We start from the raw sequence: 115,343 nt of genomic DNA on the forward strand, positions 1-115,343 counted from the left end.
AAGTATGGTCCTTCAGTCCAGGGGCTTTTAAAGAAAGCATCTGCACTTGATATAAGTGTGATAGCACCTCTTCACGGACCTGTGATTGACAAGGATTTTGATTTTTACATTGATAAATATATGAGATGGTCATCATACCAGCCTGAAGAAAAAGGCACTGTGATAGCTTATTCGACACTTCATGGTAATACACGAAAAGCAGCATTAAAACTTGGAGATGATTTGAAAAAATTATCTGATGAACCGGTTGTTGTATACGATTTATCAAGAGATGATTGTGCAAAAGCAGTTGCAGACAGCTTCAGGTTTGATAAACTTGTACTGGCAGGAGTTACTTATGACGGCGGTCTGATGCCTTGCATGGAAGATTTCATTTATCATCTTAAAATGAAAAATTATCAGAACAGAAAGGCAGCCGTAATCGAAAATGGTTCATGGGGACCGGTTGCAGGCAAACTTATGACTGATGCACTTGCATCATTTAAAAATATGAATGTTTGTGAGACAAAAGTAACAATTAAGACAAGATTGAATGCAAAAAATGAGTCTGAATTATCAGATTTGGCAAAATGGCTGCTGAATTAATTTTAAATTTTATATAAATTGCTAATATTTTAACAAGGCATTATTACTGAATTATGTATTTTAATTGATAATTTGGAATAATGCCTTTACTTTTTAGTTAATTGATACTAAAATAATAAATATCGGAGTGGTATGCACTCCACCAAATTCTTTATACGAAGTGAGGTATAAATTTATGGCAAGAAAAATGAAAACCATGGATGGTAATACAGCTGCTGCACACGTATCTTATGCGTTTACAGAAGTAGCTACAATCTATCCTATTACACCTTCTTCACCTATGGCTGATTATACAGATCAGTGGGCCACACAGGGAAGAAAAAACATTTTTGGCAACACAGTTAAACTTGTAGAACTTGAATCAGAGGGCGGTGCTTCAGGTGCTTTCCACGGTTCACTTGCTGCAGGTGCACTTACAACAACTTATACAGCATCACAGGGTCTTCTTCTTATGATTCCTAACATGTATAAGGTTGCCGGCGAGTTATTACCTGGTGTTATTGATGTTTCTGCAAGAGCATTAGCATCACACGCATTATCAATTTTCGGTGATCATCAGGATATTTATGCCTGTCGTCAGACTGGTTTTGCTATGTTATGTAGCAACAGTGTACAGGAAGTTATGGACTTAGGAGCAGTTGCTCATCTTGCTGCAATTGAAGGCCGTGTACCATTCCTTCATTTCTTTGATGGCTTCCGTACATCTCATGAAATTCAGAAAGTTGAAGTATGGGATTATGAAGACTTAAAGGAAATGTGCGATATGGATGCAGTTGCTGCATTTAAGAAGAGAGCACTTAATCCAGAGCATCCTGTTCTTCATGGTTCAGCTCAGAACCCTGATATTTTCTTCCAGGTAAGAGAAGCTTGTAATCCATATTACGATGCAATACCTGATTTGGTTGAAAAGTACATGAACATGGTTAATGCTAAGATTGGCACAGATTATAAGCCATTTAACTATGTTGGTGCTCCAGATGCAGAAAAAGTTATCATTGCTATGGGTTCTGTATGCGAAACTATCGATGAGACAATTGATTATATGCTTGCTAAGGGCGAAAAAGTCGGTGCTATTAAAGTACATCTTTACAGACCATTTTCAGCTAAGCATCTCCTTGCAGTTATGCCTAAGTCAGTTAAGACAATCAGCGTAATTGACAGAACAAAGGAGCCTGGTTCAATCGGTGAGCCACTTTACCTTGATGTGGTTGCTGCATTAAAGGGAACAGAATTCGAGAGCGTTAAAGTCCTTAATGGTCGTTATGGTCTTGGTTCTAAGAATACAACTCCTGCTGATATCTTTGCTATTTTTGCAAATGAGGATAAGGCTGGATTTACAGTTGGTATCGTAGATGATGTTACTAATACATCACTTCCTCGTATAGAGACAGCTAACACAGCTCCTGCCGGAACAACTTCATGTAAGTTCTGGGGTCTTGGTGCTGATGGTACTGTAGGTGCTAACAAGAACTCTATTAAGATTATCGGTGATCATACTCCTATGTATGCTCAGGCATATTTTGATTATGATTCAAAGAAGTCAGGTGGTGTTACAACATCTCACCTTCGTTTTGGTAAGACTCCTATTAAGTCTACATACCTTATTGATAAGGCTGATTTTGTTGCATGTCACTGTCCTGCATACATGAATAAATATGACATGGTTCAGGATGTTAAGGATGGCGGTACATTCCTTCTTAACTGTGAATGGTCTCCGGAAGAAGTCGGAAATCATATTCCTGGACAGGCTAAGAGATATATGGCTGAACATAATGTTAAGTTCTATATCATTGATGGTATTAAGCTTGGTAAGGAAATTGGTCTTGGCGGACGTATCAATACTGTACTTCAGTCAGCATTCTTCAAACTTGCCAATATCATTCCTGAGGATGAAGCTATCCAGTATATGAAAGAGAAAGCTCTTGCTTCATATGCTAAGAAGGGTGATGATGTTGTTCAGATGAACTATCAGGCAATTGAAAGAGGTGCCAATGAAGTTGTTGAAGTACCAGTTCCGGCAGAATGGAAAGACTGCAAGGACGAGGTCCTTGGCGAACAGGCAGTTTCAGGTAAACCTGAAGTTCTTGATTTCGTAAATAACATTCAGAAGCCAATCAATGCCTGCCAGGGTGATAAACTTCCGGTTTCTACATTTAAGAATGTTATTGATGGTACATTTCCACAGGGAACAGCAGCTTATGAAAAGCGTGGTGTTGCAGTAGATGTTCCATGTTGGAATTCAGAAGGATGTCTTCAGTGTAACCAGTGTGCATATGTATGTCCTCATGCAGTAATCAGACCAGTTGTAATGAATGAGGAAGAAAAGAACAATGCACCTGCAGGCATGAAGGTTACACCTATGACTGGTATGCCTGGATACTACTTTACAATGACTGTATCTGTACTTGACTGTACAGGTTGTGGTTCATGTACAAATGTTTGTCCTGGTAATAACAGAAATGATGTATTAAAGATGGCTTCACTTGAAACTCAGATGGATGAGCAGAAGTTCTTTGAATATGGACTTACTGTTTCAGACAAGCCAGAAGTTCTTGAGAAGTTCAAGAAGGGTACAGTTAAGGGTTCACAGTTCGTTCAGCCATTACTTGAGTTCTCAGGTGCTTGTGCAGGATGTGGTGAGACACCTTATGCTAAACTCATTACACAGATTTGTGGTGACAGAATGCTTATTGCCAATGCAACAGGTTGTTCATCAATCTGGGCCGGTTCATCTCCATCAACTCCATATACAGTAAATAAGGCTGGTAAGGGACCTGCTTGGGGCAACTCATTATTTGAAGATAATGCTGAGTTTGGTTTTGGTATGAAACTTGCTCAGGATGCTAACAGAGCAGCATTAAAGAATAAGCTCGATGAAATCCTTGCTTCAACAGATAATGCTGATGTTAAGGCAGCTATCGATGAGTACTATGCTACATATGAAGATGGCGAAGCTAATGCAAAGGCTACAGATAAACTCGTTGCAGCACTTGAAGCTTGTGGATGCGACAAGGCTCAGGAAATTCTTAAAGAAAAAGAATTCCTTTCAAAGAAGTCACAGTGGATATTCGGTGGTGACGGATGGGCTTATGATATCGGTTACGGCGGACTTGATCATGTTCTTGCAGCAAATAAGGATGTCAATGTATTCGTCTTCGATACAGAAGTTTATTCTAACACAGGCGGACAGGCTTCTAAGTCTACTAACCTTGGTGCAATCGCTCAGTTCGCAGCAGCAGGTAAGGATGTTAAGAAGAAAGACCTTGCAGCAATTGCTATGAGCTATGGATACATCTATGTAGCACAGGTTGCTATGGGTGCTGATATGAACCAGTGTGTAAAGGCTATTCAGGAAGCTGAAAGCTACAATGGTCCATCACTTGTAATTGGTTATGCTCCATGTATCAACCATGGTATCCGCAAGGGTATGTCTAAAGCTATGGAAGAAGAGAAACTTGCAGTACAGTCAGGTTACTGGCATCTGTTCAGATTCGATCCTAGAAAAGCACTTGAAGGAAAGAATCCATTTACTCTTGATAGCAAGGCACCTACTAAGGAATATCAGGAATTCATCATGGGTGAGAGCCGTTACATCAACTTGAAGAAGCAGAATCCAGAAAGGGCAGCTAAGCTCTTTGGTGAAGCTGAAGCAAATGCAAAGGCTAAGTATGAAGCACTTGTTAAGAGAGCAGAAGACTAATTTATAAACAATTGAAGAGTTGTTGATTTTTAAGAACCCCATAGGCGTAAGCCAATGGGGTTCTTTTAGAATAGAATAAATTTAATATTCCATTTATAGAATGTAAAGGAACTTATATTTATGCAGGCAACAAAATTGAGTCTGCGTCCGCATGATAATCGGATGCCTGCCACGATAAATAGCTTTATCGTGCAAAGTCAAGGTTTATGGCACCATTGCTTGTCCGGGCATTGATAGTGTTTGAAGTTGATGAATAAGATGAGTAATCGGTTGAATGGTTCTCACCATTTACTTTGACAGAACCGTTGCTCGTTTTTCCGTATATTGAATACTCTGATTCAGGACGGTTTACATCTATGTCAACAGAACCATTTGAAGTTTTTGCTGTGAATGAGTCCTTTATAAGACCGGCAACTTCTATTTTTCCATTGGAGGTTTTTAGATTTGAATCTCCGCTGAAATTTCCATTAAGACTGATAAGACCATTTGAAGTCTTTATCTGAGTCTGTTTTGAAACGGAAAGATTATTTAATTTAATAGCACCGTTACTTGTTTCAATATTTAAAAATTCAGTATTTAATGCACAGTCTGACTTTATGGCACTGTTATCAGTGTTTATTTTAATTGAACTGATAAGTGGGGAACCGGCAGGCACATAAATAGTTATTGAATTATCAAGTGATTTGAATAACAGATTAATGATGCCGACCATTTCCCAGCCTGAATGAGCTGCCTGCGTTACTGAGATTTTACCATTTGATGTATTTATTTCAGGTGTATTTTTATAATAATTGTATGTTGTAACAATGCCCCATTTATCGTTTTCTGAAGGCACAAATTTGATAGCTGCGTTTGAAACATTGATATCTATTGCATTGATATCTGTTATATCATATGCTTCATAAGTATAGGTATCTTTTTGCGGCACAATTCTGATTCCGTGAGATGTCCAGTCGATAAATATGCCACTTTTGGCACCGGCAAGAATCCCGGATATGGCAAGGATGGCACCTATAGCAAACATTATGCCTGCTGTTATACATGCGATTTTTGTGAATTTTTTCATTGGATACCTGCCTTTCCGGAATAAGCTTTACGTGTTTTCCTTTTTTCAATAAATTTTTTGATTTTTTTGATTATAAATGAAATAAGATTCTTTGTTCCGAGTATCATCCATATAAGAAGCAAAGAAAATAAAATTCCCACAGCACACAATACAAGTCCGGCTCCGATAAGCATTGTCCCGGTTGGAACATGTGTAAAAAGCGTAGGAAAGCCAGCTGCAAAAACAAGCAGACCTGCAAATATAAGGCATATTCCTACAACTCCTGCAGAAAATATAAGGCTCAAAATAACCATGAAAAGCGAAAAAATAAGTGATAATATAACAATTCCGGCTGTGAACCATATCGGGCATGTAAGCACAGCAATAATTGCTATAATGACAGCTTTTGATGTGTTATTTTCATTGACAGGCTGCTGATAATTAATTCCATAGCTGCTGCATATCTTGGCTGCCAGCTGTTCGGGTGTTCCCAGCTCTGCCATAACAGATGCAAAGTTTTCTTCTCCTGCATCATCAAAATATTCCCTGTAATATTGCATTGTATTCTGTGCTTCGACAGGTGGAAGCTGCGATATACAATATTGCAGTCTGGTAAGATATTCTTCCTTGTTCATCCCAAATCCTCCTTGTTTTGCGAAGCAAAATCCGAGTCCATTGACGAGGAGAGGATTTTAGCCTCCTTGTTTTGCGAAGCAAAATCCGAGTCCATTGACGAGGACATGGCATGCGGGCATGCCTTGATTTTAGCCTCCTTGTTTATAAGAATTCCATCGAGTCTTTCTTTATAGGAAATCCATTCGTTACGCAAAAAAATAAGCTGCGATTTTCCGTAATCAGTCAGCACATAATACCGTCGGTTGCGTCCGTTGAATGGCTGGTCGTAGGTTGAAAGAAGCCCGTCTTTAGTTAGTCTTCTAAGAACCGGGTACAGCGTGGATTCTGAAATATCGACAACAGATTTTACTTTCTGCGTGAGTGCATATCCGTACAGTGGTTCTTCTTCCAAAGCTGATAAAACACAGGCATCAAGTAGTGCAGAACCAATCTGAAATACCATAGATATCAAAACTCCTTTCATATAAAAATTTCAACAATATTATATGTTGTATAGTATTGTTGGAATTATATTATAATATATGGTTTAATATGTCAATATTCTTTTTACAACACAGTTGAAGAAATCGTATTTGTACTGTAAAATTAATTTATTGTGATAATATTTTTGAAATCATTAAATATAAAGTAAAAATTTGTGATTAAAGAACAGGAGACTATATGTCAGTAATAAAGTCGTTAATATTAGCATTTTCAATGTATTCGAGAATTCCGGTGCCACATGTGTGGCTTGAAGAAAAGGATATGAAATATACGTTTGGGTTTTTCCCGCTTGTCGGAGTGGTTATTGGTGCACTTTTTTCAGGGTGGCTTATTTTTGCAAGAAAGTTTTGCATTGGAACGATTACATCGATGTGTGTTTCTGGTGTTTTTTTGCTGCTTATAACTGGTGGAATTCATATTGATGGATATATGGATACGATGGATGCTGTCCATTCATATGGAGACCGTGAGAAAAAATTAGAGATTCTTAAAGATTCACATATTGGAGCATTTGCTGTTATTATGCTTGTTACATATGTACTTGCAGCAGCGGGTGCATTTTCATATATTTTTGAAAATAAAAATACGGATATATTTATTATTATGGGGTGTGTTTTTTATCTTTCAAGAATATCAAGTGCATTTGCAGCAGTTAATTTTAAAAGTGCAAGAAATGGCGGAATGCTTAACAGTGTTGTGCGGTCTGTGTCCGGAAATGTTGTGAATATAATGATACTTTTAAATTATATTATATGTATTGCAATTATGACTTATGTTAATGCTTTTGCAGCTGCATTGTGCCTTATTGTGCAGGCTGCAGTGCTTGTTTATTACAGGATATGGTCATATAAAATATTTGGCGGTGTGACAGGAGACCTTGCGGGCTGGTTTTTGTGCATGAGTGAATTGTGCTGCATGATAGTGCTTGCATTTGTTTAGAAGGGAGATTTTTGCTTATGAAATTGTATGTAGGCGGGGCATGGCAAGGAAAATGTGACTATGTTTCGGGTAAATTTCAAAATAAACCGACAATTGTGCAGGGAGACAGATGTACAAAGGAAGATATGAAAAGTGCAGACATAATTAATCATTTTCATGAGTATGTTTACAGATGCGTTCAGAATGGCGATGGCATGGACGATTTTGCGGAATGGATATATGAAGTTAATCCATCAGTCTGCATTATATGTGATGAAGTTGGGAGTGGAATTGTCCCGATTGATAAAAATATGCGTGATTACAGGGAACTTGTAGGAAGAGTATTATGCAGGCTTGCACAAAAATCTGATGAAATGGAGAGGATTACCTGCGGTGTAGGGATGAGAATAAAATGAAAATAGTATTAATCAGACACGGAATGACCGAGGGAAATGTCAGCAGAAGATATATTGGAATCACAGATGAGAATCTTTGCCCCAAAGGGCAGCAAATATTAAATGAAAATATAAAAAGTAGAAAGTATCCAATGGCAGACATTGTGTTTTCAAGTACGATGAAAAGATGTGTCCAGACGGCAAAAATCATTTATCCGGAAAAGGATATTTTAAAAGAAGAACTTCTAAAAGAATGTGATTTTGGAATTTTTGAGGGGAAAAATTATATGGAGCTGTCGGACGAGCCTTTGTATCAGCAATGGATTGACAGTGGAGGAAGCAATACATTTCCGGGTGGTGAGAATCCTTATGGTTTCAGGAAGCGGAGTGTTGAAGGTTTTTATAAATGTATGGATTTTGTATACAGGATGAATTGCGAAGATAAGAAAATTGAAACTGTTGCGTTTGTTGTGCATGGGGGGACAATAATGTCAGTTATGAGCAATGCCTTTGGCGGAGATTATTATGATTATTCCTGCAGAAATGGCAGTGGATATATATTGGAGTGTAAGTTTGATGAAAATAATTTATTACATTATTCCGGTTATTGCGGGCTGGATTCTTGACCTGATTATAGGAGATCCGCACTGTATTTATCATCCGGTAAGGCTGATAGGATGGCTTATCGGAAAACTTGATAAAATGCTTTATAAGGACACAGACAGCAACCGGAAAAAATATTATAAAGGTATGCTTCTCTGGGTACTTGTGATGCTGGCAACAGGTGGAGTGACAGCGGCTGGTCTTTATATTTTTTATCGTATAAATGTGACAGCAGGGCTTATTGCTGAGTCGGTTATGTGTTATCAGCTTATTGCAGCAAAATCATTAAAAGATGAAAGCATGAAAGTGTATTACAGACTAAAAGAAAATAATATTGAAAAAGCCAGATATGCAGTATCGATGATTGTAGGAAGAGATACAGAAAAACTTGATGAGACAGGAATAACAAAGGCTGCGGTTGAGACAGTTGCGGAAAATACATCTGACGGAATTGCAGCACCATTGTTTTACATTGTATTTTTCGGAGCAGCAGGTGGATTTATGTACAAAGCGGTTAATACAATGGATTCAATGATTGGATATAAAAATGACAAATATATGTATTTTGGAAGATTTGCGGCAAAATCAGATGATGTTGTCAATTTTATTCCGGCACGGCTTGCATCATGGATTATGATTGCAGCTACAGGGGTTGTGCAGATATTTTCAAAAGATAAAAAATACAACATGAAAGATGCATTAAGAATTTACAGGCGTGACAAACATAATCATTCAAGCCCGAATTCGGCACATACGGAATCAGTCTGTGCCGGTGCATTGGGAGTAAGGCTTGCCGGTGATAATTATTATTTTGGGAAACTTGTGAAAAAGCCGTATATCGGTGATGACAGCCGTCCGGTAGAGATTGAAGATATAAAAAGAGCAAATATTCTTTTATATGTCACAACATTTTTATGTATTATCATGGTTGTAGCTGTAAGAATTATTATATTTTTGGGAAGGATGTGTGTCTGATGGCAAAAAATCTTATGATACAGGGGACAATGTCCAATGCGGGGAAAAGCATTGTGACAGCCGGGATTTTAAGAGTCCTTAAACAGGATGGCTACAGAGTGGCTCCGTTTAAATCACAGAATATGGCACTCAATTCATATATAACAAAAGATGGGTTTGAGATGGGACGTGCACAGGTTATGCAGGCAGAAGCAGCCGGAACAGAGCCAGATGTCAGCATGAATCCGATTCTTTTAAAACCTACAAGCGATGTAGGCTCGCAGGTGATTGTAAATGGAATTCCGTTAAAAAATATGCCGGCTTCAGAGTATTTTAAGTATAAGACAAAACTTATTCCTGATATTATGAATGCATATGAGAAACTTGATAAAGCTTATGATGTAGTTGTAATCGAAGGTGCGGGCAGCCCTGCCGAGATAAATCTGAAAAAAAACGACATTGTTAATATGGGCATGGCAAAACTTGTTGATGCACCGGTGCTGCTTGTTGGTGATATAGACCGTGGCGGTGTGTTTGCACAGCTTGTTGGAACGATTATGCTTCTTGAAGAAGAAGAGAAAAGGCGTATTAAAGGTCTTGTTATTAATAAGTTCAGAGGTGACAAAAAGATATTGGAACCGGGACTTGTACAGCTTACAGATATATGCAGAATTCCAGTTGCGGGAGTAATTCCATATATGTATCTTGATATAGATGATGAGGACAGTCTTTCAGAGAGGCTTGATAATGGTGAAAGCTATGATAGCACAGAGGAAGTGCTTGTTGATATTGCGGTTATAAAACTTCCGCATATATCTAATTTTACAGATTTTAACGCACTTGAATCATCGAATGGTGTGCATGTCAGGTATGTAAATGACGTGTCACGTTTTGGAAACCCGGATTTCGTTATTATTCCCGGGACTAAAAATACAATAGGTGATATGAAGTGGTTAAGACAGAGTGGGCTGGAAAACTGCATTTTAAAAGCGGCATCGACAGATATACCGGTTATGGGTGTATGCGGCGGTTTTCAGATGCTTGGAATGTATATAAGTGATGAAGATGGTACTGAGGCAGGCGGAAATATAAGAGGAATCGGACTTCTTCCCGTTGTTACAGAATTTTCATCAAAGAAACACCAGACCAGAACACAGGCGGTTATATGTGCGTCAGAACACGGGATGATGTGGGATGCTGCAGGTATATGGGAAAATCTAAATGGAATTAAAGTATCAGGATATGAAATTCATATGGGTGAGAGCACGATTCTTGATTCGTCAGAGGATGACGGATTTTATGGAATTGTGAGTACTGGCCGGCCATTTTCTGTTTTATCAGACGGAAAAGAGGATGGCTGTGTGAATGGAAATGTATGTGGTACATATATTCATGGGATTTTTGATAATGAAGAGTTTCTTTTAAAGCTGCTTAAATCAATTTGTGAAAGAAAAGGAATTACATATGAAGCAGATAATGTTATAAGTGTCAAAAAAAGAAAAGAAAAAGAGTATGATAAGCTTGCAGATATGATTCGCACAAATATGGATATTGAAATGGTTTATAAAATAATCGGATTGTAAATGGAGGGAGAAATATAAGCATGATTAAAGATAAGGATATGGCAGATAAAATCCAGATGAAAAAAGAAACAGGGCTTGTACATATTTATACAGGGGACGGCAAAGGAAAGACTACAGCAGCAGCCGGTCTTGCACTCAGAGCCGCAGGCAGAGGGCTAAAGGTCATATTTGCACAGTTTATGAAAGGGAGAGCAAGCGGGGAAGTTGATGCATTAGCACAGATACCGGACGTAATGGTTTTAAGGGCTTCAAAAGACTATGGATTTTACAGCAGAATGAGTGAAGCTGATAGAAATATGCAGAAAAAAGAACATGACAGTATATTGGATACTATTTTTGAACATGTATACAAAAAACATGATGTGAGCGTTGTTGTCCTTGATGAACTTGCATCTGCTTATGAATATAATCAGGTTGACAGGGCAAAAACAGGTTATCTTCTGGAAAACCATGAAGGCGTTGAGATTGTGATTACCGGAAGAAATCCGGATGAGGCACTAATCAGGCATGCGGATTATATTACGGAAATGAAAAAAATAAAGCATCCGTTTGATCTGGGAATTTCTGCGAGAGAAGGCATAGAATATTAAAATGTTAATGAAAAATACTTCATTAACTTATGCGAAAGCATACATTAAAACAACTTGTAAAAATATAATAAATACGTTATTATAATATGAAAGTTAAAAACTAAGAATATATAGAAAGCTGGGTATAAATGATATGGGTTATAAGATAACATTGATTCCTGGAGATGGAATTGGTCCGGAGATAGTAAGAGAGGCAAGAAAGGTACTTGATGCTGTAGGTAAAAAATATGGTCATGAATTTGATTATACTGAAATCCTTATGGGTGGATGTTCAATAGATGCTTATGGTGTGCCTCTCACAGAAGAAGCAGTTAATACGGCAAAAGCGTCAGATGCTGTTTTACTTGGTGCTGTCGGCGGCAATGTCGGTAATTCAAAGTGGTATGATGTGGCACCGAATTTAAGACCGGAGGCAGGTCTTTTGAAGATAAGAAAAGATCTTGAACTTTTTGCAAACATACGTCCGGCTTATTTATATAGTGAATTAAAGGATGCATGTCCTTTAAAGGATGAGATAATCGGTGACGGATTTGATATGGTTATAATGAGAGAACTTACAGGAGGTCTCTATTTTGGAGAGCGTCACACAGAATCAGTAAACGGTGTGATGACAGCAGTGGATACACTTACATATAATGAAGAAGAAATCAGAAGAATCGCAATTAAAGGTTTTGAGATTGCAATGAAAAGAAGAAAGAAACTTGTCAGTGTTGATAAAGCAAATGTACTTGATTCTTCAAGACTCTGGAGAAAAGTTGTTGCTGAAGTGTCAAAGGATTATCCGGAAGTTGAAGTTACTAATATGCTTGTTGATAACTGTGCAATGCAGCTTGTAATGAATCCTGGCCAGTTTGATGTAATTCTTACTGAAAATATGTTTGGTGATATCTTATCAGACGAAGCAAGCATGATAACAGGTTCTATCGGAATGCTTTCAAGTGCCAGCCTTGGAAAGACAAAACTTGGTCTTTATGAGCCTAGCCATGGTTCAGCACCTGATATTGCAGGAAAGAATATTGCTAATCCTATTGCCACAATTCTTTCAGCTGCAATGATGTTGAGATACTCACTTGATCTTGACAAGGAAGCAGATGCTATTGAGGCAGCTGTTGCACAGGTTTTAAAAGAAAATTACAGAACAGTTGATATTATGTCTGAAGGAATGACACAGTGTACAACTACACAGATGGGCGACCTTATTGCTAATCATCTTGCGTAAATAAGTTTTTTGATATTTTATAGTTTAATGAAATAAAATGATAATCCTGCCGGAGTTTAAACAGGAATTAAATAAAAACAGAATGAGATAAGGAGATTAATTTTTATGAAAAGTGATAACGTAAAAAAAGGCATGCAGCAGGCACCACACCGTTCGCTGTTTAATGCACTTGGCTTTACAAAAGAAGAGATGGATAAGCCATTAGTTGGTATTGTAAGTTCATATAATGAGATTGTTCCGGGACATATGAACCTTGATAAGATTGTTAATGCTGTTAAGCTTGGTGTTGCTGAAGCTGGCGGCGTTCCTGTTGTATTTCCTGCAATCGCAGTATGTGATGGTATTGCAATGGGACATGTAGGAATGAAATATTCTCTTGTTACAAGAGACCTTATTGCAGATTCTACAGAATGTATGGCTACAGCACATCAGTTTGATGCACTTGTTATGGTACCTAACTGTGACAAGAATGTACCTGGACTTCTTATGGCAGCAGCAAGAATTAATGTTCCTACTGTATTTGTCAGTGGCGGTCCAATGCTTGCAGGACATGTGGGTGGCAGAAAGAGAAGTCTTTCATCAATGTTTGAGGCAGTTGGCTCTTATGCAGCAGGTACAATGACAGAAGAACAGGTAAGAGAATACGAAGAAAAAGTATGTCCTACATGTGGTTCATGTTCAGGCATGTATACAGCAAATTCTATGAACTGTCTTACAGAGGCTCTCGGTATGGGACTTCGCGGCAATGGTACAATACCGGCTGTATATTCTGACAGAATCAGACTTGCAAAACATGCAGGTATGGCAGTTATGGATATGCTTAAAAAAGATATCCGTCCAAGAGATATTATGACAAAAGATGCAATTCTTAATGCTCTTACAGTTGATATGGCACTTGGATGCTCTACAAACAGTATGCTTCATCTTCCTGCTATTGCACATGAAGTGGGCTTTGATTTTGATATTAAGTTCGCAAATGAAATAAGTGAAAAGACACCTAACCTCTGTCATCTTGCACCGGCTGGTCCTACATATATGGAAGACTTAAATGAAGCAGGTGGTGTATATGCAGTTATGAAAGAACTTGCAGATATTGGACTTTTACATACAGACTGTATGACTGTAACAGGTAAGACTGTCGGTGAGAATATTGCAAATGCAGTAAATCTTAATCCGGAAGTTATCCGTACAGTTGATAATCCATACAGTAAGACAGGCGGTCTTGCTGTTCTTTCTGGAAATCTTGCTCCTGACGGAAGTGTTGTTAAGCGTTCAGCAGTAGTAGAGGAAATGATGGTACATGAAGGTCCTGCAAGAGTATTTGACAGTGAAGAAGATGCAATTGCAGCTATTAAGGGTGGAAAGATTGTAGCAGGTGATGTTGTTGTAATCAGATATGAAGGTCCTAAAGGTGGCCCTGGTATGAGAGAAATGCTTAATCCTACATCAGCGATTGCAGGTATGGGGCTTGGTTCAAGCGTTGCCCTTATCACAGACGGAAGATTTTCAGGTGCAAGCCGCGGAGCTTCTATCGGACATGTATCTCCGGAAGCAGCAGTCGGTGGTCCTATTGCACTTGTTGAAGAGGGCGATGTAATAAGCATTAATATTCCGGAATTGAAGCTTGAACTCAAGGTTTCAGATGAGGAGCTTGCAGCAAGAAAAGCTAAATGGCAGCCAAGAGAACCTAAAGTCACAACAGGTTATCTCAGAAGATATGCTTCTATGGTTACATCAGGTAACAGAGGTGCAATTTTACAGACTCCTGATAAATAAAGAGGGTAATATTTTATTGAAAGGATGAACGGCCAAATGAAGTTAAATGGTTCAGAAATAATTGTTGAATGTTTAAAAGAACAGGGTGTAGATACAGTATTCGGTTATCCGGGCGGTGCTATTTTAAATGTATATGATGCACTTTATAAACACTCTGATGAGATTACACATATACTTACATCACATGAGCAGGGTGCTGCACATGCGGCAGACGGATATGCAAGAGCTACAGGCAAAGTAGGTGTATGCTTTGCAACATCAGGTCCTGGTGCAACCAACCTTGTAACAGGTATAGCGACATCTTATATGGATTCAACTCCTGTTGTTGCAATTACATGTAATGTAACAGTTTCACTTCTTGGAAAAGACAGTTTTCAGGAGATAGATATCCAGGGTGTTACAATGCCTATTACAAAACATAATTTTATTGTAAAAGATGTAAACACACTTGCAGATACAATCCGTAAGGCATTCAGAATAGCACAGGAGGGAAGACCGGGGCCTGTACTTATTGATGTAACAAAAGATGCAACTGCTGCGGAGTGTGATTATGTAAAGGAGACACCAAAGCTGATTGAAAGAAAGACAGAGTCAATACGTGAAGAGGATATTGACACAGTCACAGAGATGATTGCACAGGCAAAGAAACCATTTGTATTTGTCGGAGGCGGTGTTGTACTTTCAGGTGCTTCAGAAGAACTTGCACGCTTTGTACATAAAATAGATGCTCCTGTAGCTGATTCACTTATGGGAAAAGGTGCATTTGATAATTCAGATCCACTCTATACAGGTATGCTTGGCATGCATGGTACAAAGACATCTAATTACGGTGTTTCAGAATGTGACCTTCTTATTGCAATTGGTGCAAGATTTTCGGACAGAGTCACAGGTAATGCGTCTAAGTTTGCAAGCAATGCAAAAATTATTCATTTTGATGTTGATGCAGCTGAAATTAATAAAAATATTAAAACAGATGCATGCGTAATAGGAGATGCACTTGAAGTCTTAAAACGTGTTAATTCAAAGATTGGACAGCTTGAGCATCATGAATGGATTGAGCACATCAAAGAACTTAAAGAAAAGTACCCTATGCGTTACAGAAAAGATTGTCTTAACGGACCTTATATTATGGAGACAATCAATGAGATTACAGACAGTAATGCTATTATTGCAACAGATGTAGGACAGCACCAGATGTGGGCTGCACAGCATTATACATACAAACAGCCAAGAACACTTATAACATCAGGTGGTCTTGGAACTATGGGATTCGGTCTTGGTGCTGCTATAGGTGCAAAAGTTGGCCGTAAGGATAAAGTTGTAATTAATATTGCAGGTGATGGCTGCTTCAGAATGAATATGAATGAAATAGCAACAGCGACACGTTACAATATTCCTGTTATTGAGATTATATTTAATAATCATGTACTTGGAATGGTTCGTCAGTGGCAGGATTTATTCTATGGAAAGCGTTATTCTTCGACGGTTCTTGATGATACGGTTGATTTTGTGAAAGTTTCTGAAGGCCTTGGTGCGAAAGGTTACAGAGTTTCATCAATTGAAGAATTTAAAGCGGCACTCAAAGAAGCTATAGAATTAAATATACCTTGTGTAATTGACTGTCTTATTGACAGGGAAGACAAGGTATTTCCAATGGTTTCACCTGGAGCTGCAATCTCTGAAGCTTTTGATAGACAGGATTTGGAAAATAAAAACAAAAATAACTAAAGAATATTACGTATATAGAAGAGATTACTAAATAAAAGAACAAAAGAATATTAATAGAGAATGAATTGTTGACATACAATAAAGATTGTCATAAAATGTCTATTAATTATTAAATTAAAAGCTTAGTTGAGACATATTTTATAATAGTGATTTCAACAGGCTGAATAATAGGAGGAAGAAATTGGCAAGAGTTTATAATTTTAGCGCAGGTCCGGCAGTATTACCGGAAGAGGTATTGAAGGAAGCAGCAGCAGAGATGCTTGATTACAAGGGAAGCGGCCAGTCAGTTATGGAGATGAGCCATCGTTCCAAAGTATACGACAATATCATTAAAGAAGCTGAAGCTGATTTAAGAGATTTGTTGGATATTCCGGATAATTACAAGGTATTATTTCTTCAGGGCGGTGCGTCGCAGTTCTTTGCAGAGGTTCCTATGAATCTTATGAAGAATAAGAAAGCAGCATATATTATAACAGGACAGTGGGCTAAGAAAGCATACCAGGAAGCTAAGATTTATGGTGATGCAATTGCCGTTGCTTCTTCAGAAGACAAAACATATTCATATATCCCGGATTGTTCAGATCTTGACATTCCGGAAGATGCAGATTATGTATATATTTGCGAAAATAATACAATTTATGGTACTAAATATAAGAAGCTTCCTGATACAAAGGGACATATTCTTGTATCTGATGTTTCATCTTGTTTCTTATCAGAACCTATGGATGTTACAAAGTATGGCGTTGTATATGGCGGCGTTCAGAAAAATATCGGACCAGCAGGTGTTGTTATCGCAATTATAAGAGAGGATTTAATTACAGATGATGTTCTTCCTGGAACTCCTACAATGCTTAAATGGAAGACACAGGCAGATGCTGATTCACTTTATAATACACCTCCATGCTATAATATTTATATCTGTGGCAAGGTATTTAAGTGGATTAAGAAGATGGGTGGACTTTCAGCTATGAAAGAACACAATGAGAAGAAAGCAAAGATTCTTTATGATTTCCTTGATGAGAGCAAGCTTTTCAATGGAACAGTTGTAAAAGAAGATCGTTCACTTATGAATGTTCCTTTTGTAACAGGAGATAAAGAACTTGATACTAAGTTTGTTGAAGAAGCAACAAAGGCAGGTTTTGTAAATCTTAAAGGACACAGAACTGTTGGCGGTATGAGAGCTTCTATCTACAATGCTATGCCAATCGAAGGTGTAGAGAAACTTGTTGAGTTCATGAAGAAGTTTGAAAAGGAGAATACAAAATAATGGTAAACGTTAATTGCTTAAATAATATTGCGTCAGTTGGCCTTGATTTATTTTCAGATGATTATAATACAGAAAGCAGTTTTGAAGATGCACAGGCAGTACTTGTAAGAAGTGCTAAAATGCATGATATGGAACTTGGTGATAACCTTCTTGCAATTGCAAGAGCCGGTGCAGGTGTTAATAATATCCCTCTTGATAAATGTGCTGAGTCGGGTATTGTTGTATTTAATACACCGGGTGCTAATGCCAATGCTGTTAAAGAGCAGGTACTTGCAGCAATGCTTCTTGCATCGAGAGATTTAATCGGCGGTAACGAATGGGTTAAAGCAAATAAGGATGATGCTGATATTGCAAAGGCTACAGAGAAAGCCAAGAAGGCATTTGCAGGTCAGGAAATCAAAGGTAAAAAGCTTGGTGTAATCGGACTTGGTGCTATTGGACAGCTTGTTGCCAATGCGGCAATTGCACTTGGTATGGAAGTATACGGATATGATCCATATCTTTCAGTAAATGCAGCATGGAATCTTTCAAGTGAAGTTAAACATATTGTCAATGTTGAAGATATATATAAAGAATGCAATTACATTACAGTTCATGTTCCGGCACTTGACAGTACAAAGGGAATGATTAATAAAGAAGCATTCGATATGATGCAGGACGGAACTATTATTATCAACTGTGCAAGAGATGTACTTGTTGATGAGAAAGCTATCGGTGAAGCATTAAAGTCTGGCAGAGTTAAGAAGTATGTAACAGATTTTCCTAACCCTGTTACAGCTGGAATGGAAGGTGCAATTGTTCTTCCTCATCTTGGTGCTTCAACAGCAGAAGCAGAAGATAATTGTGCAATTATGGCTGTAAAAGAGCTTCGTAACTACATTGAGAATGGTAATATAGTTAATTCAGTAAACTATCCTGCATGTGACATGGGTGTATGCACATCAGCCGGCAGAGTAGCTGTATGCCATAAGAATGTACCGGCTATAATCAGCAAGATTACATCTGTTATGGGAGATGAAGGTATTAACATTGAAGAGATGGCTAATAAGTCAAGAGGTGACTATGCATATTCAATGCTTGATATAAGTGAGTCTGCATCTGAGACAGTAGTTGACAAACTTGCATCTATTGAAGGTGTTATTAAGGTAAGAGTTATAAAGTAATATTTTGCAATTGTTTATTGTAATTAAAAAACGGATGTTTGAAAATTAAAATATTTCTTTCATCCGTTTTTCTTTATTTATAAAGTATTTTGTTGTAAAATATATTTATGTATTTTCTTATAAATAACAAGGAGGAGTTATATATGGGAGCAATAGAGCAAAAAATACAGGATAAATCTCAAAAAATTAATGAGAAGCATGAACAGATACAGGAAGCTGCGAAGAAAGGTATGGATAAGATTGTAGATAAGATTGAGTCACAGTCGGAGATGGCCAGATGTAACAAAGTCGGAATAGTATGCCATACTATAGTTTCAGTTGCTATAGGTATTGCATATTTAGCTGAATTTGCAAAAGGAAGCAGGACATTATTATATGTATTGCTTACTATTGTAATAGGAATTGCTTCACCAGTAGCGGAGTGGATTGTATATAAAAAAGATAAGAATTCAACGCATATAAAGCATTTTATAGGATATGGCTTTGCAATATTTTATATTTTCATAATGTTTACCACAAATAATAAACTTGTATTTACATATGTAATTCCAATGCTTATAGCAATCACAGTATATAATGATTATAAATATTCAATTCCTATTAATACAGGTGTTATAATTATTAACATTGCACAGGTTGTATTATTTCTTGCAAACGGAACATATACAATGAGCGATACTGCATCAATTGAGATACAGGTGCTTGTTATTGTATTGATTTCACTTTACTGTATGTATACATCAAAAACACTTGAAATTAATAGCGTAGTAAAATTAAAACAGATTGAGAAACAGAGCCGCGAAACAGAAAGAATACTTAATAATACAATGGAAATTTCAGGTAAAATGGCTGCTGATATTGAAAATGTAAACAGCAAAATTTTATCACTTGGTGAATCTATTAATGCGACAAGGGAAGCTATGGCAGAAGTAAATACAGGTTCAACAGATACAGCGGATGCTGTACAGAAACAGCTTGAAATGACTGAAAATATCCAGAATAAAGTTGATGATGTAAAGAATGGTTCACAAGAAATCACAAATAGCATCAATGATACTAAAAAAGCAGTAGATGCAGGCAATAAGAATGTGGCAATGCTTGTTAATAAAGTTAATGAGTCCGTTGAATCGGGCAATGCTGTAACCAAGCAGCTTTCGCTTCTTAATGACGATATGGCAAAGATGAATTCAATTGTTGATATTATTACTGAGATTACATCACAGACAAGCCTTCTGGCACTTAATGCAAGTATCGAGGCAGCTCGTGCCGGGGAAGCAGGAAGAGGCTTTGCAGTTGTTGCTTCCGAAATTTCAAAAATGGCAGATGAGACACAGAATGCAACTGTAAAAATTACAGACATGATTACAAATATTTCAGATGTAATTAAGAATGTTGTAGATGTTACGGGTCAGATGGTTGAGATGATAAAGGAAGAGGATGCTGCTACAAAAGAAACAGCAGCAAGCTTTTCAATAATTGAAAATAATACAGGAAAAATTCTTATTAATGCCGAATCACTTACAAATATTGTAAATGGACTCAGTGAAGCTAATAAGAAGATTGTTGACAGCGTTTCAACTGTTTCGGCTATCACAGAAGAAGTTGCAGCCCATGCAAGTGATACATTTGCAGTAAGCGAGCAAAACAATGCAACAATAAATGAAATCATATCTATATCTAATGAATTGAAGGTATTGACTGATAAACTTAATGCCTGATTTTTAAAGAAAAATAATTATAAGCAGGAAAAGGAGAAAAGTAATGGCATTAATTAAACCGTTTGAATGTGTAAGACCTAATGAAAAAGATGCGGCAAGAGTAGCAGCACTTCCTTATGATGTATACAACAGACAGGAAGCTGTTTGTGAGGTTAAAAGAGAGCCGTTGTCTTTCCTTAAAATCGACAGAGCAGAGACACAGTTCGATGATTCTACAGATACATATGCTCCTGAAGTTTATGCAAAAGCAAAAGAATTATTTGAAGAAGCTCTGGCTGATAAAACATTTATAACAGATACAGATAAGACATATTATATATATGCACTTACAATGGACAAAAGAACACAGACCGGTATAGTTGCATGTGCATCTATTGATGATTATCTTAATAATGTAATAAAGAAACATGAAAATACAAGAGCTGATAAAGAAGTTGACAGAATAACACATGTTGATACATTAAGTGCCCAGACAGGACCTATTTTCCTGGCTTACAGAGCTGACAGTGTAATAAATGATGCTGTTAAAAAGACTAAGGAGAATAAAGCATTATATGATTTTATATCTCCTGACGGAATACGCCATCAGGTCTGGAAAATGACAGATATAACACTTGTTGAAAATGTTAGAAAGGCATTTGAAGGAATTGATTCTGTTTACATTGCTGACGGACATCACAGAGCAGCTTCTGCAGTAAAAGTAGGATTGAAGAGAAGACGGGAAAATCCGGGATATACAGGTAATGAAGAATTTAATTATTTTCTGTCCGTGCTTTTTCCTGATGAAGAATTGATGATTCTTCCATATAACAGGGTTGTTAAAGATCTGAATGGATATACACAGGAAGAATTTTTAAATAAGATTAAAGAAAAATTTGATATGGCTGAGAGTGATAGGCAGGTATCACCTGATAAAAAAGGAACATTTGGTATGTATCTTGGTGGAAAATGGTACAAGCTTACAGCACATAAAGATATTATGTCAGATGATCCGGTTGATGGGCTTGATGTTGCGGTTTTGCAGGACAATCTGCTTGCACCTGTACTTGGAATAGGTGATCCAAAGACAGATAAGAGAATTGATTTTGTCGGTGGAATAAGAGGACTTTCAGAACTTGAGAAAAGATGCAGGGAGGATTGTGTAGTCGCATTTTCTATGTATGCAACATCTATAGCAGAACTTTTTGCAGTTGCTGATGCAGGAAAGTTAATGCCGCCAAAGTCAACATGGTTTGAACCAAAATTAAGAAGTGGATTGTTTATTCACAGGATATAATGAAAGGTGTGCTGTTTTATGATACACGAAAATATTAAAATAGATATTGATTATGAAAAACTTGGTATAAAGCACAAAGGTGCGGACGCTGTTTTTACAACGTATATAAAAGAAATGTATCCGGATTATCAGAATGTATTTGAAAGGCCGCTTGTTATAATATGTCCGGGCGGTGGATATGAGCATCATTCACCGCGTGAGGGTGAAGCTGTCGCATTAAAAATGCTTGATTTTGGCTATAACGCAGTGGTTTTAAGATACAGCCTTATGCCGGATGAATTCCCATGTGCATTATATGAAGCAGCATATACAATTAATTATGTGAGAAATCATGCAAAAGAATGGGATATAAATCCGGATAAAATTATTATTGCAGGTTTTTCGGCAGGCGGACATGTTGCAGCAAGTCTTGCGACAATGTATGATCAGCCGGAACTTGCAGATTTTATTCAGAATGTACTTCATGTAAGTCCAAAAGAAGTAAGACCGGACGGACTGTTGTTAGGATATCCTGTTATAACATCAGGACCTAAGGCACACAGAAAGTCTTTTGAGAGACTTCTGGGAGACAGATATGATGAACTTGTTAAGTCTGTTTCGCTGGAGGAACGTGTCAGCAGTAATACGCCAAAGACGTTTCTGTGGCATACTTTTTCAGATGGAAGCGTATCTGTGGACAATTCACTTCTTTTTGCAGAATCTTTAAAAAAAGCAGAAGTTCCGTTTGAACTTCATATATTCCCTAATGGAAATCATGGACTTGGACTTGGAACGAAAGAGACTGATACAAAGGACGGAAAACATTTTGAGCCGGAAGTATACGTCTGGACAGAACTTTTTAAAACATGGGTTGAAAAAAATATCTGATGGGGTTAAATATGGGGAATAGATTATATGATTTAATGGATTGGCCTTCAATTGAAGGCGTTGTATATTCTGAATGCGATGAGCCGATGGAACTGCTTGGTGGACGTATATGTAAAGATGGATTTCTTATACAGACATTTGCACCTGATGCAGTGGAGATGAATGTAAGAGTTGATGGAAGAAAGAAGCTTTATCCAATGGAAAAAATGGATGAGGCAGGTTTTTTTGCTGTACTGCTTCCCGGTAGAAAAAAATTTTCATATACATTTGTCAAAGAAGATATATATGGTAAAAAAACAGAATATAAAGATATATATTCATATGGAAGACAGGAATGTATGCAGGCGTTGCTTAAAATTTCCCAAAATGGCAGGAGTGAATATAATATTAATAAATTTATGACAGGCAGTGCACAGGATGCATACAAATACATGGGAAGTCATGAAGCAGTTGTCGATGGAATCAGTGGAATGATTTTTGGAATATGGGCACCTGATGCCAGAAGAGTCAGTGTTATCGGGGCTTTTAACAAGTGGGACGGACGAGTGTTCCAGATGGAAAAGGATTATGATACAGGGATATTTTTCCTGTTTATACCAGATATGAAGCCCAAAACACCATACTGTTATGAAATAAAGTTAAAAGACGGACAGGTTGTAAAAAAGGCAGACCCATATGCACAGTCCGCTTCTAATGACGTTATTTATGCATCACTGGCAGGAGTTAATCCTGAAGAGAAAAATTTCAAGTGGACTGATGCAGACTGGAAACAGGAAGATACGAAACATAAACCGCTTAGTATATGTGAGATTGACATTCTTGATTTAAAAGATGATACAATTGAAGACAGAATTGAAGCACTGGGATTTAACTGTGTTGAGATAATGAATGTCTGTGCTGTAAGAAATGGCTCATCGGCTGAGACAATAAATTTTTATGCTGTAAATTGTGAGGTTGGAGGCCTTAGGTTAAAGGCATTTATTGATAAGATGCATAAGAAAAATATCAGTGTTATCATAGACTGGAATGGTGCATTTATGAGTCAGGGTGAATATAGTCTTGTATATTTTGACGGAACGCACCTTTATGATACAGGAAAAGTCAATCTTGACAATCATCCGGAATTAAATGTTGCTTCATTTGACTATTCAAAACCACAGGTAAGAAGTTTTCTGATGTCTAATATAAGATACTGGATTGAAGAGTATCATGTTGATGGATTGAAGTTTTCTGAGACTGCGTCTATGCTTTATCTTGATTATGGCAGAAAACCGGGAGAATGGATTCCGAATATTTATGGTGGAAAAGAAAATATTAATGCGGTTGAATTTATCCAGAATGTAAGAAAAATGGTTGATTCACTGCAAAAAAATACAATTCTTGCAGCCGAGGAATCAAGCGGATGGCAATTTGTTACAGGTGATATTGCAGACGGAGGTCTGGGCTTTGATTATAAGTGGAATGATGGCTGGAAAAAAGAGCTTGTGCCATTTATAGAGATGGATCCACTATTTAGAAAAGGAATATATGGCAGACTTACATACAGTATGTTATATCAGTACAGTGATGATTTTATTATAGGATTTTCAAGAAACGGATATGGCTGGAAAAAAGGAATTTTAAAAGATATAGTTCCGGTTAATGGTGAAGATGTGCTTAATCATGTAAAAACAGCACTTGGTTACATGTATTTCCATCCGGGGAAAAAGCTTATTAATATAAAAGAATGCAGCGGAGTCGAGAAATTTGTGGCACAGATGAATAATTTATACCGCAATACAAAAGCTCTTTATGAATGTGATGATAATCCGTCAGGTTTTGAATGGGCTGATGATATATCCGCAGAAGAGACGGTTATTGCTGTGTTAAGGCGTGATGAATCAGGACAATCTGTTATCGGAGCTGTTAATTTTACGCCTGTTGAAAGGAAAGAATTCTGCATAGGCGTTGATGAAGCTGGAAAATATACAGATGTTTTGAATGATTCAGTTGTTTATGAGTCGTCTGAACACAATTGGAATTCAAAAGATGAGTCAGTATTTGTTGATTTAAAACCTCTTGGCATTTCACTTTATACTTATGAGCCATATACAGAAATAGAAAAAGAGCGTATTAAGATAGAAAAAGAAACAAAAGAAGCACTTATGCTTGCAAAAAAGGAAGCCGATGAAGCGAAGGCTGTAAAAGATGCTGCGATAGAGCGTGCAAAGCAGGCAAAAGAGGCTGAAATAATTGCACTTGCAGCGGCGAAAGAAGCCGAAAAAGCAGAAAAAGAAGCTGCAAAAAAAGCAGAAGAAGCAAGGATAGCATGCATTAAAATAGATGAAAATGCTAAAAAGAAGCTTGCAGAACTAAAAAAAATGGAAGAAAAACAGGGTGAATAAATGATTAATTTTAATTGTTTTGCATTAAGTGCTGTTGATGATTCGGTAGCAGAGACTACTCAAAAAGCACAGGCATTCTTTTCAAGAGACAATCTTACTGAGCTGTTTAACGAAGCTGTGAAATGGACTGCCGATAAGATTTTCCAGATAATTCTTTCGTTGATTTTGTGGAAAGTCGGCAAACATGTAATGAAATGGCTGCTTAAAATATGTTCAAAGGCACTTGAGAGAGCAGGATTTGAGAATGGTGTGATAAAATTTATCAATTCTGTTTTAAGATTCGTCTGCTATGCTGTTATGGTTATGATGGTACTTGATATTCTGGGCTTCCAGACAGCTTCACTTATAGCTGTGTTCGGTTCAGCGGCACTTGCACTGAGTATGTCTCTTCAAGGAAGTCTTGCAAACTTTGCCGGAGGAATTCTTATTATGATATTTCATCCGTTCAGGGTTGGAGATTACATAGTTTCAGGTGGCTGCGAGGGTACAGTGGTATCAATAGATATGCTGTATACAAAATTAAAGACAATTGATAACAGAGTTGTGATGATGCCAAATGGTGCATTATCAAATTCCAACATAGTAAATGTCGGTGTAGAAGGAATCAGGCGGCTTGATATGCAGATTGGCATAGGATATGGAAGTGATGTTACAAAAGCAAAGAAACTTCTTAGAGAGATTCTTGAAAATTATCCTTCGATAGACAAAGAAAAAGAGATTAATGTAATAGTTAAATCGCTTGATGCAAGCTGTGTTACAATAGAGACACGTGCATGGGTCAGCCAGGACGCTTATTGGGACACAAGGTTTATATTGTTTGAAAGATTCAAACAGGTATTTGATGAAAACGGAATAGAAATTCCATTTAATCAGCTGGATGTTACTCTTAAACAGTAATGTCATAGATAGTAATATCTTAGATAGTAATATCTTGGATAGTAATATAACTAAATAAAAGACAGATCACATGACCGGTATCAGTATAAAAATTGCTGATACCGGTTCATTTTTTTTCATATTCTTTACTTACTTTTTACATAATTTGGTCACAAAATCTTTTTACAATTTAATACATAAAAGAAATCCAAACGAAAGGAGAGGAGAATATGGCGATTGAAGTCTTTAACAGATGCGAAAAAAAATATATGCTTGATAAAGAACAATATGAGGCGGTAATAAATAAAATGAGCAGCCATATGGAGGTGGATGCTTATAACAAAGATAATAAATTTTATATGATAAGCAATATTTATTATGATACTCCGGATGACAGGCTTATACGTGCTTCGATAGAAAAACCGGCATATAAAGAAAAAATGCGTGTGAGAAGCTATGGGGTTCCTGGAATTGATGACAATGTTTTCGTTGAAATAAAGAAAAAATACAATGGAATTGTCAATAAAAGAAGAACAGGGATTAAGCTTGGTGATGCATATGATTATCTTGATGGGAAAATTACTGCCGGAATGCTTGAGAAAAAGAATGAGAGAATCAACAGACAGGTTATAGGAGAGATTGATTACTTTAAACATTTTTATAATTTGCAGCCTAAACTGTATCTTTCATATGAAAGAATGGCATATTTTGAAAAAAATGACGGTAGTTTCAGAGTTACATTTGATACTGATATTACAACAAGAAGGCATGATGTAAGGCTGGAACTTGGAAGCTATGGTAAAAAGATTATGCCTGAAAATATGTTCCTGATGGAAATAAAAATCAACAAAGCAGTTCCGATGTGGTTCACAAAGATATTGTCGGAATATGATATTTATCCTGTTTCATTTTCAAAATATGGAACGGAATACAAGCAGTATATTATGGAAAATTTAAAAAGAAAGGATGAATTTGTATGTTTGAATCAATTTTTACAGCAACAACAGACAATACAATCAGTATTGGCACATCAATGTTAGGAATAGGAACAGCAGTATTGCTGGGACTGATAATAGGTATTGCATATATGTTTATGTGCAGGAAAGAAAGATATAACAGGGATTTTATAATAGGACTTGTTATTCTTCCGGCAATAGTGGCAGCAGTTATCCTTCTGATAGGAAGCAATGTTGCAAGAGCATTTTCAATGGCAGGAGCATTTGCTCTTGTAAGATTCAGGAGTGTGCCGGGAAGTGCGAAAGATATAGCAATAGTTTTCTTTGCTATGGCATCCGGGCTTGCGTGTGGGCTTGGATATGTTACATTTGCATGCGTATTTGTTGTGATAATGATAGTTATTCTGATTCTGCTTACAGTATTTAATTTTGCCCAGCCGCATACAGATATAAAGCAGCTGAGGATTACAATTCCTGAATCGCTTAATTACAGCGATGTATTTGATGATGTTATGAATAAATTTACTGAAAAAGCGGAACTTAGGAAAGTCAAGACAACAAATATGGGAACTATGTTTGAACTTTCATATAATGTTGTGGTTAAAGATAGTGTTAATGAAAAAGAATTTATTGATAATCTGAGAATGAGAAATGGAAATCTGAATATAAGTCTTTCTGTAGCAGAAAATGACAATAATAATCTTAATTAAATTCTGTGGCGTGGTGTGTGAGAAATACAGCACGCTTTTTAATATGGAATGGAAAAGTCCCCGCACAAACATGAGGTTTATAAAAAATTTATCTATAAAATACTTGTCTTATATCAAAAATTAGTATATTATAGATACATATACGAAAGGGACGTGAGGAATATGATAGATAATAATACACAATTTTTTAAAGCACAACCAGAAAAAACAATATCAGTAGAAGGAATCCTGGAGCAGGTTTATCTTGCTTTAAAGGAAAAAGGATATAATCCTGTTAATCAGATTGTGGGATATATTATGTCAGGCGATCCAACATATATTACGAGCCATAATAATGCGAGAAGCCTTATTATGAAAGTTGAGAGAGACGAGCTTGTTGAAGAAGTAATAAGGTATTTTATTGCCGGAAAAGGTCTGTAGGATGAGAATTATCGGATTAGATTATGGAACAAAGACTGTTGGAGTTGCAGTGAGTGATGCACTCGGACTTACAGCACAGGGCGTTGAGACTATTACACGTAAGGAAGAGAATAAGTTAAGACAGACACTTGCAAGAATTGAAGCAATTATAGAAGAGTATGAAGTTACAAAGATAGTCGTCGGTCTTCCGAAGAATATGAATAATACACTTGGAGAGAGAGCAGAGGCCTGTAAGGATTTTGCAGATAAACTTGAAAGAAGAACAGGTATTCCTGTAGTTATGTGGGATGAGAGATTAAGTACCGTTTCGGCAGAACATGTTCTTATTGAAAGTGGTGTCAGAAGAGAGAACAGAAAAGCTGTAATAGATAAAATAGCTGCATGTGTTATTTTGCAGAGCTATCTTGATTATATTGCCAATAATAATGCAGGGGAACAGTAATAGCAGATTCAGACAGAGATTGTTAATAATAAGAAGAGGGATTTTAAATGGAAAAGATTAATTTTGTGACAGATGATAATGAAGAAGTGGAATTCTATATCATTGAAGAGACAAGAGTCAATGGATATAATTATATTTTAGTTACAGATTCACAGGATGAGGATGACGAGGAAGCAGAGGCATACATTTTAAAAGATGTTTCTGACAGTGCTGATCCTGAGGCAGCATATGAATTTGTGGAAGATGATGAAGAACTTGAGGGAGTGAGCAAAATATTTGCTGAGCTTCTTGAAGATATAGATATTGAATAAAACAGCGTGTTAACAGCATGCTGTTAATTAATATGTGAAGAAATTTAGTTTTAGCTGCATATCCGAAATATGCAGCATGGAGGTTATGGAATGAAAAAAGTTAATATTGGTTCTGTCAAGATTATTCCGCTTGGTGGTCTTGAACAGATTGGAATGAATATTACTGCCATCCAGTATGATGACAGTATTATTGTTGTGGACTGCGGTCTGTCATTTCCGGAAGAAGAGATGTTAGGTATTGACCTTGTTATACCTGATGTGACATTTCTAAAGCAGAATCTTGACAAAGTTAAAGGTTTTGTTATTACTCACGGACATGAAGATCATATTGGTGCTATACCATATGTCCTCAAAGATGTTAATGTGCCTATTTATGCAACAAAGCTTACTATGGGACTTATTGAGTCAAAACTCAAAGAACACAGTATGTTAAGAAGCGTTAAAAGAAAAGTTGTCAAGTATGGACAGTCAATAACACTTGGTGATTTCAGGGTTGAATTTATCCGTACAAACCACAGTATTGCAGATGCTGCTGCACTTGCTATATTTTCACCGGCAGGAACAATTATTCATACAGGCGACTTTAAAGTTGATTATACTCCTGTTTACGGAGATCCTATTGATTTACAAAGGCTTGGTGAACTCGGAAAGAAGGGCGTGCTTGCACTTATGTGTGACAGTACCAATGCTCTACGTCCGGGATTTACAATGTCTGAACGCACTGTAGGAGCAACATTTGATAAGATTTTTAATGATAATAAAAACAGCCGTCTTATAATTGCAACATTTGCGTCAAATGTAGACAGAGTGCAGCAGATTATCAATTCAGCTGTTGCATATGGAAGAAAGGTATGTGTTGAAGGCCGAAGCATGGTTAATATAATTGAGGTTGCTGAAAATCTTGATTATTTAAAGATTCCGGAAGGAACACTTATTGATACTGAGGAAATGAAAAATTATCCGCCTGAGCAGATTGTGCTTATTACAACAGGAAGTCAGGGAGAATCTATGGCAGCTCTTTCAAGAATGGCGGCTTCACTTCACAGGAAAGTATCTATCCAGCCGGGTGACTGTGTTGTATTTTCTTCAACACCGATTCCGGGAAATGAAAAATCAGTTGCAAAAGTAATTAATGAGCTTGGAATGAAAGGGGCTAAGGTTATTTTCCAGGATACACATGTTTCTGGTCATGCCTGTCAGGAAGAAATCAAGCTTATTTATTCCCTTGTAAAACCAAAATATGCAATTCCTGTTCATGGCGAGTACAGACATCTTTGTGCACAAAGAGATGTAGTTATGGCTCTTGGTTATGATAAAGACCATGTATTTATTGCAAAATCAGGTGATGTTATTGAATTGAGTGACGACCACGGTGAAATTGTGGGACAGGTTCCAACAGGAGCAATTCTTGTCGATGGACTTGGAGTTGGTGATGTAGGTAATATTGTTTTAAGAGACAGACAGAATCTTGCAGAAAATGGTATTATTATAGTTGTGCTTACACTTGAAAAATATACAGGAAATCTCGTTGCAGGTCCTGATATTGTAACTCGTGGATTTGTATATGTCAGGGAGGCAGAAGAACTTCTTGATGAGGCAAAAGCTGTTGTTGAAGATTCAGTCCAGGGATGCCTTGATAAACATATATCTGACTGGAGTAAGATTAAAAATATAATTAAGGATGACCTTAGTGAGTACCTTTGGAAGAAGATGAAGAGAAATCCAGTTATTCTTCCAATTATAATGGAAGCACAGATGTAATTGTTTGTTGATTATAGGAGAGGTTTATGAGCAGAGTAGAGGAACTTACAAAGGAGCTGACAGAGGCAATAACAGACTCATGTGAGTATAAGAGGTTCAAAGAATTTGAATCTGAAGTTATGAAAAGACCTGATTTAAAAAGGGCATTGGATGATTTCAGAAGAGAAAATTTCAGAATGCAATATTCTGAAGATACAGGTGATGTCCTGTCAGCAACACAGGAATTAGAGGGACATTTTGCAGATATAAGAAAACAGCCGGAGGTTGAAGGGTATCTTGCAGCTGAGATGGAATTATGCAGAATGGTTCAGGAAATCTGTATGTCAATTGTTGAAGCAGTTGACTTTAATATGGATTTCCTGCAATAATAAGGCAGAATAAAAATGTATAGACCATGCAGGATTGGAGAATCAGATGAAAAATAAAAGTGTCAGGGTAATACTCAGTATGTTATTGAACATATGTATTGTGACAGTCGGTGTTTTTATAATTTATGCCGCCGGAAGCAGAGCATATACATTCGGACATAATATTTTTGATGAAGAAGCAATTGATACTACAGAAAATGCGAGACAAGTAGAGATTACTATTTCAGATAATATATCGGCGAAGCAGCTTTCATCTATGTTATACCAAAAAGGACTTTGCAAGGATAAAACAATAATGTATTTTCAGATAATGCTGTCTGATTATAATAAGAAATTTGTAGGCGGAACATATACATTGAATTCAGGAATGAAGCCATCTGATATGTTTAAAGTAATGTGTACGGACAAAGGAGAGGACAATTGAGTTATGATAGTTGAACCACGTGTTGTAGCTTATATTAATTCATTGGATTCCGGTAATTCCGATATTTGTAATCTGATTGAAAAAGAAGCATTAAATGATAATGTTCCTATTATAAGAAAAGAGATGGGTAATCTGTTAAAAGTGCTGATTGCATTAAAACAGCCGGAACGAATTCTGGAGGTTGGCACTGCTGTAGGTTACTCATCTATTCTTATGAGTGAAAATATGCCGGAAAACTGCCATATTACAACAATTGAAAATTATGACAAAAGAATACCGGTAGCGAAAAATAACTTTATCCGTGCGGGTGTTATTGACAAAATAACACTTATTGAGGGTGATGCAGCGGATGTTTTAAAAACACTTGATGGACCATATGATTTTATATTTATGGATGCAGCTAAAGGACAGTATATTAATTATTTTCCTGATATTATGAGAATATTAAAAAAGGGCGGACTTCTTATATCGGATAATGTCCTTCAGGAAGGCGAGATAGTACAGTCAAAGTATGGAGTTACAAGAAGAAACAGGACGATACATGAGAGGATGAGAGAGTATGTATATATGCTTACTCATTCAGATGAGGTTGTAACATCAGTAGTACCTATCGGAGATGGAATTACACTCAGTGTGAAAAAATAAAAAGAAATGGAGATTAATATGGGCGAACATATTTATAAAGGAAGAAAACTTGAACTTCTTATACCGGCAAGCAGTCTTGAAGTATTAAAGATTGCTGTAATATATGGTGCTGATGCCGTATATATCGGTGGAGAGGCATTTGGACTTCGTGCAAAAGCAAAAAATTTCACTCTTGAAGAGATGAAAGAAGGAATTGAATTTGCACATGCACATGATTGTAAGGTATATGTTACAGCAAATATTCTTGCACATAATTATGATTTGGATGGAGCAAGACAGTATTTTAAAGAATTAAAACAGATAGGACCTGATGCACTTATTATTTCTGACCCGGGAATGTTTACAATTGCAAAAGAAGAACTGCCTGACATAGATATACATATAAGCACACAGGCTAACAATACTAATTATATGACGTATCAGTTCTGGTGGAAGCAGGGGGCAAAGAGAGTTGTTTCAGCAAGAGAATTGTCTCTTAATGAGATAAAACAGATTCGTGAACATATTCCTGATGAGATGGAAATAGAGACATTTATGCATGGTGCGATGTGTATTTCATATTCGGGAAGATGTCTGCTGAGCAGCTTTATGGCAGGAAGAGATGCCAACAGAGGTGCATGTACACATCCGTGCCGTTGGAAATATTCTATTGTTGAAGAATCAAGACCGGGTGAATATATGCCTGTATATGAAAATGAGCGTGGAACATATATATTTAATTCAAAAGATTTATGCATGATTGAACATATTCCTGAGATGCTTAATGCAGGAATAGACAGTTTTAAAATCGAAGGCAGAATGAAAACAGCATTATATGTTGCTACAGTCGCTAGAACATACAGGCTTGCAATTGATGAGTTTATACAGGATGAGAATCTTTATAAAAAGAGAATTCCATTTTATAAGTCAGAGATTTCAAAATGCACATACAGACAGTATACAACCGGATTTTTCTTCGGTAAACCGGATGAAAATACACAGATATATGATACAAATACATATATTAAGGAATATACATATCTTGGCATTGTCGGCGAACAGAATGCACAAGGACTTTATCATATAGAACAGCGTAATAAATTCAGTGTAGGCGAGACAATTGAAGTTATGAGACCAAATGGCGATAATGTTTTGGTTACAGTAAAACGAATTAATGATGAGCGTGGTGTGGATATGGAAAGTGCACCTCATCCTAAGCAGCAGCTTTATATCGATTTGGGCGTAAAACTTGAACAGTATGATGTTTTGAGAAGAAAAGAAGATTAGGAAAAGCAATAAAAGGCACTCCGGCACATAAAATATATAAATGTGTGTCTGGGGTGCCTTTCTTTGAAAAGTTTTGAAAAGCCATTATCAGCAGAAGAAGAAAAGGAAATTCTTGAGCGTTTGTATAACGGAGATAATAAGGCAAGAGATATTCTTGTTGAAAAGAATATGCGTCTGGTTGCCCATATGACTAAAAAATACAGCACGCCGGACAGAGATGTAAGAGATCTGATATCTGTCGGCACAGTTGGACTTATTAAGGCAATTAATTCATTTAAACCTGATAAGGGAATCAGATTTGCAACATATGCTGCAAAGTGCATAGATAATGAACTGCTTATGATGCTCAGGTCTGAGAAGAAAAAATCACGGGAAGTTTCTATATATGAACCAATCGGAACAGATAAAGAAGGAAATGAAATAAGCATTATAGAAATTGTCAGTGATGAAGAAAAAGACATAGTTGAAGACTGTATATTTGATGAGAGAATTGCATGTCTTTATAAGAAAATGGGGAGAGTGCTTAATAAGCGGGAGATGACTGTTATTTCAGAAAGATATGGATTGTTTGGAAATGATGAAAAAACACAGTGTGAGCTTGCGAAAGAACTGGGGATAAGCCGGAGTTATGTAAGCAGAATAGAGAAAAAAGCACTTGAAAAATTAAAAAAACTTCTTGAGGATAATCATTTATGAGTTTATATTAAAGTATAGCTTAAAGGACGCTATGAAATCAGGAGGTGCGTTAATATGCCGCGGATTACGGATAATACAATTATAAGAAAAAGAATTGATGAAGTACGAAATATAATGAAAAAAAACGGTACGGATTTGTATATAGTATTTACAGGTGATTACCATCTGTCAGAATATGCGGGTGATTACTTTGGAGAAAGAGAATTCCTGTCAGGGTTTACAGGCTCTGCAGGAACTCTTGTCATAGGAATGGATAAAGCTGCTTTATTTACAGATGGACGATATTTTGTGCAGGCAGAAATTCAGCTTAAAGGTACAGGCATAGAACTTATGAGAATAGGTGTGAAAGATGTTCCGGAACTGACAGAATATTGTATACAGAATACACCTGCAAACGGAAGTATTGCGGTTGACGGAAGAACAATAAGTGCTTCTTTTGGCGAAAAATTGGAACATAAAGCTACAAAAAAGAATATTAAACTTGATGTAACGGTTGATTATGCAAAAAGTATATGGAATAACAGACCGGATTTTCCGTATAGCAAAGCGTTTGTATCTGATAACGGGGAGACAGTCAGGGAAAAGCTCATAAGATTGCGTGAAAAAATAAATGAAAAAGAGGCAGAAGGACATATTATAACATCACTTGATGATATATGCTGGTTATTTAATATAAGAGGAAATGATGTTGTATACAATCCTGTGATAATGTCATATGCGTATGTTACAGATAAGTGTGCATATTTATTTGCAGATAAAGACAGATTTTCTGATGAAATTATAGAAAAGCTTCAAAAAGATGGCGTTACATTAAAACCATACGAAGAATTTTATGATTTTCTTGATACGATAGAAGAGAAAGTAATTCTTGTTGATATGAAAAGAATTAATTATTGTGCATATAAGAAAATCTGCAATTGTGGAGTGGAAACAGTAAAAACATTAAGTCCTGTTACGTCAATGAAAGCCGTAAAAAATCCTGTTGAAATCAAAAATCTTTCAGATGTCCATATTGAGGACGGACTTGCACTTACAAGATTCATGTTCTGGGTTAAAGAAAATGCCGGAAAGGGAATTACAGAGAAAGATGCAGCTGATTATCTTGATAATGAGCGTGCAAAAATCAGTGATTTCATAGAACTTAGTTTTGAGACAATCAGTGCATATGGTGCTAATGCAGCAATGATGCATTACAGTGCTACAAAGGATAATTGTGCCATGCTGAAACCAGAAGGTATGCTTTTAGTTGATTCTGGTGGACAGTATATGCGTGGAACTACAGATGTAACAAGAACAATTGTACTTGGACCTGTAAGCGATGAGATAAAAAAAGCATATACGCTTACATTAAAGGGGATGCTTGCACTTGCTGATGCAAGATTTCTTTATGGGTGTACAGGATTTAATCTTGATATTCTTGCGAGAGGTCCGCTCTGGGAAGCCGGTCTTGATTACAGATGTGGAACAGGACATGGTGTCGGATATCTTTTGAATGTGCATGAATCACCAAACGGATTCAGGTGGAAACATATATTGGGACAAAACGATTTGTGTGTCATGGAGCCGGGAATGGTAACATCAGATGAACCGGGCGTTTATGTTGACGGAAAATACGGAATACGTATAGAAAATGAGATAGTATGCGTCAGGGATTATGAAAATGAATATGGTACATTTCTCAAATTTAAAATGCTTACATGTGCACCGATAGACCTTGAAGCTGTTGATGTATCGTACCTAAATGAAAAAGATATAGAGAGAATTAATAATTATCACAGCTGGGTGTATGAACAGCTGAGTCCATATATGTGTGGAGAAGAATTAGAAAAATTGAAGAGGGCAACAGTCAGAATATGAAAGAAATAATAGACAGAACTAAGAATACAGCAGAAAAAATGGTAAAAGACCGTTCATCATATATTGTGGTCGCTGCTGTTATGGTATGCTTTGTTATAGTGCTTGCAGCGTGGATTATGGGAAAAAAGCACATAGATCCGCAGGATTATATAACGGTTACTTATAATGGGATTAATGGATATGCATCAGCAGAATGTAGTGTTGATTCAGAAAAGCTATATAAAACGCTTGCCGGAAAAGAAGTTAATATGGAGAAACTTACAGCTTACAGGAAGTTTGCTGATTCACTTGAGGCACATATTGAAAAAAGTGATATTTCAAACGGAGACAAGCTTACAGTATATGTTGAATATGATACACAGGCTGCGGCTGATTCAGGCGTCAGGGTTGCAGGCAGCAGTTATAATATAAGAGCAAAAGGGATAGGAAATGGAACTAAAATAGATTTATTTTCTAATGTTGAAGTTGTATTTGCGGGCATAAGTCCTGAAGCATATGTTGTAATAAATAATAAATGGGATGATGAATATCTGTCAGCACTTGAATTTGTGCCGGACAAGCATACAGGAATAAGCAAAGATGATGTAATCTGTGTTAAATGCAGTGCGGATGAAGCTGAACTTGGACGCCACGGATATGCTGTTTCATCTATATCAATGTCTTATACGGCTGACAGGCTTGGCTCATATGCTGATGATGTAAATGAACTTGATAAAGATGTGGTAAGACAGATTGATGAGGAATGTAAAAAAACTATTACGAGCCAGACCCAGGATAAAACATTCAGAATGATGTATCGTGCTACATCTGATACATCATATCTTTACAAGGCGAATGATGAAAGAGCTGAAAATATTAATCTTATGGAAATAAAATTCCTTAAAAGAAAGAACAGTCTTGAGGGTGGTAATGAAAATTATATTTATTATTTTTACAGTGCTGATGTTGTAAATGGTGACAGTACGGATACAGTATATTTTGCATTTGTATTTTCACAGGTATATATATCATATGATGGAAAATTTCAGGTTGCTGTTGATGACTATAAGACATCATATACATGCAGTACCGATTATAATAAATTGTATGAGGAATGTATAGGCAGCAGGCAGCAGATGTATGATATATTGAATGTAGAAAAAATAAAATAAAACAATAAAATATATTGACAATATATAAAAAGTATTCTATAGTTATACTATAGAATACTTTTTGTATAGGTGGTGTTGATATGTATAGTGAAGTGTATAGCGTTACGCTTGCCGGGCTTGATGCGTGTATTGTAAAGGTAGAGACAGATGCCGGCGACGGACTCCCGTCATTTGAGATGAGTGGCTGTCTTGCAGCACAGGTTACAGAGGCAAGGGAACGAGTGAGAGTTGCAGTTAAGAATTCAGGGATAATACTGCGTCCGCAAAAGATTATGGTTAATATTTCCCCGGCTGATATAAGAAAAGCAGGGAATGGATTTGATCTGCCTGTTGCGGCCGGAATTCTTGCCGCAGATGGCATTATTAAAACAGATATGCTTGAGTCGTCTGTGATTATCGGTGAATTAAGCCTTGATGGAAGTGTTAACGCAGTAAGAGGAATTATTAACTGTGTTGCAAAGGCAGCACAGATGGGATTTAAGAGGTGCATAGTTCCGTTATGTAATATTTGTGAAGGAGAACACATAGAAGGAATAGAAGTTCTTGGCGTTGACAGTTTAAAGCAGCTTATCGGATATTTTAACGGTGAATCAGAACTTATTGATGCAATTGATGCAAAGAAAAGCAGAGAACATGATGTGATTCATATGAAAAATGAAACCTGTCCGGATTTTGCGGATATAACCGGGCAGATTACTGCAAAAAGAGCGTCGCTTATTGCAGCGGCAGGACATCACAATATCTGCTATATGGGGATTCCGGGGACAGGAAAGACTATGATGGCGAAAAGAATCAGTACAATAATGCTGCCGCTTAATGAGAGCGAGAAGATGGAACTGACGCGTATCTACAGTGCGGCAGGAAAGCTTGAGGGAAGAAGTATTATAGAAGAAAGACCGGTAAGATGCCCCAATTATAATACAACGAAAGCTGTGATGCTGGGAGGCGGTGTTGTTCTGTCTCCCGGTGAGATAACACTTGCAGATAAGGGGATTTTATTTCTGGATGAATTTAATGAATTTGCATCTGCTGTGATAGATTCGTTAAGAACGCCGCTTGAGGAACATATTATAAGAATTGTAAGAGGTTCTAAAGAGTATATTTATCCGGCTGATTTTATGCTTGTTGCAGCAATGAATCCATGCAGATGCGGGTATTATCCTGACCGTAACAGGTGCAGTTGTACAGAACATGATATAAAAAGGTACATGAGCCGTGTAAGCAAGCCTATATGGGACAGGATTGATATATGCACGCATATGGGGATGATAGATGCAAGAGATATTTTGTATGAATCAGATGCGGATAAGAGCAGCGATTTTTATACTACGGCTAATATGAAAAAATGTGTTAAAACGGCGTATGATATTCAAAAAGAAAGATTTAGTAATGAAAATATAGAATTTAATTCGCAGATGAATGAAAAGCATGTGAAAAAATACTGCAGGCTGGGACAGGCAGAAAAGCGGATTATGGAAACTGCATTTGAAAGACTTAATCTTACGGTACGAGGGTATCATAAGGTGTTAAAAACGGCAAGGACAATAGCAGATATAGAAGGGGAAGAATGTATTAATGCCGGGCATTTAAGTGAAGCATTTTCCTATAGAAATCCTTTATAAGATTATATTTGGAACGGAGTGTGAAAAAAATATATAACGAAGACTATTATATGTACCGGCTGTGTAATATTAAAGGTATAGGCAGAGCATCGGTAAGAAAGCTTGTTGATTTTTTCGGAAGTGCATATAATGTATCAAAAGCAGATATTAATATATTGAAAAAGTTAGGAATATTAAATGGCAGGCAGATAGATGAATTTGCTTTTTCGATGAAAAATAAAGATAGCATATACAAGTATGAAGATATGATTAAAAATGGGTGTAACTGGATTAGCATAAACAATAATAATTATCCTGAAAGGCTTCATAATATTGATGACGCACCGCTTGGACTTTACTGTCGTGGAAATCTTCCGCCGGATGACAGACTGAGTGTTGCAATTATTGGTTCAAGAAACTGTTCTTCATATGGAAGGCGGATGGCATATAATCTCGCGGAAAGTTTTGCAGCTGATAATATTCAGGTAATAAGCGGCCTTGCAGCGGGAATAGATGCAGCGGCACACAGAGGATGCCTTGCATCGGGGGGATATACATATGCTGTTCTTGGATGTGGAACGGATGTGTGTTATCCATATGAGAATTTAGATATATATAAAAATATAATAAAAACGGGAGGCGTGATTTCTGAATACCCACCGAATACTCGGCCTGATGCATGGCGTTTTCCTGAAAGAAACAGGATAATAAGCGGGCTTGCAGACATCGTAATTGTTGTTGAGGCAGCTCAAAGAAGCGGAGCGATGATAACTGTTGACCAGGCACTTGAACAGAACAGGGAAGTTATGGCGGTTCCGGGAAGAGCTGATGATATTTGCAGTCAGGGGTGTAACGAACTTATAAAAACAGGTGCGATGGTTATAACAAAACCGGAGGATATTTGGCAGTGCAGTGCAGCTGCTTTATGGAAAGAAAAAAATAAAAATAATAAAATAAATAAACATACAAATACAGATATAAAGGCGTTAAATGGTGGAAATGGGAACAAAAAACCAGTATGTCCCACCGTAAATCTGCTTGCAACTGAAAAAAAATTAGTGTATAGTGTTCTCTGTTTACATCCGAAAGACACGGATGAGATTATTAATGAAACAGGATTGAACGTATCCACGGTTATGCAGACGCTTCTTTTATTACAGCTGGAGGGGTGTGTTGAGGAAGTGGCGAAAAACTGTTATATCAGAATAAAGTGACAGATTTAAGGGGAGGATATTACAAATGGCAAAGTATCTTGTTATAGTAGAGTCGCCTGCTAAGGTAAAGACAATTAAGAAGTTTCTGGGCTCTAATTATGAAGTAATGGCATCACAGGGGCATATAAGAGATCTTCCAAAAAGCCAGCTTGGCGTGGATGTTGATAATGATTATGAACCTAAGTATATAACAATAAGGGGAAAAGGCGATATTCTTGCTGCTTTAAGAAAAGAGGCAAAGAAAGCAGACAAAGTATATCTTGCAACCGACCCGGATAGAGAGGGAGAAGCGATTTCATGGCATCTTGCCAAAGCTTTGAAACTTGAAGACAAAGATATATACAGAATTACATTTAACGAGATTACTAAAAATGCTGTAAAGACATCTATAAAAAATGCCAGAAAAATAGATATGAATCTTGTTGATGCACAGCAGTCAAGACGTGTGCTTGACAGAATGGTAGGCTACAGGATAAGTCCGCTTTTATGGGCTAAGATTAAAAGAGGTCTCAGTGCCGGAAGAGTGCAGTCTGTTGCATTAAGAATCATATGCGACAGAGAAGATGAGATTAATTCATTTATACCTGATGAATATTGGACGATAGATGCAGATGTCAATATAAAAGGTGAAAAGAATACAGTTAAAGCAAAATTTTACGGCGATGAGAACGGTAAAATTGATGTTAAAAACGGCGAACAGGCTGAAAAAATTATAGAAGAAGTTAAAAAGAGTGATTTTAGTGTTGAAAGCGTAAAGCATGGAGAGAAGATTAAAAAAGTACCTCTTGCTTTTACAACAAGTACACTTCAGCAGGAAGCTGCAAAACAGCTGAATTTTGCTACACAGAAAACTATGAGGCTGGCACAACAGCTTTATGAAGGCGTCGATATTGCGGGCAGAGGAACTATAGGTATAATCACATATTTAAGAACTGATTCCACAAGAATTGCTGATGAGGCGGTTGCGGCAGCGGCACAGTATATTGGTGAACAGTATGGCGAAGAATATGTTGGGACAGTGCATGATACAAAAGAAAAGAAGAAAATTCAGGATGCACATGAGGCGATAAGACCTACGGATATAAGTCTAAGCCCGGCTATAATAAAGGATTCGCTTTCAAGAGATCAGTTCAGACTTTATCAGCTTATATGGAAAAGATTTACTGCCAGCCAGATGAGTCCTGCTATATACGAAACAGCATCTGTTAAAATTGCGGCAGGAAAATACAGATTCAGTGTTTCTGCTTCTAAGATAAAGTTTGATGGTTTTCTTTCAGTTTATAAAGATGATGACGAAAAATCAGAAAATAAAGCACTTATTCATGGAATAAGTGAAGAATCGCAGGTGAGCCTCGCCGATGTCAAGGGAGAGCAGCATTTTACACAGCCTCCGGCACATTTTACAGAGGCTTCGCTTGTAAAACAGCTTGAAGAACTTGGAATAGGAAGACCAAGTACATACGCTCCGACAATAACAACTATTATTGCCAGACATTATGTTGCAAAAGAAAATAAGAATTTATATGTTACAGAACTTGGTGAAGCTGTCAATAATATAATGAAGAAAGCTTTTCCGACGATAGTAGATGTTAATTTTACAGCTAATATGGAGACTCTTTTAGACAGTGTTGGCGAAGGAAAAGTCAAATGGAAAGAAGTAATAAGAAATTTCTATCCGGACCTTGATGAAGCGGTAAAATTGGCAGAAAAAGAACTTGAAAATGTGAAGATAGAGGATGAAGTTACAGATGTAATATGTGACAAATGCGGAAGAAATATGGTTATAAAATATGGCCCGCATGGCAAATTTCTGGGTTGTCCGGGATTTCCTGAATGTCATAATACAAAACCATATCTTGAAAAAATAGGTGTTACATGTCCAAAATGCGGAAAAGATATTGTGCTTAAAAAGACAAAAAAGGGAAGACGCTATTTTGGATGTGAAAATAATCCGGAATGTGATTTTATGAGCTGGCAGAAACCGGTTTCAAAAAAATGCCCGAAATGCGGCGGCTACATGGTTGAAAAAGGAAATAAGATTGCATGTGCAGATGAAACATGTGGATATATTGAAGCTAAAACAGAAAAAAAGGAAGATAAGTGATATTAAATTGTGCGAAAAATATTGTATTTTTTAGGCAAGTGTGCTAATATTCAATCAGTAATTATAAAATAGGAATGCAAATAATGCGTTTAGAATTATAGGAGGTACAATATGAGCGTTCAACTTCTGGATAAGACTAGGAAAATTAATAAACTGTTGCACAATAACCATTCTCTAAGAGTGGAATTTAGTGATATTTGCGACGTGCTTAGCGGAATACTTGAGTCTAATATTCTTGTTATAAGTAAAAAAGGAAAAGTTCTCGGAACAGGTTTTTATACCGGAGTTGATGTCATTGATGAACTTATATATGATAAAGTTGGTGGATTTGTAGACAACATGTTTAATGAGAGACTGTTAAGTGTGTTATCAACAAAGGAGAATGTTAATCTTGCGACACTTGGCTTTGCTGTTGATAATGTGAAAAAGTTTCAGGCATTAATAGTACCTATAGAGATTGGCGGAGAGAGACTTGGAACATTATTCATGTATAAGAATGATAAGGCCTATGAGATTGATGATATTATATTATGTGAATATGGAACTACTGTAGTAGGGCTTGAGATGATGCGTTCTGTAAATGAAGAAAATGCAGAAGAAGTAAGAAAGAAACAGATAGTAAAATCAGCAATGAGTACGTTGTCAGCATCTGAAGTTGAGGCTATAAAACATGTATTTAAAGAACTTGACGGAACAGAAGGAATTCTTGTTGCAAGCAAGATTGCAGACAGTGTGGGTATTACACGCTCAGTAATTGTCAATGCACTTAGAAAGTTTGAAAGTGCAGGTGTAATTGAGTCTCGTTCATCAGGAATGAAAGGAACATATATCAAAGTTACTAATGAAGTGGTATATGATGAACTTAAAAAACTTGATGATTGATAATTTATAGTACTTTAGGGAAACTTTAAAATAGGAATAAATAGAAAAATAACGGATTTATAAGAAAAATGGATGGAACCTGCATATATATCTTAAAAAAAGATGGTTGCGGTTTCGTCTTTTTTCATTTTTTACTTTATTTTTTCCAAATATTATCATATAATATATTTTAGGCTTATTAGGTTAAGAAGAATTAATTAAAATACAGCTGCTACGGCAGTGGAATGGAGGGTATATGTCTTCAGGTATATTTGGATATGTTAATGTGCTTAAATCGGCAGCAGATGCAAGCTGGTTAAGAGAAGAGGTCTTATCAAACAATATTGCTAATGTTGATACACCTAATTACAAAAGACAGGATGTTGAATTTAAGACATATCTTAATTCAGCGATAGAGCAGTCAGGAAAACCAAAGGCTACTTTGACACAGAAGATTAATAATGTTGATTTATCAAATATAAAGACAAGAACTTATACAGATAACTCAGCACTTTCATATAGAATAGACGGCAATAATGTAGATTTGTCTACTGAAAATGTGGAACTTGCAGCAGAACAGATTAATTATAATGCTTTAATTGACAGCATGAATAATGAGTTTTCGAGATTTAAAGCTGTACTTAAATAACAGGGAGGATATATCACATGTCAATGTTTACATCATTTAACATAAGTGCGAGCGGTATGACTGCACAGCAGCTAAGGTCGGACATTATATCTCAGAATATAGCAAATTCAAATACAACAAGAACTTCAGATGGCACTCCTTATGTGAGAAAAGCAGTTGTTTTTACAGAAAAAACATTAACAGGTGCAACAGCAATAAAAGGTGCTAACAGCAATGGCTCTTCTTTTGCAAGTGCTTTAAGAAATGCCAGCGGCGGCAGACTTGGTGATGGCGTAAAAGTTACATCGGTTTATGAAGATACATCAACAGATATGAACATGGTATATGATCCGTCACATCCTGATGCTGATGAGAACGGATATGTAACATATCCTAATGTAAATGTTGTTCAGGAGATGACTGATATGATTGATGCTTCACGTTCTTATGAGGCAAATATATCAGCATTTAATGCAAGCAAATCAATGGCAACAAAAGGTCTTTCAATAGGACAGGCTTAGAAGATTTAATATATAAAGATTTATAAATGACTGGAAAGAGGTAAATCATGGACGTAACATCAGCAATCAATAGTTTAGGAAATGATTATGTGGCTAAAGTCACTGATGCGATGAAACAGTCAGCGGCAGTTAATAATACTAATGGCAGTGCGGCTAATCAGACATTCGATTCCATTTTTAATGCTGTATCAGGACTTGTTAACAGTACAAATGATTATGTACAGCAGGCACAGCAGGCTGAGATAGATTTTGCACTTGGCAAGATGACAAATACACATGAACTTGGAGTTTACCAGCAGCAGGCAAATATTGCATTGCAGTTTACTGTTGCAGTGAGAGATAAAGCATTAGAGGCATATAAAGAGATAATGAATATGCAAATTTAATTAATGGGAGTAATAAAGTACGATGGCTGAACGATTTAGACAAATTGTTGATCGAATAGTAGAAAAATGGAAAAGCTGGTCTGCTAAACAGAAAACAATTATAATCAGCACGGCAGCAGTAATTCTGGTTGCGGTTGCGATTATTGCATTTGCTGTGACAAGACCAAATTACGAAGTGCTTACAACGTGTCAGGATTATACAGAACTTGGAAGCGTTACATCAATTCTTAATGAGAATGGATATAAGTATCAGGTACAGGATAATACATTAGTTGTAAAAGTAGAAAAGAAGAATCTTACAAATGCCAAGATGGCAATTGCATCTGCTGATATCAAGTCTGATGGATATACATTTGATGATGCGATGAAGAGCAGTTTTACAACAACTGAATCTGATAAGACAAAACAGTTTGCACATTATCTTGAAGCAAAATTTGTATCGGACCTTGAATCTATGGATGGAATCAAATCTGCATCTGTATCAGTTGATATACCTGATACAAGCAGTTCATTTTATGCAACAACCGCAGAAAAATCTGTCAGTGTTGTTGTTGATACGAATAAGACAATAAGTGATGATACAGCTGAGAGTATCGCAAATTTCCTTGCAACAGCTGCAGGCAATTCGACAACTAATAATATTACAATTATTGATAATAAAGGAACAACTCTTTTTTCGGGTCTCAGCAATGCGGGAACGGTATCAGGTGTAAGCAATGCCGGAAAACAGAAATATAAAGCACAGATTGAAGCTACTACAATTAATTCATTAAGAAAAGGGCTTCTTTCAACGGGACTTTATGATGATGTCAATCTTACACTTAATTATGTGCTTGACTGGGATGCTGTAAATACTATAGCAACTGAGTATTCAACACAGGGCGATGAACAGGCAATATTTGGAGAGTCTTATGAAGAGATATCTACAGGTTCAACAGGTGCGAGCGGAACACCTGGAACAACTTCTAACAGTTCAGACAGTACTACATACAATGTAACTAACGGTACGGGTGATACTTCAACATATCAGCTTAACAAGTATTCGTATATGCCGAATTCATTGGTAACAACAACAAACAAAGAACCTGGTTCTATTGTATATGGTGATTCATCTTTGGCTGTAACATTTATAAAAAATGTTGTATACAATGAGGATGAATGTAAAAAGCTTGGCTATCTTGATAATATGACATGGGAACAGTTCAAGAGCCAGAATACACAGCCTGTTGCACAGACGGTTGACCAGACATGGATTGATTTGATTTCTGCCGGTACAGGCATTGATTCTGCTAATATTTCTGTGCTTGCATACCAGAGACCATGGTTTGAAGATTCTACATCAGGAAGTGTATTTACAAGAGTTACTTTCTGGTTACAGATTGCACTCGCAGCAATTATTCTTGGAATTCTTGTGTTTGTAATTATAAGAAGTGCCAGACCTCTTACAGTTGAAGAGACTGAACCGGAACTTTCAGTGGAACAGATGCTTGCAGCAACAAAGGAGAACCAGCCTGCTGTTGATGATATTGATATGCAGGATAAGTCAGAAACGAGAAAAGCAATTGAGAAGTTTGTGGATGAAAATCCGGAAGCTGTTGCATTACTGCTTCGTAACTGGCTTAATGATGACTGGAGTTAATATAGTTAATAAGTTTATTTAATATATATGGAGGCAAATGATGGCAAGAACTACATCACCGGGTGGTGAAAGAGAGATGGATGGCGTTGAAAAAGCAGCAACTCTGCTTATCACACTTGGACCTGAAAAATCAGCTAAAATATTTAAACATCTCAAAGAAGAAGAGATTGAACAGCTCACTCTTGAAATTGCAAATACAAGCAGTGTTTCTCCGCAGACAAAGGAAAAAGTTTTGAGCGAGTTCTATGAGATATGTCTTGCACAGCAGTATATTGCTGAAGGCGGTATCGGATATGCAAAAGAGCTGCTTGAAAAAGCACTTGGCGAAGAAAAAGCGAAGGATGTTATCGGAAAGCTTACAGCAAGCCTTCAGGTTCGTCCTTTTGAATTTATCAGAAAGACAGACCCAAGCCAGCTGCTTAACTTTATCCAGGATGAGCATCCTCAGACTATTGCACTTATACTTTCGTATCTTCCTGCCTCACAGGCATCAATGGTTGTGTCATCGCTTCCACCTGAAAAACAGGCAGATGTTGCAAGAAGAATTGCACAGATGGACAGAACATCGCCTGATGTTATCAAGCAGGTTGAAAAAGTACTTGAGCGTAAGCTTTCATCACTTGTTAATCAGGATTATACAATTGTCGGTGGTGTGGATGCTATCGTAAGTATCCTCAATTCTGTTGACAGAGGAACAGAAAAACATATCATGGAAACATTGGAAGTTGAAGAGCCGGAACTTGCAGACGAAATCCGCAAGAAGATGTTTGTATTCGAGGATATTCTTTCCCTGGACGACAGAGCTATACAGCGTGTATTGCGTGATGTTGATAATTCAGATCTCGCACTTGCATTGAAGGGTGCAACAGAAGAAGTTCAGAATGTAATACTAAACAACCTTTCAAAACGTCTTGCTGTTATGATAAAGGAAGATATGGAATATATGGGACCTGTTCGTATGAAGGATGTTGAAGAGGCTCAGCAGAAGATTGTTAATATTATCAGAAAACTTGAAGACTCTGCTGAAATTGTTATTGCCCGTGGCGGAGGTGACGAGATAATTGTCTAATTTATTAAAAAAAGGCTCAACAATAACAAAAAGCGAGCGGGTAATAGATTATAATGAAAAAATAAAAGAAAAGCTTCAGGCAGTGATAGATGCAGAATCAGCAGCAGGAGACCAGAGCAGCGATGGATTTGTCAATGGCCTTACAGCAGATGTTGTAGAGAGGCTTACACAGGATGATGATGCAAATGAAGAAACATCGGCAACACAGGAAGAACTTGAGAATCATATAAATGAACTTAGGGAAGAAGCCGAAAGCATTATTGCAGATGCAAATGAGCAGGCACAAAAAATAATTGATGATGCTGATGAACAGGTAAAACGAGCTGCAAAAGAAGCAAAAGATAATGGATATGAGGAAGGACTTGCACAGGCAGATGCTGAATATTCATTGAGAAAAGACGAACTCGAAAAAGAATATGAATCAAGAAAAAAACAGCTTGAGCAGGAATATACAGAAAAAAGAAATAAGATAGAACCTGAACTTATCAATGTTCTTACTGATGTATATAATAAAGTTATTCTTTCAATTGCAGATGAAGACAAAGAAGTTTTGGTACATCTTATTAACGGTGTCTTATCTGATGCGGAAAAAAGTGATGAGTTTGTTATAAAATGCTCACCACAGGATTATTCATATATTTCTGAAAATCAGGGTAAGATTTTCTGCAATATGTCAAAAGATATTACATTAGATATCACAACAGATGAGACGCTGGGAAAGAATGACTGCATTATTGAAACTGATGGAGCTGTGTTTGATTGCAGTCTTGACAAAGAACTTGCTAATCTCACAAAGAAAATAAAAATGCTTAGTTGTCTTGACTAGGAGGACGGCAGATGTCATTGATTAATATAGAAAAATATGAACATTTGATGCATGAGCCTTTTTATCAGAAACTTGGCAAGGTGTCAAAAATAGTAGGTCTTACGATTGAGTCAATAGGACCTGATGCAAAACTTAATGATTTATGCAAAATATATTCGCCTGATAGAAGCCAGACGATGTTTGCAGAAGTTGTTGGATTCAAAGATTCGAGAGTCCTTCTTATGCCATTTGAAAATGTTGACGGAATAGGACCGGGATGTATAGTCGAAAATACAGAAAAGCCTCTTGAAGTTAAAGTTGGCAACGGAATACTTGGACATACGCTTGATGGACTTGGCAATCCAATGGAAGGCGATATTGTAGATTTAACAGATACATATCCGGTAGAAGCTGCACCTCCGGATCCGATGAAGAGAGTGATTATTAATCAGGTGCTTCCGCTTGGCGTCAAAGCGGTTGATGGACTTCTGACAGTCGGAAAAGGTCAGCGTATTGGTATATTTGCAGGAAGTGGTGTGGGTAAAAGTACATTGCTTGGTATGTTTGCAAGAAATACAAAAGCGGACATCAATGTAATTGCTCTTATAGGTGAGCGAGGAAGAGAAGTAAGAGAGTTTATAGAACGAGACTTAGGACCTGAAGGTATGAAGAGAAGCGTACTTGTTGTTGCAACATCTGATAAACCGGCACTTATAAGAAATAAGGCTGCGAAGACAGCGACAGCTATTGCGGAATATTTCAGGGATCAGGGAAAAGATGTTCTGCTTATGATGGACTCTCTGACACGTTTCTCGATGGCACAAAGAGAAATAGGACTTGCATCAGGAGAACCTCCTGTTACAAGAGGATATCCACCGAGTGTATACAGTGAAATGCCAAAACTTCTTGAAAGAGCCGGAATGGCCGAAAAAGGTTCCATTACAGGATTGTATACAGTGCTTGTTGATGGTGATGATTTTAATGAGCCTATTACTGATACAGCACGAAGTATTCTTGATGGACATATAATACTTTCAAGAAAGTTAGGACATAAAAATCATTATCCAGCTATTGATATCCTGCAAAGCATATCAAGATGCATGAGCCAGATTTCAACTAAAGAACACAAAAAGATGTCTGGACGTCTTAAAAATGTTCTTGCAACATATAATGAGGCGGAAGATTTGATTAATATTGGTGCATATAAAAAAGGAAGCAATAAAAATATTGATTATGCCATTTCAAAGATAGATGCAGTAAATGCTTTTCTTATGCAGCAGACTGACGAGAAATATTCTTTTGAAGAAGAACTAAAAATGCTTTTTAATATTTTCAGCGATTATGATACATTTGAGAAAGCAGAGTAATTATGGCAAAATTTGTATATAAGATGCAAAATATCCTTAATATTAAAATGAGACTTGAGACGCAGGCAAAGACAGAATTCTCGCAGGCAAGTGCAAGACTTGATGAAGAAGAGGATAAACTTCGGAGCCTTATTTTAAGACGAAGAACTTACGAGGATGAGTTGAAAAATGCATCAAATGACAAACTGGATATTAATAAGTTAAAACAGTATAATAACTATATAGCTGTTATAAAAGAACTTATGGAAAAACAGGCATTGCAGGTCAGGGTTGCCCAGAAAAATCTTGATAAAGCCAGAGAAAAACTTAATAAATCAATGCAGGAAAGAAAAATCCATGAAAAACTTAGAGAAAAGGCGTTTGATGAATTTAAGGAAGAACTCAAGGCTGAAGAAAAGAAGGAGATTGACCAATTAGTAAGCTTTACGTATAATGATAGAGGAAAGAAAGCATAACAGATAAATTTTGAGGAAGGAACTTAGATGCCATGGCAAGGAAAAAGAAAAAGTCAGAAGATAATCTTGATACAGATAATGGATTAGAAGAAGAAAAAGGCGGCGGGATAGCCGGAGCTCTTCTTGCTGTAGCAATAATTGTTATATGGCTTGTTATATTTGCACTTCTTATAAAGATGGATGTTGGCGGAGTGGGAAGCATGCTCAGGCCATTCCTTAAAAATGTACCGGTAATTAACAGGATTCTGCCGGATAAGTCTGATGAGGAAGTAATGGAAGAGACTGGATACAAGTATAAAAATCTTGCAGAAGCTGTAGACAGAATAAAAGAACTGGAAGACCAGCTGGCACAGTATCAGAATAATGGTGCTGCTGATTCAGACCAGATAGCACAGCTTAAGGCGGAAGTTGAACGTCTCAAGGTTTATGAAGATAATCAGGAGAATTTTCTGAAACAGAAAGAGGAATTTGACAGGGAAGTCGTATTTACAGATAACGCACCTGACATAGAAGAATATAAAAAATGGTATGAGCAGATAAGCCCGGATAATGCAGCACAGATATATAAAGAGGTGTGTGAAAAGATACAATACTCACAGAAGATTCAGGACTGGGCTACTACATATGCTGCTATGGATGCCGCTGATGCGGCTGCTATTATGCAGGAGATGACGGGCGATACAGATATTGTTTCAAAGATTCTTCTTTGCATGAAAGCTAAACAGAGAGCTGCCATATTGGCAGAGATGGACCCTGTATATGCAGGAAAACTTACAAAGATAATGTTTCCTTAACAGTCAGGGATAATTAATGGGTGAATTTATCATTTAGACAGTCGGCAGTGCGTCTGGCTGTCTGGAAGGTAATTTTACTATATAGTCTGTATGACAAATAATAAGAAAGGAGGATACAAAGTGGGTACAGTTATTTCAGGAGCACAGAGTGTTGACAATAATGTTGTTCCGGTTGTTTCATCAGGCAAAAACCAGAGTGTAAACGGTCAGAAGTTTGGTGATATAATGGCAAAATCTGTTGGCGGCAATGCAGGAAAGAAGAATTCTTCTACAGATACATTATCGCAGAATTCAATCAGGACAAATACTTCATCATCTGATAAAAATGATGTGGCAGAGAAAGTATCATCAGCTGATAAAGCTAAGGCAAGTGATACTAATAAGACGCAGAATACAAAAACAGATAATAAAGTGGCTGAAAAAGTTGATAAAGCTGCCAACGAAGTATATGACAAGATAAAGAAAACATTGGGAGTTTCTGATGAAGAAATTCAACATTCAATGGAAAATCTTGGGCTTACAATGGTCGATTTATTAATGCCTGAGAATATTATGCAGCTTGTTATGGATATTACAGGTACACAGGATTCAATGCAGCTTGTTACAGATGATATGTTATCAAATGCAATGAAAGATATAATGGATTTTGTTTCACTTACATCGCAGCAGCTTGCAGCAGATTTATCTGTGACACCGGATGATTTAAAAGAAATATTACAAAGTGTTTCTATTGATGAGAAAGCTGATAAAAATATTCAGACACATGAAGAGAATGGCGATGTAAAAGAAGATGCTGCGGACAGCAATATAAAAGATGCATCGCCGCTCGAACAGGTTATTGCAAAGAAGATTACAACAGGTTCTGATTCATCAAAAAATGATGCAATGTCTGAGAAAGAAAATGGACATGAGCAGAAACAATCAGTGTCTTCAAATGAACATGTTAATCAGCTGGCATCGGGAACAACAACTACAGTACAAAGTATTGCAGAAGAATTTTCTTCAGTCCTTGAGAACAGAGGTGTTAATGAAACGGATATTCTTGATCAGATTATCAATCAGATAAAATTCACATCTGATGATGCTGTTAAGAGCATGGAAATTCAGCTTACACCGGAAACTCTTGGCAAAGTTAATGTTCTTGTATCAGTGAGAGAAGGCGTTGTTACAGCACAGCTTAATGTTCAGAATGAACAGGTTAAAAAAGCGTTGGAAAATCAGATGATTACATTAAAAGAAAATTTTGAAAATCAGGGCGTTAAAGTTGAATCTGTAGAAATTACAGTCCAGACAAACGCATTTGAAAATAATCAGAATTTTAATAATCAGAATGAGCAGAAAGACAATACATCAAAAAATCGTGCAAAGCTCAATCTTAACGGCTTGAATTTTGATGACGACAATGATGATGAATTGGATGATGAACAGAATTCAATGCTTAATGAAAACAGCAGTGTTGAATACATGGCATAAAAATTGATTTAAGAAAGGAGTATATAATGGTAACATCAAATGTTATTAACGGTTTGATTGATAATTCAAAAAATGATGGAAATATCAGTTCAACAACAAAAAACGATAAGAGTAATTCAAGCCTTGATGTGAATGACTTTTTACAGCTTCTAGTTGCACAGATGCAGTATCAGGATCCGCTTGAGCCGACAGATAATACACAGTATATTGCACAGATGGCTACATTTACACAGGTTGAAGCTACTACAGAGATGGGCAACAAAGTTGAACAGCAGATGGCATCATCACTTGTAGGTAAATCTGTTATTATGAAGACAAATGAAAGCTCTTCAGGGATGATTGCCGGCAAAGTTAATTATTGGGAAAATATCGATGGTAAGATTTATCTTGGAATCAACGGCAAGCTTTATGATATAGCTGACGTTGATACTGTTCTTGACAATGATTACTATGACAAGCTTGTAAATGGAAATACATCTAAAAAAGATGATACAACATCTGGAAGCGGCAAGGCTGATGATACATCTAAAAAAGATGATACAGCTGACAGTAAGACAGAATAAGACATAAGACAGGAGGCTGCTTATGAACAGTATTATAACTGGTGGATATTCATCCATAGAGCAGGCTGCGGGCAAATTATCAAATAAAAAGGATACATCGCAGGCGGCAGGCAGTTCCGGTATCTCTTTTCAGGATATTTTAAAACAAAAGAAAAATATTGCAGAAGCTGCAAACGAAGTATCAGGCGGTGAAGGCGTAAAATTTTCAAAGCATGCAGATATGAGACTGAAGCAGAGAGACATAACGCTTACCGATGAACAGCTATCAAGACTGAATGAGGGAACGCAGAAAGCCGGACTTAAAGGAATAAGAGAATCTTTGGTTATCATGGATGATTTAGCGTTTATAGTCAATACAAAGAGTAAAACAGTAGTGACAGCGATGGATCAAAACAATAGTGAAGACAATATATTTACAAATATTGACGGGGCAGTAATTATTTAGCCGGACCTGAATGGAGGCTTTGATTTCCCTGAATGACAGATGGGAAATTGTGCCGGTCATATTAGTCTTCATGGATATTATGGAGGAAATTTTATTATGATGAGATCATTGTTCTCTGCTGTGTCAGGTTTAAAGGCACATCAGACAAAAATGGACGTTATTGGTAATAATATTGCCAACGTCAACACAGTTGCATATAAATCACAGTCAGTAACATTCGGTGATGTTTACTATCAGACAACACAGGTTGCCACAGGACCAAATGAAGCTTCTGGAAAAGGTGGTACTAATGCAAAACAGATAGGTCTTGGTTCTACAGTAGGTGCCATTTCAGTAGATCCTACAGCACAGGGTGCGTCTGAGAGAACTGATAATACATGGGATTTAATGATTAGCGGAGATAAATTCTTCGTAGTAAGTAATGCAGGAAATACATATTTTACAAGAGCCGGAGATTTTACAACAGATCTTGATGGTGCTATTGTAACACAGAGCGGTGCTAATGTTATGGGTTGGAAAGCAGATGCTGATGGCAATATTATAAAAGACCGTGTTCAGGCTTTGTATGCAACAAGTCCTGAATATACATATACAGCACCAGCGGCAACAACAGGCGTTACAATTACAGGTAATGTAGATTCAAGAGAGACAGGAGATATTGCTTATACAGTGAATTTCTATGATTCACTTGGTAATGAATATCAGGCAACTCTTAATCTTACATATGACAGTAAAGATGCAGCAGCTGGAACAACAAGTTACAATGTTGTTGGCGGTTCGGTTACAATGAATGGACAGCCTACAGAACTTTCAGTTTCATGTGACAGCCAGGTTGTATTTAACACAAATACAGGTGCTTCGATGGTTGGAAATGCCGGACTTGCACTCACGTTTACTGATAACAGTGCAGATGGTTCAGGAAATATTGCTAATATCGGTACTAATAATGGAAATACATCAACAATTAATCTTGATGCTTCAGGACTTACAATGTATGCAGCAGCTTCAAATATTAATGCTACAATGGGAATAAATGGCACAGGAGCAGGTAAAGCAGTAGGTAAAATGACATCAGTAGGTGTTAATGAGGCTGGTCAGATTGTTGCAAGCTACAGCAATGGTGATACAAAGAAGATTGGTCAGATTGCAGTTGCATCATTTACTAACCCATCAGGTCTTGAAAAAGTTGGTGATAATCTTTATGCAGCAACACTTAACTCTGGTTCATTTGATGGAATTGGTGAAGATATATCAGAGTCAAGCGGCAAGATTACATCTGGATATCTTGAAATGTCAAATGTAGATCTTGCAGATCAGTTTACAAACATGATTACAACACAGAGAGGTTATCAGGCAAATTCAAGAATTATTACTGTATCAGATACAATGCTTGAAGAGCTTATTAATCTTAAAAGATAATTGATTTTTATTGGCTGTGGGCAACTATCATGTGTCCGCAGCCATATTTATGGTATCAGACATTTTTAATGGGAAAAATTGTTTAAATTTAGCATGATTTGTTGCAATAAATGCAAAAAAGTGTTTTAATATACATAGTGCATATATCAGGTACCTGTCGGTTTTTGGTACTAAAATATGACTTCACGAAACAATGAGAAATGTATATTATTTATGGGAGGGTCTATGATAAGTGTGACAAGATTTAATGATTCCACGCTGATTATTAATGCTGATTTGATACAGACAGTGGAAGAGACACCGGATACGGTGATAACGCTTACGACCGGCACAAAGTTTATTGTAAAGGAAAAGAGCAAAGAGATTGTAGATAAAGTAGTAGAATATAAAAGAAGAATTTTTGTTAATTCTCCTGTTAATTATAGAGAACAAACATATTGATAAATTTTTAAGAACGGATGGTGTTACATAGTGGATTTAGCTACACTCGTTGGTATTGTTTTAGGTCTTGTAATGGTAGTGTTCGGTATTATATCAAGTGCGGATATCAGTGCTATTACTAAGAGCTTTTTGGATTTGCCTTCATTTATTATTACATTTGGTGGTTCGATTGCTGGTATGATTGGTTCATACACATTTAAGGAACTTATCACTTGTCTTAAAGGTATTACGATTGCATTTAAGGATCCTAAGCTTGATTATGGCGGACTTATTGGAAAGATTATTGAACTTTCCAATGTTGCAAGAAAAGAAGGATTGCTTGCATTGGAAGAAGTCGCAGGTAATCTTGATGATGAGTTTATGAAAAAAGGTATTCTTCTTATTGTAGATGGTACAGAACCTGAACTTGTAAGAGGTATTCTTGAAACAGAACTTGATAATATGGATGCAAGACATAAAAAGATTGCAGGTTTCTATGATAACTGGGCTGCATTAGGTCCTGCCTGGGGTATGATTGGTACTCTGGTTGGTCTTATTAACATGCTTGCAGACTTAAATGATATGGCATCTGTAGGACCTAACATGGCGGTGGCTCTTGTCACAACGCTGTATGGTTCGTTGATTGCTAACTGGCTTTGTGTTCCTATTGCAAATAAACTGAAACTTATTAATAATAATGAGTATCAGATGAAAGAGATTATTATAGAAGGTCTTCTTTCAATTCAGGCAGGTGAAAACCCACGAGTTATTGAAGAAAAGCTCAAATCATTCCTTTCACCTGACGCAAGAGGCAATGTGTCAGATTCGGAGGCTGGAGGTGAAGCATAATGAAGAAAAGAGCAGATCCTGAAAAGCCTGCACAGCTCTGGCTTAACACATTTTCGGATTTGATGAATCTGCTGTTGTGCTTCTTCGTACTCCTGTTTGCAATGTCTAATGTTGACCAGGAAAAGTTTCAGGAATTGTCGGCTTCTCTTTCGGCTGCATTTAATGTGCTTCCTAGTGGCGGTTCAGCCATCAATAATGATGGTATACTTGTCGGAAGTGGTGCAAGCCAGCTTAATGCGATAGCAGAACAGTATAATAATATGGGGCTTGATTCTGATGGTGATTATTCACAGGAGCAGGAAGAATCAAAGGATGCATTTGAAGAAGTTGAAAAAGCAGGACTTGAGGAGTCTGAAAAGATGGCAGATGCCATAGAAGATGCATTGAAAGAAGCCAATGTTCTGGATGAAGTCGAGATTACAGCAACAAGCAAGTATGTAGAACTTAATCTTGGAAGTGGTATTTTGTTTGATTCAGGAAGAGCTGAATTAAAATCAGAAGCTGTTAATCTGATTGAAAAAGTTGCAGATGCAATTTATCAGTATAATGATAATCTGATTATAATTGAAGGACATACGGATAATGTTCCAATCAATACGGCAGAGTTCCCGGATAACATGATGTTGTCACAGAAAAGAGCATATTCCGTTTTCAAATATCTTGTTAATAATAAAGGATTTGACCCGGCAACGATGATGTCATCGGGACGAGGTGAATCAGTCCCTATTGCTTCTAATTCTACTGCTGATGGCAGGGCACAGAACAGAAGAGTAGAGATAAAAATATATAATACATATAACAGTTAGAAAACTGTAAAATTTGCGGAGGAACGTTTTTATGAAAAAAAGTATGCTGAATGTCATTACTCTTGCACTTGTTCTTATTAATCTTGTGCTGACTGTTCTTTTGACATTTTCATTGGTCTCAACTAACAACAGGACAAATAATCTGATTAAAAAAGTTGGTGAGATTATTGATCTAGATGCGGCAGGGAATGCAGCCAATGGCTCACAGACAGGAAGTGCCGTTAATATTGACGATATTGAATATGTTGAAGTTAAAAGCGGTGACAGCACCAATATAACAGTGTCTTATACAGACAGTGGTAAGACACATTATGTTGTATTTAAAGTTACACTTGGACTTAATAAGAAAGCAAAAGATTATTCTACAAAGTCAACAAGCATTAATAATGGCATGAAGCTTATTGTAAGCCAGATAACAAATGAGGCTTTAAAGTATTCATATAATACAGTAACTACTAATAAGACAACAATTGAGAAAAATCTGTTGTCTACATTACAGGATCAGTTTGAGACAGAAGCAATCTGTTCAGTAACACTTTCTGAAATTCTTGTACAGTAATTACATAATTAAAAAATCAGATGAATTTTAAGCTTATGAATTGTGCAAGGAGGTGAGGAAGTTGGGTGAGGTTCTTTCACAAAGTGAGATTGATAACCTCTTGAAGGCTTTAAACAGTGGCGAGCTTGATATTGACGAAGCAAAAAACACGGAAGAAAAACAGGTGAAAAATTATGATTTTGCAAGACCTGCTAAGTTTTCTAAAGAACATTTAAGAACACTGGAAATTATATACGAACATTTTGCCAGACTTATGTCAACCAATCTTCCGGCATATCTGCGAAAGTCTGTAACGGTAGATGTTGTGAATTCGGAAGTGGTTATTTATTCGGAATTTTCTAATGCATTGTCTAATCCGGTACTGCTCGGTGTTATAAGCATGAGTCCTTTGTCAGGGAATGTAATCATGGAGATGGCATCAAATCTTGGATTTGCTATTGTAGACAGGCTTCTTGGAGGAGCCGGTCAGGCACTTGATAAAGAGAGAGACTTTTCGGAAATAGAGCTGTCAATATTGGAAAGAATATTTTCAATATGTGTTAATCTTTTCCATGAACCATGGGAGAATGTAGTAAGTATATCTCCACGTCTGGAAAGAATTGAGACAAACTCCCAGTTTGCCCAGATTATTTCTCCAAGTGAGACAATTGCGATTGTGACACTTAATATTAAAATTGGAGATGTGGAAGGACTTATGAATATATGTCTTCCATTTGATACACTTGAACCGGTTATTGATAAACTTAATACTAAATACTGGTTCTCAACGATGAAAGAAAAAGATGAACATTCATACGAGGATACAATTGAAACTGCCATCAGCAGAGCAATGATTCCTATAAAAGCTGTGCTTGGAAATAGCACAATTAATGTGTCAGATTTTGCAAACCTTCAGGTCGGAGATATAATAAAAATCAATCGTAAGGTTGATGAAGAGCTTGAGGTGTTTGTTGGTAATATCCGTAAATTTAAGGCATTGCCGGGATATTCTGATGATAAATATGCAGTTAGGGTAACAGAGGTTATCAGAGAGGAGAGTGAATAAGGATGGATGGAATGCTGTCACAGGAAGAGATAAATGCATTACTTGCAGGAGCATCAGGCAGCGGTGATTCTTCAACAACCGATAGCAGTGCAGATAATAATGCACAGAATGCGGCTGGTCAGGAGGATAATAACAATACACCGTCAGCACAGAATGAACAGCAGTTTGTTCTCTCTGATTCCGAAAAGGATGCGGTTGGTGAAATATCCAATATCAGTATGGGAACAGCGGCAACGACACTTAGTTCTTTACTTAATCAGAAAGTGAATATCACAACACCTACAGTTGAGGTATCTACATGGGATGAACTGTCTGTTAAATATGACAGACCATGTGTTATGTTGCAGATTTCATATAAAGAAGGAATAGATGGTAATAATGTTCTTATTTTAAAAGAACGTGATGTTAAAATTATTACAGATTTGATGATGGGTGGTGCAGGTCAGGTTGATGATGATGAACCATTATCAGAATTGCATCTTAGTGCTATTGGTGAAGCAATGAATCAGATGATGGGTTCAGCAGCAACATCAATGTCATCAATGTTTAACAGAAAAATAGATATAAGCCCACCAATTGCAAATATGGTGGAAACTTATAGTGATTCAACAGATGACCTTCCTCCGTTTTTAAAAGGTCAGTTTGTTATGGTTGCATTCAAGATGCAGATTGGCGACCTGATTGATAGTGAGATTATGCAGCTCTATCCGATAGAGTTTGCAAAAGAGCTTCTCAATCTTTTTTCACCGGAATTAAATGGCAGTTCATCAGCTAATGCTGAATCGCAGCCTGCACAGCCAGAACCGGTACCACAGCCAACACCGGCCCCACAGCCAGCACCAGCACCTGCTGCACCACAGCCTGATATGTCAGCACAGGCACCACAGGGAATGCCTTATGGTTATCCGCAGATGGGAATGCCTTATGGTTATCCACCTATGCAGGGACAGCCTATGGCCTATGGTTATCCACCTATGCAGGGACAGTCTGCAGTGCCACAGCAGGATGTCAATGTTGCTCCGGCAGCATTCCAGCCGTTTGCCGGTGATGTTAATGCTCTTTCACAAAAAGAAAATATCGATTTAATTATGGATGTTCCTCTTGATGTAACTGTTGAACTTGGCAGAACAAAGAAATCAATAAAAGATATTCTTGAATTTGCACCAGGTACAATTGTTGAACTTAATAAAATTGCAGGTGAGGCAATTGATGTACTTGTAAATGGCAAATATGTTGCTAAAGGCGAAGTTGTTGTTATTGAAGAAAGCTTTGGTGTAAGAATAACAGAAATTATTAAAGAACAGTAATGATTAAGTGAATTTAAAAATATAAATAAAAAGTTAAGAAAAAAACAGTATGAAAACACACTGGGATGTTGTATAATGTAATCGAATTATCTTAGTGAATGTAAAAGATAGGAGAAATAAAATATGGCAAAGAATATTTTAATATGTGATGATGCAGCATTTATGAGAATGATGATTAAGGATATTCTCACAAAGAATGGATATAACATTGCAGGAGAGGCTGAGAATGGTGCAAAAGCAGTTGAAAAGTATGCCGAACTCAAGCCAGACCTTGTACTTATGGATATTACAATGCCTGAAATGGATGGTATTCAGGCACTCAAGAAGATAAGAGAAAGCGATCCTAATGCTGCTATTATTATGTGTTCAGCTATGGGTCAGCAGGCTATGGTTATTGAATCAATTCAGTCTGGAGCAAAAGATTTCATTGTTAAGCCTTTCCAGGCAGACAGAGTTATTGAAGCTGTAAGGAAGGTTGTCGGATAATGACAATGCTTGCAATAGGAAGCAGCAGACTTGAAGCATTTGCACAATTAATTACACTTGTTCTTATTTTTGCATTTGTACTTGCACTTACATATTTTGCCACAAAGTGGGTGGGCAATTATCAAAAAGAGAAAATGTCCGGAAGCAATATTACAGTGCTTGAGACCATGAAAATATCTGGAACTAAATATTTACAGATAATTAAGATAGGAACTAAGTGTTTTGCAATTGCAGTCTGTAAAGATACTATTACATATTTATGTGAGGTAAATGAAGAGGATTTAATATACAGGGAAAACAATTCTTCTAAATTAAAATCCGAAAATTTTAATGCGATATTAGAAAAGTTTAAGAAAGACAAGCCGCAGGACTAGGCAGGAATCAACAATATGTTACATTTTTTAAAGAAGTATAAGAAGAAAATTCTTAGAGTTTCATTAGGACTGTCAGCTTTTTTTGCAATATGTATGTTTATGGTAAGTCATACATTTGCAGCTGATGGAGATGGTAATAACAATTTGATAAGTATTGGTATTTCATCAGGTGAAGGTTCAGATATGGCGAGCGTGCTTCAGATGCTGCTTGTACTTACAGTTCTGTCGCTTGCACCATCAATATTAATGATGCTCACTTCATTTACGAGAATTGTTATTGTGTTGCATTTTACAAGAGCTGCTATTGGTACACAGACAGTGCCGCCTAATCAGGTAATAGTAGGTTTGTCTTTATTTTTGACATTTTTTATTATGGCACCTACGTTTAATGAAGTATATACAAGTGCAGTTGTGCCGCTTACTAATAATGAGATTACAGCACAGGAAGCATTTGATATAGGTGTTGTGCCTGTAAGAAAGTTTATGCTTAAACAGGTTTCAACAAAAGATTTGGATACATTCCTTAAAATAGCTGATTTTGAGGAGGGTTCAGTTAAATCTGAAGATGATATTCCGCTTCAGGTTCTTATACCGAGTTTTATTGTTAGTGAATTAAGGATTGCATTTATAATTGGATTCCTTATATATCTGCCATTTATTGTTATTGATATGGTTGTTTCGTCTACGCTTATGTCAATGGGTATGATGATGCTGCCGCCAACGACAATTTCTACACCATTTAAAATTCTTTTGTTTGTAATGGCAGATGGCTGGAATCTTATAATAGGAAATCTTATGTCAACATTTAATTAATGGTTATTATATGTGCCTGTGCGTTACAGCACAGGCATATTCTTTAATTTACGCGTGTAACGAGCCAAAGTCTGTGCTTGCACGAGACCTTGGCGACTGCCGCGATAACTTGAGAAACTCGCGGAGCGTGTTTCTCATAGTTTGCCGGAACAGCAGGGAGAAAGTTTATGAGTAGTTCAGATATTATCACAATTGCAAGACAAACGGTCTGGGTAATAGTTAAAACCTCTGTGCCGCTGTTATTAGTTTCGATGGTTGTAGGTCTTATAATAAGCCTTTTTCAGACACTTACGTCAATTCAGGAACAGACACTTACATTTGTTCCAAAACTTATCGCAATTCTTATAGGAATTATGGTAATGGGAACATGGATACTCAACGAGATAGTTGCTTTTATGAATACCTTATGGGGCAGCTTCAGTCAGTATATATTGTGAAAGTATTGTTTTTTAAATTTAAAAATGGAAAGGTAGTAAAACAATGATTCAATATGAAGTTGCATTGGAACAATTGGAAATTTTTGTTTTGATACTTATGCGTATTGCATCTTTCATATATGTTGCACCTTTTTTTAATACAGCTAATGTTCCAAGAAGAACAAAGATTGGACTGGCTTTTTTTGTAACAGTTCTTGTATATAGTGTTAAGCCAGATATGACAGTGGAATATTCCGGCATTATAGGTTATGCGGTTGTTGTCCTGCAGGAAGTTGCAGTTGGTCTTATTCTTGGTGCAATGGCATCGTTTTGCGTCCAGATTATTATGTTTGCCGGAAAAATGATAGATATGGATACAGGTCTTGCAATGGCTCAGATTATGGATCCGACAACTAATGTGCAGGTTGGTATTTTTGGTAATTTTTATTACTATATACTTCTTCTGCTTCTGATGGTATCAGGCCTGTACAGATATCTGATTTCTGCTATTGTTGAGACATATAATGTTATTCCGATAGGACAGGTAAAGTTTTCTGCATCTATTTATAATGATATAATTGGATTTATGTCAGATTATTTTGTCATAGGCTTCAGAATTGCACTTCCTGTATTTTCTGCAATACTGCTTTTGAATGTTATTCTTGCAATTCTTGCAAGAATTGCACCACAGATGAATATGTTTGTTGTTGGAATGCAGCTTAAAATATTTGTCGGCATATTTGCTGTCTTTTTTACAATAGTGATGATGCCGGCAGTATCGACATTTATTGAAGATGAGATAAAAACGCTTATGGCTTCACTCGTAAGGGGGATGAGCCCATGACAGAGAACAGAATTCTTATTTCTTATAATCTGCAGTTCTTTGCCAAGGACGGACCAGGCGGTGAAAAAACAGAGCCGGCTACAAGTAAAAAGCTTAATGATGTCCGTAAGGAAGGTCAGGTTGCAAAGAGCAAAGATATTATAATGGCAGTATCACTTATGTCGCTTTTTATAATAATTAAAATATATGTTGGAACAATGGGAGAGCGTTTCATAAGTTCATTCAAGGAATTTTATAACAGTTTTGAACTTATTGTTCATTCAAGCTCGGATGGACTTACGGTAGCACTTGGTGCTTCAGCAGTAAAAAATGTTTTTATGGATGTACTTAATATTACACTTCCGATATTTTTAATAGCTGTTGTAATTGCAATACTTGGCAATGTTTTACAGCAGAAATGGATGATTACATCAAAGCCGCTTACACCGAAGTTCAGTAAGCTGAGTATTATCAGTGGATTTAAAAGATTGTTTTCATTCAGGCAGCTTTTTGAACTGTTAAAGTCAATTGCAATGATGATAGTTATAGGTGTTGTTGTGTTTGTGACTATAAGAAAAAAAGTTGGACTTCTTCTTACATTTTATGATATTACACTTTATCAGGCCCTCGCCGCAGTTGGTGGTATTATTGTAGATCTGGGTATAAAGATAAGTGCGATTTTCCTTGTTATAGGTTTTGTTGATCTTGTTTATCAGAGAATAAAGTTTAAAAATGATACAATGATGACAAAGCAGGAAATTAAAGATGAGTTCAAAGATTCTGAAGGTGATCCTCAGGTAAAAGGTCAGATTAGAAGAAAAATGCAGGAGATTTCAAGGAGACGTATGATGCAGCAGCTTCCGGAGGCGGATGTTGTAATTACAAACCCGACGCATTTTGCAGTTGCATTAAAATATGAGCCTGACAGCGGAATGGCTCCTGTTGTAATTGCCAAAGGTGCTGATTATCTGGCATTTCAGATAAGAGAAAAAGCGAAAGAATGTAATATTGAAATTGTTGAAAATAAACCACTTGCACGAATTCTTTATCATAATGTTGATATAGGTATGGAAATACCACCTGAGTTATACCAGGCGGTTGCTGAGATTCTTGCAAGAGTGTTACAGCCTGATTTGACTTAAATTAAGTTGAATAAATAAATTATTCATGGTAAAATATTATGATGTCAGTTTATGACGAAAAAAGATGATGAAAGGGAGAAAGAAATATGAAGATTAAGAAAAATGACCTGTTTATTGGAATTTATCTGCTCTCTGCGGTTATTTTCTTTATTATTTCAATCCCATCGTGGCTGCTTGATATTCTTCTGGCACTCAATATAGCAGTTGCACTTATTATATTATTTAATGCGTTATATGCAAAAGAAGTGCTTGATATGGCATCATTTCCTACAATGTTGTTATTTACAACTATTTTTAGAATTTCCCTCAATGTATCTTCAACAAAGCTTATCCTTACTAAAGGTGATGCCGGTAAAGTCGTTGATACATTTGGAAAGTTTGTAGGCGGCGGCAATCTTGTTATCGGTGCCATAATATTTATAGTTCTCGTTATTATTCAGTTTATAGTTATCAATAAAGGTACAGAGCGAGTAGCTGAAGTTACAGCACGATTCACGCTCGATGCCATGGCAGGCAAGCAGATGGCAATTGACTCTGACCTTAATACAGGTGCAATCACAGATAAAGAGGCAGCTGAAAGAAGAAAGAAGCTACAGCTTGAAAACAGTTTCTTTGGTTCAATGGATGGTGCTACAAAGTATGTAAAAGGTGATGCCACTGCAGGTCTTATTATTACCGGTATTAACATTGTCGGTGGTATTGTAATGGGCATGATGTATAACGGGCTCAGTATCAATGAAGCCTTATCAAAGTATACAATACTTACAATCGGTGATGGACTCTGTAGCCAGATACCATCTTTGCTTATATCTCTTGCAACTGGTGTTCTTGTAACAAAAGCATCAAGTGATGGTGAACTTGGCGATGAGATTGTTGGACAGCTGTTCTCAATGGACAGGGTTCTTATGATGGTTGGTGGTGCTCTTACAGTATTAGGTGTATTTACGCCACTTCCTATATATGTATTTGTTCCTTTTGGTGTAGCACTTATTCTTGCAGGAAGAAAGCTTGGAGATAAGAAGGGTGAAGAACAGATAGAGGAAGAAGTGGAACGTGAGGAGACAGAAGCACAGGAAATCAGGAAGCCTGAGAACGTTGTCAGTCTTCTTAATGTAGACCCTATTGAATTGGAATTTGGTTATGGTATTATTCCTCTTGCCGATGTCAATCAGGGGGGTGACCTTCTTGACAGAGTTGTAATGATACGACGCCAGGTTGCCTTGGAACTTGGTGCTGTAGTGCCTATTATCCGTTTAAGGGATAATATCCAGCTCAATCCTAACCAGTATGTAATTAAGATAAAAGGTATACAGGTGAGTGAAGGTGAGATATTGTTTGACCATTATATGGCTATGAATCCGGGATATGTTGAGGAAGAGATTACAGGTATTCCTACATTTGAACCGTCATTCCATCTTCCGGCAATATGGATAACAGAAAGTCAGAGAGAACGTGCTGAATCACTTGGATATACAGTAGTTGACCCGCCATCAATAATTGCAACACATCTGACAGAAGTTATCAGACAGCATATTGCTGAACTTCTTACACGTCAGGATGTACAGAATCTTATTAATAATATTAAAGAAAACAATTCAACGCTTATTGAAGAGCTTGTGCCTAAACTTCTTGGTGTTGGTGAAATCCAGAAAGTTCTTCAGAATCTTCTTGAAGAAGGCATATCAATAAGGGATCTTGTAACCATATTTGAAACACTTGCAGATCATGCACCGGTTACAAGAGATACAGATATTCTTACGGAATATGTGAGACAGAGCCTGAAGCGTGCAATATCCGGAAAATATTTTCCACCGAACGAAGTTACTAATGTTGTTACTCTCGATCCGGCTGTTGAACAGGATATTATGGGTTCGGTAAAGAATACAGAACAGGGATCATATCTTACACTTGACCCTGAAAAAACAAAAAAAATTGTTGCCAGTCTTAAAGATGCAATTAAGAAACTTGAAGATATGGGCAAGAATCCGATAGTAATTACATCTCCGATAGTAAGACTTTATTTTAAAAAACTTGTTTCGGATTACATAAAAGATATAATTGTGATTTCATATAATGAAGTTGAATCAAATGTGGAATTACAGTCAGTAGGGATGGTGACAGAATAAGATGATAGTTAAGAAATTTCAGGGCGAAACAGAAAAAGATGCTATTTTAAAGGCTCAGGAAGAATTGGGAAATAATGCTGTAGTTTTAAATGTGAAGACTATTAAGCAGAGAGGAATTTTAAAATTATTTAAAAAGGATGTTGTTGAAGTAACAGCGGCACTTGAAGAAGAAGAATTATCGAAAAAAGCAAACACAGGTGCAAAAGAGTTTGGAAAAGCTTTTGAAGCATCATCATATGCGGGAAATATGCATAAGCAGCCTGATATATCTTCAAGACCTGCAGGCGGTCTTAATCTTTTAGCAGATGAGAAAATATCAGTTTCAAGTGAGTCGGCTGTTATAGAACAGAAACTCGATTCGCTTCACAGCCTTTTACAGAGCCAGATTAATGCAGGTGCATCCAGAAAGAACAGCATGCAGGTTGATGATGAAAAAGAGCGTGATGACATTGCAGCTGAACGCATTGCCGGGAAAAAAGCTGTAGAAGAACGTGAAAATGCCAATATGAAATTTATACGACTGATATACAAAAAACTTGTTGACAATGAAGTGAATGAAAAATTCGCTGATGAAATAATGGCAGATATAGAGAATTCATTAAAAAGAGAGTCTAATATTGATAGTATCCTGTCGGCTGTATATCAGAAAATTATCTTAAAACTTGGTGAGCCAAAACCGATTGAACTTGGTGATAAACCTAAAGTTGTATTTTTTATCGGACCTACGGGAGTAGGAAAGACAACTACAATTGCAAAAATTGCTTCGAGATTCAAACTTGAAGAATATGCCAGAGTGGCATTTGTAACGGCAGATACATACAGAATAGCGGCAGTTGAACAGCTCAATACATACGCTTCAATTATTGACAGCCCCGTAGATGTTATATATAGTGCCGATGAGCTTGAAGAATCACTTGATAAATATAAGAATTATGATTTGATTCTTGTCGATACGGCAGGCCGTTCACATAAATGTGAAGAACAGATGGATGAGCTTAGCGATATGCTCAAAAAAGCCGAAAAGTTAAAAGACAATTTTGACGTTGAGATATATCTTGTTCTTAGTATAACAACAAAATACAAAGACCTGGTAAATATAGCACAGAGATATGAAGATATTAACAACTGGTCTATTATATTTACAAAACTTGATGAGACGTGTTCTCTCGGAAATATACTTAATGTAAGACTGCTTACAGGTGCACAGCTTTCGTATACAACATATGGACAGAATGTGCCTAATGATATTGAACTTATTGACGAACAGGCTTTAGCAAGGAAATTGCTGGGAGGAAGTGAATAATGGATCAGGCAGAAACACTTAGAAATATAATAAAGCTTCAGAATCAGAGAACTGTTACTAATGCCAGAGTAATAACAGTTACGAGTGGCAAAGGTGGTGTCGGTAAGTCAAATACATCAATTAATCTTGCTCTTCAGTTTCAGAAAATGGGAAAGAAAGTAATAATACTTGATGCGGATTTTGGACTTGCCAATGTCGAAGTCATGTTTGGCGTAATTCCGAAATATAACATGGGTGACCTTATATTTAACGGCATGGATATAAAAGATATTATAACAGAAGGACCTGAAGGTGTAGGATTTATATCAGGTGGTTCTGGAATAGCAAAACTTGTCAATCTTGATAAAGATCAGGTGAAAAATCTTGTCGGAAAGCTGTCACAGCTAGAAGAGTTTGCAGATGTTATAATCATAGATACAGGAGCCGGTATATCACCCGCTGTAATGGAATTTATACTTGCATCACCTGAAACAGTGCTTGTGACAACTCCGGAGCCGACTTCTATAACAGACTCATATGCACTCCTTAAAGCACTCAGCATGACAGATTCATATGATTCATCTGTAAATAAAGTAAAGATGCTTGCAAACCGCGTCTCTAATGAGAAAGAGGGCAGAAATCTGTATGAAAAGCTCAACTCAGTTGTGACTAAATTCCTTAATATTAAGATGGAATATTTAGGTCATGTGGTTTATGATGATAATATGACAAAAGCTGTAATGAGCCAGAAACCTGTAACAATTATGTATCCACATTCACCAGCTTCAAGATGTTATGAAAATATAGTGAGTACACTTGAAACAGGTCATGCAGTATCGCAGAATGCAGGTGTAAGAAGTTTCTTCAGAAATGTATTTTCAAGAAAAATGAAAAATGGAGATTGATATGGATAGAATTTTGAGCGTGGGAAACAAAATCGAATTAAGTAAAATTAAAAAGAATAAAGATGACGACGCAGTCACATATGTGAGCCAGATTCTTGATATGAAAGATGAAAAAATTGTTGCAGCAATGCCTATAAGTGAAGGCCACATAGTACCAATTGAGCCTGGAAGCAGGATGCATGCATATTTTTATACAGTAAAAGGTATTTTCAGCTGTGAGATTCTTGTTACTGAAAGAGGTAAAGAAGGTAATATATATATAATGGAAGTTGAATGTACAACGGAACTTAAAAAGTTCCAGAGAAGACAGTTTTATCGTCTTCCATGTACTATTGAAGGATACTTCAGAAAGCTCACAGATACGGAACTTTTAAGATTTCAGCATGATAATATTGTGCCTGAGGATACACAGGATGTTGACAAGGGCATTATTGTCGATATAAGTGGCGGCGGATTAAGAATTATGACTGAAAAGCCGCTTGAAAAGAATAATTATATTTATATCCGCTTTCCGGTGGAGATGAATATAGGTAATAGAGATATTGAAGTTGTCGGAAGAGTAATTCTGTCATTGGAATCTCCAAACAGAAAAGACTGTTATGATAACAGGATACAGTTTAAAGGCATTTCCCATGAATTAAGGGAGACTGTTGTCAAATACATATTTGAACAGCAGCGTATAATTCAAAGAAAGGAAAGGGGAGAGTATTTTGGCAAAGAAAATACTGGTAATTGATGATTCTGCACTCATGAGAAGAGTTATATCTGATATAATTAACTCAGGCGGTGATTATGAAGTTGCGGCAATTGCTAGAGATGGCGTAGAAGGATTTGATTTAATAGTATCTAATCCTCATCTTTACAGTGCCGTTATCCTTGATATTAACATGCCTAAGATGAATGGACTGGAACTGCTTGAAAAGCTGCAAAAGAACAGAATAGAGCAGACAGTTATTGTAGTCAGCACTGTTGCAAAAGAAGGTGCAAAAGAAACAATAAAAGCACTTGAACTTGGAGCGTTTGATTTCGTAACAAAGCCAGAAAATTATCTTGAGACAAAGGGTGAAACATTTAAGAACAATATTCACAAGATGCTTGATCTTGCAACCGGAAGCCACAGAAGCAAAGTTGATTTAAGAACAACCTCTTTTGCAAAGCCGGGAAGCGTAGTAAGACCGGCAAAACCGAAGCCGGTAGTTATGCCAAGAAAGCTGGAGCCGGGGAATTTTACTGGCGTTAAGACAGGCAGGAAAAAGATTGTGGCACTTGCATGTTCTACAGGAGGCCCTAAGTCATTGCAGCAGGTTATTCCTTATCTTCCTAAGAACCTGGATGCACCGGTTGTGCTTGTACAGCATATGCCGGCTGGATTTACATTTTCTCTTTCTCAGCGTCTTAATGAGATAAGTGAAGTAGAAGTAAAAGAAGCTCAGGAAGGTGATATATTAAAAAATGGTGTGGTATATATTGCACCGGGCGGAAAGCACATGAGGGTCGTGAAAAAAGGCACGGATTATTGTATTAAGTTAAGTGACGAGCCAGCCATAGACGGATTAAGACCGTGTGCCAACGTAATGTATGAGTCGCTCGAAAACTGCCAGTATGATGAGATAACATGTGTTGTACTTACAGGTATGGGAGCGGACGGAACAAAAGGAATACAGGGTCTGGCAGCCCATCATAAAAAACTGCATGTAATTGCACAGGATGCTGATACATGTGTTGTTTATGGAATGCCGAAAGCAATAGCACAGACAGGCCTCGTTGATGAAGTTGTACCTTTGGGCAGCGTGGCAGAAACAATTACGAAGAACGTGGGGGTATCTTAACATGGATGTAAGCCAGTATTTAGAGATATTTATTGATGAATCAAATGAACATTTACAGAGCCTTAGTGATCAGTTAATGATTCTTGAAAAAGAACCTGAAAACAGCGATACAATTAATGAAATTTTCCGTGCCGCACACTCTCTTAAAGGTATGGCAGGAACTATGGGCTATAAGAGAATGCAGAATCTCACACATGATATGGAAAATGTATTCTCAGAAGTAAGAAATGGTAATATGAAGGTCACATCAGACCTTGTTGATGTATTATTCCAGTGCCTTGATGCTCTTGAAGAATATGTTAATAATATTCAGGAGACACAGGATGAAGGAACTAATGATAATGAGCCTATAATTAAGGCACTCAATGCATTTATTGCATCAGAAAATAAAGATGCTGCACCGGCTGAAGAAAAACAGGAACAACAGGCAGAATCTGCACCGGCAGAGAAACTTCAGGCAGATGAACATGGTATCAGCATGGAACTTGCTGATTTTGAAAAGAATGCGGTAAATGAAGCACTTAAAAAAGGAATGCATGTTTACGAGATTAAAGTAACAGTTGACGAAAATTGTATACTTAAAGCTGCAAGAGCTTTTCTTGTATTTAAGAATCTTGAAGGACATGGAGACATTATAAAATCAGATCCTTCAGTACAGGATATCGAAGATGAAAAGTTCGATTTTGATTTTCAGATTGTTATTTTAACAGAGGAAAGTTTTGATGATATCATCAAGATAATTAAGAATGTATCTGAAATCAAAGATGCTGATGGTGAAGAAATAACGAAGGCTTTTCCGGAAGAAAAGACCGAAGAGGAGCCAAAAGAAGAAAAGACAGAAGAAAAAGCTAAGCAGGCTTCAAAAGCACAGTCATCAAATGATAAGAAAGATGCTAATGGTTCAAAGAAGCCGGCAGGTGCAAAACAGCAGGCTGCCAATAGTAAAGCAAAGCCTGTCGGACATACTGTACGAGTTGATATTGAAAAACTTGATGTGCTTATGAATCTTGTCAGCGAGCTTATTATTGCGAAGAATGGTCTTGTTTCAGCAAGCAGTGAAGAAGGCTCAGAGAGCATTAACCAGAGCTTTAATGAACAGATTGAATATCTTGAGAGAGTAACAACAAACTTACATGAATCAGTAATGAAGGTACGTATGATGCCTATCGAGAGCGTAGTAAGTAAGTTCCCTCGAATGATAAGAGATTTGAGCAAGAAGCTTGATAAAAAGATGGAATTATACATGTCAGGTGAAGATACAGAACTTGACAGAACAGTTATTGATGAAATCGGTGATCCTCTTATGCACCTGTTAAGGAATTCAGCTGACCATGGACTAGAAAGTGCCGAAGTCAGAAAAGAAAGAGGAAAGAGCGAAGTTGGTTCTATTTTCCTTGATGCATATCAGGATGGTAACAATGTTGTTATTGAAGTCCGTGATGATGGTAATGGTATTGATATTGAAAAAGTAAAGAGTAAAGCTATAGAAAAAGGAAATATTACAGAAGAACAGGCTGCAATAATGTCTGATAAAGAAGTAATAGATCTGCTTTTCAAACCAAGTTTCTCAACTTCCGATAAGGTTACTGATGTATCAGGCCGAGGCGTAGGACTTGATGTTGTTAAATCAAAGATTGAAGCACTTGGCGGTGATGTTGAAGTTAAGTCTGTATATGGTGAAGGAAGTACATTTATTATAAGACTTCCATTGACACTTGCAATTATCCAGGCACTTATGGTTAAGCTCGGAGATGAAAAATATGCTATTTCTCTTGGCTCAATTCAGACAATTGAAGATATTCCTGTAAGTGAGATAAAATATGTACATGCAAAAGAAGTAATACATCTTCGTGGAAATGTTATTCCGCTCATTCGTCTCAGAGAGCTTCTTGATGTACCGGGAGAACAGGAAGAACAGGAAAATATTACTGTTGTCATCGTCAGCAAGGGAGATAAGCAGGCTGGGCTTGTTGTAGATAGTCTCATTGGACAGATGGAAATTGTAATTAAATCTTTAGGCAAGTATATCAACATTAATAAGATGATAAGCGGTGCAACTATCTTAGGTGATGGTTCAGTTGCTTTGATTATTGATGCAAATACTCTTGTCTGATAAAAATCCGGAAAGGTTAGGTGGCTATCTATGGAAGAAGTAAAAACAATGGAAAAAGCATCAGATGAAGCAATGGATGCTGTTCAGTATATAGTTGTAAAGATTGGCAATGAACAATATGGCATTAATATCCAGTATATTGATAATATTGTAAGAAATCAGAGAATCACAAGAGTGCCAAAGGCACAGTCATACTATAAAGGAGTAATTAACCTTCGTGGTGAGATTATTCCTGTTATGAGTATCCGTCTCAAACTTGGTCTTGAAGATGATAATTATACAGATAAGACGAGAATTATCATTATCAAGGTTGATGGTGCAACAATAGGTGTAATTGTTGACCAGGTAAAAGAAGTTGTAACACTTGAAAGCACAGATATCGAAACTGTTGCACGTTCAGGTTCTCTTGTAGGTTCAGGATATATCAGTGCGATAGGCAAGAGCAATGACGAGCTTATTTCTCTTCTTGATATTGTTGCATTAATAGAAGAAAGCTGATGATTTAAGAAGGGAGTGCCTGATGTCAAAGATTGATCTTGAAAAACTGGAAGATTCACAGTTTGATGTTTTAAAGGAAATTGGAAATATTGGAGCCGGAAATGCAACAACGGCACTTGCTACAATGCTTAATATTAAGGTTGATATGTCAGTACCTAATGTTGCATTACTCCCATTTGACAATATTTCGTCATTTATTGGTTCTGAGGAACAGACGGTTGTAGGTATTCTCCTTGAAATACAGGGGGATATCGATGGAATGATGATGTTTTTATTTGATATGAAGTCGGCTCATCATCTTGTAAACTCACTTATGATGCGGGATGTTCATCAAGATGAAAATGGGATGGCAGATTTTTCTGAAATGGAAATGTCTGCCTTAAATGAAATTGGAAATATAGTTTCCGGTTCATATTTATCAGCATTGTCAGGACTTACCGGAATGAAGATGGTATCATCTGTTCCGGCACTCTCTATTGACATGCTTGGTGCACTGCTTAGCGTTCCAGCCATTGAATTTGGTAAATATGGTGATAAGCTGCTGATGATTCAGTCAGAGTTTGGCGAAGATGATTTTGTTACAGGTTATTTTCTACTTATACCGGAATTGGAATCATATGATAAAATTCTGACTTCGCTTGGAATGTAATATGGTTGATAAGTTATTTAAATGATTGGAAAGAGTAAAATGGGAAATATGATTAAAGTCGGAATGGCCGACTTGAAAGTTTGCAAATGCCCCGATGCATTGACAACGCTTGGATTAGGTTCATGCGTTGGAGTGGCTTTATATGATCCTGTAACTAAAATCAGCGGATTATTGCATTGCATGCTGCCGGACAGTACACAGATAAGAAATAATTCTAATCTTGCTAAATTTGCAGATACAGGAATTGATGAACTTATACGCCAAATGGCTGCACTTGGGGCAAATAAAAACAGACTTGTAGCAAAGATTGCCGGAGGTGCCCAGATGTTTGCCATGACGACTACAAATGATTCGTTGCGAGTCGGTGAACGTAATGCAGAAGCAGCAAAAAAGAAATTAAAAGAATATAACATAAGATTGCTGGCAGAAGACTGTGGACTTAATTATGGCCGTACAGTTGAATTTTATTCGGAAACAGGAGATTATGTTATAAAATCTGTAGGAAAGCCAGTCAAGACAATTTAAGGCTCAGGGGTATCTGCTTATGAAAAAATTTCGTAATGTTCCGGCAATAATAACTCTGCTTGCCGGATTTGTGACGAGTGTAGTGATGATAGTTAATAAGTATTCTCTTAAACCATTTTTATGGATACTTGTTTTAGTGATGGCAGGGTTTTATATTTTGGGAATTATTATAAGAGTAATACTTAACAAAGCGTTTAGTGACGATAAGGAAAAAGATAAAGAATCTCAGGATACAGAGTCTTCACAGGATGATTCACCAAGTGAAGACAGCAATGAAAAAGCTGATAACCAGTCAGAAAAAAATGAGCAAAAATAAAGAATGATGAATTGCGGGGGCGGCATTAATGGATGAAGCAGGCAGAGACAAGCTTTGGCAACAGTATTCAAAGACGCATGATACAGAATTAAGAGATGAACTGATTTTAGAGTATGCACAGCTTGTTAAGCTTGTTGCAGGGCGACTCAGTATGTATCTTGGATATAATGTTGAATACGATGATCTGGTTGGATATGGTATATTTGGACTTATTGATGCTATTGATAAATATGATTATGGCAAAAATGTAAAGTTTGAAACATATGCCAGTCTCAGAATCAGAGGTGCGATATTAGACCAGATAAGAAAAATGGATTGGATTCCACGTTCGCTGCGTCAGAAACAGAAAAAAATTAATGCTGCGATGGCTGCTATAGAAGCGAAAACAGGGAGAACTTCAACAGATGAAGAACTTGCAGCAGAACTTGGGATTTCAATAGAAGAACTTAATAACTGGCAGGGACAGACTAAAATGTCAAATCTTATTTCCCTTGATGAGTATACGGAAGAGGGCAGTGAGTCCGGCATACAGGCAGTTAACAATACAAGATTTGAGACACCTGAAGATGTAGTCGAAAAAGAAGAATTGAAAAAGATGCTTGTTGAGGCACTTGACCTGCTGACAGAAAAAGAAAAAAATGTAGTTACGCTTTATTATTATGAAGATCTGACTTTAAAAGAAATCAGTCTTGTCCTTAATGTATCTGAATCAAGGGTTTCTCAGTTACATACAAAGGCACTTAATAAAATGCGTAAAAAACTAGGGGATTATATGGAAATTTTAGCTTGAGGCTAATGGGGAGACAAATTTATGGAGAAATGTACAAAGGGGTATTTTGAATTTGATACAAGACAGGATGGTCTGTATCTTACAGTTTATCCTCCGCAACAGGGAGAACCTGCATTGGATGCCGGAGAAGTTTTATATTACATAGAAAAGAAAAATATATACGGATGTGATATTACACTGATTGGTGATACAGTAAAAAAAGGTGCAACGCAGGAAGTTACAGTAAAAGTGTCTGATGAGACACCATATCCGGTATCTGAGTTTGGCGATTACAGAATAAGCCATGATACAATGACACTTGAGGCAGTTTTCTATCCGCCGTTTAAAGGTGCGGTAGAACTTACTTATGAAGAAATACAAAAAGATTTAAAAAATATCGGAGTAATAAGTGGGATTTCAGAAGAAGCGATAAGACTTTTTCTTCTTGAAAAGAGATATTTTGAGACATATGTTCTTGCAAAAGGAACTAAAGCAAGAGAAGGAAGCGATGGTTATATTGAGTATACATTTAATACAAGCTTAAAACCAACGCCAAAGATGAATGAAGATGGAACAGTAGATTTTCATACACTTGAAAATGTTAATCATATAAAAAGCGGTGATGTTGTAGCAATACTGCATCCGGAAGACAGAGGTGACAACGGAACCGATATTCTTGGAAGACCCGTTTATCCAAGAAAAGTAAAAAGAGCAGTATTCAGATATGGCAAAAATATGGAGGTATCTGAAGATAAGCTTAAATTAATTTCAAAAGTTGACGGTCATGTAACACTTGAGAATGATAAGGTTTTTGTATCTAATGTTCTTGAACTTGTAGATGTTGATGCATCTACAGGAGATATTAATTATAGCGGAAGTGTTATGATAAAAGGAAATGTACTTGCAGGATTTTCAGTAAAAGCTGCTGGTGATATTTCAGTAAGTGGTATTGTAGAAGGTGCTACAATTATTGCTGATGGTGATATTACATTTAACCGTGGTGTTCAGGGAATGAATAAAGCGGTCATTAAAGCCGGTGGAAATATAGTTTCTAAGTTTATTGAGAGTGCGAGCAGCGTAGAAGCCGGTGGAAATATCGAAGCAGATTCCATTTTGCATAGTAAAGTACGTGCGAAAGGAACAATAAAAGCATCTGGAAGAAATGGTCTTATTGTAGGCGGCGAAGTCCGTTCGATATGCCTGGTTGAAGCAAAAAATATAGGAAATGAGATGGGAACAGCAACCGTTGTAGGTGTAGGCGTTGACCCGGCTGCAAAGAAGAGAGTTGATGAGTTAAAGACAAGCCTGCAGAAACTCGGTGATTCAAAGATACAGCTTAACCAGATTATGACTGCATTGAGAAAAAAACAGGAAATCGAAGGAAAACTTGCACCTGATAAGGTAGAACTTCAGCAAAAGACAATGCGTAATCTTGTCATGATAGAAAAAGATCTGACTGAGCAGAAAAATGAACTTGAGCAGTTAAGACAACAGCTTGGTGAAGATGTAAATGCAAGGGTCAGAGTCAGCGGAAATATATATGTTGGAGTAAAACTTATATTTGGCGAACAGAATTATTTTATCAAAGAAAAACGTACATTCTGTCAGTTCGTAAAAGATAAAGCAGATATTAAATGGCAGTCATTGTAGATTGGAGTGCTTATGAGTGTAAGACCTATTGATATTATGATGGTGCCTCAGATGAATGAAGTTTCACATATAAAGCAGAGTGAAAATATGAGACCAGCGACAGAACAGATGAATATTGTGTCCAATGTTGACAAGAAGGTCGAAAACAAATCTGAGCAGGTAACTAAAAAAGATGACGTTGAAAATAAAGGTCATAAGTTTGATGCTAAAGAAAAGAGCAGCAATGAATATGAGCGAAGTGGAAGCGGTGCATATTCAAAGCGTTCTTTTAAGGAAGGCAATGTTACTGTAAAACAGGATGAAGATGTATTTTTTGATATAAAAGTTTAGAATTTGTAAAGGCAGAAAGTATTATGACGACAGTAGAAATTATATTGCTTGTGGCAGGCATTTTATGTCTTATTGCCAGCTTTATGATACCTGATGAAAAAAAGAAAGAATCAAAAGAAGAAAGTTCTGTAAACAGACAGCCCGTACAGGAACTTACACAGGCAGAGCAGGATAAAGTAAGAGAACGTATAAATGATATTATCAATGAACAGCTTGGTGATATTTCAGAAAAAACGGAAGCCCAGCTTGATAAAATTTCAAATACTAAAATTCTTGAACTTAATGAGTATGCTGATACCGTTATGAATGAGATTAATAAAAATCATAATGAGACAGTTTTTTTATATGATATGCTGAATGAAAAGGCGAAAGAAGTAAAAAATACTGTTAAAGATGTAAATAATGTCAAAAAAGAGGTCGATAAAGCGGTTTCAGAAAGTGCGGCAGCCATAGAAAACAATACTGCGGAATATGCTTATACCGAAGAAGTGAAAAAAGAAGAAAAGCAGTCACCGGAAGTTAAGATATTAAGCCAGAATGATGAATTGAAAAAACAGGCAGAAACAAAAAATAAATCTGCTGATAAAGCGGATCTTGATATTGAAAATGCAAACAGCAAGAACCAGAAAATATTAAAATTTTACAAAGAAGGTCTTGATAACAGGACAATAGCGAAACAGCTTGGGCTTGGTGTTGGAGAAGTGAAGCTTGTTGTGGATTTATATAAAAATTCACTGGGATAAAATTAACAGTTACGGAGAATGACATGAAACTTAAATATCATTTAAGAGGCCTTGGAATTGGTTTTATATTAACGACAATTATTCTAATGATTTCCAATTTGTTTGTGAATAATAATAACGGTAATAATCATGTTTCAGATAATAAAGAAACATCTGGCTCGGTGATTGCATATACAACCCAGGCAGATGAGAACAATTCTGACAAAAAAGATGAAAAGAAGACGGAACATGCAAAGACGGAGAGTGCCAAAGACAGTACAAAAGAGAGTGCGTCACAAGGTACAACACAGACTGAAACATTGTATTCAAAAGAGGGTAATACAGTTACTGTAAAATTTGAAAATGTTATATATGGTACAGCAGCTGCTGAACTTTTATATAAAGCGGGAGTTATTGATGATGAGAACTCCTTTGCATTTTATCTGCAAAACAGTGGGTATGATGCAATAATACGTGATGGTTTATATCAGATAAATATCGGCGACAGCTACGAAAATATAGCAAAAATTATAACAAAGAGCTGATACGATAAAAAAATATAAAAAATCAAAAAATATTGCTTGATTTATTATAAAAGTATTGATATAATCATCTTCGTGTGAAAAAACATGCAGGTGGATTTTGCAGTTGGTGCCGGATAACGCTTACGGTGGCTGCAAGAGTTGAAGTCTGCAAAAGATTATTTAACCAATGGAGGTATTAAAATGAGCGTAATTTCTATGAAACAGTTACTTGAAGCAGGTGTTCATTTCGGACATCAGACAAGAAGATGGAACCCTAAGATGGCTGAGTACATCTACACAGAGAGAAATGGTATCCATATTATTGACTTACAGAAGTCAGTTGGTAAAGTTGATGAAGCTTACAAGGCAGTTGCTGATATCGCAGCTAACGGTGGCACAATTCTTTTCGTAGGTACAAAGAAGCAGGCTCAGGATGCTATCGCATCAGAAGCAGAGCGTTGTGGAATGTTCTATGTAAATGAGAGATGGCTTGGTGGTATGCTTACAAACTTCAAGACAATCCAGAGCAGAATCAACAGACTTAAAGAAATCGAAGCTATGGAAGAAGATGGAACATTTGATGTTCTTCCTAAGAAAGAAGTTATCAACTTAAAGAAAGAACTTGAAAAACTTCAGAAGAACCTTGGCGGTATCAAGGAAATGAAGAGACTTCCAGATGCTATCTTCATCGTAGATCCTAAGAAGGAAAGAATCTGTGTTCAGGAAGCACACGCACTTGGTATCGAATTAATCGGTATTGCAGATACAAACTGTGACCCAGACGAGCTTGATTATGTAATTCCTGGTAATGATGATGCTATCAGAGCCGTTAAGCTTATCGTTTCTAAGATGGCTGATGCAGTTATCGAAGCAAATCAGGGTGAAGAAGCAGCTCCAGCTGAAGAGGAAGAAGTAGCTGAAGAAGCTTAATATTTAAGTATCGACTTAAGTTTATGTATGCTTCAGCCTGACATATCAGGTTGAAGCATTTTTTAAAATTAATAATAATTAATTGGAGGAAAATTATAATGGCAGCAATTACAGCAGCAATGGTTAAAGAACTTAGAGAGTCTACTGGTGCAGGCATGATGGAATGTAAGAAAGCTCTTACAGAGACAGATGGCGATATGGAAGCAGCTGTTGATGTTCTTAGAAAGAGCGGAGCAGCTAAGGTTGAAAAGAAAGCAGGAAGAATCGCAGCAGAAGGTATTACAAGAGTTGCATCTGAAGGTAATACAGCAGTTGTTGCAGAAGTTAATTCAGAGACAGATTTCGTAGCTAAGAATGCTACTTTCCAGGAATTTGTTCAGGCAGTTGCAGACAAGGCACTCAAGTCATCAGTTGAAAAAGCTGGAGATGGTGAAGATGTATGCAGTATTCTCGATATGAAGTCAGAACTTGAAGAGAAGACTCTTACAATCGGTGAGAAACTTTCTATCAGAAGATTTGAAAAGCTTACAGGTGACTGCGTAGCTTCTTATATTCACGGCGGCGGAAGAATCGGTGTTCTTGTTGCAGCAGAAGGTGCTTCAGGTGATGCTGTTAAAGAAGCTCTTACAAATATCGCAATGCAGATTGCAGCTATGAATCCGGAATATATCAGCAGAAATGATATGTCAGCAGATGAACTCGCTAAGTTAAGAGAGATTATTGTTGATAGTGCATTAAATGATCCTGCAACTCTTCCAAAGCCAATCTTAAACAAGTTAATTGAAAAAGCTATTTCAGAAAAAATCTGGAGTGATGCTGATATCGCAACTTATGAAGAACATAAGAGCAACATGCAGTATTTATTCAATTTCCTTACAAAGGAAGCTGCAGCTCAGTTAGCAGAACTTGCTTTAGCTGATAAGGCTGATATCGTAGCTGATAAGATTTTCAGCGGATTAGTAGAAGGTCGTGTTTCTAAGCAGCTTAAAGAAATTTGTCTTATGGATCAGGTTTATGTTAAAGCTGAAGACGGTAAGCAGTCAGTTGCTAAGTATATCGCAGAAGTTGGTAAAGCAGCTGGTTCATCTTTCACAATCAAGAAATTTGTTCGTTTTGAAGTTGGTGAAGGACTTGAAAAGAAGAATGAAGACTTCGCAGCAGAAGTTGCAGCACAGCTTGCTTAATTAATATATTTGAATGGTATTATAGATTATTTATTAATCCCGGTGGTTTCAGAATGACTCCGCCGGGATGTTTCTGTACTATGAGATATCTGGAAAGTTCATAAAGCATGATTTTTATATGCATAATAAATTTGAACTATAGATATTTTTATTAAATTATAGATATTATAAATGATACTATGCTTGCAATGAAAAAAATGTACTGTTATAATAATATTAAAAGAATTCGTGTGTATAGATATTAATGTAAGTTACGGCATTGCACGACATTGCACGACATTGCACGACATTTAGGTGTAAATTTAATATTAGAATAAGGAGAGATACCGCATTTTTCGTAACATAATATAAAATGCTGGTAAAAGGAAGACTATGAATGTAAAAGATCCTATCAGAAGGAGACTGAACAGAGGTTTCCTGATTATTTCGATTGTATGTTGTATTGGCCTTGTTATAAGTGATATTGTATTATTTGCGATGAGTACAAGTTATGACCATGCAATGACTAATTATGGCTTTTCACAGGGTGAAATCGGAAAGGCCATGACAGTATTTTCTGAGGCAAGAAGTTCGTTACGAGCTGTTATCGGATATAAAGAGGCTTCACAGATTGCAGAAGAAAAGAAAGATTATGAAGCAAGAAAAGAATCATTTCATACATATTATGCTAATATAGAGCAATATATGGTTACAAAAGACGGTAAGGAATCTTATGCTGCAATTGGCAAAGCACTTGATGGATATTGGGCAAAGTCAGATGCTATTATGTCATCTGGTTCTTCAACAGATGTTGTTGCATCAGCAAAAGCCCAGAAACAGGAATATGAAGAGCTTCAGCCAATGTATGATGAAGTTTATGCAGCATTCAAGAATCTTATGGATATCAATGTTTCTAATGGTACACAGCTTATAAACATACTTGATGTTTTAAGAATTGCACTTACAATATTTATTATTGGTATTTTGGCAGCCAGTGTTATTGCTTCTGCAAAGATTGGAAAGAGAATTGCTGAAAGTATTGAGAAACCTATTGCAGCACTTGCTGACAGACTTAAAACATTTGCTGAAGGCGATCTTGACAGCGAATTTCCTGAACATCAGGCAGAAGATGAGATTGCTTTTATGAATGACGAAGCAAGGCAGATGGCTGAAAATCTCAGCCTTATAATCAATGATATTAACAAAATTATGGCATCTATGGCTAATGGTGATTTTACAGTTAATACAGAGATTGAAGACAAGTACGTTGGTAAGTTTGGTGAACTTCTGCAGTCAGTACGTAATATGAACAGAAAGATGAATGCTACATTGAAGAGCGTTGAAGAATCAGCAGGACAGGTTACAGCAGGTTCTGAAAATCTTGCACAGTCAGCTCAGGATCTTGCAGAAGGTGCTACAGAGCAGGCAGGTGCAGTCGAAGAACTTCAGGCTACAATCACTACAATTACAGAACAGGTTGGCGGGACAGTAAACAACCTTATGGAAACAAGTAAGAAAGCTGAAGTATATGCTTCAGATGCTGATTCAAGCAGAGAAGATATGAAGGCTCTTATGGAAGCTATGGAGCGTATCAGTGATACATCTAAGAAGATTGAGAATATCATTTCTGATATTGAGAGCATTGCAAGCCAGACAAATCTCCTTTCTCTTAATGCCGCTATTGAAGCTGCAAGAGCAGGTGAGGCAGGTAAGGGCTTTGCAGTTGTTGCTGAGCAGATTAGAACTCTTGCAGACCAGAGTGCACAGTCAGCAGTTGATACAAGAAGTCTTATTGAAGGTGCTTTAAGAGAAGTAAGCGATGGTAACGAAGTGGCATTAAAGGCTACAGAATCAATGGAAAATGTTGTTAAGGGAATTAATGAGATTGCAACTGTTTCTAAAGAATTAAGCGAGAGCTCAAATGCACAGATTGAAGTTATGAGAGAAGCTGAAAAGGGTGTTGACCAGATTTCAGAGGTTGTGCAGTCTAACTCAGCAGCATCTCAGGAATGTTCAGCTACAAGTGAAGAGTTATCCGCACAGGCTGAAGCTATGAATGAGATTGTAAGCCAGTTCGTTCTCAGAGATTAATACATATCGTGTATATGAATAAGTAATTAATAAATCATCATCTGCATAATTAATTTATGTGGATGATGGTTTTTATTTACGCGTGTAACGAGCCAAAGTCCGTGCTTGCACGAGACCTTGGCGACTGCCGCGATAACTTGAGAAACTCGCGGAGCGTGTTTCTCATAGTTTTATAATATTTTATGAATATAAACCTTTCACAATTTTACAATATTATGTTATAATATTTCAAGATGTGCTTATACATACATTTAACCTAAGGAGGAAATTCTGATGGGGTTTTTTAAAGATTTCAAAGAAGACTTAAATGAAACAGCAAGTGATTTTTCAAAAAATTCATCTTCTGATGAAGAGATGGTTAATACTCTCAGACAGAGTGGCAAAGTAGATCCTGAACTTGCAAAGCTTTCGGCACAGATTGAGATGGGCAAAGCTGTAGGCGTTGAAGAACCAAAGAGTGAGGATGAGAAAGATGGAACTGCAGAGACTGCAGTTATAACAAAAGGTTTAACTGTAAGTGGTAACCTTGATTCTACAGGTTCAATTGATATATATGGAACTGTTACAGGTGATGTTACATGTGCGGGTGCTCTTAATATAACAGGAATATTGACAGGCAATTCAAAAGCGGGAAATGTAAAGGCTGACGGTGCAAGAATTGAAGGAAATATTGTATCAGAAAAAGCAGCTGATATTTTAAAGGATTGCGTTGTTATTGGCGACATAACAGCATCATCAACATTTATTGCAGGGGCAGTAAAAGGCAATATAGATGTGAAAGGTCCTGTTGTTATAGATTCAACAGCAGTGATAATTGGAGATATTAAGTCACAGACATTACAGATTAACAGCGGTGCAACTATTGACGGAAGATGTACACAATGTTATTCTGAAATAAATACAGCTCAGATATTTGAAAAAAAAGAAGAAGCTGCTGATGATAATTTGCAGGAGGCAGTGGCTGAAAAGGAATCACAGCCTGAACCGGAACAGAGAAATATCGATGATGTTCTTGATAATATTGCAGCTGGTAAGATGTCATCAAGTGCAGATATTAAGGATGAGTATGTAAATACATTAGAAAAATAATAATCAGAGATGGAGATAGTTATGAAGGAACTTAAAAGAGTTATACTTAAACTTAGCGGAGAGGCACTTTCAGGAGAAGCAAAATCAGGATATGATGATGCTCTGATTGAAGATATTGCCCGTCAGGTTAAAAAGATAGTTGAAAAAGGAATAGATGTTGGTGTTGTTATCGGAGGCGGTAATTACTGGCGTGGTCGTTCTAATGATAATATTGACAGGACAAAAGCAGACCAGATTGGTATGCTTGCGACAATTATGAATTGTATATATGTTTCTGAAATATTTAGATCATGTGGAATTAAGACAAATATTCTTACACCATTTGAATGTGGCAGCATGACTAAGTTGTTTTCAAAAGACAGAGCAAATAAGTATTTTGAAAAAGGCATGGTAGTTTTTTTTGCTGGTGGAACAGGTCATCCTTATTTTTCAACAGATACAGGAATTGTTCTTCGTGCGATTGAGCTTGATGCAGATGCAATTCTTCTTGCAAAAGCAATAGATGGTGTGTATGACAGCGATCCTAAGATTAACCCGGCTGCTAAGAAGTATGACACACTTCCTATTCAGGAGGTTGTTGATAAAAAACTTGGAGTTATCGATATGACAGCTTCAGTTATGTGCATGGAAAATAAGATGCCGCTAATGATATTCGGTCTTAATGAAAAAGACAGCATTCTTAATGCCATGACAGGTAAATTTAATGGTACTGTAGTAACAGTGGATTAAATAAAAATAAAATTAAATTAAATGGAGATGAGATAATGAGCGATATTAAAGAATTTGAAAATAAGATGAGCAAAACAGTAGATGCATTAAAGGAAGATTATGTTACAATAAGAGCCGGAAGAGCTAATCCGCATATTCTTGATAAGATTAAAGTTGATTATTATGGCACACCAACATCACTTCAGCAGGTTGCCAATATATCAGTTCCTGAGGCAAGAATGATTCAGATTCAGCCATGGGAGAGCAGTCTTATCAAAGAGATTGAAAAGGCAATTTTAGTATCAGATCTTGGAATTACACCTAATAATGATGGCAAGGTTATAAGACTTATTTTCCCTGAACTTACAGAAGACAGACGTAAGGAACTTGCAAAAGAAGTTAAGAAAAAAGGCGATAATGCCAAAGTTGCAATCAGAAATGTAAGACGCGATGCGAATGATTTATTTAAGAAGCAGAATAAAGCAGGAGAAATATCAGATGATGAACTTAAAGGAACAGAAGATGATATTCAGAAGCTTACAGATAAGTATGTTGGCATTATAGATGCAACAGTTGAAGAAAAAACAAAAGAAATTCTTACAGTATAATTTTTATATGTGAATCCGTGGGATTCCGGTAGCTTTTAGCAGGTTGTGCCGGCTCCTGCGGATTTTCTTTAGAAAAAACAAGGAGGCAAATCCTCTGCTCCTGCGAGGGCAGTCGCATTTTTGCTTCGCAAAAACAAGGAGGCAAATCCTCTCCTCGTCAAAGGACTCGGATTTTTGCTCCGCAAAAACAAGGAGGATTCATGGATTTTTTTAATGAAGAACTTGGACTTAAAATACCTGGTCATGTTGCTGTTATTCTTGATGGTAACGGCCGTTGGGCAAAACAGAGAAAAATGCCCAGAACTTATGGACATAAAGTAGGAAGCCAGGTTGTTGAAGATATGCTTAATATTGTTGATGATCTTGGCGTTAAGTATTTTACAGTATATGCATTTTCAACAGAAAACTGGAAACGTTCACAAGAAGAAGTTTCAACTCTTATGGGAATTTTGAGGTGGTATCTTAAAGACTGTGTTAAAAAGTCAATGAAGAATAATGTAAGATGCCGTGTTATAGGAAGAAAAGAAGAACTCAGTCCTGATATAGTACAGAGTATTGAAAATCTTGAAGAAAAGACAAAGAATAATACAGGACTTAATTTTACAATAGCTATTAATTATGGCGGAAGAGATGAGATTACAAGAGCTGTCAAAAAGATAGCAGCTGATGTAAAGGCCGGAAAAATCAATCCGGATGATATTACTGAACAGACTATTACAGATAATCTTGATACACGGGAGCTTCCGGACCCGGATCTTCTTATAAGAACAAGCGGTGAGCAGAGATTATCCAATTATCTTCCGTGGCAGCTGGCATATACGGAGTTTTATTTTACTGATACATACTGGCCTGATTTTAACAAAGAAGAGCTTATAAAGGCATTTGAGAAATATAATAAAAGAGAACGACGTTTTGGCGGCGTTAAGGAGGATGCTAAGTGAAAACTAGAATTATAAGCGGAATATTTCTTGCAATAATTGCAGCTTCATCGCTTTATGTAGGAAGCTGGTATCTGTTTCTTTTATGTGCATTTATATCGCTTGTCGGAATGTATGAATTATACAGGGCAGCCGGTATACATGAAAAGCTGCTTGGAATCTGTGGCTATGTTGTAGCTGTGGCATATTATGTGTGCGTATGGCTTGGAAAATGGCAGCTTGAAACGCTTGTTTTTGTATTTGGACTTATGGCAATCATGACAATATATGTCATAACATTTCCAAAATATAAATCGCAGGATGCAATGCTTGTCTTTACAGGAATATTTTACGTTGCAGTAATGCTTTCATATATATATAAAGTTAGAGTTGCTGGAGACGGCAAATATATAGTATGGCTTGTATTTGTATCATCATGGGGCAATGACACATTTGCATATTTTACAGGTGTTCTTTTTGGTAAACATAAGATGGCACCTAAGCTTTCTCCGAAAAAATCAGTTGAAGGAGCAGTTGGCGGTGTGACAGGTGCAACTTTACTGGGCATAATCTATGGATTTATAATAAGCGGAAGAATGTCCGGCATATTTGTGCATCCTGTATGGACATTTGCAATAGCAAGTTTTATAGGAGCGTTGTTATCTATAATCGGAGATCTGGCTGCATCTGCAATCAAGAGAAATTATGATATAAAAGATTATGGAAAACTTATTCCGGGACACGGCGGAATCATGGACAGGTTTGACAGTGTGATATTCACGGCTCCGGCTGTATATTGGGCTGTTTACTTTATCAGTCACATAATGTAAGAAAGGCTTGAATAATTATGAAAAGTGTATCTTTATTAGGTTCAACAGGTTCAATAGGAACACAGACATTAGATGTTATAAGAAAAAATAATGATATAAAAGTTGTGGCTCTCGCTGCAGGCACAAGAGTAAAAGAATTAGCTGAGCAGACCAGAGAATTTAAGCCGCAGCTTGTAAGCGTCAAAACACAGGAAAAGGCAAAAGAGCTGAAAGTTCTCCTTTCCGATATGGACGTTAAGATTGTATATGGCATGGAAGGACTTATTGAGGCAGCTACAATAGATGAAGCTGACATTGTAGTGACTGCGGTTGTGGGCATGATGGGAATAGAACCTACAATAGCGGCAATTAATGCACATAAAGATATTGCACTGGCAAATAAGGAGACACTTGTTACAGCCGGTCATATCATCATTAATCTTGCAAAAGAAAAAAATGTATCAATTTATCCTGTAGACAGCGAACATTCAGCAATATTCCAGTGCCTTAACGGTGAAAACAGGGGACAGATTGATAAAATTCTTCTTACTGCATCAGGCGGTCCTTTCAGGGGAAAGACAAGAAAAGAACTTGAAAATGTTACACTTGCCGATGCATTAAAACACCCAAACTGGGCTATGGGAAGAAAAATCACAATAGATTCATCTACAATGGTAAACAAAGGACTTGAAGTTATAGAGGCACAGTGGCTTTTTGGTGTTCCTGTTGATAAAGTACAGGTTATAGTCCAGCCACAGAGCATAATTCATTCTATGGTGCAATTTGTTGACGGTGGTGTAATGGCCCAGCTTGGAAGTCCTGATATGCGTCTTCCTATTCAATATGCATTATATTACCCTGAGAGACGAATACTCGATACTAAAAGACTTGATTTTTATGAACTTGCACAGATTACATTTGAAAAACCTGATATGGAAACATTTAAGGGACTTAAATTTGCATATAATGCAGCAGAAAGAGGCGGCAATATTCCTACAGCAATGAATGCAGCCAACGAGCTTGCAGTAAGCAGATTTCTGGACGAAAAGATAAAATATCTTGATATATATGACATAATAGAGTATGCCATGGAAAATATTAAGTATATCGACAATCCTACAGTTGAACAGATTCTTGAGACTGAAAAGACTGTATATGAAATGATTGAAAGCAGGTGGTGATTTGATTTTAAATATAATCATAGCAATTATCATGATTGGACTTATTGTCCTTATTCATGAATTTGGACATTTTATAGTCGCAAAGGCTAATGGAGTCGCTGTAGTTGAGTTTTCAATAGGCTTCGGACCTAAGCTTTTCGGAATAAAAAAGGGAGATACTGAATACTGTCTGAAGCTTATACCATTCGGTGGTGCATGTATAATGCTTGGAGACGATATGCTTACACAGTCTGATGATGGCAGTGAAGATGAAAATGGAGAAGATGAAGATTCAGATGATTTGCCTGCAAAAGAAAGAAGAGAAGAACTTTTAAAAAATTATGATGCAGACAAAGCATTTGCAGCTAAAACAGTGTGGTCAAGAATTGCAATAATAGCTGCCGGACCTGTATTTAACTTTCTTCTTGCATTTGTGTTCGCTGTTATTATAATTGGAAGTGTCGGTACAGATCCATGTACTGTTGATGTTGTAGAGGATAGTTCACCGGCGGCAGCTGCGGGACTTCAAGTTGGTGATGAGATAACAAAAATTAACAATAACGGCATTGCATTTTCAAAGGAATATGCATTTTATCAGGCATATCATGCATCTGATACAATGAATATAACATATAAGCGTGATGGTCAGAAATATACGACAACAGTTACACCCGAGTACAGAAAACTGAGTGTATACAGACTTGGTATTACTATTAGCGACAACACACTTGTTGCCTCAGTAAGTGATAATTCGGCAGCTTCAAAAGCCGGAATTGAAAAAGGCGATGTGATAGTTTCAGTTGATGGAGTAAAGCCTACGGATGACAATAAAATTCCGCAGATAATTAATAATTCAGGCGGAAAAGAGATTGAGATGGTAGTAAAACGCGACGGTCAGGATGTTACATTAAAAGTTACGCCAACACTTGTTGAAAGCGAAGAATACTATACAGGTTTTGACAGCTATGGATATCGTGTAAAAGTCAGCCCTGCACAGACAATACTCTGCTCGTTTAAAGAAGTAGGATACTGGATAGAAACAGTTGTAAAAAGTGTCGGAATGATGTTTACAGGTAAACTTGGAATTAATGATTTATCAGGACCGGTGGGCGTTGTGGATTCAGTTAATACTGTTGTTGAACAGAGTAAGCCGGATGGGGCATGGTATGTGTGTCTTAACATATTCCAGTATATTGTAATGTTAAGTGCTAACCTCGGAGTTATGAATCTCCTTCCTTTACCGGCACTTGATGGCGGAAGACTTCTTTTTATGTTTATTGAAGTGGTTAGAGGAAAACCTGTAAAGAAAGAGCGTGAGGGAATGGTTCATTTTGTCGGAATGGTTCTTCTTATGCTTCTTATGGTCTATATAATGTTTAAAGATATAGTTAATTTGTTTTAAAATATTTGTTTTAGAATGTATTGACAGGGCAGTATGTTTGTCACAAAGGTATCATAACTGTCCGGAAACGGAGTTTTTATGTACAGAGATAATACGAAAATGGTAAAAATCGGTAACTGTGTAATCGGAGGCGGAAATAAAATCGCAATCCAGTCCATGACAAATACAAGAACTGAAAATGTAAAAGAGACGGTAAAGCAGATTCTTGCTCTTGAAGAGGCAGGCTGTGACATAGTAAGATGCACGGTTCCGACGCAGGAGGCGGCAGATGCGATACGCGAGATAAAAAGATATATCCATATTCCGCTTGTTGCCGATATTCATTTTGATTACAGAATGGCAATCGCGGCGATTGAAAACGGTGCCGATAAAATCAGAATCAATCCCGGAAATATAGGAAGTACAGACAGAATCAAGGCGGTCGTAGATGCTGCAAAAGAAAGAAACATTCCTATTCGTGTCGGTGTAAACAGCGGCTCTCTTGAAAAAGACCTTATTGAAAAATATAATGGTGTTACAGCCGAAGGTCTCGTTGAGAGTGCACTTGATAAAGTTAAGATAATTGAAGATTTGGGATATGATAATCTTGTTATAAGTATCAAATCATCGGATGTTTTGATGTGCGTAAAAGCACATGAGCTTATTGCAGATAAGACAAATCATCCGCTTCATGTTGGAATAACAGAGTCAGGCACAGTATTTTCCGGAAGTATCAAATCAGCGATAGGATTAGGACTTATTCTTAATCAGGGTATCGGTGATACAATAAGAGTGTCATTAACAGACGACCCGGTAAAAGAGATTGAAGCTGCAAAGCTTATATTAAGAACACTTGGGTTGAGAAAAGGTGGAATTGAAGTTGTTTCATGCCCTACATGCGGGCGAACAAAGATTAATCTTATCGACCTTGCCGGAAGAGTTGAAAAGCTGGCAGCAGGATATGACCTTGATTTGAAACTTGCTGTTATGGGATGCGTTGTAAACGGTCCGGGAGAGGCTAAAGAAGCAGATCTTGGAATTGCAGGCGGAGACGGCTGTGGCGTCCTTATTAAACATGGTGAAGTTGTGCGTAAAGTAGCTGAAAATGAGCTGCTTGACACATTAAAGTATGAGCTTGACCATTGGAATGACTAAAAGAAATATGAATGTTTTAATGTAAATGCTTTAGAGGAGTGTTATTTAGTTGAATAAATTTTTTGAAGTGTTTAATACACTTAAAGTGCCGGAGGAAATAGGAGTTTATCTTACTGATACGGAAGTTACCCGTGTATCAAAGACATCTACCAATTCTCTGGCACGTGTCTATTTAAGCAGTGAACGGCTTATAAGCAAGCAGGTAATATACAAGGCGGAGGACGCTTTGAAAAAGCAGATATTCCGCATGAAAAATATGGATGTGCGTATAATTGACAGATACAGACTTTCAAAACAGTACACACCTGTCAAAATTATGGAAATATATTATGACAGCATATTATTTGAACTTGAGAAATATTGGACTCTCGAATATAATCTGTTGAAAAATTCACAATGGGAATTTGATGGGGAACACTGTCTTGTGCTTACTCTTGAGGACGGATTTTTGTCAAGGACATATGCCGATACGCTTGCGGATTATTTCAAAAAAATATTTTTGAACCGTTTTGGGTTTGAAATTGATGTTATATATAAATATGCAAAAAAAGAGGGAAGTCACTACGAGCTTGAAAATGAGCATAAGCTGAATCTGCGTGTCGCACAGATTGAAAAGAATATGAGGGCGGCACAGGCAGCGGGCGACGGAGTGAACGAGGATTCTTCAAAAACAGCATTTTCAAATGGAACGTCAACAAGCTCAAAATCGGAAAATGCTGCATCATCAGGTACAAAGTCAAATGATGGTGTAGTACAGGAGAATTCACGTCAATCATCGTTTGGAGACAAAAACAGAACCCAGTTTGGACAAAAGGGAAGCCAGAACGAGTATTACAAAAAGAAGCCGTCAAATCCGGATGTTTTATATGGAAGAGATTTTGACGAGGAACCTATGCCTATAGAGCAGGTGGATTCAGCACTAGGCGAGATTGTTATCGCGGGAATGATAAGAAAGGTTGACGAGCGTGAAATAAGAAATGAAAGAACAATTCTCATGTTTGACCTGACTGATTTTACGGATACGATAACCGTTAAAATGTTTATTGCAAATGCACAGCTTCCTGAAGTCAAAGAGTACATAAAAAAAGGAAACTTTATAAAAGTCAAGGGTGTTGCGGCACTTGACAGATATGATCAGGAAATCTCAATTACGAGCGTGTGGGGTATCAGAAAATCGCAGGATAACCGCGAAGTGAGAAACGATTTGTCGCTTCACAAAAGAGTGGAGCTTCATTGCCATACGAAAATGAGTGACATGGATGGTGTTTCATCTGTTTCCGATATTATAAAACAGGCAATCCGCTGGGGACACAAAGGAATTGCAATTACGGACCACGGTGTTGTGCAGGCGTTTACGGACGCTTATCACACTATGGAAGACTTGAAAGGCAAATACAAGAAAAAGGGCGAAGAGCTTGATTTTAAGATAATATATGGTGTGGAAGCTTATCTTGTAGATGATACGCGTCAGATTGTAATTAATTCAATGGGGCAGAATTTCAATGATACGTTTGTTGTATTTGACCTGGAGACTACGGGATTTTCGGCAGAAGTTGACAGAATTATCGAGATAGGTGCCGTAAAGATAAAAAATGGTGAGATTGTAGATAATTTCAGCAAATTTGTAAATCCTAAGATTCCGATTCCTTTCAGAATAGAAAAACTTACGGGAATTAACGATTCCATGGTTATGGAAGCGGAACCGATAGAAAAGATTCTTCCTGAATTTCTTGAATTCTGCGGAGATGCCGTCATGGTTGCACACAATGCAGGGTTTGATACAAGCTTTATAATAAATAACGCTGAAAGACTTGGAATAAAATATGACCCTACAATAATGGATACGGTGCTTCTGGCACAGTTTGTTATACCTAACCTTCATAATTATAAGCTGGATACGCTTTGTAAGCACCTTGCCGTATCGCTTGAAAACCACCACAGGGCTGTAGACGATGCACAGGCTACGGCATATATTTACCTTAAAATGGTAAAAATGCTTGAAGAAAGAGATATATTTGACTTGGATAAGTTAAATGAGGCAGGAAAACTAGATGATGAGGCGATAAAAAAGCTTCATCAGTATCACTGTATAATTCTTGCGTCAAGCGAGCAGGGAAGAATAAATCTTTACAGGCTTATTTCGGCATCGCATCTTCAGTATTTCAGCCGTTTTCCTAAGATTCCCAAAAGCCTTGTAAACAAATACAGGGAAGGACTTATTATAGGAAGTGCATGTGAGGCTGGAGAACTTTTCCGAGCTATGGTAAACGGCCGTTCCGAGGCTGAGATTGCAAGAATAGTATCGTTTTATGACTATCTTGAAGTACAGCCTATTGGCAATAACCGTTTTATGATAGAAAAAGATGATTATTATGTAAAAAATGAAGAAGATTTAAGAGATTTAAACAGAAGAATAATTGCACTCGGTGAGAAGTTCTCAAAACCGGTTGTGGCTACATGTGATGTGCATTTTCTTAATCCGGAAGATGAAATTTACAGGCGTATAATTATGGCTGGCAAGGGCTTTGATGACGCAGACAACCAGGCTCCGCTTTATCTTCATACAACAGAAGAGATGCTGCATGAGTTTGATTATCTCGGAAGCGACAAGGCATACGAAATTGTTGTTGAAAATACAAATAAAATTCTTAATATGTGTGAAGATATAATTCCGGTTCGTCCTGATAAAAGACCTCCGGTAATTGAAAATTCTGACCAGATGTTAAGAACGATATGTGAAAACAGGGCGTTGGAGCTTTACGGCAACCCTCTGCCTGAAATAGTAAAAGAGCGTCTTGACAGAGAGCTTAATTCAATTATCAGTAATGGATATTCTGTTATGTATATAATTGCACAGAAGCTTGTATGGAAATCAAATGATGACGGATATCTTGTTGGCTCGAGAGGTTCTGTTGGTTCATCATTTGCGGCTACGATGGCCGGTATCACGGAAGTAAATCCGTTAAGTCCTCATTATCTGTGCCCAAAATGCTACTATAACGAATTTGATTCGGAAGACGTTAAGAAATTTGCTGGCGGTGCTGGCTGTGATATGCCTGATAAAATATGTCCGAGATGCGGACACAAACTTAACAAAATGGGCTTTGACATTCCGTTTGAGACATTCCTTGGATTCAAAGGGAATAAAGAGCCTGATATCGACCTTAACTTTTCCAATGAATACCAGAGTAAGGCACATTCGTTTACCGAGGTTATTTTTGGAAAAGGGCAGACATTTAAAGCGGGAACAATCGGTACGGTTGCCGAAAAAACTGCATACGGATATGTTTTTAACTATTTTAAGGATAAATCCGAAAAAGAGGGCAGGCCAATCGTAAAAAGAAGATGTGAAATAGAGCGTATTGCCGAGGGCTGCGTGGATATACGAAGAACAACAGGACAGCACCCGGGAGGAATTGTGGTTCTGCCTATCGGTGATGAAATTCACTCGTTTACGCCAGTACAGCACCCTGCAAACGACTGTACAACAAGTATTGTAACGACACATTTCGATTACCACAGTATCGACCATAACCTGTTAAAGCTTGATATTCTTGGACATCTCGACCCTACAATGATTAGGATGTTACAGGATCTGACGGGAATTGACCCGCTTGAAATTCCGCTTGACTCAAAAGAGGTAATGTCACTTTTTAAAGATACAAGTGCACTTGGAATAACGCCTGCTGATATAGGCGGCTGTAAGCTTGGTGCATTGGGAATTCCGGAATTTGGTACTGATTTTGCCATGCAGATGCTTATCGATACGAAACCACAGTATTTTTCTGATCTGGTTCGTATTGCAGGACTTTCACATGGTACAGACGTGTGGCTTGGAAATGCACAGGTGCTCTTAAAGGAAGGAAAAGCTACAATTTCAACGGCAATCTGTACAAGAGATGATATTATGATTTATCTTATTCAGAAAGGCATTGAGAGTGAGACGGCATTTACAATAATGGAAAAAGTCCGTAAGGGTAAAGGTCTTACAGAGGAGCAGGAGACTATAATGCGTGAGCATGATGTTCCAGACTGGTATATATGGTCATGTAAAAAGATTAAATATATGTTCCCTAAGGCACATGCTGCTGCCTATGTTATGATGGCATGGCGTGTTGCATACTGCAAGGTGTTCTATCCGCTTGCCTATTACTGTGCATATTTCAGCATCAGAGCCAATGCGTTTGATTACGAAAAAATGGCAATGGGACGCGATAAGCTGGAATATTTTATAGATGATTATAAAAATAAGAAATCGCTCGGAACGATAACAAATACCGAGGAAGATGAGTTAAAAGATATGAGAATTGTCCAGGAAATGTATGCAAGAGGCTACGATTTCATACCGATTGACATATATAAGGCAAAGGCGAGAAGTTTTCAGATTATCGATGGAAAGATTATGCCGTCGTTTAAAGTCATAGACAAGGTTGGTGAAGTTGCCGGGGAAGGAATTGAGATTGCAGCAAGAGCCGGGGAATTTCTTTCAAAAGATGATTTGAGGGCAAGAGCAAAAGTCGGACAGACGGTAATAGATAAGTTAAATGATTTGGGACTACTGGGGAGTATGGCGGACAGCAATCAGTTGTCGCTTTTCGATTTCTAAAATAAGAAAATGTGTAATATATTGAAAAGAACTATTGCTTTTTATATTTTTTTTAGTTAATATGTTATCGTTTGAAAAAACGTTTTTGAAGGGAGTAAATATTTTTATATGTTAAAAAAATATCTTATAGTTTTTTTTGTTTCAATGGTTCCTCTTGTTGAATTAAGAGGTGCGATTCCTATATCACAGGGATTCCAGCTGCCTCTTCTTCAGTCATATATCATAAGTGTAATAGGAAATATGCTTCCGGTTCCTGTTATATATCTTTTTGCAAGAAAAGTCCTTGAGTGGGGAGCTGATAAGAAATATATCGGTAAGTTCTTTACTTTCTGTATTGAAAAAGGTCACAAGGGTGGTGCAAAGCTAAAGGAAAAGGCCGGCAGCGGTCTGTTTGTAGCACTTATGCTTTTTGTAGGCATTCCTATTCCGGGAACGGGAGCATGGACGGGAACACTTGCAGCAAGTTTCCTTGATATGGGATTTAAGAAGAGTGTAATAGCTGTTTTACTTGGAGTTCTTATGGCAGGAATAATTATGGGACTTGTAAGTGCAGGTGTATTTACAGCAATTTTCAGTTTCTTATAGAATATAACCAATTAGAATGTAATACATTATTTGATTTAAAATATAATCAGCCGGTGTTTTATGAAAATTTAACTGCCGGCTGATTGTATTTATAAAAGTACAAAAAAAACAAAAAAAGTGCTTGCATTATTATAAAAATATGGTATTATAAGAAAGTAATTGCTACGGCTTATTGGTCAAGCGGTTAAGACGCCGCCCTCTCACGGCGGAAACAGGGGTTCGATTCCCCTATAAGCTATTGTGTATATTTGTTTTGGAAGAGTGGGCTTATGTCCACTCTTTCGTTTTTGCCCTGGAATTAAAACAGGCAGAAGCAAATACACTACATACAACTAAATAGAAAGACAGGTGATGAATGAATGGGCAGAAGCGAAAGCTATGAGGCAAAAACTGAGCAGTTGATTCAGCCTTTAATTGATGCAAACAATTTTGAACTGGTTGATGTCGAATTTGTAAAAGAGGGCAGTGACTGGTATTTAAGAGTTTACATCGACAAGGATGGTGGAATTACAGTTGATGACTGTGAACTTATAAGCAGGGCATTTAACGAGATACTTGACAGAGAAGATTATATTTCAGAACAGTATATTTTTGAGGTCAGTTCGCCGGGACTTATGAGACCATTAAAGAAAGAAAAAGATTATAAGAGAAGCGTTGGAAAACTGATAGACATAAAGCTTTATAAACCGGTTGATAAGTGTAAGGAATTTACAGGAGTTCTTGATTCTTACGACAAGGATACGGTTACTATAAAGATGGATGATGATACACAAAAAACATTTGACAGAAGCAATCTTGCCATGATAAGACTTGCATTTTGTGAATAAGTTTGCCTGAGGCACAAGGAGGAAATAATGAGTAAAGAATTAATTACAGCACTTAATGCGTTGGAAAAAGAAAATGGTATCAGTAAGGAAGTTATGCTTGATACAATTGAGAAGTCACTTAAAGATGAGTTTAAGAACCAGTTTAATACAATTGAAAACTGCGAAGTTGTTCTTGACAGAATTACAGGTGATTTCCATATCTATGCCAACAGAACAGTTGTTGATACAGTTACACCGGCGGAAGAGATGGAAGAAAACCGCGGCAAGAAAGAAGCTGAAAAGTTTGTATATGGCAAGGAAATTTCATATGCAGATGCTAAGAAGATTAAGCCTGACTGCCAGATTGGTGATGTATTAAGAGTTGAGATTAAGTCAGAAGAATTTTCAAGAAGAGCTGCTAAGAGTGCTAAAGGAACTATCGTTCAGAAAATCCGTGAAGAAGAAAAGAATGCTATTTATAATGAATATCATTCAAAAGAACATGAGATTATAACAGGTATTGTTCAGAGAATTGATGATAAGGGAAATATTCTTGTTGATATTGGCAGAACACAGACAACATTAAAGAAAAATGAATGTGTTAAAGGTGAGAATTACCAGAGAGGAGACAGAATCAAACTTTATGTTCTTGAAGTTTCTAATGGTAATAAGAATAACAATAACGACCCTAAGGCTGACAAAGAAAAGTCTGGTCCGCTCGTAATACGTGTTTCAAGAAAGACACCTTACCTTGTAAAGAGACTTTTTGAGGAAGAAGTTGCAGAGATTAAAGACGGTGTTGTTAAGATTGTAAGCATCGCAAGAGAAGAAGGCTCAAGAACAAAGATTTCTGTTAAGGCAGAAGTTCCTAATGTTGATCCTGTAGGTGCATGTGTAGGTATTAATGGTGCAAGAGTTAAGGCTATTGTAAACGAACTCGGCAACGAGCAGATTGATATTATTGAATGGGATGAGAATCCTGCACAGTATATCGTTAATGCTTTAAGTCCTGCAAAAGTTGTATCTATATCAGCATGTGATGATGAAAATGGCAAGAAGGCTACAGTTGTTGTTTCAGATCAGCAGCTTTCGCTTGCAATCGGCAAGGCCGGACAGAATGTAAGACTTGCAGCAAAGCTTACAGGCTATGGCATTGATATCAAGAGCGAATCACAGATTGAAGATAGTGCAAAGCCAGAATCAGATGATGAGACAGATATAGATGATGATATGCTTGTATTTTCAGAAGATACAGATACACAGGCTGAGACTGACGCTGACGAAGTGAACGAATAATATAGACATAATCTTTAAAACCGGGAGTGATGAAATTGGGCACAACAAAGAAAATTCCACAAAGACAATGTGTCGGCTGTCGTATGATGAAGAATAAGAAAGAACTTATACGCATTTTAAAGACAGATGAAGGAATTATAATTGATGATACAGGCAAGAAAAATGGCAGAGGTGCATATATATGTCCTAATGCACAATGTTTAAAGAAAGCGATAGAAAATAAAGGTCTTGAGCGTTCTTTTAAAATGCCTGTTGATAAGGAAGTGTATGATAATTTGAAAGGAGTATTTGAGAATATTGAAGCAGGATAAAACATTGCTGATGCTGGGACTGGCACAGCGTGCGGGAAAAGTTGCCAGCGGTGAATTTTCAACTGAAAAGGCAGTGAAATCTAAAAAGGCATTTCTTGTCGTAGTTGCATCAGATGCTTCAGACAATACAAAGAAAATGTTTTCAGATATGTGCACTTTCTATAAAGTTCCAATTGCATTTTACAGTGATAAAGTTTCACTTGGTCATGCAATTGGAAAAGAGTTTCGTGCATCACTGGCAGTTTTGGATGAAGGTTTTGGAAAGCAGATACAAAAACACTTGGAAATTGGTATGGAATAATGCAGATGTTAAATTAAGAACATTGTGTTATTCGGAAAAGAGGTTAAATGGCTAATATGAGAGTTTATGAGTTGGCAAAGGAATTAAATATAACGACAAAAGATATTGCGGATTTGCTTGACAACAATAATAAAACATATAAGACAATGAGTGGTCTTAATGATGATGAAGTTGCAAAAGTCCGTGGAAAGTTCGGACATAAGAGTGGTGCGGCAGGCAATGCATCAAAACCAAAGAATGAAAAGGCAAATGAGGCAAAGATGACAGAAAACAATACACCAAAGAAAGATATAACAAAAGAACCTGTAAAGGATACAGCAGATAAGAAGTCACATGTTTCTGAGCTGTATTTTCCACAGAACAGTTCTAAGGGTGGAAAAGATAATAAGAATGTAAAGAATGATAATTCTGGTGCAAACCGTGGCAATGCACCAAAGAATGGTAATTCAGACAATAGAAATTCACGTAATGATAACCGTCCAAACCAGAATGGTGACAGAAATGGAGACAACAGAGGTTTCCGTAATAATGATAACCGTGGCGACAGAAACGGAAATAACAGAAATTTCCGTAATAATGACAACCGTGGTGACAGAAACGGAAATAACAGGAATTTCCGTAATAATGACGGACGTCCAAACCAGAATGGTGACAGAAACGGAAATAACAGAAATTTCCGTAATAATGACAACCGTGGCGACAGAAACACAGATAATAGAAACGGAGACAACAGAGGTTTCCGTAATAATGATAACCGTGGTGACAGAAACGGGGATAACAGAGGCTTCCGTAATAATGATAACCGTTCAAACCAGAATGGTGACAGAAATAATAACCGTCAGGGTGGATTTTCAAATCAGGGCAGAAGAAATGACAGAAGAGATTCGGCACCTAAGGATGATTTCCTTTTTGAGACAAAGCCTGATTCAAGAAGACCTGATTCAAGAAAAGATAATCATAAAAATGACCGCAAGAAAGATGTGGAAGTTAAAGAAAATCTTAAATTTGCAAATAGCCAGTTAAAGAAGAATGTCAAGAAAGAAGAAAAAGAAGAAGATACAATCAAACAGCTTGTTCTTCCAGACAGCCTCACAATCAAGGAACTTGCAGATAAGATGAAAGTACAGCCTTCAGTAGTTGTAAAAAAATTATTTATGCAGGGCAAAGTTGTAACTATCAATCAGGAGATTGATTATGATACAGCTGAGGAAATTGCACTTGAATTTAACTGTATCTGTGAGCATGAAGTTAAGGTCGATGTGATTGCAGAACTCCTCAAAGAGGATGAGGAACCGGAAGAAAAGATGGTTCCAAGACCACCTGTTGTATGTGTAATGGGTCATGTCGACCATGGTAAGACATCTCTTCTTGATGCAATCCGTGAGACACATGTTACAGATAAAGAATTCGGTGGTATCACACAGAAAATCGGTGCTTATACTGTAGATGTAAACGGTCAGTCAATAACATTTCTTGATACACCTGGTCATGAGGCATTTACAGCTATGAGAATGCGTGGTGCACAGGCAACAGATATTGCTATTCTTGTAGTAGCAGCAGATGATGGTGTTATGCCACAGACAATAGAGGCTATTAACCATGCAAAGGCAGCTGATGTTGAAATTATCGTAGCAGTAAATAAGATTGATAAGCCTAATGCAAATGTTGAAAAAGTTAAGCAGGAACTTACAGAATACGGTCTTATTGCAGAAGACTGGGGCGGTTCTACAATATTTGTACCTGTATCAGCACATACTAAGGAAGGTATTGATGAACTTCTCGAGATGATTCTTCTTACAGCAGAGGTGCATGAGCTTAAAGCTAATCCTGACAGAAATGCAAGAGGTATTGTTATCGAGGCAGAGCTTGACAGAGGCCGTGGCCCTGTGGCAACAATTCTTGTACAGAAAGGTACTCTTCATGTAGGCGATAATGTGGCAGCAGGTGCAAGTTATGGTAAAATCAGAGCTATGATTGATGATAAGGGACGCCGTGTCAAAGAAGCTGGTCCTTCAACTCCTGTTGAGATTCTTGGTCTTAATGATGTGCCTAATGCAGGTGAAATAATTATGGCTATGGATAGCGATAAAGAGGCAAGAAATGTTGCAGAGACATTTATAAGTGAAGGCAAGAAGAAGCTTCTTGACGATACAAAGCATAAAGTTTCACTTGATGCATTATTTGAGCAGATTCAGGCAGGTAATGTAAAAGAGCTTGGTCTTATTATCAAGGCTGATGTACAGGGTTCAGTTGAAGCTGTTAAGCAGAGTCTTGTTAAGCTTTCAAATGATGAAGTTGTAGTTAAGGTAATCCATGGCGGTGTCGGTAATATCAACGAATCCGATGTTGTTCTTGCATCAGCTTCAAATGCAATTATTATCGGATTTAATGTAAAACCTGATAATCAGGCCAGAATCGTTGCTGAAAGAGAAAAAGTCGATATGAGACTTTATACTGTAATCTACAATGCTATTGAAGATGTAGAAGCTGCATTAAAGGGTATGCTTGAACCGATTTATGAAGAAAAAGTAATTGGTCAGGTTGAAATCCGTCAGATATTCAAGGCTTCAGGAATAGGTAATATCGCCGGATGTCTCGTTACAGAAGGCCGTGTTACAAGGGATTCAAAAGTACGTCTCACAAGAGATAAAGAGCAGATTTATGAAGGACCTCTTGCATCACTTAAACATTTTAAGGATGAAGTAAAAGAGGTTAAGGCAGGTACTGAATGTGGTATTGTATTAGAAAACTTCAATGACATTCAGGAAGGTGATAAGTTAGAAGCATATATCATGGTTGAAGTTCCAAGATAGGAGTTAGAGAGTTTATGCGTAAAAACAGCGTGAAAAATACCCGCATTAACGGCGAGGTTTTGAAAGAATTAAGCAATATTATACGCAGTGAAATTAAGGACCCAAGAATCAACCCGATGACATCAGTTGTCGCGGTTGAAGTTGCTCCTGATTTAAAAACATGCAAAGCATATATCAGTGTGCTGGGGGATGAGATTTCACAGCAGGATACAATAAAAGGTCTTAAAAGTGCTGAGGGCTATATCAGAAGACAGCTCGCAAAAAATATTAATTTGAGAAATACTCCTGAGATTACATTTATACTGGATCAGTCAATTGAATACGGAGTAAATATGTCTAAGCTGATAGACGAGGTTACTAAAAAAGACAGAGAAAATGACAGAGAGAATGGTGACTTATGATATTAAGTGATATTTTAAAAGATGTTAAAAGTGTCGGAATTACAGGTCATATAAGACCTGATGGTGACTGCACGGGCTCTGTTCTTGCATTATATAATTACATTGTGGAGAATATGCCTGAAACAGATGTTGATTTATATCTCGAACAGCCGGGCAGTGAGTTTTACTATCTTAAAAATATTGACAAAATAAAAAATACACCTGAAGATAAGAAATATGATGTGTTTTTTGTCCTTGACTGCAGCAGTCTTGACAGAATAGAACCATTTATAAGCTGTTTTAACAATGCATCCAAGACAGTGTGCATTGACCACCATGTCAGCAATACAGGATTTACAGATTTGAGTAAAATTGAACCACAGGCAAGTTCAGCATGTGAAGTTTTATATGGTACTATGGATGCTGATAAAATCAGCCGTAATGTGGCAGAATGTATTTATACAGGAATTATTCATGATACAGGTGTATTTAAATACAGCTGTACATCAAAGAAGACAATGGAAATTGCCGGCGAAATGATGGAAAAAGGAATTGATTATTCCGATATTATAGATAATACATTTTACAAGAAAACATATGTCCAGAATCAGATTCTTGGAAGGGCACTTCTTGAAAGTGTATTGTTTTATGATGGAAAATGTATATTTACTACTGTCACAATTGATGAGATGGAATTTTATGGCGTTACAGGCAGAGAACTTGGAGGCATAGTTGAACAGCTTCGTCTTACAGATGGCGTTGAGGTTGCGATATTCCTTTATCAGACAGGAGAAGAATATAAAGTAAGTCTTCGCTCAAAGAAAAAAATCGATGTTGCAGCAATTGCAACACAGTTTGGCGGCGGCGGACATGTGCGTGCTGCCGGATATACTGCAAAAGGTTCGGTATACCAGATAATAAACAGTATAGGCGAATTGATTGAAAAGCAGTACAATGCAATGTGAATTAGCATATAAAGGGGATTTATGGACGGTATTATAAACGTATATAAGGAGCCTGGTTTTACATCACATGATGTAGTTGCAAAACTGCGTGGCATTCTTCATATGAAAAAAATCGGTCATACAGGTACGCTTGACCCGGATGCACAGGGAGTTCTGCCTGTGTGTCTTGGGAAAGCAACAAAATTATGCGGCATGATTACCGATTGGGGAAAAACTTATGAGGCGGTTATGCTGCTTGGAAAAACAACAGATACTCAGGACATATCAGGCTCAGTTTTATCTGTCAGTGAAGTAAATGCTGATGAGAGAAAAATTATTGACGTGATTATATCATTTGTCGGAGGATATGAACAGGTTCCACCTATGTATTCGGCATTAAAGCATAATGGCAAGAAACTTTATGAGCTTGCCAGACAGGGAATTGAAGTTGAAAGAAAATCGCGTCATGTTGATATCGGATTTATAAAGATTAATGAAATGAATCTGAGTGATGATGAAAAGACAGTCACATTTACAGTTGCATGTTCAAAAGGAACATATATAAGAACTCTTATTGATGACATTGGAAAAAAACTGGGCTGCGGTGCATGCATGCTAAGTCTTAAAAGGACAAGAGTCGGACAGTTTGAAATTGATGACAGTCTTACATTAAATCAGATTTCGGCACTTTTACTAAAAGGTGAACTTGGAGAATATATAATTGCAGCTGATGATGTGTTTGATTATCCAAAACTTTCAGTTGATTCAGAATATAATAAACTGCTGTATAACGGTAATAAGCTGCCGGTTGATGCAGTACGTGAAATTGAGCGTACACTGACACAACAGGCAGAACAAAAATATCGTATATATGATGAAAATGGTATTTTTATAGGAATTTATGAATACATTGATTCTATGCTTGTACCTGAAAAAATATTTTACAGTGGTGAGCATGATGAAATGTGAGGTGGCTCGGATGAAGTATATTCATGGCACAGAGGATTTTACACTTGACAAAGATTCAGCAGTTACGCTTGGCAAATTTGATGGTGTCCATATGGGACACCAGAAGCTTATATCAATTGTAGAAGAAAAAGCAAAACAAAATAATATATTGGCAGCGGCATTTACATTTGACAGAATTCCGTTAAGTATCTGTCCGCAAAGACAGCAGCATTTTATAACGACAAACAGTGAACGTCGTGCATTTATGGAGAGTCTTGGAATTAATGCCCTTATTGAGTATCCGTTTACTGAAAAACTTATGAATACGGATGCCGGGGAATTTATTGAAGATATAATAATAAGAAAACTGCGTGCGAAAGTAGTAGTTGTAGGAACTGATTATCACTTCGGCAAAGGCAGGAGCGGTGATGCAGATATGCTTGTAAAATGTGGTCCTGAATATGGTTTTGAGACGATTGTCGTTGAAAAAGAAAAATATCAGGACAAAGAGATAAGCAGTACATATGTAAGAGAAGAACTGGTGCTTGGACATATGGAAACTGTTAATGTTCTAATGGGAAGACCATATTCTATTGAAGGAATAGTGTGTCCGGGTAATCAGTTTGGAAGAAAAATTAAGATTCCTACTATGAATATTTATCCGCAGGAAAGCAAGCTTCTGCCGCCAAATGGTGTATATGCATCAATAACACAGATAGACGGAAAAGAATATGGCGGTGTGACTAATATAGGAACAAAGCCGACGGTGAGTACAGATCAGGTTATTGGAGTTGAGACTAATCTGTTTGATTATGAAGAAGATGCATACGGAAAGCATATTAAAGTAAAACTGCTTCATTTTATACGTCCGGAGATGAAATTTGAGTCAATAGAGGCTCTTTCAAAACAAATGGAAAGTGATGCACAGTTTTCAAAAAGCATGCTGATGCTATAATAAATGCTTGCAATTATGATTTTTTTATGATATAGTAGCAAGGTATGTGAGCCGTTATTCAGTTTCAGGACACTCCGACCTGATTCTTAGTAACAGGCGGTTATATTAAGGAGGATTTAAAGATGATATCTAAAGAAAAGAAAACAGAGATTATTGCAGCATACGGAAGAAAGCCTGGCGATACAGGTTCTCCAGAAGTTCAGATTGCTATTCTTACAGAAAGAATTGCTGAGCTTACAGAGCATTTAAAGACTAATCAGAAAGACCATCATTCAAGAAGAGGTCTTTTAAAGATGGTTGGTAAGAGAAGAGCTCTTCTCGAGTATTTAAAGAAGACAGATATCGAAAGTTACAGAAATCTGATTGCTCGTCTTGGCATCAGAAAGTAATTTCACTGGGCGGAGTGTATTTCTCCGCCCTTTTTACGTTGGTTATTGACCGGAGCAGCTATTTTTATATGATAATCCGGCAGCTGGCGTAATAATATGAAAAGATTGAAGTGATTAGCCGAGACTGCTGAAAAATACATTATAATAATAATGCTTTTTTCAGTTGTTTCGGGCACTTCATCTTGTTGAAAACAATCGGATATACCGGCGGTGCAGGTTATGTCTGGTGAGAGATAATGATTATTGGCACCGCAGAAATGAGGAAAAGATGTATAAACAGTTTACTATGGAACTGGCCGGCAGAACTCTCCGTGTTGATATCGGAAGAGTGTGTGCACAGGCAAATGGTGCAGCATTGATGCATTATGGCGATACAGTTGTTCTTTCAACAGCAACTGCTTCAAAAGAGCCTAGAGAGGGAATTGATTTCTTCCCATTAAGTGTTGAATATGAAGAGAAGATGTATGCAGTAGGAAAGATTCCTGGCGGATTTAATAAGCGTGAAGGAAAGGCAAGTGAAAATGCTATTCTTACATCACGTGTTATCGACAGACCTATGAGACCATTATTCCCTAAGGATTACAGAAATGATGTTACATTAAATAATATGGTTATGTCAGTTGATACAGAGTGCCGTCCTGAGCTTCTTGCTATGCTTGGTTCATCAATTGCAACATGTATTTCTGATATTCCATTTGATGGTCCATGTGCAACTACACAGATTGGTCTTGTTGATGGTGAATTTATTGTCAATCCGTCACAGTCACAGTGGCAGGATGGTGACCTTCAGCTTACTGTAGCATCTACAAAGCAGAAAGTTATCATGATTGAAGCCGGTGCAAATGAGATTCCGGAAGCAAAGATGATTGAAGCTATCTATATGGCTCATGATATCAATCAGACAATTATTGAATTTATCGATAAAATAGTTGCAGAAGTAGGTAAAGAAAAGCATACATATGTAAGCTGTGCTGTTCCTGCTGAAATGTTTGAGGCAATGAAAAAGATTGTTACTCCGGAGCAGATGGAGGAAGCAGTATTTACTGATGATAAGCAGACAAGAGAAAAGAATATTGATGAAGTGACAGAAAAGATGGCAGAAGCTTTTGCTGATAATGAAGAATGGCTTGCAGTTCTCGGCGAAGCCGTTTATCAGTATCAGAAGAAGACTGTACGTAAGATGATTCTCAAAGACCATAAGAGACCAGATGGACGTGTTATCAACCAGATTCGTCCATTGTCAGCAGAGGTTGACCTTATTCCTAGAGTTCATGGTTCTGCTATGTTTACAAGAGGACAGACACAGATTTGTGATGTGGTAACACTTGCACCATTATCAGAAGCACAGAAGGTAGATGGTCTTGATGATAATGTTACAACAAAGAGATATATTCACCAGTACAACTTCCCATCATACTCAGTTGGTGAGACAAAGCCATCAAGAGGTCCGGGACGTCGTGAAATCGGACATGGTGCATTGGCAGAAAAGGCACTTGTACCTGTTCTTCCATCAGAAGAAGAATTCCCATATGCAATCCGTGCTGTATCCGAGACATTTGAATCAAATGGTTCTACATCAATGGCTTCAACTTGTGCGTCATGCATGTCACTTATGGCAGCTGGTGTTCCTATTAAGAGAATGGTTGCTGGTATTTCATGCGGACTTGTTACAGGTGATACAGATGATGATTATATCGTTCTTACAGATATTCAGGGACTTGAAGATTTCTTTGGTGATATGGACTTTAAGGTAACAGGTACTACAGAGGGTATTACAGCAATCCAGATGGATATTAAGATTCACGGTCTTACAAGACCTATTGTTGAAGAGGCTATCGCAAGAACAAGAGAAGCCAGACTTTTCATTATGGATACATGTATGAAGCCTGCAATTGCTGAACCTAGAAAGACAGTTGGTGAATATGCACCTAAGATTATCCAGACAACTATTGATCCTGCAAAGATTGGTGAAGTAGTTGGACAGCGTGGTAAGACAATCAATGCAATTATTGATGAGTGCGGTGTTAAGATTGATATCACAGATGATGGTTTCGTATCTGTATGTGGACTTGACCAGGCTGGCATGGATCAGGCTATGAAGTATATCAAGACAATCGTAAACGACTTCGTCGAAGGTGAAATTTACGAAGGTAAAGTAGTAAGTATTAAAGAATTCGGTGCATTTATCGAATTCGCACCTGGCAAGGAAGGAATGGTTCACATTTCTAAGGTGGCAAATGAAAGAATTGAACATGTTGAAGATGTTCTTACACTAGGTGATCATGTTAAATGTAAATGTATGGGCAAGGATAAGATGGGAAGAATCAGCTTCTCAATCAAGGATGCCCAGTAAGGAGGATTGAAATGATAGATAATAATTGTGCTTATTGTGTAGAAGGCGATTTGGTCGCTAAGTTTGGTATTAAGATTTGCGAGCTTGAAACTTCAAAGGTATATCTTTTCAAGGAGCAGAGCCATCTTGGAAGATGTATTGTTGCCCATAAGAAGCATGTAGGTGATATGAATGAGCTCACAGCAGAAGAAAGAGCTGCATATTTTGAGGATGTTGCAAGAGTTGCAAGAGCAATTATGGCTGCATTCCATCCTGATAAAGTAAATTATGGTGCATATGGTGATACAGGTCATCATCTTCATTTCCATCTTTGCCCTAAGTACAAAGATGAATTTGAATGGGGTGGCGTATTCCTTATGAATCCTGATAAGAAGTATCTTTCAGACGAAGAATATGCTGATATGATTGCAAAGATTAAGGCTAATCTTTAATTAAAAATATTTTTATAATAATGCTTACATACCTGTGATATATTTGATGTAAATATATTACAGGTATGTTTTTTATATAGAAAAATTTGGAGGATAAAGGTATGCGTGAAGACACGGAATTGTTGCTGTAATCATATATAAATCCGGTTCGGCAATGTCGATGACAGAAACGGTAAAATATTTAGATAATCTTGACAGTGCTGTAACAAAAGCAAATGAGGCATTGCATAATACAGTTATGACTTCTGCTGGAAAGATAAATCAGAATCCCAATCTTGATGGATTTAAACTGCAAATACGGGAAGTGTAAAAACACTTCCCGTGATATTTTTATATCAAATTAAATTTTTATCTTGAGACTTCGTTTCCACTTGCTGAAAATGCAAGCTTCATAACTTCGTCAACAGTTACAAGGTTGAAATCACCGCTTACTGTATGCTTTAAGCAGCTTGCTGCATTTGCAAATTCGACGGTTTTCTGAGGATCAAAGTTGTTGATTATGCTGTATATGATTCCGGCACAATAAGCATCGCCGGCACCGATATAATCAAGAATATTCATAAAATATTCTTTGCTGTAATAAGCTTTGCCTTCTGTATAAATCATGGACTGGAGCTTAAATGTTGTGATAGAAGTTTCTGTACGCCATACAGAAGCAACCATTTTAAATGGAAAACGTTTTGTAAGTTCTTCGGCAATGTATGCATTTTTTTCTTTATCAGATTTTGAGGCATCCATAGAAAAGATGCCTACAGCATCGTCTTCGTTAGCAATACATATATCAACATAAGGGCATAATTCGCTCATAACTTTATTGGCTTTTTCACTTGACCAGAGCTTGCTTCTGTAATTAAGGTCGCAGCTTATTGTAAGACCTTTTTCTTTAGCCGCTTTACACGCTGCAAGAGTAATTTTTGCCATATTATCACTTATGGCAGGTGTGATTCCTGAAAAATGAAACCATGTAGCATCTTTAAAAATCTTATCCCAGTCAAAATCAGATTCTTCAGCGAGAGCAATAGCAGAACCGCTTCTGTTATAAATAACATTAGTAGGACGCTGGCTTGTCTTTTTTTCAAGGAAATAGATACCAATCTGGTCGCCGCCGCGGACAATGTTACTGATATCAACTCCATACTGACGAAGCGAATTGACAGCACTCTGTCCAATTGAATGTTCAGGAAGTTTTGTTACAAAACCGCAGTCAACGCCAAAGTTGGCAAGTGATACAGCAGTGTTAGCCTCACCTCCGCCATAAACAGCTTCAAATTCATGGCATTGAGTGAATCTTTCGTTATTTTCAGGTGAAAGTCTTAACATAATTTCACCAAAAGTAATAATCTTATTTTTCATTTTACATTTTCTCCATTCTCGTATAACTTACGTTTACTGAATTGAAAGTGCTTTCAAAACATTATATCTATTGTAGCACATCTTTTGGCAAAATTCACTAAAAAATCTTATGTATTTGCAGCTTGTACATTTAAATAATTTGGTGATAAAATAAGAGCATTGGAAATAAAGAAAAACTGTATTGATTTTTATTAAAATTATATCTGTATTTTGGAAATGGAGTGATGTTTATGTATAATGAATTAACTGAAAATGATATAAAGAAAATGGAAAAGGAAATAGAATACAGAACACTTGTAGTAAGAAAAGAGGCTCTTGAAGATGTTAAGACAGCTAGAGCACATGGCGATTTGAGTGAAAATTTTGAGTATCATGCAGCAAAACGTGAGAAAAACAGAAATGAGAGCAGAATACGTTATCTCCAGAGAATGATAAAGACAGCAAAAATTATATCAGACGAGTCAGCTGATGATGAGGTTGGTGTTAATAATATAGTTGAATTATTTTATGAGGATGATGAAACTACTGAAAAAATCAAGCTTGTGACTACTGTAAGAGGAGATTCACTTGAGGGACTGATAAGCATTGAATCACCACTTGGAAAGGCACTTCTTGGACATAAGGCTGGAGACCGTGTTTTAATAGAAGTAAATTCGAGTGTAAGTTATTATGTCAGAATTAAGTCAATAGAAAATTCAGATGACAGCACAGACGAAATTCAGCCATATTAATTTTAATTATTTCTAATAAAAAAATATTAATGCTTGACAGATGGAAAGTATTCTGATAATATAATGTTATAAAAATATATTTTTAATAATATTATTGAAGAGGTGATATGTACTGCTTGACAGTGAACAGCAAAGGGCGGTGGAGCACTTCGAGGGACCTGCGATGATTCTTGCCGGTCCGGGAAGTGGTAAGACTACAGTTGTCACAAACAGAATACTCAATATGATTGACAATTGCAAAGTTAATCCGGAGAATATCCTTGTAATAACATTTACAAGGATGGCAGCACTCCAGATGAAAGAGCGTTTTTTAAAACTGGCATCAGAATCAGATGTGCATGATAATGCAGAATTATATGACGATGTGACATTTGGAACGTTTCATTCTGTATTTTTTATGATGCTAAAGAATGCAGGAGAATATGCAGGATATAATGTTATAACACCGAAAGCTCAGAGGGCATTTATAAGAGAACAGCTTTTATACTATAATATTCCGTTGCCGTCAGATGGTGAGATGGAAGATGACATATTAAATGATATTGCCAAAGCAAAGGGATGCAGCGAGTCTGCTATATTTAATCCGACATCATGCGAGAACGATTTTTTTGAAAAAATATATAATGAGTACGAATTATTTATGAATCAGTACAAATATATTGATTTTGAGGATATGATGATTCGTACATTACATATGTTAGAGAGTGACAAAGAGAGTCTTAACATATGGCAGGAAAAATATAAGTATATTATGGTGGATGAATTTCAGGATGTTTCACCGGTTCAGTTACGGCTGATTAATATGCTTGCACAAAAGAACCGCAACATATTTGTGGTAGGCGACGATGACCAGAGTATATATGGTTTCAGGGGTGCAAAGCCTGATGTGTGCCGTATGTTTACACAGATTTATAAAGAGGCAGAGATTTTCAGGCTGAATATGAATTACAGATGTTGTGAGACTATAGTTAATGCATCATTAAGTCTTATTAATCATAATAAGAACAGGTTTTATAAGAATCTGAAGGCGTTTAATAAAGGTGGTAATTCTGTGGAATATTATAATTTTAATGATATTTCAAAACAGGATGATTTTGTTACAGGATATGTATATAATAAAATTTATAATGATACCAGCAGTGATTCAGATGAAAGTATTGCCATACTGACAAGGACGAATGCTGAAGCCTCTGAATTTACGCATAAGCTTCAAAAACATGGCCTTAATATATTGTACTGTGGGAATCAATCGGATTTTTTTGATAAGTGGGTTGTGAAGGATGTTATTGCATATTTACGGATATCGGTGGGAGATTACAGGAGACAGAACTTTATAAGAATAATTAACAAACCGCAAAGATATATAAGCAGGATGTATTTTACTGATGAAAATACCGGTTTTAACACGCTTGAAGATAATATCAGATGCAGAGGCAGCAAAGAAAATCTTGAAGAGATTATAAAGCTTCAATGCCATGTTAAGAACATGAATACAATGATACCGTTTGCAGCAGTTAATTATGTGAGAAAGGTAGTCGGTTATGATAGATATTTACATGAATATGCAAGCGAACGTGGTACAGATGTAAAGATATTTCTTGATATTATTGAGAAATTGCAAAACATTTCAAAGAGTTTTGATAATTTAAAGCAGTTCATAGAATATGTTGATAATGTATCGGAAGATAATGTCAATGATGCAGATGGTCTTGGAAAAGCTGATGAATCAAAGACACATTTATGCAATGTATCTACGATGCACAGGGCAAAAGGACTCGAATTTGATACCGTTATAATAGTGAGTGCCAATGAGAAAAATATACCATATTGCAAGGCTGTGTCTTTAGAGCAGCTTGAAGAGGAACGCAGGCTTTTTTATGTTGCACTGACAAGAGCAAAAAAGAAACTTATTATATGTTCGGTGCAAAAGCAGTATAACAGGAAAATGCAGTCCTCACGTTTTATAAGAGAACTGCATCTTTAAATTGATTTTTGTGGGATTATTCTTCGTTTTCGGCATCTTCTTCGGCATATAGTTCTTCGTATTCCATAGCATCAAGTTCTTCGTCAAATGCGTCAGCAACAGTTTCGTATTCTTCATCTGATTCGATGTTTTCAAGAACCGGTTCACCATTGTCTTTTTCTGTATATCTGTAAAGATACACTTCATCGTTGCTGGCAGCTTCACCTTCAAGAGGAAGAAGTGCTATATAGTTATTATCTCCGGCAGGAAATATTCTTACTATGGCACATTCACATTCTGTGCCATCATCTAAAGATAATGTAACAGTAGAATATTCATTTGCATTGTTATCAGCCATTACTAACCTCCATATAAATAGTTTTTCTTAATAAAACTTTAGCAGAATAATTGTATTATTGCAATATGAGTTAACAAAACTTAATGAAATTTCAAAAAAACTTGCATATGTGATGAAAAAGGTGTATATTAATTACAAGATTAAGAGAGTCAAAGGAGACAATTTTGGAATGTTTTTCCAGAATTGTCTTTTTTCTCTTTAGAGTGAAAATATATGAAAGTTGGGAATGTGTTATGGATAAGATTGATAAGAAACTGATTACATTGTTACAGCAGGATGCAAGAATGCCTTTGAAGGCACTGGCAGAGAATGTTTTTTTGTCATCTCCGGCAGTATCTGCAAGAATTGAAAGGCTTGAAAAAGAGCAGATTATAGAGGGATATGAGGTCAAAGTCAACCAGTTAAAACTTGGATATCATATTACAGCTTTTATAAATCTTGAAGTTGCACCTGTCCAGAAACCGGATTTCTATCCATTCATCAAGTCGTGTCATAATGTTGTAGAATGTAACTGCGTTACAGGAAATTATTCAATGTTACTTAAAGTTGTATTTCCTAGTACAATGGAGCTTGATACATTTATAGGACAACTCCAGAAGTTTGGAAGAACGAGTACACAGATTGTGTTTTCAACACCGGTTGAACCAAGAGGAATAGATGTCAATGTAGAACTTCCTGTTAATGATTAATTATGTATTTAAATGACATTTTAATATTAAAAAAGTATAAAATAGCACTGATACGTTGTTTGTCAGTGCTGTTTTTGTTATTATATATAAAGTTAAATGAAAAGGTTTTGGAAAAACAAGGAGGACAAATCCTCTCCTCATCAAGGGATTCGGATTTTTCCTTCGGAAAAACAAGGAGGACAAATCCTCTGCTCCCCGGAGTGGTCGCATTTTTCCTTCGGAAAAACAAGGAGGATATAGATGGAATTTCAGAGTAAAGCAGTACAGATGAAAGAAAACGTAAGTAAAGTTATTGTTGGAAAGGGAAATGTTACAGATTTAATTCTTACAGCATTGATTGCAGGAGGACATGTTCTCCTTGAGGATGTTCCGGGAACAGGTAAGACTATGATTGCAAAGTCATTTGCAAAATCAATAGATGCTGAATTTGCAAGAATTCAGTTTACACCTGATTTGCTTCCGTCAGATATTACCGGTATTAATTATTATAATCAGAAGCAGGGTGAATTTGTTTTCAGAAAAGGGCCGGTATTTTCTAATATTCTTCTTGCTGATGAGATTAACAGGGCTACTCCACGTACACAGTCAGCCTTGCTTGAATGTATGGAAGAACATCAGGTGACGGTAGATGGTGAAACAAGAAAACTTGGATTTCCATTTATCGTAATTGCAACACAGAATCCGATAGAAACAGCAGGAACATATCAGCTTCCGGAAGCACAGCTTGACAGATTTTTGTTACAGATTTCAATGGGTTATCCTAAGCAGAATGAAGAACTTGAAATTATAAAAAGATTTATGACAGATAGTCCGCTTGAGAGCCTGTCAGCAGTATGTAATGCAGATGACGTAAAAGGCATGGTTAAAGAAGCAGAAGGCGTGCATGTTGATGAGGCGATTATGAATTATATTGTTGATATTGCTGATAAGACAAGAAATAATATAAATATTGCGATTGGTGTAAGCACAAGGGGCGTTATTAATATGGTGAAAGCTGTAAAAGCATATGCATATATCAACGGAAGAAATTATGTAGTTCCTGAAGATGTATATAATCTTGCAATTCCTGTATTTGCTCACAGGATTTTACTTTCTCGAGGAATATCAGACTCAGCACACAGAGAAGATGTTATGAGGGAAGTTATCGGACAGTGCAAGGTGCCTACAGAAGACTGGAGCAAATAAAGAAGGATTGGAGACAGAATGCTTATAATAGTAATGTTGCTGGGTGCCGGTGCCGTGTATATGGTACTCAGAAAAATATATGCTGCATTATGGTATAAAAATCTTACAGTCAGAATTGATTTTTCAAAGAAAAATGCAGTCTGTGGCGAAACCATAGAACTTATAGAGACAGTTACAAATAAAAAGAGACTTCCGCTTCCGTATATTAATCTTAAATTTCAGGTAAATCGTGCGTTCAGATTTGAAGATGGCGAAGAAAATTCTGTGGTTTCTGATAATACTTACAGAAATGATATTTTTTCACTGATGATGTATCAGAAAGTGACAAGAAAGATACCGATTAAGTGTACTAAAAGAGGTATTTATTCAATTGGGCGTGCAGATATGGTTTCATCGGGGCTGTTTATGAACGATATCAATCTCGTTGGAACAAACCAGAATGCTAATATTGTAGTTTTTCCAAAACAGATTAATCCTGAACTGACTGATATAACATTTTCAAAAATAATGGGTGCGGTTGAAAAGAATACTTATCTAAATCCTGATATTTTTGAGTTTCGTGGAATTAGGGAATATGATACACATGATACTATGAATATGATTAACTGGAAAGCATCTGCGAGAACAGGACAGCTTATGGTCAACCAGTATAAGGAGACAATGTGCCAGTCAGTATGTATTCTTGCCAATGTTGAACCGGAAGGAATGTTAAAACAGGAACTTTTGTCAGAGATAACAATCTCGATGGCGTCAGGACTCGCACAGTATCTTATATCACAAAAAATCAATGTTTCACTTATTTCAAATGGTGTAGAAACTGATGGTGAAAAAACAGATTTTCTTGAAGTTGAAGAGGGGGGTGGATTATCACACCTCAATGAGATTAATACAGTTCTTGCAGGGATTGATCTGTCAAAAAATGCAAACAGATTTACAGATATTCTTGAAGAACTGACAGACAGAACTCACAATAAACATGAATATGGAATGTCAGAAATGTCTGATACTCTTTATATTATGATATCACAGAATAGAAGAAAAGATTTGCAGAAATCATTTGACATGCTTACTGGAAATAACAGGCAGTGTGTCTGGATTGCACCATATTACGGTGAGCCGGGTGAAAGACTTGAAGATACTTGTGCATCTGTGATTGACTGGGAGGTGCATTACAGTGACGATTAAATCTGATAGTTTTAATAAAAATAAAACAACAATCAAAAAAAGTGATTCAGTTCTTTCAATTATGGAACTGATATTGCAATGTGTATTATTTGAATCATTTATTCTTATGGAATATATGGGGGTATTTCTGATAAATGACAGCAGGGTATATATGTGCCTCTGGGTTATTCCGGCTGTAATATTTGCATATTATACAAGAAGAAAGATAAAAAAATTCAATCTGTTTATGTTGTGCAATATTGCAATATTTGCGGTATCGGTTGTGATGTCCGGAAACGACAGTGAATTGTTTGCAAACATGTTGTGTGCGATTCTTATATGTGCATACTCAATATGGCAGAAAAATAATACAGTTCAGAGATATTCAACAGAAAATCTTATTGTTCAGGATGGAAAGACAATTGATGATGCGAAAAAAGCACTTGCAAAGATGTATGCCGGTGAAGATATTCATGTAGTTTTTATAGCAGCACCTGCATTTGGATACCTTGTGGGATATTGGAGAAATGTACTGCCGCTTATGTATATTGAACTTACATTGTGCATATTGTTTGTAGTGTTAAAAATTATTTATAACAATATGAGCCACCTTAATAATGTTCTCAGCCTTAACAGCAAAAAGAATGATTTTCCGGCAAAACAGATGAAGCAGGTAAATACGTTTATTACGGCTGCTTCTGCAATTCTTATTTTGTTTGGAATGCTTATATTTTATAATGGAAGATATGGTGGACTTTTTGGTGTTATAGGAAGTTCAGTGACAGGAGTTGTGAGAATCCTTGTAAAAGGATTTTTATGGCTTCTGGGTAAGTCAGGACCGGAGAGCAGCAATACACCGCAGATGGATGATGAGACGCAGGAAGATATTGAAGATGCTATGCAAAGAGAACTTGAATATCCTGACTCACCGATTATGCAGGCATTGTTTGAGGGGATGGTCTTTGCAATAATAATTGCCATGATAATTGCAATTATTTATATGATAAGAACATATGTAAAGACATTTAACAAGACGAAAAAACTCGGCAGTGACTATATTGAGTATATTTCACCTGATGATGAAAATGTAAGGGCTGATAAAGATGTATCAAAGGTAAAAACAAAAGAACCACGTGAGGTACGTTCAGTAAGGAAGCTTTATAAAAAGCATATACTGAAAGGAACGGGTGGAAAAGCACCTGATGAGACAGTTCTGCCAAGTGTTCTTACAACTGAAAATATTACGGCTGACAGTGAACTTTCAGAAAAAATAACAGCGGTATATGAAAAGGCAAGATATTCCAGAGAGCAGATCACAAAAGAAGAAAAAGATATTTTTAACAATCTTTGATAATATATAATAAAATACTATTGAC

Annotated in this window: 112 protein-coding genes, 1 tRNA gene and 1 pseudogene (1 of these 114 only partly in view); 109 read left to right on the plus strand and 5 right to left on the minus strand. The window is 36.9% G+C overall.

Annotated elements, in window-relative coordinates; genetic code table 11:
• On the plus strand, positions 1–585 hold the end of the coding sequence (locus H8S01_RS09250) for an FprA family A-type flavoprotein (RefSeq protein ID WP_021866106.1). Its footprint begins 612 nt before the window's first position; only the last 585 of its 1,197 coding nucleotides appear in the window; the start codon falls outside the window, past its left edge; its stop codon occupies positions 583–585.
• Between the two features lie 175 nt (positions 586–760).
• Entirely contained in the window at positions 761–4,285 is a 3,525-nt protein-coding gene (gene nifJ / locus H8S01_RS09255) for a pyruvate:ferredoxin (flavodoxin) oxidoreductase (protein ID WP_021866105.1), read from the plus strand.
• A 184-nt stretch (positions 4,286–4,469) separates the two neighbouring features.
• On the opposite strand, the gene H8S01_RS09260 is transcribed toward nifJ, so the two are convergent.
• The 3 genes and pseudogenes from H8S01_RS09260 to H8S01_RS09270 form a co-directional block, all read right to left on the minus strand.
• Positions 4,470–5,351, minus strand: a complete 882-nt coding sequence (locus H8S01_RS09260) for a DUF4097 family beta strand repeat-containing protein (RefSeq protein ID WP_186837001.1) — start codon at positions 5,349–5,351, stop codon at positions 4,470–4,472.
• Positions 5,348–5,965, minus strand: coding sequence for a DUF1700 domain-containing protein (locus H8S01_RS09265; RefSeq protein ID WP_186837002.1), 618 nt, complete (start codon positions 5,963–5,965; stop codon positions 5,348–5,350). Before H8S01_RS09265 ends, H8S01_RS09260 begins: the two co-directional genes overlap by 4 nt.
• A gap of 134 nt (positions 5,966–6,099) precedes the next feature.
• Positions 6,100–6,408: pseudogene (locus tag H8S01_RS09270) on the minus strand (PadR family transcriptional regulator); the annotation flags it as partial.
• A gap of 218 nt (positions 6,409–6,626) precedes the next feature.
• On the opposite strand from H8S01_RS09270, the gene H8S01_RS09275 reads away from it, so the two are divergent.
• From H8S01_RS09275 to H8S01_RS09770, 100 genes are all read left to right on the plus strand, one after another.
• Positions 6,627–7,388 (plus strand): adenosylcobinamide-GDP ribazoletransferase, encoded by a 762-nt coding sequence (locus tag H8S01_RS09275; RefSeq protein ID WP_186837004.1) that lies wholly within the window; start codon positions 6,627–6,629, stop codon positions 7,386–7,388.
• Between the two features lie 17 nt (positions 7,389–7,405).
• A complete protein-coding gene (locus H8S01_RS09280) occupies positions 7,406–7,783 on the plus strand; it encodes a bifunctional adenosylcobinamide kinase/adenosylcobinamide-phosphate guanylyltransferase (RefSeq protein ID WP_186837005.1) in 378 nt (125 codons plus the stop codon).
• Positions 7,780–8,388: a histidine phosphatase family protein gene (locus tag H8S01_RS09285; protein ID WP_186837006.1), complete on the plus strand. Its 609-nt coding sequence runs from the start codon at positions 7,780–7,782 to the stop codon at positions 8,386–8,388. The genes H8S01_RS09280 and H8S01_RS09285 overlap by 4 nt, the downstream gene beginning before the upstream one ends.
• Positions 8,345–9,340, plus strand: a complete 996-nt coding sequence (gene cbiB, locus H8S01_RS09290; protein ID WP_420323505.1) for an adenosylcobinamide-phosphate synthase CbiB — start codon at positions 8,345–8,347, stop codon at positions 9,338–9,340. The genes H8S01_RS09285 and cbiB overlap by 44 nt, the downstream gene beginning before the upstream one ends.
• Entirely contained in the window at positions 9,340–10,902 is a 1,563-nt protein-coding gene (locus H8S01_RS09295; protein WP_186837008.1) for a cobyric acid synthase, read from the plus strand. Before cbiB ends, H8S01_RS09295 begins: the two co-directional genes overlap by 1 nt.
• Before the next feature lie 20 nt (positions 10,903–10,922).
• The gene (locus H8S01_RS09300) at positions 10,923–11,492 is read left to right on the plus strand and encodes a cob(I)yrinic acid a,c-diamide adenosyltransferase (RefSeq protein ID WP_021866096.1); all 570 of its coding nucleotides are present in this window, start codon (positions 10,923–10,925) and stop codon (positions 11,490–11,492) included.
• Positions 11,493–11,625: 133 nt separating this feature from the next.
• A complete protein-coding gene (gene leuB / locus H8S01_RS09305; protein ID WP_021866095.1) occupies positions 11,626–12,711 on the plus strand; it encodes a 3-isopropylmalate dehydrogenase in 1,086 nt (361 codons plus the stop codon).
• A 105-nt stretch (positions 12,712–12,816) separates the two neighbouring features.
• The gene (gene ilvD / locus H8S01_RS09310) at positions 12,817–14,487 is read left to right on the plus strand and encodes a dihydroxy-acid dehydratase (RefSeq protein ID WP_021866094.1); all 1,671 of its coding nucleotides are present in this window, start codon (positions 12,817–12,819) and stop codon (positions 14,485–14,487) included.
• A gap of 36 nt (positions 14,488–14,523) precedes the next feature.
• Complete coding sequence (ilvB, locus tag H8S01_RS09315; RefSeq protein WP_186837009.1) at positions 14,524–16,215, plus strand: biosynthetic-type acetolactate synthase large subunit; 1,692 nt, start codon at positions 14,524–14,526, stop codon at positions 16,213–16,215.
• Positions 16,216–16,396: 181 nt separating this feature from the next.
• Positions 16,397–17,482, plus strand: coding sequence for a 3-phosphoserine/phosphohydroxythreonine transaminase (serC, locus tag H8S01_RS09320; protein WP_186837010.1), 1,086 nt, complete (start codon positions 16,397–16,399; stop codon positions 17,480–17,482).
• Positions 17,482–18,645, plus strand: coding sequence for a phosphoglycerate dehydrogenase (locus tag H8S01_RS09325; protein ID WP_021866091.1), 1,164 nt, complete (start codon positions 17,482–17,484; stop codon positions 18,643–18,645). Before serC ends, H8S01_RS09325 begins: the two co-directional genes overlap by 1 nt.
• A gap of 143 nt (positions 18,646–18,788) precedes the next feature.
• The gene (locus tag H8S01_RS09330) at positions 18,789–20,363 is read left to right on the plus strand and encodes a methyl-accepting chemotaxis protein (protein WP_186837011.1); all 1,575 of its coding nucleotides are present in this window, start codon (positions 18,789–18,791) and stop codon (positions 20,361–20,363) included.
• A 43-nt stretch (positions 20,364–20,406) separates the two neighbouring features.
• Entirely contained in the window at positions 20,407–21,639 is a 1,233-nt protein-coding gene (locus tag H8S01_RS09335) for a DUF1015 domain-containing protein (RefSeq protein WP_186837012.1), read from the plus strand.
• 18 nt (positions 21,640–21,657) lie between these two features.
• A complete protein-coding gene (locus H8S01_RS09340; protein WP_186837013.1) occupies positions 21,658–22,506 on the plus strand; it encodes an alpha/beta hydrolase in 849 nt (282 codons plus the stop codon).
• Between the two features lie 11 nt (positions 22,507–22,517).
• Positions 22,518–24,890, plus strand: coding sequence for a GlgB N-terminal domain-containing protein (locus tag H8S01_RS09345; RefSeq protein ID WP_186837014.1), 2,373 nt, complete (start codon positions 22,518–22,520; stop codon positions 24,888–24,890).
• Positions 24,891–25,787, plus strand: a complete 897-nt coding sequence (locus H8S01_RS09350; RefSeq protein ID WP_186837015.1) for a mechanosensitive ion channel family protein — start codon at positions 24,891–24,893, stop codon at positions 25,785–25,787.
• Positions 25,788–25,996: 209 nt separating this feature from the next.
• Entirely contained in the window at positions 25,997–26,806 is an 810-nt protein-coding gene (locus H8S01_RS09355; RefSeq protein WP_186837016.1) for a polyphosphate polymerase domain-containing protein, read from the plus strand.
• On the plus strand, positions 26,743–27,432 hold the full coding sequence (locus H8S01_RS09360) for a DUF4956 domain-containing protein (RefSeq protein ID WP_186837017.1): 690 nt from the start codon (positions 26,743–26,745) through the stop codon (positions 27,430–27,432). Before H8S01_RS09355 ends, H8S01_RS09360 begins: the two co-directional genes overlap by 64 nt.
• Before the next feature lie 162 nt (positions 27,433–27,594).
• Positions 27,595–27,852: an IreB family regulatory phosphoprotein gene (locus H8S01_RS09365; RefSeq protein ID WP_021866083.1), complete on the plus strand. Its 258-nt coding sequence runs from the start codon at positions 27,595–27,597 to the stop codon at positions 27,850–27,852.
• Between the two features lies 1 nt (position 27,853).
• The gene (ruvX, locus tag H8S01_RS09370; protein ID WP_021866082.1) at positions 27,854–28,294 is read left to right on the plus strand and encodes a Holliday junction resolvase RuvX; all 441 of its coding nucleotides are present in this window, start codon (positions 27,854–27,856) and stop codon (positions 28,292–28,294) included.
• A gap of 47 nt (positions 28,295–28,341) precedes the next feature.
• Positions 28,342–28,605 (plus strand): DUF1292 domain-containing protein, encoded by a 264-nt coding sequence (locus H8S01_RS09375; RefSeq protein WP_021866081.1) that lies wholly within the window; start codon positions 28,342–28,344, stop codon positions 28,603–28,605.
• Positions 28,606–28,695: 90 nt separating this feature from the next.
• Entirely contained in the window at positions 28,696–30,366 is a 1,671-nt protein-coding gene (locus H8S01_RS09380; RefSeq protein ID WP_021866080.1) for a ribonuclease J, read from the plus strand.
• Positions 30,367–30,392: 26 nt separating this feature from the next.
• Entirely contained in the window at positions 30,393–30,734 is a 342-nt protein-coding gene (locus H8S01_RS09385; protein ID WP_186837018.1) for a YlbF family regulator, read from the plus strand.
• Between the two features lie 46 nt (positions 30,735–30,780).
• Positions 30,781–31,158, plus strand: coding sequence for a hypothetical protein (locus H8S01_RS09390; protein WP_021866078.1), 378 nt, complete (start codon positions 30,781–30,783; stop codon positions 31,156–31,158).
• A gap of 3 nt (positions 31,159–31,161) precedes the next feature.
• Positions 31,162–31,803 carry an O-methyltransferase gene (locus H8S01_RS09395; RefSeq protein WP_021866077.1) on the plus strand — a complete coding sequence of 214 codons (642 nt, stop codon included), beginning with the start codon at positions 31,162–31,164 and terminating at the stop codon, positions 31,801–31,803.
• A gap of 18 nt (positions 31,804–31,821) precedes the next feature.
• On the plus strand, positions 31,822–33,069 hold the full coding sequence (locus H8S01_RS09400; protein WP_186837019.1) for a peptidase U32 family protein: 1,248 nt from the start codon (positions 31,822–31,824) through the stop codon (positions 33,067–33,069).
• A gap of 63 nt (positions 33,070–33,132) precedes the next feature.
• Positions 33,133–33,765: an RNA polymerase sporulation sigma factor SigK gene (gene sigK / locus H8S01_RS09405; RefSeq protein ID WP_243204326.1), complete on the plus strand. Its 633-nt coding sequence runs from the start codon at positions 33,133–33,135 to the stop codon at positions 33,763–33,765.
• A gap of 54 nt (positions 33,766–33,819) precedes the next feature.
• Entirely contained in the window at positions 33,820–35,622 is a 1,803-nt protein-coding gene (locus H8S01_RS09410) for an aminopeptidase P family protein (protein ID WP_186837021.1), read from the plus strand.
• Positions 35,619–36,773, plus strand: coding sequence for a hypothetical protein (locus H8S01_RS09415; protein ID WP_021866073.1), 1,155 nt, complete (start codon positions 35,619–35,621; stop codon positions 36,771–36,773). The genes H8S01_RS09410 and H8S01_RS09415 overlap by 4 nt, the downstream gene beginning before the upstream one ends.
• An 80-nt stretch (positions 36,774–36,853) precedes the next feature.
• Positions 36,854–38,395, plus strand: coding sequence for a YifB family Mg chelatase-like AAA ATPase (locus H8S01_RS09420; protein WP_186837022.1), 1,542 nt, complete (start codon positions 36,854–36,856; stop codon positions 38,393–38,395).
• 20 nt (positions 38,396–38,415) lie between these two features.
• A complete protein-coding gene (gene dprA / locus H8S01_RS09425) occupies positions 38,416–39,588 on the plus strand; it encodes a DNA-processing protein DprA (protein WP_186837023.1) in 1,173 nt (390 codons plus the stop codon).
• A gap of 25 nt (positions 39,589–39,613) precedes the next feature.
• The gene (gene topA / locus H8S01_RS09430) at positions 39,614–41,692 is read left to right on the plus strand and encodes a type I DNA topoisomerase (RefSeq protein ID WP_186837024.1); all 2,079 of its coding nucleotides are present in this window, start codon (positions 39,614–39,616) and stop codon (positions 41,690–41,692) included.
• Between the two features lie 111 nt (positions 41,693–41,803).
• Positions 41,804–42,574, plus strand: a complete 771-nt coding sequence (gene codY / locus H8S01_RS09435; protein WP_021866069.1) for a GTP-sensing pleiotropic transcriptional regulator CodY — start codon at positions 41,804–41,806, stop codon at positions 42,572–42,574.
• Between the two features lie 235 nt (positions 42,575–42,809).
• The gene (flgB, locus tag H8S01_RS09440; protein ID WP_021866068.1) at positions 42,810–43,202 is read left to right on the plus strand and encodes a flagellar basal body rod protein FlgB; all 393 of its coding nucleotides are present in this window, start codon (positions 42,810–42,812) and stop codon (positions 43,200–43,202) included.
• 17 nt (positions 43,203–43,219) lie between these two features.
• Positions 43,220–43,702, plus strand: a complete 483-nt coding sequence (gene flgC / locus H8S01_RS09445; RefSeq protein WP_021866067.1) for a flagellar basal body rod protein FlgC — start codon at positions 43,220–43,222, stop codon at positions 43,700–43,702.
• 47 nt (positions 43,703–43,749) lie between these two features.
• Positions 43,750–44,088, plus strand: a complete 339-nt coding sequence (locus H8S01_RS09450) for a flagellar hook-basal body complex protein FliE (RefSeq protein ID WP_021866066.1) — start codon at positions 43,750–43,752, stop codon at positions 44,086–44,088.
• Positions 44,089–44,110: 22 nt separating this feature from the next.
• Positions 44,111–45,727, plus strand: a complete 1,617-nt coding sequence (locus H8S01_RS09455; protein WP_021866065.1) for a flagellar M-ring protein FliF C-terminal domain-containing protein — start codon at positions 44,111–44,113, stop codon at positions 45,725–45,727.
• A gap of 40 nt (positions 45,728–45,767) precedes the next feature.
• Positions 45,768–46,796 (plus strand): flagellar motor switch protein FliG, encoded by a 1,029-nt coding sequence (gene fliG, locus H8S01_RS09460; protein WP_021866064.1) that lies wholly within the window; start codon positions 45,768–45,770, stop codon positions 46,794–46,796.
• Positions 46,789–47,622: a FliH/SctL family protein gene (locus H8S01_RS09465; RefSeq protein WP_021866063.1), complete on the plus strand. Its 834-nt coding sequence runs from the start codon at positions 46,789–46,791 to the stop codon at positions 47,620–47,622. Before fliG ends, H8S01_RS09465 begins: the two co-directional genes overlap by 8 nt.
• A gap of 11 nt (positions 47,623–47,633) precedes the next feature.
• A complete protein-coding gene (gene fliI / locus H8S01_RS09470) occupies positions 47,634–48,968 on the plus strand; it encodes a flagellar protein export ATPase FliI (RefSeq protein ID WP_186837025.1) in 1,335 nt (444 codons plus the stop codon).
• A 2-nt stretch (positions 48,969–48,970) separates the two neighbouring features.
• A complete protein-coding gene (gene fliJ / locus H8S01_RS09475; RefSeq protein WP_021866061.1) occupies positions 48,971–49,423 on the plus strand; it encodes a flagellar export protein FliJ in 453 nt (150 codons plus the stop codon).
• A 32-nt stretch (positions 49,424–49,455) separates the two neighbouring features.
• On the plus strand, positions 49,456–50,217 hold the full coding sequence (locus tag H8S01_RS09480) for a hypothetical protein (protein WP_186837026.1): 762 nt from the start codon (positions 49,456–49,458) through the stop codon (positions 50,215–50,217).
• Between the two features lie 120 nt (positions 50,218–50,337).
• A complete protein-coding gene (locus tag H8S01_RS14305) occupies positions 50,338–51,690 on the plus strand; it encodes a flagellar hook-length control protein FliK (protein ID WP_186837027.1) in 1,353 nt (450 codons plus the stop codon).
• Positions 51,691–51,716: 26 nt separating this feature from the next.
• A complete protein-coding gene (locus H8S01_RS09490) occupies positions 51,717–52,253 on the plus strand; it encodes a flagellar hook assembly protein FlgD (protein WP_186837028.1) in 537 nt (178 codons plus the stop codon).
• A 22-nt stretch (positions 52,254–52,275) separates the two neighbouring features.
• Positions 52,276–52,698 carry a TIGR02530 family flagellar biosynthesis protein gene (locus H8S01_RS09495; protein ID WP_186837029.1) on the plus strand — a complete coding sequence of 141 codons (423 nt, stop codon included), beginning with the start codon at positions 52,276–52,278 and terminating at the stop codon, positions 52,696–52,698.
• A 96-nt stretch (positions 52,699–52,794) separates the two neighbouring features.
• Positions 52,795–54,117, plus strand: coding sequence for a flagellar hook protein FlgE (locus H8S01_RS09500; RefSeq protein ID WP_207723046.1), 1,323 nt, complete (start codon positions 52,795–52,797; stop codon positions 54,115–54,117).
• A 225-nt stretch (positions 54,118–54,342) separates the two neighbouring features.
• Positions 54,343–54,558: a flagellar FlbD family protein gene (locus tag H8S01_RS09505; protein WP_021866055.1), complete on the plus strand. Its 216-nt coding sequence runs from the start codon at positions 54,343–54,345 to the stop codon at positions 54,556–54,558.
• A 30-nt stretch (positions 54,559–54,588) separates the two neighbouring features.
• Positions 54,589–55,386 carry a motility protein A gene (locus tag H8S01_RS09510; protein WP_186837031.1) on the plus strand — a complete coding sequence of 266 codons (798 nt, stop codon included), beginning with the start codon at positions 54,589–54,591 and terminating at the stop codon, positions 55,384–55,386.
• Complete coding sequence (locus H8S01_RS09515; protein WP_021866053.1) at positions 55,386–56,192, plus strand: OmpA/MotB family protein; 807 nt, start codon at positions 55,386–55,388, stop codon at positions 56,190–56,192. Before H8S01_RS09510 ends, H8S01_RS09515 begins: the two co-directional genes overlap by 1 nt.
• A 31-nt stretch (positions 56,193–56,223) precedes the next feature.
• Complete coding sequence (locus H8S01_RS09520) at positions 56,224–56,751, plus strand: flagellar basal body-associated FliL family protein (protein ID WP_021866052.1); 528 nt, start codon at positions 56,224–56,226, stop codon at positions 56,749–56,751.
• Between the two features lie 61 nt (positions 56,752–56,812).
• The gene (gene fliM / locus H8S01_RS09525) at positions 56,813–57,796 is read left to right on the plus strand and encodes a flagellar motor switch protein FliM (RefSeq protein ID WP_186837032.1); all 984 of its coding nucleotides are present in this window, start codon (positions 56,813–56,815) and stop codon (positions 57,794–57,796) included.
• A 2-nt stretch (positions 57,797–57,798) separates the two neighbouring features.
• On the plus strand, positions 57,799–59,103 hold the full coding sequence (gene fliY / locus H8S01_RS09530; protein ID WP_186837033.1) for a flagellar motor switch phosphatase FliY: 1,305 nt from the start codon (positions 57,799–57,801) through the stop codon (positions 59,101–59,103).
• A gap of 123 nt (positions 59,104–59,226) precedes the next feature.
• Entirely contained in the window at positions 59,227–59,589 is a 363-nt protein-coding gene (locus tag H8S01_RS09535) for a response regulator (protein ID WP_021866048.1), read from the plus strand.
• Positions 59,589–59,963, plus strand: a complete 375-nt coding sequence (locus H8S01_RS09540) for a flagellar biosynthetic protein FliO (RefSeq protein WP_021866047.1) — start codon at positions 59,589–59,591, stop codon at positions 59,961–59,963. Before H8S01_RS09535 ends, H8S01_RS09540 begins: the two co-directional genes overlap by 1 nt.
• 15 nt (positions 59,964–59,978) lie before the next feature.
• Positions 59,979–60,776 (plus strand): flagellar type III secretion system pore protein FliP, encoded by a 798-nt coding sequence (fliP, locus tag H8S01_RS09545; RefSeq protein ID WP_021866046.1) that lies wholly within the window; start codon positions 59,979–59,981, stop codon positions 60,774–60,776.
• A gap of 167 nt (positions 60,777–60,943) precedes the next feature.
• Positions 60,944–61,213, plus strand: a complete 270-nt coding sequence (gene fliQ / locus H8S01_RS09550; RefSeq protein WP_021866045.1) for a flagellar biosynthesis protein FliQ — start codon at positions 60,944–60,946, stop codon at positions 61,211–61,213.
• Between the two features lie 43 nt (positions 61,214–61,256).
• Positions 61,257–62,036: a flagellar biosynthetic protein FliR gene (gene fliR, locus H8S01_RS09555; protein WP_186837034.1), complete on the plus strand. Its 780-nt coding sequence runs from the start codon at positions 61,257–61,259 to the stop codon at positions 62,034–62,036.
• Positions 62,033–63,157: a flagellar biosynthesis protein FlhB gene (flhB, locus tag H8S01_RS09560; RefSeq protein ID WP_186837035.1), complete on the plus strand. Its 1,125-nt coding sequence runs from the start codon at positions 62,033–62,035 to the stop codon at positions 63,155–63,157. Before fliR ends, flhB begins: the two co-directional genes overlap by 4 nt.
• An 86-nt stretch (positions 63,158–63,243) precedes the next feature.
• Positions 63,244–65,283 carry a flagellar biosynthesis protein FlhA gene (gene flhA / locus H8S01_RS09565; protein ID WP_186837036.1) on the plus strand — a complete coding sequence of 680 codons (2,040 nt, stop codon included), beginning with the start codon at positions 63,244–63,246 and terminating at the stop codon, positions 65,281–65,283.
• Position 65,284: 1 nt separating this feature from the next.
• A complete protein-coding gene (gene flhF / locus H8S01_RS09570) occupies positions 65,285–66,586 on the plus strand; it encodes a flagellar biosynthesis protein FlhF (RefSeq protein ID WP_021866041.1) in 1,302 nt (433 codons plus the stop codon).
• The gene (locus H8S01_RS09575) at positions 66,586–67,470 is read left to right on the plus strand and encodes a MinD/ParA family protein (RefSeq protein WP_021866040.1); all 885 of its coding nucleotides are present in this window, start codon (positions 66,586–66,588) and stop codon (positions 67,468–67,470) included. Before flhF ends, H8S01_RS09575 begins: the two co-directional genes overlap by 1 nt.
• A gap of 1 nt (position 67,471) precedes the next feature.
• Positions 67,472–68,206 carry a flagellar brake protein gene (locus H8S01_RS09580; RefSeq protein WP_186837037.1) on the plus strand — a complete coding sequence of 245 codons (735 nt, stop codon included), beginning with the start codon at positions 67,472–67,474 and terminating at the stop codon, positions 68,204–68,206.
• Positions 68,181–69,299: a protein-glutamate methylesterase/protein-glutamine glutaminase gene (locus H8S01_RS09585; protein ID WP_186837038.1), complete on the plus strand. Its 1,119-nt coding sequence runs from the start codon at positions 68,181–68,183 to the stop codon at positions 69,297–69,299. Before H8S01_RS09580 ends, H8S01_RS09585 begins: the two co-directional genes overlap by 26 nt.
• Position 69,300: 1 nt before the next feature.
• On the plus strand, positions 69,301–71,412 hold the full coding sequence (locus tag H8S01_RS09590; RefSeq protein ID WP_186837095.1) for a chemotaxis protein CheA: 2,112 nt from the start codon (positions 69,301–69,303) through the stop codon (positions 71,410–71,412).
• 30 nt (positions 71,413–71,442) lie between these two features.
• A complete protein-coding gene (locus H8S01_RS09595; protein ID WP_021866036.1) occupies positions 71,443–71,910 on the plus strand; it encodes a chemotaxis protein CheW in 468 nt (155 codons plus the stop codon).
• Between the two features lie 22 nt (positions 71,911–71,932).
• A complete protein-coding gene (locus H8S01_RS09600) occupies positions 71,933–72,559 on the plus strand; it encodes a chemotaxis protein CheC (protein WP_021866035.1) in 627 nt (208 codons plus the stop codon).
• 39 nt (positions 72,560–72,598) lie between these two features.
• Positions 72,599–73,084 carry a chemotaxis protein CheD gene (locus H8S01_RS09605; RefSeq protein ID WP_021866034.1) on the plus strand — a complete coding sequence of 162 codons (486 nt, stop codon included), beginning with the start codon at positions 72,599–72,601 and terminating at the stop codon, positions 73,082–73,084.
• 19 nt (positions 73,085–73,103) lie between these two features.
• A complete protein-coding gene (locus H8S01_RS09610; protein WP_186837039.1) occupies positions 73,104–73,400 on the plus strand; it encodes a hypothetical protein in 297 nt (98 codons plus the stop codon).
• 28 nt (positions 73,401–73,428) lie between these two features.
• Positions 73,429–74,190 (plus strand): FliA/WhiG family RNA polymerase sigma factor, encoded by a 762-nt coding sequence (locus tag H8S01_RS09615; RefSeq protein WP_021866032.1) that lies wholly within the window; start codon positions 73,429–73,431, stop codon positions 74,188–74,190.
• A 21-nt stretch (positions 74,191–74,211) separates the two neighbouring features.
• Positions 74,212–75,819: a DUF342 domain-containing protein gene (locus H8S01_RS09620; RefSeq protein WP_186837040.1), complete on the plus strand. Its 1,608-nt coding sequence runs from the start codon at positions 74,212–74,214 to the stop codon at positions 75,817–75,819.
• A gap of 12 nt (positions 75,820–75,831) precedes the next feature.
• Positions 75,832–76,149: a hypothetical protein gene (locus tag H8S01_RS09625; protein WP_021866030.1), complete on the plus strand. Its 318-nt coding sequence runs from the start codon at positions 75,832–75,834 to the stop codon at positions 76,147–76,149.
• A 23-nt stretch (positions 76,150–76,172) separates the two neighbouring features.
• A complete protein-coding gene (locus tag H8S01_RS09630) occupies positions 76,173–76,892 on the plus strand; it encodes a DUF6115 domain-containing protein (protein ID WP_186837041.1) in 720 nt (239 codons plus the stop codon).
• Between the two features lie 23 nt (positions 76,893–76,915).
• Entirely contained in the window at positions 76,916–77,416 is a 501-nt protein-coding gene (locus tag H8S01_RS09635) for a hypothetical protein (protein WP_186837042.1), read from the plus strand.
• 180 nt (positions 77,417–77,596) lie between these two features.
• Positions 77,597–78,325 carry a 30S ribosomal protein S2 gene (gene rpsB / locus H8S01_RS09640; RefSeq protein WP_186837043.1) on the plus strand — a complete coding sequence of 243 codons (729 nt, stop codon included), beginning with the start codon at positions 77,597–77,599 and terminating at the stop codon, positions 78,323–78,325.
• A gap of 98 nt (positions 78,326–78,423) precedes the next feature.
• Positions 78,424–79,509 carry a translation elongation factor Ts gene (gene tsf, locus H8S01_RS09645; protein ID WP_186837044.1) on the plus strand — a complete coding sequence of 362 codons (1,086 nt, stop codon included), beginning with the start codon at positions 78,424–78,426 and terminating at the stop codon, positions 79,507–79,509.
• Between the two features lie 372 nt (positions 79,510–79,881).
• Positions 79,882–81,579, plus strand: coding sequence for a methyl-accepting chemotaxis protein (locus H8S01_RS09650; RefSeq protein WP_186837045.1), 1,698 nt, complete (start codon positions 79,882–79,884; stop codon positions 81,577–81,579).
• A gap of 273 nt (positions 81,580–81,852) precedes the next feature.
• On the plus strand, positions 81,853–82,668 hold the full coding sequence (locus H8S01_RS09655; protein WP_186837046.1) for a bactofilin family protein: 816 nt from the start codon (positions 81,853–81,855) through the stop codon (positions 82,666–82,668).
• 21 nt (positions 82,669–82,689) lie between these two features.
• Complete coding sequence (pyrH, locus tag H8S01_RS09660) at positions 82,690–83,397, plus strand: UMP kinase (protein WP_186837047.1); 708 nt, start codon at positions 82,690–82,692, stop codon at positions 83,395–83,397.
• Between the two features lie 35 nt (positions 83,398–83,432).
• Positions 83,433–83,984 carry a ribosome recycling factor gene (gene frr / locus H8S01_RS09665; RefSeq protein ID WP_186837048.1) on the plus strand — a complete coding sequence of 184 codons (552 nt, stop codon included), beginning with the start codon at positions 83,433–83,435 and terminating at the stop codon, positions 83,982–83,984.
• Positions 83,985–84,184: 200 nt separating this feature from the next.
• A complete protein-coding gene (locus tag H8S01_RS09670) occupies positions 84,185–84,925 on the plus strand; it encodes an isoprenyl transferase (protein ID WP_186837049.1) in 741 nt (246 codons plus the stop codon).
• Complete coding sequence (locus H8S01_RS09675) at positions 84,922–85,731, plus strand: phosphatidate cytidylyltransferase (protein WP_330605570.1); 810 nt, start codon at positions 84,922–84,924, stop codon at positions 85,729–85,731. The genes H8S01_RS09670 and H8S01_RS09675 overlap by 4 nt, the downstream gene beginning before the upstream one ends.
• Positions 85,732–85,748: 17 nt before the next feature.
• Positions 85,749–86,891: a 1-deoxy-D-xylulose-5-phosphate reductoisomerase gene (locus H8S01_RS09680; RefSeq protein WP_186837050.1), complete on the plus strand. Its 1,143-nt coding sequence runs from the start codon at positions 85,749–85,751 to the stop codon at positions 86,889–86,891.
• Between the two features lies 1 nt (position 86,892).
• Entirely contained in the window at positions 86,893–88,272 is a 1,380-nt protein-coding gene (gene rseP, locus H8S01_RS09685) for an RIP metalloprotease RseP (protein WP_021867133.1), read from the plus strand.
• Between the two features lie 78 nt (positions 88,273–88,350).
• Positions 88,351–89,406 carry a flavodoxin-dependent (E)-4-hydroxy-3-methylbut-2-enyl-diphosphate synthase gene (gene ispG / locus H8S01_RS09690; protein ID WP_186837051.1) on the plus strand — a complete coding sequence of 352 codons (1,056 nt, stop codon included), beginning with the start codon at positions 88,351–88,353 and terminating at the stop codon, positions 89,404–89,406.
• Positions 89,407–89,455: 49 nt separating this feature from the next.
• Complete coding sequence (locus tag H8S01_RS09695; protein ID WP_186837052.1) at positions 89,456–94,012, plus strand: PolC-type DNA polymerase III; 4,557 nt, start codon at positions 89,456–89,458, stop codon at positions 94,010–94,012.
• Between the two features lie 108 nt (positions 94,013–94,120).
• Positions 94,121–94,597 (plus strand): COG2426 family protein, encoded by a 477-nt coding sequence (locus tag H8S01_RS09700; RefSeq protein WP_186837053.1) that lies wholly within the window; start codon positions 94,121–94,123, stop codon positions 94,595–94,597.
• Positions 94,598–94,763: 166 nt separating this feature from the next.
• Positions 94,764–94,835 (plus strand) — tRNA-Glu (locus tag H8S01_RS09705).
• A gap of 121 nt (positions 94,836–94,956) precedes the next feature.
• Entirely contained in the window at positions 94,957–95,424 is a 468-nt protein-coding gene (gene rimP / locus H8S01_RS09710; protein WP_021867137.1) for a ribosome maturation factor RimP, read from the plus strand.
• Between the two features lie 27 nt (positions 95,425–95,451).
• Positions 95,452–96,699: a transcription termination factor NusA gene (gene nusA / locus H8S01_RS09715; RefSeq protein ID WP_021867138.1), complete on the plus strand. Its 1,248-nt coding sequence runs from the start codon at positions 95,452–95,454 to the stop codon at positions 96,697–96,699.
• Positions 96,700–96,734: 35 nt separating this feature from the next.
• Positions 96,735–97,010, plus strand: coding sequence for an RNase P modulator RnpM (gene rnpM / locus H8S01_RS09720; RefSeq protein ID WP_021867139.1), 276 nt, complete (start codon positions 96,735–96,737; stop codon positions 97,008–97,010).
• On the plus strand, positions 96,997–97,311 hold the full coding sequence (locus tag H8S01_RS09725) for a L7Ae/L30e/S12e/Gadd45 family ribosomal protein (RefSeq protein WP_021867140.1): 315 nt from the start codon (positions 96,997–96,999) through the stop codon (positions 97,309–97,311). Before rnpM ends, H8S01_RS09725 begins: the two co-directional genes overlap by 14 nt.
• Before the next feature lie 47 nt (positions 97,312–97,358).
• Positions 97,359–100,124: a translation initiation factor IF-2 gene (gene infB, locus H8S01_RS09730; RefSeq protein ID WP_021867141.1), complete on the plus strand. Its 2,766-nt coding sequence runs from the start codon at positions 97,359–97,361 to the stop codon at positions 100,122–100,124.
• 14 nt (positions 100,125–100,138) lie between these two features.
• Positions 100,139–100,525 carry a 30S ribosome-binding factor RbfA gene (gene rbfA / locus H8S01_RS09735; RefSeq protein ID WP_021867142.1) on the plus strand — a complete coding sequence of 129 codons (387 nt, stop codon included), beginning with the start codon at positions 100,139–100,141 and terminating at the stop codon, positions 100,523–100,525.
• The gene (locus H8S01_RS09740; RefSeq protein WP_186837055.1) at positions 100,522–101,469 is read left to right on the plus strand and encodes a DHH family phosphoesterase; all 948 of its coding nucleotides are present in this window, start codon (positions 100,522–100,524) and stop codon (positions 101,467–101,469) included. The genes rbfA and H8S01_RS09740 overlap by 4 nt, the downstream gene beginning before the upstream one ends.
• 21 nt (positions 101,470–101,490) lie before the next feature.
• On the plus strand, positions 101,491–102,417 hold the full coding sequence (gene truB, locus H8S01_RS09745; protein WP_186837056.1) for a tRNA pseudouridine(55) synthase TruB: 927 nt from the start codon (positions 101,491–101,493) through the stop codon (positions 102,415–102,417).
• Between the two features lie 10 nt (positions 102,418–102,427).
• Positions 102,428–103,351 (plus strand): bifunctional riboflavin kinase/FAD synthetase, encoded by a 924-nt coding sequence (locus H8S01_RS09750; protein ID WP_021867145.1) that lies wholly within the window; start codon positions 102,428–102,430, stop codon positions 103,349–103,351.
• Positions 103,352–103,473: 122 nt separating this feature from the next.
• Positions 103,474–103,740, plus strand: coding sequence for a 30S ribosomal protein S15 (rpsO, locus tag H8S01_RS09755; RefSeq protein WP_021867146.1), 267 nt, complete (start codon positions 103,474–103,476; stop codon positions 103,738–103,740).
• 268 nt (positions 103,741–104,008) lie between these two features.
• A complete protein-coding gene (locus tag H8S01_RS09760) occupies positions 104,009–106,093 on the plus strand; it encodes a polyribonucleotide nucleotidyltransferase (protein WP_186837057.1) in 2,085 nt (694 codons plus the stop codon).
• A gap of 11 nt (positions 106,094–106,104) precedes the next feature.
• Positions 106,105–106,524 (plus strand): HIT family protein, encoded by a 420-nt coding sequence (locus H8S01_RS09765; protein WP_186837058.1) that lies wholly within the window; start codon positions 106,105–106,107, stop codon positions 106,522–106,524.
• Positions 106,525–106,684: 160 nt separating this feature from the next.
• Complete coding sequence (locus tag H8S01_RS09770) at positions 106,685–106,834, plus strand: hypothetical protein (RefSeq protein WP_186837059.1); 150 nt, start codon at positions 106,685–106,687, stop codon at positions 106,832–106,834.
• A 38-nt stretch (positions 106,835–106,872) separates the two neighbouring features.
• On the opposite strand, the gene H8S01_RS09775 is transcribed toward H8S01_RS09770, so the two are convergent.
• Complete coding sequence (locus tag H8S01_RS09775) at positions 106,873–107,877, minus strand: sugar kinase (protein ID WP_021867149.1); 1,005 nt, start codon at positions 107,875–107,877, stop codon at positions 106,873–106,875.
• Between the two features lie 230 nt (positions 107,878–108,107).
• Between H8S01_RS09775 and H8S01_RS09780 the strand changes: the two genes are divergently transcribed.
• Both H8S01_RS09780 and H8S01_RS09785 read left to right on the plus strand, forming a co-directional pair.
• Positions 108,108–108,608, plus strand: coding sequence for a GreA/GreB family elongation factor (locus tag H8S01_RS09780; RefSeq protein WP_021867150.1), 501 nt, complete (start codon positions 108,108–108,110; stop codon positions 108,606–108,608).
• Positions 108,609–108,720: 112 nt separating this feature from the next.
• On the plus strand, positions 108,721–110,592 hold the full coding sequence (locus H8S01_RS09785; RefSeq protein ID WP_279287880.1) for an ATP-dependent helicase: 1,872 nt from the start codon (positions 108,721–108,723) through the stop codon (positions 110,590–110,592).
• Between the two features lie 16 nt (positions 110,593–110,608).
• Here the strand turns inward: H8S01_RS09785 and H8S01_RS09790 are convergent, their stop codons facing one another.
• Complete coding sequence (locus H8S01_RS09790) at positions 110,609–110,929, minus strand: DUF1292 domain-containing protein (RefSeq protein ID WP_186837061.1); 321 nt, start codon at positions 110,927–110,929, stop codon at positions 110,609–110,611.
• A gap of 233 nt (positions 110,930–111,162) precedes the next feature.
• Here H8S01_RS09790 and H8S01_RS09795 point away from each other — a divergent pair, with 233 nt between their 5' ends.
• The 5 genes from H8S01_RS09795 to H8S01_RS09815 all read left to right on the plus strand — a co-directional run bounded on the left by H8S01_RS09795 (position 111,163) and on the right by H8S01_RS09815 (position 115,318).
• Positions 111,163–111,618: an Lrp/AsnC family transcriptional regulator gene (locus H8S01_RS09795; protein ID WP_186837062.1), complete on the plus strand. Its 456-nt coding sequence runs from the start codon at positions 111,163–111,165 to the stop codon at positions 111,616–111,618.
• Between the two features lie 107 nt (positions 111,619–111,725).
• A complete protein-coding gene (locus H8S01_RS09800; protein WP_186837063.1) occupies positions 111,726–111,875 on the plus strand; it encodes a hypothetical protein in 150 nt (49 codons plus the stop codon).
• Positions 111,859–112,803, plus strand: a complete 945-nt coding sequence (locus tag H8S01_RS09805) for an AAA family ATPase (protein WP_021866601.1) — start codon at positions 111,859–111,861, stop codon at positions 112,801–112,803. Before H8S01_RS09800 ends, H8S01_RS09805 begins: the two co-directional genes overlap by 17 nt.
• Positions 112,804–112,821: 18 nt before the next feature.
• On the plus strand, positions 112,822–113,988 hold the full coding sequence (locus H8S01_RS09810) for a DUF58 domain-containing protein (RefSeq protein WP_021866600.1): 1,167 nt from the start codon (positions 112,822–112,824) through the stop codon (positions 113,986–113,988).
• Positions 113,978–115,318, plus strand: a complete 1,341-nt coding sequence (locus tag H8S01_RS09815; RefSeq protein WP_186837064.1) for a hypothetical protein — start codon at positions 113,978–113,980, stop codon at positions 115,316–115,318. The genes H8S01_RS09810 and H8S01_RS09815 overlap by 11 nt, the downstream gene beginning before the upstream one ends.
• Positions 115,319–115,343 lie beyond the last annotated feature (25 nt).

It is taken from the genome of Lachnospira hominis (ex Liu et al. 2021) (assembly GCF_014287955.1).
GTDB lineage: Bacteria > Bacillota > Clostridia > Lachnospirales > Lachnospiraceae > Lachnospira > Lachnospira hominis.

What these genes read in the sequence shown, in the direction of transcription:
- H8S01_RS09770 (WP_186837059.1), top strand. Translation starts at nt 106,685, where the DNA reads ATGACAGAAACGGTAAAATATTTAGATAATCTTGACAGTGCTGTAACA.
- H8S01_RS09450 (WP_021866066.1), top strand. Translation starts at nt 43,750, where the DNA reads ATGGACGTAACATCAGCAATCAATAGTTTAGGAAATGATTATGTGGCT.
- tsf (WP_186837044.1), top strand. Translation starts at nt 78,424, where the DNA reads ATGGCAGCAATTACAGCAGCAATGGTTAAAGAACTTAGAGAGTCTACT.
- H8S01_RS09740 (WP_186837055.1), top strand. Translation starts at nt 100,522, where the DNA reads ATGATATTAAGTGATATTTTAAAAGATGTTAAAAGTGTCGGAATTACA.
- H8S01_RS09415 (WP_021866073.1), top strand. Translation starts at nt 35,619, where the DNA reads ATGAAAGAAATAATAGACAGAACTAAGAATACAGCAGAAAAAATGGTA.
- H8S01_RS09285 (WP_186837006.1), top strand. Translation starts at nt 7,780, where the DNA reads ATGAAAATAGTATTAATCAGACACGGAATGACCGAGGGAAATGTCAGC.
- ilvD (WP_021866094.1), top strand. Translation starts at nt 12,817, where the DNA reads ATGAAAAGTGATAACGTAAAAAAAGGCATGCAGCAGGCACCACACCGT.
- H8S01_RS09635 (WP_186837042.1), top strand. Translation starts at nt 76,916, where the DNA reads ATGAAACTTAAATATCATTTAAGAGGCCTTGGAATTGGTTTTATATTA.
- leuB (WP_021866095.1), top strand. Translation starts at nt 11,626, where the DNA reads ATGGGTTATAAGATAACATTGATTCCTGGAGATGGAATTGGTCCGGAG.
- rpsO (WP_021867146.1), top strand. Translation starts at nt 103,474, where the DNA reads ATGATATCTAAAGAAAAGAAAACAGAGATTATTGCAGCATACGGAAGA.
- truB (WP_186837056.1), top strand. Translation starts at nt 101,491, where the DNA reads ATGGACGGTATTATAAACGTATATAAGGAGCCTGGTTTTACATCACAT.
- H8S01_RS09355 (WP_186837016.1), top strand. Translation starts at nt 25,997, where the DNA reads ATGGCGATTGAAGTCTTTAACAGATGCGAAAAAAAATATATGCTTGAT.
- fliR (WP_186837034.1), top strand. Translation starts at nt 61,257, where the DNA reads ATGATTCAATATGAAGTTGCATTGGAACAATTGGAAATTTTTGTTTTG.
- H8S01_RS09390 (WP_021866078.1), top strand. Translation starts at nt 30,781, where the DNA reads ATGAAAAATAAAAGTGTCAGGGTAATACTCAGTATGTTATTGAACATA.
- H8S01_RS09325 (WP_021866091.1), top strand. Translation starts at nt 17,482, where the DNA reads ATGGTAAACGTTAATTGCTTAAATAATATTGCGTCAGTTGGCCTTGAT.
- H8S01_RS09495 (WP_186837029.1), top strand. Translation starts at nt 52,276, where the DNA reads ATGAACAGTATTATAACTGGTGGATATTCATCCATAGAGCAGGCTGCG.
- frr (WP_186837048.1), top strand. Translation starts at nt 83,433, where the DNA reads ATGAGCGATATTAAAGAATTTGAAAATAAGATGAGCAAAACAGTAGAT.
- H8S01_RS09650 (WP_186837045.1), top strand. Translation starts at nt 79,882, where the DNA reads ATGAATGTAAAAGATCCTATCAGAAGGAGACTGAACAGAGGTTTCCTG.
- H8S01_RS09575 (WP_021866040.1), top strand. Translation starts at nt 66,586, where the DNA reads ATGGATCAGGCAGAAACACTTAGAAATATAATAAAGCTTCAGAATCAG.
- H8S01_RS09410 (WP_186837021.1), top strand. Translation starts at nt 33,820, where the DNA reads ATGCCGCGGATTACGGATAATACAATTATAAGAAAAAGAATTGATGAA.
- fliY (WP_186837033.1), top strand. Translation starts at nt 57,799, where the DNA reads ATGGATGGAATGCTGTCACAGGAAGAGATAAATGCATTACTTGCAGGA.
- flhB (WP_186837035.1), top strand. Translation starts at nt 62,033, where the DNA reads ATGACAGAGAACAGAATTCTTATTTCTTATAATCTGCAGTTCTTTGCC.
- H8S01_RS09505 (WP_021866055.1), top strand. Translation starts at nt 54,343, where the DNA reads ATGATAAGTGTGACAAGATTTAATGATTCCACGCTGATTATTAATGCT.
- topA (WP_186837024.1), top strand. Translation starts at nt 39,614, where the DNA reads ATGGCAAAGTATCTTGTTATAGTAGAGTCGCCTGCTAAGGTAAAGACA.
- pyrH (WP_186837047.1), top strand. Translation starts at nt 82,690, where the DNA reads ATGAAGGAACTTAAAAGAGTTATACTTAAACTTAGCGGAGAGGCACTT.
- H8S01_RS09760 (WP_186837057.1), top strand. Translation starts at nt 104,009, where the DNA reads ATGTATAAACAGTTTACTATGGAACTGGCCGGCAGAACTCTCCGTGTT.
- H8S01_RS09360 (WP_186837017.1), top strand. Translation starts at nt 26,743, where the DNA reads ATGTTTGAATCAATTTTTACAGCAACAACAGACAATACAATCAGTATT.
- H8S01_RS09420 (WP_186837022.1), top strand. Translation starts at nt 36,854, where the DNA reads ATGTATAGTGAAGTGTATAGCGTTACGCTTGCCGGGCTTGATGCGTGT.
- H8S01_RS09750 (WP_021867145.1), top strand. Translation starts at nt 102,428, where the DNA reads ATGAAGTATATTCATGGCACAGAGGATTTTACACTTGACAAAGATTCA.
- rpsB (WP_186837043.1), top strand. Translation starts at nt 77,597, where the DNA reads ATGAGCGTAATTTCTATGAAACAGTTACTTGAAGCAGGTGTTCATTTC.
- ilvB (WP_186837009.1), top strand. Translation starts at nt 14,524, where the DNA reads ATGAAGTTAAATGGTTCAGAAATAATTGTTGAATGTTTAAAAGAACAG.
- H8S01_RS09615 (WP_021866032.1), top strand. Translation starts at nt 73,429, where the DNA reads ATGGATGAAGCAGGCAGAGACAAGCTTTGGCAACAGTATTCAAAGACG.
- infB (WP_021867141.1), top strand. Translation starts at nt 97,359, where the DNA reads ATGGCTAATATGAGAGTTTATGAGTTGGCAAAGGAATTAAATATAACG.
- flgB (WP_021866068.1), top strand. Translation starts at nt 42,810, where the DNA reads ATGTCTTCAGGTATATTTGGATATGTTAATGTGCTTAAATCGGCAGCA.
- H8S01_RS09765 (WP_186837058.1), top strand. Translation starts at nt 106,105, where the DNA reads ATGATAGATAATAATTGTGCTTATTGTGTAGAAGGCGATTTGGTCGCT.
- H8S01_RS09680 (WP_186837050.1), top strand. Translation starts at nt 85,749, where the DNA reads ATGAAAAGTGTATCTTTATTAGGTTCAACAGGTTCAATAGGAACACAG.
- H8S01_RS09265 (WP_186837002.1), bottom strand. Translation starts at nt 5,965, where the DNA reads ATGAACAAGGAAGAATATCTTACCAGACTGCAATATTGTATATCGCAG.
- H8S01_RS09480 (WP_186837026.1), top strand. Translation starts at nt 49,456, where the DNA reads ATGGCAAGGAAAAAGAAAAAGTCAGAAGATAATCTTGATACAGATAAT.
- H8S01_RS09340 (WP_186837013.1), top strand. Translation starts at nt 21,658, where the DNA reads ATGATACACGAAAATATTAAAATAGATATTGATTATGAAAAACTTGGT.
- H8S01_RS09655 (WP_186837046.1), top strand. Translation starts at nt 81,853, where the DNA reads ATGGGGTTTTTTAAAGATTTCAAAGAAGACTTAAATGAAACAGCAAGT.
- H8S01_RS09455 (WP_021866065.1), top strand. Translation starts at nt 44,111, where the DNA reads ATGGCTGAACGATTTAGACAAATTGTTGATCGAATAGTAGAAAAATGG.
- nusA (WP_021867138.1), top strand. Translation starts at nt 95,452, where the DNA reads ATGAGTAAAGAATTAATTACAGCACTTAATGCGTTGGAAAAAGAAAAT.
- H8S01_RS09330 (WP_186837011.1), top strand. Translation starts at nt 18,789, where the DNA reads ATGGGAGCAATAGAGCAAAAAATACAGGATAAATCTCAAAAAATTAAT.
- H8S01_RS09700 (WP_186837053.1), top strand. Translation starts at nt 94,121, where the DNA reads ATGTTAAAAAAATATCTTATAGTTTTTTTTGTTTCAATGGTTCCTCTT.
- H8S01_RS09300 (WP_021866096.1), top strand. Translation starts at nt 10,923, where the DNA reads ATGATTAAAGATAAGGATATGGCAGATAAAATCCAGATGAAAAAAGAA.
- H8S01_RS09335 (WP_186837012.1), top strand. Translation starts at nt 20,407, where the DNA reads ATGGCATTAATTAAACCGTTTGAATGTGTAAGACCTAATGAAAAAGAT.
- H8S01_RS09380 (WP_021866080.1), top strand. Translation starts at nt 28,696, where the DNA reads ATGAAAAAAGTTAATATTGGTTCTGTCAAGATTATTCCGCTTGGTGGT.
- fliI (WP_186837025.1), top strand. Translation starts at nt 47,634, where the DNA reads ATGTCATTGATTAATATAGAAAAATATGAACATTTGATGCATGAGCCT.
- H8S01_RS09805 (WP_021866601.1), top strand. Translation starts at nt 111,859, where the DNA reads ATGGAATTTCAGAGTAAAGCAGTACAGATGAAAGAAAACGTAAGTAAA.
- H8S01_RS09535 (WP_021866048.1), top strand. Translation starts at nt 59,227, where the DNA reads ATGGCAAAGAATATTTTAATATGTGATGATGCAGCATTTATGAGAATG.
- H8S01_RS09600 (WP_021866035.1), top strand. Translation starts at nt 71,933, where the DNA reads ATGTCAAAGATTGATCTTGAAAAACTGGAAGATTCACAGTTTGATGTT.
- H8S01_RS09590 (WP_186837095.1), top strand. Translation starts at nt 69,301, where the DNA reads ATGGATGTAAGCCAGTATTTAGAGATATTTATTGATGAATCAAATGAA.
- H8S01_RS09670 (WP_186837049.1), top strand. Translation starts at nt 84,185, where the DNA reads ATGGATTTTTTTAATGAAGAACTTGGACTTAAAATACCTGGTCATGTT.
- H8S01_RS09610 (WP_186837039.1), top strand. Translation starts at nt 73,104, where the DNA reads ATGAAAAAATTTCGTAATGTTCCGGCAATAATAACTCTGCTTGCCGGA.
- H8S01_RS09620 (WP_186837040.1), top strand. Translation starts at nt 74,212, where the DNA reads ATGGAGAAATGTACAAAGGGGTATTTTGAATTTGATACAAGACAGGAT.
- H8S01_RS09375 (WP_021866081.1), top strand. Translation starts at nt 28,342, where the DNA reads ATGGAAAAGATTAATTTTGTGACAGATGATAATGAAGAAGTGGAATTC.
- H8S01_RS09780 (WP_021867150.1), top strand. Translation starts at nt 108,108, where the DNA reads ATGTATAATGAATTAACTGAAAATGATATAAAGAAAATGGAAAAGGAA.
- H8S01_RS09280 (WP_186837005.1), top strand. Translation starts at nt 7,406, where the DNA reads ATGAAATTGTATGTAGGCGGGGCATGGCAAGGAAAATGTGACTATGTT.
- H8S01_RS09625 (WP_021866030.1), top strand. Translation starts at nt 75,832, where the DNA reads ATGAGTGTAAGACCTATTGATATTATGATGGTGCCTCAGATGAATGAA.
- H8S01_RS09515 (WP_021866053.1), top strand. Translation starts at nt 55,386, where the DNA reads ATGAAGAAAAGAGCAGATCCTGAAAAGCCTGCACAGCTCTGGCTTAAC.
- H8S01_RS09810 (WP_021866600.1), top strand. Translation starts at nt 112,822, where the DNA reads ATGCTTATAATAGTAATGTTGCTGGGTGCCGGTGCCGTGTATATGGTA.
- H8S01_RS09500 (WP_207723046.1), top strand. Translation starts at nt 52,795, where the DNA reads ATGATGAGATCATTGTTCTCTGCTGTGTCAGGTTTAAAGGCACATCAG.
- H8S01_RS09345 (WP_186837014.1), top strand. Translation starts at nt 22,518, where the DNA reads ATGGGGAATAGATTATATGATTTAATGGATTGGCCTTCAATTGAAGGC.
- fliJ (WP_021866061.1), top strand. Translation starts at nt 48,971, where the DNA reads ATGGCAAAATTTGTATATAAGATGCAAAATATCCTTAATATTAAAATG.
- H8S01_RS09260 (WP_186837001.1), bottom strand. Translation starts at nt 5,351, where the DNA reads ATGAAAAAATTCACAAAAATCGCATGTATAACAGCAGGCATAATGTTT.
- rbfA (WP_021867142.1), top strand. Translation starts at nt 100,139, where the DNA reads ATGCGTAAAAACAGCGTGAAAAATACCCGCATTAACGGCGAGGTTTTG.
- H8S01_RS09395 (WP_021866077.1), top strand. Translation starts at nt 31,162, where the DNA reads ATGATAGTTGAACCACGTGTTGTAGCTTATATTAATTCATTGGATTCC.
- flhA (WP_186837036.1), top strand. Translation starts at nt 63,244, where the DNA reads ATGAAGATTAAGAAAAATGACCTGTTTATTGGAATTTATCTGCTCTCT.
- ruvX (WP_021866082.1), top strand. Translation starts at nt 27,854, where the DNA reads ATGAGAATTATCGGATTAGATTATGGAACAAAGACTGTTGGAGTTGCA.
- H8S01_RS09295 (WP_186837008.1), top strand. Translation starts at nt 9,340, where the DNA reads ATGGCAAAAAATCTTATGATACAGGGGACAATGTCCAATGCGGGGAAA.
- flgC (WP_021866067.1), top strand. Translation starts at nt 43,220, where the DNA reads ATGTCAATGTTTACATCATTTAACATAAGTGCGAGCGGTATGACTGCA.
- ispG (WP_186837051.1), top strand. Translation starts at nt 88,351, where the DNA reads ATGTACAGAGATAATACGAAAATGGTAAAAATCGGTAACTGTGTAATC.
- codY (WP_021866069.1), top strand. Translation starts at nt 41,804, where the DNA reads ATGAGCGTTCAACTTCTGGATAAGACTAGGAAAATTAATAAACTGTTG.
- H8S01_RS09630 (WP_186837041.1), top strand. Translation starts at nt 76,173, where the DNA reads ATGACGACAGTAGAAATTATATTGCTTGTGGCAGGCATTTTATGTCTT.
- nifJ (WP_021866105.1), top strand. Translation starts at nt 761, where the DNA reads ATGGCAAGAAAAATGAAAACCATGGATGGTAATACAGCTGCTGCACAC.
- H8S01_RS09540 (WP_021866047.1), top strand. Translation starts at nt 59,589, where the DNA reads ATGACAATGCTTGCAATAGGAAGCAGCAGACTTGAAGCATTTGCACAA.
- H8S01_RS09275 (WP_186837004.1), top strand. Translation starts at nt 6,627, where the DNA reads ATGTCAGTAATAAAGTCGTTAATATTAGCATTTTCAATGTATTCGAGA.
- H8S01_RS09385 (WP_186837018.1), top strand. Translation starts at nt 30,393, where the DNA reads ATGAGCAGAGTAGAGGAACTTACAAAGGAGCTGACAGAGGCAATAACA.
- fliP (WP_021866046.1), top strand. Translation starts at nt 59,979, where the DNA reads ATGTTACATTTTTTAAAGAAGTATAAGAAGAAAATTCTTAGAGTTTCA.
- H8S01_RS09350 (WP_186837015.1), top strand. Translation starts at nt 24,891, where the DNA reads ATGATTAATTTTAATTGTTTTGCATTAAGTGCTGTTGATGATTCGGTA.
- fliG (WP_021866064.1), top strand. Translation starts at nt 45,768, where the DNA reads ATGGCAAGAACTACATCACCGGGTGGTGAAAGAGAGATGGATGGCGTT.
- H8S01_RS09400 (WP_186837019.1), top strand. Translation starts at nt 31,822, where the DNA reads ATGGGCGAACATATTTATAAAGGAAGAAAACTTGAACTTCTTATACCG.
- H8S01_RS09490 (WP_186837028.1), top strand. Translation starts at nt 51,717, where the DNA reads ATGGTAACATCAAATGTTATTAACGGTTTGATTGATAATTCAAAAAAT.
- H8S01_RS09595 (WP_021866036.1), top strand. Translation starts at nt 71,443, where the DNA reads ATGGAAGAAGTAAAAACAATGGAAAAAGCATCAGATGAAGCAATGGAT.
- H8S01_RS09520 (WP_021866052.1), top strand. Translation starts at nt 56,224, where the DNA reads ATGAAAAAAAGTATGCTGAATGTCATTACTCTTGCACTTGTTCTTATT.
- H8S01_RS09775 (WP_021867149.1), bottom strand. Translation starts at nt 107,877, where the DNA reads ATGAAAAATAAGATTATTACTTTTGGTGAAATTATGTTAAGACTTTCA.
- H8S01_RS09605 (WP_021866034.1), top strand. Translation starts at nt 72,599, where the DNA reads ATGGGAAATATGATTAAAGTCGGAATGGCCGACTTGAAAGTTTGCAAA.
- flhF (WP_021866041.1), top strand. Translation starts at nt 65,285, where the DNA reads ATGATAGTTAAGAAATTTCAGGGCGAAACAGAAAAAGATGCTATTTTA.
- H8S01_RS09365 (WP_021866083.1), top strand. Translation starts at nt 27,595, where the DNA reads ATGATAGATAATAATACACAATTTTTTAAAGCACAACCAGAAAAAACA.
- H8S01_RS09790 (WP_186837061.1), bottom strand. Translation starts at nt 110,929, where the DNA reads ATGGCTGATAACAATGCAAATGAATATTCTACTGTTACATTATCTTTA.
- H8S01_RS09795 (WP_186837062.1), top strand. Translation starts at nt 111,163, where the DNA reads ATGGATAAGATTGATAAGAAACTGATTACATTGTTACAGCAGGATGCA.
- H8S01_RS09580 (WP_186837037.1), top strand. Translation starts at nt 67,472, where the DNA reads ATGGATAGAATTTTGAGCGTGGGAAACAAAATCGAATTAAGTAAAATT.
- fliQ (WP_021866045.1), top strand. Translation starts at nt 60,944, where the DNA reads ATGAGTAGTTCAGATATTATCACAATTGCAAGACAAACGGTCTGGGTA.
- rimP (WP_021867137.1), top strand. Translation starts at nt 94,957, where the DNA reads ATGGGCAGAAGCGAAAGCTATGAGGCAAAAACTGAGCAGTTGATTCAG.